Consider the following 115,343-nt stretch of genomic DNA (forward strand, 5'->3'; position numbering starts at 1 on the left):
GTTAGTGCATGCTTAGTAGTAGTTGTCCGATTCCGGACATGCCTGGTCATCTGCACCGCCCCGGGTCTGTCAGGATGGAGTCATGGGTCATCCGGTGGAGCGAGAATCAGGAGAAGCAGCAGCGTCCGAGCTTCCGCCGGGGCAGCGACTGCAGCGGGGCTGGCCCGTCACACACTACGGCCCCGTCCCCAAGTTCCGTCCAGAGCGCTGGGAGTTCAGGGTCTTCGGTGCCACCGCCGACGGCGAGAAGCACTGCTGGACCCACGAGGAGTTCACGGCCCTTCCGTACACCACCGTCGTGGCCGATCTGCACTGCGTGACGAAGTTCAGCATGCTCGGCGCCGAGTGGGGCGGCATCCCCGCCCGCACCATCCTGGAGACCGCTCCGCCCGCCGACGATGTCACCCATGTGATGGTGTGGGCGGAGTACGGCTTCAGCTCCAACCTGCGCCTGTCGGACTTCGCCTCCGACCGCACCCTCTTCGCCACCCACAAGGACGGCGAACTCCTCACCGCCGAGCACGGTTTCCCCCTCCGCCTGGTCGTCCCCCACCTCTACGCCTGGAAGGGCCCGAAGTGGGTCCGCGGCGTCGAGTACATGACCGCCGACCGCCGAGGCTTCTGGGAGGAACGCGGCTATCACAACATCGGCGACCCGTGGAAGGAACAGCGCTACTCCTACCAGGAGGAGCCGGGGGAGGGGCCTGAGCTCTGAGGACCGGCTGCGTCTGCCGTCCCGGAGCTTCCTCAGCCGTACCGGAGCTTCCTCAGCCGTACCAGAGTTTCTTCAGCCGTCCCGGAGTTTCTTCAGCCGTTCCACGTCCGCCGCGTGGCCCTCCTTGCCGCCGGGGGTCTCGATGATCAGAGGGACACCCGCGGTGGCGGGGTGCGTCATCAGGGCGCGGAACGGGTCCTCGCCTATGTGGCCGGCGCCGATGTTCTCATGGCGGTCCTTGTGGGCGCCGACGACGTCCTTGGAGTCGTTGGCGTGGATCAGTTTCAGACGGCCCTCGCCGACCGTGTCCACCAGCAGGTCGAGGGTCTGGTGCATGCCCGACGGCCCGGTCAGGTCGTGGCCCGCCGCGAAGATGTGGCAGGTGTCCAGGCAGACGCCGAGCTTCGGATGGGCGTCCAGAGCCTCGAAGTAGGGCCCGAAGTCCCAGGTCCGGGAGCAGAGCGAGGCGCCCTGCCCGGCGGTGGACTCCAGAAGCAGATACGGATCGTCGTCGTGGGTCAGCTCGTCCAGCAGCGGCAGCAGGTGCTCCCGGACCTGCTGCAGCGCCACGGACCGCTCCCGCCCACCCGTCGCGCTCCCGGTGTGCACCACCACGCCCAGCGCGCCGATCTCCCGTCCGCGGCGCAGCGAGTGCCGCAGCGACTCCACCGACTTCTCGACCGTGGCCTCGGTGTGCGAGCCGAAGTTGATCAGGTACGGCGCGTGCACGTACGCCGGGATCGACTCCGCCGCGCACGCCTCCCGGAACGCCTCGTCCTGCCGGGGGTTCCCGGCCGGGGTGGCCCAGCCGCGCGGGTTGGCGACGAAGACCTGGACCGTCTCGGCCTTGAGGTCATGGGCGTACGTCAGCCCGACGGAGTGCAGACCGCCGGCCACGGGGACATGACCGCCGACGGGGTTGCGGGAGGGGAAGGGGGAGGCGGGGCTGGGAACGCCGGACTGCTGACCTGTCACCCGTTCAGGGTGTCATGCCCCGAGGACCGCCCGGTCACCGGATGGTGATCGTGATCGTCGACCCCTTGGGCGCCGTCTCGCCGCCCGCCACGGACTGGCTCTTCACGGTGTCGCCGAACAGACCGAGCAGCCCGCGGTCCTCCTTGACCTTGAAGCCGGCCCCCTCCAGCGCGGTCTTGGCGTCACCCACGCTGTCGCCGACCACGTCCGGGACCTCGACCATCTCCGGGCCCTTGGACAGGGTCAGCGTCACCGTGTCGCCCTCGGCGGCCCGCTGGTCCGGCCCCGGCGACTGGAGGGCGACCTGGCCCTTGTCGAACTCGGAGTTGACCCCCTCGGCGGAGACCCTCACCTTCAGACCGGCCCCCTGCAGCTCGGCCCGGGCGTCGGCGAGGTCCTCGCCGGTGACGTCCGGTACGTCGACGGGGCGCCCCTTGCTGACGACGAGGGAGACCACCGAGCCCGCCCGCCGCTCCGTGCCGGCCTCGGGGCTGCTGCTGATCACCGCGCCCTTGGCGATGTCCTCGCTGAACGCCTCCGTGACCAGCCCCGGCTCCAGACCGTCCTCCTTCAGCTGCGCCTTGGCCTTGGCCAGCCGGGAGCCCTTCAGATACGGCACCTTCACGGTCTCGGGGCCGTCGGAGACGACGAGCGCCACGGCGTCGTTCTTGCGGATGCGGGCGCCGGGCTCCGGATCGGTGCTGATGACCGTGCCGCGCTCGACGGTGTCGCTGTACTCGTGCCTGATCGCGCCGACCTCGAGCCCGGCCGCCTCCAGCCGCTGCTCGGCCCGCGCCTGCGTCTGCGTCAGCACCGCCGGGACCTTGGTGAACTGCCCGGAGTTGATGTACCAGACGCCCGCGCCGAGGCCGAGCACCAGCAGAACGGCGGTGACGATCGCGAGCAATCCGCGCCGGGGCGGCCCGGAGCGGCGCCGGGGCGGCAGCGGAGGCTCCGCCTCGAACCGGGACGTCCGGTTCGTCGCCGCCTCGCCCAGCGGTTCCTCGTCCTCGTTGACGGGCAGCGGCCGGGGCACGGTCAGCGAGCGCGGGATCACACTCGTCCGGTCCTCGGCGTTGTCGTGCGCCGCGGAACGGGCCTGCGGCGGCAGTGCGTCGAGTTGCTCCTCGTCGAGCGCGCCACGCGCCGCACGCACCTGCGCGAGCAGCGCCACCGCGTCGTGCGGCCGCACCCCCGGGGTGCGGGCGGTGGCCGAGGCGACCAGCTCGTCCAGCTCGTACGCCAGACCGGGCACGGCGGCCGAAGGTGGCGGGACGTCCTCGTGGAGGTGCTTGTAGAGCACGATGGCGGGGGAGTCCCCGTCGTGCGGCTTGTCACCGGTGAGCATCTCGTAGAGCACGACCCCGCACGCGTACACGTCCACGCGCGCGTCCGCGGTGCCCTGCTCTATCTGCTCCGGCGCGAGGTAGGAGACGGTCCCGAGGACGGCCCCGGTGGTGCTGGTGACGGTGTCCACGGACCGCACGAGCCCGAAGTCGGCGACCTTGACCCGCCCGTCATCCCCTATCAGCACGTTCTCGGGTTTCATGTCCCGGTGCACGAACCCGGCGCGGTGCGCGGCACCGAGCGCGGCCAGCACCGGCTCCAGGATGTCGAACGCGGCCCGCGGCTGCAGCGCCCCGCGCTCACGCAGCACGTCCCGCAGGGTGCACCCGGCGATGTACTCCATGGCGAGGTAGACGTACGACCCATCAGTCCCTTGGTCGAACACCTGTACGACGTTCGGGTGCGCCAGCCGGGCGACGGACTTCGCCTCGCGGATGAAGCGCTCGACGAACGAGGCGTCGGTCGCGAGCGTCGGGTGCATCACCTTGAGCGCGAGGACCCGGTCGAGGCGGGTGTCCACGGCCCGGTAGACCGTGGCCATCCCGCCGACCGCGATCCGCGCGTCCACGCGATAACGCCCGTCGAGCACCTGCCCGACCAGAGGGTCCTGAAGGGTCGTGTCCACGCACGCGAGTGTACGAGCCCCCACGGACACCCCCACCTCCCCGACCACCATCGAAGCACGACTGCAGCGGAGCTGTGACGTGGGACACGGAGGTGGGACGGAGAGGGCGGGGATGAGCGGATGCGGGGCGCGCGGGGCAGGGGGAGGGCGGGGCGAGGTGGACGCTGGAGGGGGGGCAGGGGGGAGGGCGGGGCGAGGCGGATGCTGGGCGTGGGACAGGGGACAGGGGACAGGGGACAAGGGACAGGGGCGGGCGGGGGGCCAGCCGGACGTTGGCGCGGGGCGCCGGCAGCCGCCGAGGGCGCGGTCGGCCTCACCGCAGCGCAGGTGCACTGGTTACTGCCGCGCACGGCGCGGCGGCCGCCGACGGTGCTGCGCCCCCACGGGCGACGTCCACCTCTTGTCCGACCGGAAACGGGTGGTGCGTGGGTGGGAGAGCGAACGGGGGTGGACCGACGTTCAGAACGCAGGGCGCTCCGGATCCAGCACGGCCAAGCCCTCCGCAGGAGACGACGCCTCGGCGAAGAAACGGCGAGGGATCCGGCCTGCCAGCCGGGCCAGCCGTCCCGCCTCGACGCCGGCCCGCATGGCCGACGCCATCCGCTCCGGATCCGCCGCCCGCGTCACCGCCGACGCCAGCATCACCCCCGCACACCCCAACTCCATCGCCAACGCCACATCCGACGCCGTACCGGCCCCCGCGTCCAGAATCACCGGCACACGCGCGTGCTCGACGATCAGCTGGAAGTTGTGCGGGTTGCGGATACCCAACCCGGACCCGATCGGCGACCCCAACGGCATCACCGCGGCGCAGCCCACATCCTCCAGCTTCCGCGCCAGCACAGGATCGTCGTTCGTGTACGGCAACACCGTGAACCCGTCGTCGACCAGCGTCTCGGCCGCGTCGAGCAGCTCGATCGGGTCCGGCAGCAGCGTCCGCTCGTCGGCGATGACCTCCAGCTTGATCAGATCGGTCCCCAGAGCCTCCCGTGCCAGCCGAGCCGTCAGCACGGCCTCCCCGGCCGTGAAGCACCCCGCCGTGTTCGGCAGCACCCGGATCCCGAGCCGCTCCAGCACCGACAGCACAGAACCGTGCACCGAGGGGTCCACCCGCCGCATCGCGACGGTCGTCAGCTCGGTCCCGGACGCGACCAGCGCCCGCTCCAGCACCTCCAGGCTGGGAGCGCCGCCCGTACCCATGATCAGCCGGGACGAGAAGGTCGTACCGCCGAGAACGAAGGGATCGTCGGCCATGGCTCAGCCTCCCTGGACGGCCGTGAGGACTTCCACGCGGTCCCCCTCGGAGAGGGCGGTCGCGGACCACTGCGCGCGCGGGACGACGGTTTCGTTGAGCGCGGCGGCCACCCCGGAGGGCGCCGCGCTCAGGGACCGTACGACGGCGTCGAGGACCGTGCCGGGAGCGACCTCCCGGGATTCCCCGTTGACGGAGATGTTCATGCGGGCTGCTCCGAGAGTGCGGCGGCGCCGAAGCGCCGGGGCGTGAAGGGAAGGGCCACGTCGGGGAGTTCACCGGTGGCCAGGACATGCGCCATCGCGTCACCCGTCACCGGCGTGAGCAGCACGCCGTTGCGGTAGTGCCCGGTCGCCAGCAGCAGCCCGTCCAGCACGGTCGGCCCGAGCAGCGGCGCGTTGTCGGGCGACCCGGGACGCAGCCCCGCACGCGTCTCCGTCAGCGGCAGCTCGGTGATCCCGGGGACCAGCTCGTGCGCGTCCCGCAGCAACTCGTACACGCCCCCGGCCGTCACCGTCGTGTCCCAGCCCAGCTCCTCACTGGTCGCGCCGACGACCAGCTCGCCGTTCTCCCGCGGCACCAGGTACACATGGCTGCCGCGCACCACGGCCCGCACCGTCCGGCTCAGGAACGGCGCGTACCGCTTCGGCACGGTCAGCCGCAGCACCTGCCCCTTCACCGGCCGCACCGGCGGCAGCACCTCGTCCGGCACCCCCGCGAGCCGCCCGCTGAGGCTGCCGGCCGCGAGCACCACCTGCCCCGCGCCCAACGCCGCACCCGCGCGCGTGAGGACCCCCGCCGCGCGACCGGCCACCACGGACAGCCGCTCGGCCCACGTCCGGTGGAAGACCACGCCCGCCCGCTCGCACGCGGCCACCAGCGCGCCGGCCAGCCGTCGGGGATCGATCTGGTGGTCGCCGTCCACCCGCAGCCCGCCGCGCACCCCCGGCGCGAGCATCGGCTCCAGCCGCCGGCACTCCCGCCCGGACAGCCACTCCGACTCCAGCCCCGACTGCCGCTGCAGGGCGTGCAGTTCCCGCAGATGCGCGCGGTCGTCGGCGTCCAGCGCGACCGCGAGCGTGCCGGAACGGCGGTAGCCGAGATCGTGGCCGGTGAGGTCGGTCAGCTCGGCCGCGAAGTCCGGGTAGCGGCGGGCCGACGCGAGGTTCAGACCGAGCAGCGTCTGCTCGCCGTGGTGCAGCTCCGTGACGGCGGCCAGCATCCCGGCCGCCACCTGCGCGGCCCCGCCGCCCGGTTCGGGGTCCACCACCGCCGTGGCGAAGCCGCGCTGCGCGGCCCGCCACGCCGTGACGAGCCCGATGATGCCGCCCCCTACGACAAGGACGTCTGACGTACGTGAGGACATGGGCGTCCAGCCCCTCCCTTCGCCGGCATGACCCGGATCAGGTTCGTACGGTCGGAGGCCGCCAGCCTCCCTCTCAGCCCGGTGCGTCCGGGCTCCCGCGAGTGCTCTACGTTGGCCACCCTAGCCCGACGCCGTATGTCTCAGTAAGGGAGCCTCCGTCCGTGCCGCCTTCGCTCGACGGTCTCGTCCTCGCCCCCGTTGCCGACCAGGCCCCCGGCCAGGTCGGCACCCGCACCCGCTTCACGTACCACGAGCGGGACGGTGTGATCTGGGCCGATTACGCGGGCGGCGATGTCGTACACGGGCATCTGGTGGGCACCCGGGAAGGAGACCGGCTCGACTTCCGGTACGTCCAGCTCAAGCACGACGGGACGACGTCCTCCGGGCACTGCGTCTCGACGGTCGTGGAGCTGCCCGACGGACGCGTGCGCCTCGACGAGACGTGGGAGTGGGAGTCGCAGGCGGGCAGCGGGACGAGCGTTGTGGAGCAGGTCACGGAGCACGACGACTGACTGACAGATTGTCAGTTGTCTATGGTGATCAGGTGAGCGAGCAGACGCAGGAAGAAGGCAGGTCACCGGCGCGGCGCGTGGTCGTCGTCGGCGCGGGCATGGCCGGTGTGCAGACCGCGGTCGCCCTGCGCGAACAGGGCTTCGACGGCACGGTGACCCTGATCGGCGCCGAACCCCACCAGCCCTACGACCGGCCGCCGCTGTCCAAGGCCGTCCTGCTCGGCACGGCCGAGGGTTCCGCCTTCGACGTCGACTTCGAGAGCCTCGACATCGAACTCCGCCTGGGCAGCGAGGCCCTCGGCGTGCGCCCCGCCGACCACGAACTGGACACCGAGACCGGCCCCGTCCCGTACGACGTCCTCGTCCTGGCCACCGGCGCCGAACCGATCCGGCTGCCCGGCGCCGAGGGCGTGCCCGGCGTCCATCTGCTGCGCACCCTGGACGACGCCGAACGACTGCGGCCCGTACTCGCCCGGCAGCACGACATCGTGGTCGTCGGCGCCGGCTGGATCGGTGCCGAGTTCGCCACGGCCGCCCGCGAGGCGGGCTGCGCGGTCACCGTCGTCGAGGCCGCCGACCGGCCGCTGGCCGGTGCCCTGCCCGCCGAGGTCGCCGCCCCGATGACCGCCTGGTACGCCGACAGCGGCACCGAACTGCGCACCCGCGCGCGCGTGGAGCGCGTCGAGCCCGGCGCGGTCGTCCTCGACGACGGCTCACGGCTGCCCGCCGACGCCGTCGTCGTCGGCATCGGCGCCCGCCCCGCCACGGCCTGGCTGGCCGGCTCCGGCATCGAGCTCGGCATGCACGGCGAGGTCGTGGCCGACGTCCACCTGCGCACCTCCGTGCCGGACGTGTACGCGGTCGGCGACTGCGCCTCCTTCCCTTCGGGAAGGTACGGCGAGCGGCTCCTCGTCCACCACTGGGACAACGCCCTCCAGGGCCCGCGCACGGTCGCCGCGAACATCCTCGGCGGGGTCACCGGCGAGCCCCCGGCGGTCTACGACCCGGTGCCGTACTTCTGGTCCGAGCAGTTCGGCCGCTTCGTCCAGTACGCCGGCCACCACACGGGCGCCGACACCACTCTCTGGCGCGGTGACCCGGCCGGACCGGCCTGGACGGTCTGCTGGCTGCGCGAGGACCGCCTGGTCGCCCTCCTCGCGGTGGGCCGCCCCCGCGACCTCGCCCAGGGACGCCGGCTGATCGAGGCGGGCACGCCGATGAACCCGCGGCTGCTGGAGGACCCGGCGAGACCGCTGAAGGCGGCGACGGCCTGACCGGAGGGCCGGCGAGCGGCGACGACCCGCCTCGAACACCTGGCCGGACGGGCACGTCGGACCGGCCCGACTTCCGACTGTCAGTGGCAGATGGCAGGCTTGTTCCCGTGACCGAGATTGACGCAAAGATCGATGCTCTCGTCCCCGCCTGGCTCACCCTGCCCGACATTGCCGAAATGCTCGGCGTCGAGGTGACACGCGTCCGGCAGCTGGTCAAGGAGGGCCAGCTCATCGCCGTACGTCGTGGCGAGAACCGCGCGCTGCACGTGCCCGCCGCCTTCATCGACGGGGACAAGGTCGTCAAGGGCCTGTCCGGGACCCTGACGCTGCTGCGGGACGACGGCTTCACCGACGAAGAGGCGCTGGAGTGGCTCTTCACCCCCGATCCGTCCCTGCCCGGGACCCCGGCGCAGGCCCTGAGCGAGAATCGCGGCACCGAGGTGAAGCGCCGCGCCCAGGCGCTCGCCGTCTGACCGCGGAGTCCGATCGGCAGAGCCCGATCCGCAGATTCACAACCGCCTGATGTACGACCGTGGCGCGCCCCGTGGCTCGCTGCGGCCGTGCACCACCGCCCCGGGGGGACCCACGCATGTCCGACACCGCCCGCGCCCGGCTCGCCGACGCGCGCCTCTACCTGTGCACGGACGCCCGTAAGCGCCAGGGTGACCTCGCGGAGTTCCTGGACGCGGTCCTCGCGGGCGGTGTCGACATCGTCCAACTGCGGGACAAGGGCATGGAGGCGGCCGAGGAGCTGGAGCACCTGAAGGTGTTCGCCGACGCCTGTGCCCGGCACGGCAAGCTGCTGGCGGTCAACGACCGCGCGGACGTGGCCCATGCCGCCGGCTCCGACGTCCTCCATCTGGGCCAGGGCGACCTGCCCGTCTCCGCGGCCCGCGCCCTTCTCGGCGACGACGTGCTCATAGGCCGCTCCACACACGCGGAAGCGGAGGCGGCCGCCGCGGCCGTCCAGGAGGGCGTGGACTACTTCTGCACCGGCCCGTGCTGGCCCACCCCCACCAAGCCCGGCCGCCCCGCCCCCGGCCTCGGCCTGGTCCGTCACACCGCGTCCCTCGGCACCGACCGCCCCTGGTTCGCCATCGGCGGCATCGACCTGGCCAACCTGGACCAGGTGCTGGAGGCGGGCGCCCGCCGGGTCGTGGTCGTCCGGGCGATCACCGAGGCGGACGACCCGGGGGCCGCGGCGGCGGAGTTCACCAAGCGTCTGAGCCAGGCGTAGACCCGGTCGGCCCGGTTGGCCGGGCTGTCCAAGGGATGGACAACAAGTCGACAATTCGGGCAAATATCCGAGATCCGGTTGGGTGACCGCCGCCCCCTGGTTAACCTGCGGGTATGGCCCTCGGAACCGCATCCACCAGGACCGACCGCGCCCGCACGGTGCGCGACATCCTGGCCACCGGCAAGACGACGTACTCGTTCGAGTTCTACGCGCCGAAGACCCCCAAGGGTGAGCGGAGCCTGTGGAACGCCCTCCGCAGGGTCGAGGCGGCGACCCCGGACTTCGTCTCCGTGACGTACGGCGCCGGCGGTTCCACCCGGGCGACCACGGTCAAGGAGACGCAGCAGATCGTCGCCGACACCACCCTCACCCCGGTCGCCCACCTCACGGCCGTGGACCACTCCATCGCCGAGCTGCGCAACATCATCGGCCAGTACGCCGACGCCGGGATCCGCAACATGCTCGCGGTGCGCGGCGACCCGCCCGGCGACCCCATGGGTGAGTGGGTGCCGCACCCGCAGGGCCTGACCTACGCCGCCGAACTCGTCCGGCTCATCAAGGAGTCGGGCGACTTCTGCGTGGGCGTCGCCGCCTTCCCCGAGATGCACCCGCGCTCCGACGACTGGGACACGGACGTCACGCACTTCGTCGACAAGTGCCGGGCCGGCGCCGACTACGCCATCACGCAGATGTTCTTCCAGCCCGAGTCCTATCTGCGCCTGCGTGACCGGGTGGCGGCGGCCGGCTGCGCGACCCCGGTCATCCCCGAGGTCCTGCCGGTGACGAGCGTGAAGATGCTGGAGCGACTGCCCAAGCTCAGCAACGCCCACTTCCCGGCCGAGCTGAAAGAGCGGATCCTCACAGCCAAAGACGATCCGGCCGCTGTACGCTCCATTGGCATCGACTTCGCCACGGAGTTCTGCGCACGGCTGCTGGCCGAGGGAGTGCCCGGACTGCACTTCATCACGCTCAACAACTCCACGGCGACGCTGGAAATCTACGAGAACCTGGGCCTGCACCACCCGCCGCAGGCCTAGACCGGTCGCACCCACATACGACACACTGCGTAGCGGCCACTGGGAGAGGGGCGTACATGGGCTGGACGGTCCTCTACATCGCGTTCGGCATCGTCGCGCTGTGGCTGCTCGGCGAAGTGCTGCTGCAGTACAAGGCACGGCTGCGCTGGCGACTGCTGGCGTTCGTCGGCTTCCTCGGCGTCGTGCTGGGTGTGCTGATCCCGTCCGTCATCGTCATCGGTCTGGGCGCGGCCGCCTTCGCGGTCGGCCAGACCTACGTCACGCTGTCGTTCCGCCGCGGCTTCGCGGCGGGCTGGGCCGTCAGCCGCCCCGGCGCCGACGGCACCAAGCGCCGCCGCGGCACGGCCGAGCGCCAGGACCCGACCCTCGAGGTCTCGGACCTGGAGGCGACCGACGGCGGCACCGACTCGTACAGCCAGGACGCCGGCACGCCGTTCGGCGGCGGCGACAGCCTGGCGTACGGCCAGGACAAGAGCTCCTACGACGACGACTACGACCGCGACGACGTCTTCACGCCCGCCGCGCGTACCCACGCCTCCACGGCCGCCGAGACCACCGCCGTCTACGAGCCGCAGCCCATTCCCGACGACACCGGCTCCTACGGCATATACAGCGACTCCGCCTACGCGGCCGCCGGCCAGCCCCAGGACCAGTACGCGACGGCCGCCCAGGGCGCGGACCAGAGCTACGGCTACGACGGGTACACCGGGTACGGCCAGCAGCAGTACGGCTACGACGCCTCCGGCGAGCAGCAGTACGCCGCCTACTCCGACCCGTACATCGGCACCCAGACCTACGGCGGGGGCTCCTACGACGCCGACTACGGCCAGCAGCAGTACGGGCAACAGAGCTACGGGCAGGACCAGTACGGCGGCACCGGTGGCTACGGGGAGACCCCGTCCGGCGGCGTCTGGGTCCCGCAGCAGCGCACCACCGACGATCCCCTCGGCGGCGAACTCCCGCCCGAGCAGCAGTACCCCTACCCGGGCGACGGGCAGCAGGGACAGGGCCAGGAGAACGGGTACAACGAGCAGTACCGGTTCTGAGGACCGCTCAGGACCGGTGGCGGGGGCTCACTGCGAGCCCCGGAACTCCGGCCCCTCCACGATCAGTCCGGACACCAGCGCGCCCGACATGCCCGCGTGAGGGAGTCCACCGCCCGGGTGCGACCAGCCGCCGACGGTGAACAGGCCCTGCAGACCGGTGGAGTTCGCCGGGTGCAGCAGCCGGCCCTCGGCTCCGGCCAGCGCGGGCGCCGGAACGGACCCGCCCTCCACGCCGGTCTCCTCCGCGATGTCGGCGGGGGTGCGGACCTCGCGCCAGAGCACGCGGTCCCGCAGTCCGGGCACGGCACGCTCGGCGACCGAGACCAGCGCGTCCACGTGCTCCTCGCGTATCTCCGCCCCCGCCGGGACCACGGCGCTGAGCGTGACCGCCTCGTGGTCGGTGTCCGGCGTCAGGTCCGGATCGTCGGGCCGCAGGACGGTGACCGTCGGGCGGGCCGGCACCGCCGATCCCGTACCGAAGAGGCTTTCCAGTTCGCCGTCACGGTCGTCCGTGTGCACCACGGTCCGGTGTGCGGTCCCCTCCGGCCGTCCGCCGCGCAGGGCGAGCAGCACGGTCAGCCGGCTGGGCAGGCCCCGCTGGGACACGACCTCGCCCTGGCCGCGCGGGGAAAGACCCGCGACGCTGCCCGGGGCGACCACGAAGTCCGCCTCGACCTCCGTCCCACCCTCGGAGCCGAAAGCCCGGGAGGTGCCCCCGGCCAGCTCCACGCCCGCCGCCCGGCCGTCCTTCTCCAGGACCCGGGTGACCTCGGCGCCGAAGGTGAACTCGACCCGGCGGGCCAGGCACCGCTCGTACACCGCGCGGGCCAGCTCCCGCATCCCCCCGCGCACGTACCACATGCCGAAGGCGTGCTCCATGTACGGCAGCACGGCCGCGCTCGCCGGGGTGACGCGGGGGTCCAGGCCGTACGCGAGCGCGTGGCTCTCCAGGAGCGCGGCGAGGCGGGGGTCGCGCAGCTCCCAGGCGCCGACCTCGGCGAGGGTGCCGGCCCGGCGGGTGCGCAGCAGGCGCTTGTGCGGGACCGACGGGTAGGGCTCGCGCTCGGCCAGCACCGACCAGTTCGGCCACAGGGGCTCCTCCAGGAGCGGCCGGCGGGTGCGGTCCCAGGCCTCGCGGGCCCGGACCAGGAAGTCGCCCCAGCGCTTCCCGGCTCCCGCGCCCAGGGTCTCCTCCAGGGCGGAGACGACTCCCGCGCGCGAGGCGTTCGGGAGGGTCACCGCGCTGCCGTCCGCGAACACATGCCGTGCCGACGGGTCGACCTGGACGAGCTCGACACAGGCCTCCAGCGGCTCCTTGCCGGTCTTGACGAACAGGTCGCGCCAGACCGCGGGCAGGGGCAGCAGACCGGGCCCGGTGTCGAAGGCGAACCCGTCCCGCTCCACACGGCGCACCGCACCGCCGTACGTCTCCGTACGCTCGTACACCGCCACCCGGTGGCCCGCGACGGCCAGCCGGGCGGCGGCCGCCAGCGCGCCCATCCCGGCGCCGATCACCGCAATCCGTGCCATGCCTGCGACTTTATCGGCCGCCACCGACAGTGACGCCCCGAGCCCGGCGCGGGCCCTGGCCGCCCGGGCGAATCCGCGAGACCGGGACGCCGGGGAAAACCCCGGATCTTCCGCGAGAGGGAGTACGGAGTCGGACGCGATCGTCACCAGACGGCCGCGCGGCGTCCTGGAGATGAGCACGCAGGTCTGAGTACGCGTACCTAGGCGGTGAGATGAGTACGCGCGCGGATGGGGAGCGACCTGCGCGAACGGGAGAGTGGAGACACGGGAAGGGGCGCGGCACCGGCACCGCCGACACGGGGCGGCGGAACGGGGCCGGCCCTCGACCGCTCCTTCCGTCGGCCCGGTCGGCGGAAGCGAGGCACGGGGGGACCCGGGGGAACGACCGAACGGGGGAGCAACAGGGGGAACGGGGGAACGGGGGAACGGGGGAAACGGGGGAGCACGAGGAAGCGCCGGTTCGCGGTGGCTCGCGGGGGACGTGGCCACGACGGACCGGCGCTTTCGTGCACGCGCGCGTGGAAGGGCGGTTCTGGCCATCTCCTGCACGCGCGCGTGGAGGGGGCGGTCTCAGGCCCGCCCGCTCACCCGCCCCTGCAACAGCCGCGACAGCGCCGCGTGGACGTCGTCCAGGGACCGTTCCGGCTGGAAGGCCTGCCAGTCCAGGGCGGCCACGAGGACCATGCCGACCAGCGCGGCCGCCGTCAGCGGCACATCGATCTCGTCGCTGAACTCGCCGTTCTCGATGCCCTCGCGCAGCACGTCCTCGACGACCGCCACCGCCTCCTGGCGGACCACCATGAGCGTGGACTGCCAGGCCCGGTTGGTGCGCCACAGCTCGGCCACGTAGAGCTGCGTGAACGCCGGATAGCGGTCGATGAAGAGGAGACCCGCGCGGATCATCGCGTCCAGGGCGTCGACCCGGCTGCCGCCCTCCCGTGCCGTGTTCTCCGCCGCCTCCCGCAGGGAGGCGGTGAGCAGACCCACGCCGTGCCGCAGCAACTCCTCGAAGAGAACCGACTTGCTCGCGAAGTTGTAGTAGACCGTGCCCTTCGCGACGCCGGCCCGCTCGGCGATCTCGTCCACCGTGGTGGCGGAGAAGCCCTGCTCGGCGATGAGGGTGACGGCCGCCTCGTAGAGCTTCTGCCGGGTGGCCTCGCGGCGGGTGCGGCCGCCTGGCGTGGTGGTGCTTTCCATGCCCCTGATTGTCACAGGAACCCGGGCGTCCCGAGGCCGTGATCGCGTGGTCACAGGCTCAGCTCCGGGTGCAGCCGGTCGAGCGTCCACACCTGGCGGCGGCGCGCGGCAAGGGCGGTCAGCGCGAGGGCGCCCGCGGTGAAGGCGATCAGCACCACGCACGCGTGCCACACCGGTTGCAGACCGCCGCCCGTGATGAGCCTGCGGAGGCCCTCGACGACGTAACTCATCGGCAGGTAAGGGTGGATGGCGTTGAAGAAGCCGGGGCTCGTCTGCACGGGGTAGGTGCCGCCCGCGGACGTCAGCTGGAGCATCAGCAGGGCGAGGACGAGGATCCGGCCCGCCGCGCCGAAGCGCGCGTTGAGCCACTGCACGAGCGCCGCGAAGCAGGCCGTCACCAGGAACAGGAAGCCGACCGTCCCGGCCGCCCGCGCCATCTCCAGGCCGACCGCCCAGTGCAGCACCGCCATCAGGGCCGTCGTCTGCAGCACGCCGATCGCCACCACCGGCAGCCAGCCCGCCAGCGCGACCCGCCACGCCGAGGCGCCCGCGGCCAGCGCGCGCCGGTTCATCGGCGGGATCAGCATGTAGGCCACCATCGCGCCCACCCACAGCGACAGCGGGATGAAGTACGGGGCGAAGCCGGTGCCGTAGTTGGGCGCCTTGTGCAGGTCCTTGGTCGCGAGCTGTACGGGGTCCGCCATGACGGCCGTGCGCGCGTCGCGGTCCTGCTTGTCGTAGTCGGGGATCTGCTCGGCGCCGTCGTGCAGACCGCCGGCGAGCTTCACCGAGCCGTCGACCAGCTTGTAGATACCGCCGTTGAGGTCCTCGGCGCCCGTCCTGAGCCTGCCTACGCCCTTGTCGAGGTCCTCGGCTCCCGTCTTGGCGGTGCCGAGGCTGGTGTGCAGCTTCTTGGCGCCGGCGGCGACCTTGGCGGCTCCCTTGTCGAGCGCGTTGATCCTCGTCACGGCGTCGGTGAGGTCCTCGGAGAGGTGCGGGGCCCGGTCGGCGAGCGCCTGCGCCTGCTTCTGGAGCGTGCCGAGGTTCGTGCGGAGCGTCTTCAGGTCGCCGTCCTGGTCCGCGACGATCGTGTTGACGTCGTCGGCGATCAGCGCCACGTCGGCTGCCGCGTCCTTCGCCTTCTTCAGGTCGGCGCAGGCGGCATCGGGCAGCACCGGGGTCTCGCAGCGCGTCCTGTAGACGCCGGCCAGCGTGTCCGAGGCCGTGTGCGCGCCCTTGGCGGCCACCGGCGCCGTCTTCACGAGGGTGGCGAGGTGGCCGCGGATCACCTTGGCGGAGTCGGCGACGAGCTGGGCGGTGTCCCCGATGGTCTTCTCGTTGTCCTCCAGGAAGGGCCCCACCTTGTCGGCGACCCCGTTGACCTTGTCGGCGAGCGTCTTCGTGCCGTCCGCGACCTTCTGCGAGCCGTCCTTCAGGTCCCCGGCGCCCTTGTTCAGCTTCTTGAGGCCCTTGGACAGCTTGCCGCTGCCCTCCTTGGCGTCCTTCAGCCCGTCGGCGAGGTCCTGGGAGCCCTTCTCGGCCTTCCCGATGCCGCCTTTGAGCTTGTCCGCCCCGTCGGCGGCCTCCGCCGTCCTGCCGTGGATGTCGGAGAACGAGATGAAGATCTTGTCCAGGAAGGAGCGCGACGCCTTCGTCGACGCGGCCGTGCGCACCTCGCTGAAGACGGTCCGTGAGATCTGCCCGACGATGTAGTTGTTCGCGTCGTTCGTACGCACCTGGAGGGCGCTCGTCACGGGGGAGTCGCCCGAGCTGGAGGCGATCCGCGCGCTGAAGTCGGCCGGCATGGTCAGCGACAGGTAGTACGTCCCGTCCTCCACGCCCGCGCGTGCCTGCGCGGCGCTCACCTCGTGCCAGTCGAAGACCTCGCTGTCGCGCAGCCCTTCGGTGATGTCGTCCCCGGCGGCGATCCGCTTTCCGTCGGCACTCGCCCCCTTGTCGTCGTTCACCAACGCCACGGGGATGCGGTCGAGACGGCCGTACGGGTCCCAGAAGGACCACAGGTACAGGGCGCCGTAGAGGAGGGGCAGCAGCAGGAGCGCGACCAGGGCGGCCCGGGGGAGCTTGCCCCGGCCGAAGCGGCGCAGTTCAAGCGCGGCCAGTTTCGGCGAGCGCATCAGCCGTCTCCTCCTCGTCGTTCTCGCCGCTCGTGCGGGTGGTCACCGTGACGGCGCCTTCAGGGGCCTCGCCGCACACCGCGACGACGGTCGTCCCGGCCTCGGTGAGGGACGCGAACAGGGCGCGCACGTCGGCGCGTTCGGCTTCGGACAGCTTCAGATCGGCGTCGTCGATCCCGAGCAGCCGCGGCTGCCCGACGAGGGCCAGCGCCACGGACAACCGCAACGCCTCCAGCCGCTCCAGGTCCCGTACGGAGGTCCGCGAGCCCTTGGGCAGGGACTCCCGGTCGAGCCCGGCCGCGTCCAGCGCGGCCTCCACACGCAGCTTCGTCCGGTCGGCCTTCTCCGCGCGCGGCCGCAGCAGCTCCCGTACGGAGCCGCCGAACCGCCGCTCCAGCAGCGCCCGTTCGCGCAGATGCTCGCCGACGGTCAGGGCCGGGTCGAGGTCGGTGACGCCGGCGACATGGGCCAGGGCGCTGATCCGGCGGACGGCCGCCGACTGCTTCGGCAGGTGTGCCGTGCCCACGGTCGCCGTGCCTTCCGTCGCCTTCATCCGGCCGGTGAGAGCGAGCAGCAGGCTCGTCCGGCCGGATCCGGACGGCCCCTCGATCACGATCAGCGAGCCCGGCTCCGCTTCGAGGCCGACGTCCCGGAACGCCCACCCCCGAGGGCCCCGGAGTCCGAAGCCCTCGGCTGTGACACCGACTCCCTCCACAGCTCCCCCTGCCTTCCCGAGCGTTCTGAGCGCTGCGCTGAATTTGAACTGACTGGTCAGTGCAAAAACTAGCCCGAACCTTCGATCGAAGCAAAGGCCCAGGTCAGAACGGATTGTCAGTGGCATACCTCACGATGGGCACATACGGCATCCCGTGTCAGGGCATGCCGTCACACAGACGACAGGAGGTTCGTCATGGCCAGCTACCACGCAGCAGCCGCCCGCCGGCGCCGCGCCACCGGCCCTGCCCCCTCACTGACCGGCCCGGCGAGCGACGTGCACCCCGTGCTGCGCCGGACCACGGCCCCGCCGGCCGCCCTCGACCTGCTCGCCCAGGCCCGCGCCGGACTGGACGAGGCGACCGTCCTCGAAACCCCCAACGAGCGGTACGCCACGGCCCATCTGGCGGCCCTGCGCACCGCCGCCGCCGTGCTCGCCGCGCGAGGCCGGCCGGAGACCTCGTCCCGACGCCGGGCCCGCATCAGGAGCGCCTGGGAAGTGCTCCCCGAGATCGCGCCCGAACTCACCGAGTGGAGCGCGCTGTTCGCCTCCGGAGCCCGGCGTCGCGCCCGGGCCGAGGCCGGCATCCAGGGCGCGGCCAGCCGCCGCGACGCCGACGACCTGATACGCGACGTGGCGACGTTCATCCGTCTCGTCGAGCGCATGCTGGTCCTCCAGCCGGTCCTGCCCCAGCCCCGCCTGGAAGGCGACGAGCCGGACGCGGCCCGCGAGGGGCGGGACATGCCGGACGCGGGGTGAGGAGGGACGCGCGCCGGGGGCGCGGACCGGCGGGCGGAGGGCCCACCTGCCGGATCCGGGCCGGGCGAGGTCGCAGCGCCGCAGCCCCACCCGGGCGCCGGCCCCTCCCACTCGTGCCCACCGCACGGACCAGGCCCCGCACCGGAGGCAATAGGGTGGAAGACGCCTGAAGCCTTCCCTTCTCCCCCAGCCGGGGCCGGGGAGGCAGCCCGTTCGCTCCGCCGCGCAAGAGGCGGTGCCGCGCCGAGGAGTCAACTGCCGTGTCGGACCCGATGCGCCCTCCCGCCTCCCACCGCCCTCACCCGGCGTCGCTACGCTCCGACCCCTCCCGACCCCGCGCCGCTCTCCGTACCGCCGTGGTCTGGGAGGTCCTCCAGGACGCCCTCGACCGCCGGGTCAAGGCCACGGGACGTGAGTCGCTGGACGTCCTCGACACCGGGGGCGGCAGCGGCAACTTCGCGGTGCCCGTCGCCCGCCTCGGGCACCGGGTCACCGTCGTCGACCCCAGCCCCAACGCGCTGTTCGCCCTGGAGCGCCGGGCCGCCGAGGCCGGCGTCGCCGACCGCGTCCAGGGCGTCCAGGGCGACGCCCACGGCCTCTTCGACGTCGTCGAGCGCGGCGGCTACGACGCCGTGCTGTGCCACGGCGTCCTGGAGTACGTCGACGACCCCGCCGAAGGCGTCCGCAACGCGGTGGCCGCACTGCGCTCGGAGGGCGTCCTCAGCCTGCTCGCCGCCGGTCTCGGCGGAGCCGTCCTCGCGCGCGCCCTCGCCGGCCACTTCACCGAGGCCCGACAGGCCCTCACCGACCCGGACGGCCGCTGGGGCGAGGGCGACCCCGTGCCCCACCGCTTCACCGCCGAACAGCTCACCGACCTGGTCGAGGGCGCCGGCCTCAGGGTCGGGGCCGTCCACGGCGTGCGAGTCTTCGCCGACCTCGTCCCCGGCGTGCTCGTCGACACCGAGCCCGGCGCCCTGGAGGCCCTGCTGAAGCTGGAGGAGGCCGCCGCCGAACTGCCCGCCTTCCACTCCGTGGCCACGCAGCTTCATGTGCTCGGTGAGACGCGGGGAGCTGACGGGGCCTGAGCCCCCACCCGGGGCGCGCCGCTGATCAGCGGCGCGGCTGCACATGGAGTACGCCACAGGCCCCCCGTTCGGGCGCTGTGCGCCGTATGATCGAGGGAGACCGCCCGGCATGACGGGTCGGCCGCTGGGGAATGGAATCTCCAGCGGGCCGGGACGTCCATGACGGGCTCCGGTTGGCCAATTGGCGTAGAGGGGCGGGTTTCACGGGGGCGATTCCCTGCCTATCCTGAAGGGACCCCCCGGGTCGCCCCGGCGACTGCACGATGAGGAGGACTCCGTGCCGCTCTCGGAGCACGAGCAGCGCATGCTCGAGCAGATGGAGCGAGCGCTGTACGCCGAAGATCCCAAGTTCGCGTCGGCGCTTGAGGGAAGCGGGCTGCGTACGTACACCCGGCGGCGGGTCTACCAGGCAGTCGCGGGCTTCCTCGTGGGTATCGCGCTCCTCATGGCCGGTATGGTCGCCAAGCAGGTCTGGCTCAGCGTGGTGGGCTTCCTCGTCATGCTGGGGTGCGCGGTTCTCGCCGTGACCGGCTGGCGCAAGGCTCCCAAGCCGGGTGAACAGCCGGCGGGTGGAGCGCCGCACGCTCGCGGTCAGGGACGGCCGAAGCGCTCCATGATGGACCGCATCGAGCAGCGCTGGCAGCGCCGCCGTGACGAGCAGGGTGGCCACGGCCACTGACCTCGTCGTCGGCTGCCGACCAGGAGCTGTGTGCTGACGTTGTGAGAGGGTGATCACCCGGCCGGGTGATCACCCTCTCACCTGTGCGCCCACGCCGCCGACCCCACCGGCACGGCAACAGACCACGCGGCAACAGACCACGGCGCTCAGCGACGGCCCATAAGCGTTCGGCCCCCGTCCCGGGGATCTCTCCCGGGGCGGGGGCCGAACGCTGTCCCACTGGCCTGGCGGTCCACCGGGCCCACCGGCCCAGTGGCGGCCGCTCTCTCAGCCACCCTCCTGTCCGGTGGACGGCGACGGGCGGCGCACCAGGGTCGCCAGGCGAGCCGCCCAGGCGGCCTTGAACGCCGTCCAGCGGTCGGTGAGGTCCCAGACCGCGCGGATGGCCGAACGCGGTGCGAGGACCGCCCGCAGCCGGGTGCGCCGGCTGGCCCGCCCGCGCAGGGCCGCCCGCACCTTCCGTACCTCGTCGGCCAGCCCGGCCTCGGCCCGCGGCTGCGGGGCGTACAGCACCTGCTCCACGGCGCCCGCCACCCGGTGCACCGACCGGGCCACCGGCTCCTCCAGCTCACCGAGCCGGACGACCCGCGCGGCAGCCCGCCGGGGCGTGAGCGCCTCGTCGGGCGCGATGCCGTAGTCCCAGGCCGTGTCCGTGAGCTCGCGCCAGACCGCCAGGACATGCCCGACGGCCGCCTCCGTGGCCTCGTGCGCCGGCACGTCCAGCACCACCGCACCCGCGTCGACCCCCGCCTGACCGGCGCCGCCGTCCTTGCCCAGCTCCGGGCTCACCCCGGCCGGCGCGGACCCGGCGTGCTGGCCCGACGCCAGGCGCACCGAGCGCCGTCTCAGCCGCCACAGCATCGGCAACAGGGGCAGGATCAGCGCCGCCGCCCCCAGCAGCGACCACCCGGCGATCTTGTACCACGGTGTGCCACCGCCGCCCTGCTCGCCCTCGTCCAGCGGCAGTGCGCTGGTGCAGCCCTCGAGCTTCTTGTCGTCCGCCGAGCAGCTCGTGCTCGCCGAGGGCTCGCTCGACGGTGCGGCGTCCGCCGAAGGCGTGGCCTGCGGCAGTTCGGGGACGGTGTTGTTCGAGGACTCCGGCAGCGTGTACGTGGGCGTCGTCCCCCGGGTCGGGGTCGGCTCGAAACGGGTCCAGCCGACGCCCTCGAAGTACAGCTCCGGCCAGGCGTGCGCGTCCTTCAGACCCACCGACACCGAACCGTCCGCCTGCGGGGAACCGGGCGCGAAGCCCACCGCGACCCGGGCCGGTATGCCCAGCGTGCGGGCCATCGCCGCCATCGCGAACGAGAAGTGCACGCAGAAGCCCTGCTTGTTCCGCAGGAAGCGGGCGATCGCGTCCGTACCGCTGCCGACCTCGACGTCGGTGTCGTACTCGAAGCCGCCCGTCACCGCGAAGTAGTCCTGGAGCTTGACCGCCCGCTCGTAGTCGTTCGCCGCGCCCTCGGTCACCTGCCGGGCCGTGCGGGACACCACCGCCGGCAGCGAGTCCGGCACCTCGGTGTAGTCGCTCTTCAGCGAGCCGGGCGCGTCGGGCGCCGAGGCCAGCTGCTCCGCCGTCGGCCGCACCTCGAGGCTGTTCACCTCGTACGTCTTGCCGCGTGTGTTCTGGCCGTGGTCGCCGACCAGGGTCATGCCGACCGGCTCGTACCGCCAGTTGCCGCTGATCTTCACGCTGCTCGGCGGGTACGGCATCGGCAGCCAGTCCTGGGCGTACCAGTCGGCGGCCGAGACCCGGGTCGTGATCTCCGTGCGCCGGACCTGCGGGCGCAGGCCGGTCGGCGTGGGCAACTCGTCGGGCACGGCGACGATGTCGCGCTTCGACGGCTTCCACGTGGTGCCGTCGAAGTCGTCCAGGGAGACGATCCGCAGGTACAGGTCGGAGATGTCGGTGGTGCTGGTGCGCAGGGTCAGGACCGTGCGGTCCTCGTCCACGTTCAGGCTGTCGCGCAGCGACACCAGCGGGTTGACCGCGGAGATCGTGCCCCCGCTGCCGGTGCCCGCGCCCACCCCGGTGCCGGCGCTGTCCAGCAGACCGCCGTCGATCGCGGGCAGCGGCAGCAGCGGCACCACCAGGGCCACGCCCAGGGCGACCGCGCCGATGCGCCGCCCGGTGCGCACCGGGGCCACCGGGCCGGACGGCCCGCCCGGGGTGCGCGCGGCGCCGCCGAAGACGCGGCCCCACTGCGAGAGCCGCTCACGGCCCTCGGCGAGGAGCAGCATCAGGTATCCGGCGGCGGCGACCAGGAACCACAGCCAGTCGGCGGCTCCGTCGGACAGGCCCGCGGCGATCGAGTACAGCGCGAGCAGCGGCAGCCCGGCCGGGGCCGCGTTGCGGAAGGTCACCGCGAGGGTGTCCACCAACAGGCCGATCAGCAGCACACCGCCGACCATCATCAGCCGGATGCCGTCGGACAGCGGTGCCGGTATCGCGTACCGCCCGACGTCGTCCGAACCCGCCTGGAGCAGGTCGGCGAAGTGCTGGAAGGCCTCCGGGCCCGGGATCAGCCCGACCAGGGCGTGCTCCCGGGCGAAGACGAGGGTCAGCAGCACCAGGGTGACCAGGGCCTGCGCCAGCAGGGTCAGCGGCCGGGCCAGCGGCACCCGCCGGGCCGCCGCACCCACCCCGGACTGGATCGCCAGCAGGAACGTCGCCTGGAGGAACCATGTCGCCGGGTCGACCAGGGGCAGCAGGGCGCACGAGGCCATCAGCGTGGCCGCCGCCGAGCACAGCGTCAGTCGGGCCCGCCCGCTCATGATCCCCCCTCCCTTCCGCTCGTCCCGCCCGCCGTCACGACGCCGGAGCGCTCACGGTCCGCCTGGCGCCACAGGTCGCTCAGCGAAGCGCCCCGCGGCACGCTCAGGACCGTCCAGCCCGCCTCGCGCAGCATCCGCAGCCGCTCCTCCGTCCTGTTCGTCGGTCCGGGCACGTCGTTCGGTTCACGCCCCCAGCTGTCGCCGTCCATCAGGAAGGCGACAGCGCCCCCGCTGCGCTGGCGCATCTTCGCGGCCACCGCGGCCTGCTCCTCGTCGAGGTCGCCGAGGAAGGCCACCAGCAGCCCCTCGTTGCCGCCGCGCAGCACGTCATAGGCCCGGGACAGGCCGGCGCCGTCGGAGTGGTCGATCACCGCGAGGGTGTCCATCATCAGTCCGGCCGCGTCCGCCGTCTCCTGGCTGGCCCCGGCGAACCCGTCGGCGCCCTCGCCGGGCACCGAGTTGCCCGTGTCCGTCAGGAGCCGCACGGAGAAACCCCGCTCCAGCATGTGCACCAGCGCTGAGGCGGTGGCCGAGACCGCCCACTCGAAGGCCGAGTCGGGGCCGGCACCGGCGTAGGCGAGGCCACGGGTGTCGAGGAGCACCGTGCAGCGCGCGCGCTGGGGCTGCTCCTCGCGGCGCACCATCAGCTCGCCGTAGCGGGCCGTGGAGCGCCAGTGCACGCGGCGCAGGTCGTCGCCGTAGCGGTACCCGCGCGGGATCACGTCGTCCTCGCCGGCCAATGCCAGCGAGCGCTGCCGCCCGTCGCCGTACCCCTTCGCCTCGCCGCTCAGCCGGACCGGCGGCAACGGCTCCACGCGCGGGACCACCGTCAGCGTGTCGTACGTCGAGAAGGAGCGGCTCAGCTCGCACATGCCGAACGGGTCGTTCAGCCGCAGCTGGAGCGGGCCGAGCGGGTAGCGGCCGCGCAGGTCGGAGCGGACCCGGTAGGACACCTCGCGGCGGCCGCCCGCCTCGACCCGGTCCAGGACGAAGCGGGGGCGCGGGCCGAGTACGTACGGCACCCGGTCCTGGAGCATCAGCAGGCCCGTGGGCAGCCGCGAGACGTTGTCCATCCGCAGATGGACGCGGGCCTCGCTGCCGGCGGGCACGCGCGCGGGAGAGAGCCGGCGGCTGCCGGCGACCCGGTACCGGGTGCGGTAGACGACGGCCGCGCAGACCAGCGGCAGCGCGGCCAGCAGCAGCCCCACCCGCAGCAGGTCGGGCTGCCCGAGGACGTACGCGCAGATGGCGGCCGCGATGCCGGCGGCCAGGAAGGAGCGGCCGCGGGTGGTGAGGCCGGCCAGAGCGGTGCGCACGCCGCCCTTCTCACCCCGGCCGCTCTCCGCCTGCCCGATCCCCCCGGCGGTCGTCATCACAGCCTCCGCGGCGGCTGCTGGCCGTAGGCCTGCGCGCCGGCGCCCACGCCGTAGGCGCGCTGCTGCTGGGGCGCCGCGGGCACCGGGGTGCTCTGGAGGATGTCCTCGACGACCTGCTCCGCCGTACGGCGGTTGAGCTGGGCCTGTGCGGTGGGCAGCAGGCGGTGGGCCAGGACGGCGACGGCGAGGTTCTGCACGTCGTCCGGCAGCGCGTAGTCCCGGCCGCCGAGAGCGGCGGAGGCCTTGGCCGCGCGCAGCAGATGCAGCGTCGCGCGCGGGGAGGCGCCGAGTCTGAGGTCGGGGTGGGTGCGCGTGGCGGCGACCAGGTCGACCGCGTACCGCCGGACCGCCTCGGCCACGTGGACACCGCGGACGGCGTCTATCAGCTTCACGATCTCGTGCGCGTGCGCCACCGGCTGGAGGTCGTCCAGGGGGTTCACCCCGCCGTGCACGTCGAGCATCTGCAGCTCGGCCTCGGGGCTGGGGTAGCCGATGGAGACGCGGGCCATGAAGCGGTCGCGCTGCGCCTCGGGCAGCGGGTAGGTGCCCTCCATCTCGACCGGGTTCTGCGTGGCCACCACCATGAACGGACTGGGCAGCTCGTACGTCTGCCCGTCGATGGTGACCTGGCGCTCCTCCAGCGACTCCAGCAACGCGGACTGCGTCTTGGGCGAGGCACGGTTGATCTCGTCGCCGATCACGATCTGCGAGAAGATCGCGCCCGGCTTGAACTCGAAGTCCCGGCGCTGCTGGTCCCAGATGGACACACCGGTGATGTCCGAGGGCAGCAGGTCGGGCGTGAACTGGATACGCCGCACCGAACAGTCGATGGACCGCGCCAGCGCCTTCGCGAGCATCGTCTTGCCCACGCCCGGGACATCCTCGATCAGAAGATGCCCCTCGGCGAGCAGCACGGTCAGCGAAAGCCGTACGACCTCGGGCTTGCCCTCGATCACCCCCTCCACCGAACTGCGGACACGCTCCACAGTGGCGGTCAGATCAGTGAGGCTCGCTCGATCGTCATAGGTCGTCACCCGGCCCTCCTCGGCCCGTTACTTCCGGGCCGACGCCTGCTCTGCGGACCGGCCCACCCCGAAACACGGGCACCACGCGTGGAAAGTTCCGCGTGACGCCACTCCCGCATTCTTGCCGCCGTTACCGATTCGTGTCACTCGCCTGTGGACAACTGACAGCGATATGTCAGCTCTTAAGACGGTTGCACCGGATCGATCTCGCGCAGCAGGCCCGTCTTCACATCGAAGACGAAGCCTCGCACGTCCTCGGCGTGCAGCAGGAACGGCGAGGTGCGCACCCGCTGCATCGACTGACGTACGTCCTGGTCGACGTCCCGGAAGGCCTCCACGGCCCAGGCGGGACGCTGGCCCACCTCCATCTCCAGTTCGGTACGGAAATCCTCCGTGATCGTCTCAAGGCCGCAGCCGGTGTGATGAATCAGGACGATGCTTCGGGTACCCAGCTTTCGCTGGCTGATGGTGAGTGAGCGGATCACGTCGTCGGTGACCACACCGCCCGCGTTGCGGATCGTGTGACAGTCGCCGAGCTCCAGGCCCAGCGCGGCGTGCAGGTCGAGACGGGCGTCCATGCAGGCCACGACCGCGACGTGCAGGACGGGGCGGGCGTCCATGCCCGGATCGGTGAACTCGGCGGCGTACCGCTCGTTCGCCTCGACCAGGCGGTCGGTCACGGTGCCGCCGCGTATGGCGCCTTCGGACTCGGTGGGAACGGATGCAGAGGTCGTCATAGCCATGACGGTACTGGTCACCGCCGTTCCGGTCCTGTTGTGAGATGGGAAAAAGAGCGTCATCACGCCGTGCTTGTGAGGTAAGCCACAGGGGTGAGAGTCGGTTACCCGAACGGGTGATTTTCGCCGGTTCGGCGCTTCACGGCCGCGCCGGGCCGCGACGCGCAGACCGGTTGATTGACCACGGGAGAGGGTGGACTAAAGTGACGCGAAGCGGGAGGCGACGATCTCCCCGCTGACTTCCCCGTGAGACCCCGGCGCGGCAGCCGGAGATCTCCCCGCGTGCGCGGCGCGTACGTACGGCTCGGCCTCCTCCCGCTCCCGGTCGGCTGACGCTTCCGGCGCCGGCAGGCCTCCCCTTCTCGAGCGGGCGGGGACCCGGCGGTGCGTATGGGCCCGCCGGATCTGAGAGGGCCCCTTGAGCCACAGTCGACATGTCCCGGTGATGCTCCAGCGGTGCCTGGACCTGTTGGCCCCCGCCCTCGAGCGGCCCGGATCCGTCGTCGTCGACTGCACGCTCGGCCTCGGCGGGCACAGCGAGGCCCTGCTCACCCGGTTCCCCGAGGCCCGGCTCGTCGCCCTCGACCGCGACAAGGAGGCCCTGCGGCTGTCCGGCGAGCGCCTCGCCCCCTTCGGCGAGCGCGCCACCCTCGTCCACGCGGTCTACGACGAGCTGCCCGCCGTCCTCGAACGGCTCGGCATCGCGCGCGTGCAGGGCGTCCTGTTCGACCTCGGCGTCTCCTCCATGCAGCTCGACGAGGCCGACCGTGGCTTCGCCTACGCCCAGGACGCCCCGCTCGACATGCGCATGGACCAGACGACCGGCATCAGCGCCGCCGAGGTCCTCAACACCTACCCGGCGGGCGAACTGGTGCGCATCCTGCGGGCGTACGGGGAGGAGAAGCAGGCCAAGCGGATCGTCTCCGCGATCGTGCGCGAGCGGGAGAAGGAGCCCTTCACCAACAGCGCCCGGCTCGTCGAACTGATCCGCAACGCGCTTCCGCAGGCCGCCAAGCGCACCGGCGGCAACCCGGCCAAGCGCACCTTCCAGGCCCTGCGCATCGAGGTCAACGGCGAACTCGCCGTCCTGGAACGGGCGATCCCGGCCGCGGTGAAGGCCCTCGACGTCGGCGGACGGATCGCCGTGCTGTCGTACCACTCGCTGGAGGACCGGCTCGTCAAGCACGTGTTCGCGGCCGGTGCCGCCACCACCGCGCCGCCCGGGCTGCCGGTCGTGCCCGAGCGCTACCAGCCCCGCCTCAAGCTGCTCACGCGCGGTGCCGAACTTCCCACCGAGGAAGAGGTCGCCGAGAACCGGCGAGCCGCTCCGGCGCGGCTGCGGGGAGCCGAGCGCATCAGGGAGGACATCGAGTGAGCGGAGTGCGGCGGGCGCGCCGGGGAGCACCCCGGACCAGTGGGTTCGTGACTCCGACCCAGGGGAGGGCGAGTGAGTAGGAAACCCGAACTGCGGGGCAGGGCCGCCCGGCTCGTGCATCTCTTCCCGACGGGCCCGCGCCAGGCCGCCCGCACCCCGTTCGTCCTCCTTGTCGTCCTGCTCCTCGGCGGCGGCCTCATCGGTCTGCTCGTGCTGAACTCGGCGCTCAGCGAGGGCTCGTTCAAGATGGACGACCTGCAGAAGGACACCAAGAACCTCACCGACGAGGAGCAGTCGCTCCAGCGGGACATCGACTCCTACTCCGCCCCCGACGCCCTCCAGCGCCGCGCCCGCGAACTCGGCATGGTCCCCGGCGGCGACCCGGCCTTCCTCAACCCCGACGGCACCGTGAAGGGCGTCCCCTCGGCCGCCCCCCAGCGGTCCGCGGCGGACACCCCGACGGTCGTACAGCCGCCCGAGGCCATCGCGACGGGCCTGCCTCCATCGGCGTCCGTCCCGAGCGCCTCGCCGAGCCTCCCGTACCCGGCGCCGCCCGTCCCGGGCGCCTCCCCGACCGCAGCCCTCCCCACGACTCCCGGCAGGTGACGGAAGTGTCCGACAGGCAACCGCCGCGCCGGCGCGTGCCCGGCCCCGCCCGGTCCTCCCGCCCGGCGTCCGATCGGCGGCGCCCCGGCCCCGGCGCCCGCCCGGCCCGCCGCCCGGCCGCGCCCCGCCCCGCTGCCCCCCGCGTCATCCGGCTCGGCAGCCCCCGCCCCCGCCTGCGGATGGTCGGTTTCGCGCTGGCCCTGGTCCTGATCGCGTTCGTCGTCCGCCTGCTCCAGGTGCAGGCCGTCGACGCGAGCACGTACGCCGCCAAGGCCGAGCGGAACCGCTACGTCGGCCAGGTGCTGGCCGCCGAGCGCGGCGAGATCACCGACCGCGCCGGCGTGGCCCTCGCGACCAGCGAGGACGCCTACGACATCACGGCCGACCCGACGATGTTCGGCTACGAGCAGCTGAAGATCGAGGACGGCCCCGAGCAGGCGGCCGCCCTCCTCGCGCCGATCCTCGGCCAGGAGCAGGCCGATCTCGTCAGGAAGCTGCGGCCCAAGGACCCGAGGGCGCGCTACGCCAAGCTGGCCGGCCGGCAGACGCCGCAGGTCTGGAAGCAGATCAGGGACCTGAAGTCCGCGCTCGCCACGAAGTCCGAGACGGACAGCACCACGGTCAACGTCCTCGCCGGTGTCTTCTCCGTCCCCAGCAGCAAGCGCGTGTACCCCAACGGCGAGCTCGCCGCCGGGATACTGGGCTGGGTCAACGCCGAGGGCAACGGCGGCGGCGGGGTCGAGCAGCAGTTGAACAGCACCCTGGCCGGCAAGGACGGCAAGATCCGCTACGCCCAGTCCGGCGGCCGTCAGGTGCCCACCGCGGGCTCCACCGAGACGCCCGCCGTGCCCGGCTCCGACGTCGAGCTGACGATCGACCGCGACATCCAGTGGGCCGCTCAGAACGCCATCACCGAGCAGGTGGAGAAGTCCAAGGCGGACCGCGGCTACGTCGTCGTCCAGGACACCCGCACCGGCGAGATCCTCGCCATGGCCAACTCACCCGGCTTCGACCCCAACGACCTCGCGAAGGCGGACTCCGAGGCCCTCGGCAACGCGGCCGTCCAGGACGCCTACGAGCCCGGCTCCACCGCCAAGGTCATGTCGATGGCCGCCGTCCTGCAGGAGAACGCCGCCACACCGCTGACGCACGTCACCGTGCCCAACCGGCTGCACCGCGGCGACCGGCTGTTTCAGGACGACATCGACCACCCGACCTGGTACCTCACGCTCAACGGCGTGCTCGCCAAGTCCAGCAACATCGGCACCATCCTGGCCACCGGCCAGCTCGGCAAGACGCAGGCCGAGGCCAACCGGGTCCTCTACTCCTACCTGCGCAAATTCGGCATCGGCAGCCCGACCGGGCTCGGCTTCCCCGGCGAGACCAAGGGCATCCTCGCGCCGCCGGACAAGTGGTCGACCTCGCAGCAGTACACGATTCCTTTCGGCCAGGGCGTGTCCATCAACGCGCTCCAGGCGGCCTCCGTCTACTCGACGATCGCCAACGGCGGCGTCCGCGTCGAGCCGACCCTGGTGCGCGGCACCAAGGGGCCCGACGGACGCTTCACGCCCGCCCCCGCCCCGCAGAAGACGCGGGTGGTCAGCCAGAAGACGGCGAAGACCCTCGCCCAGATGCTGGAGTCGGTCGTGGACGACCGGGAGGGCACCGGCACCAAGGCGCGCATCCCCGGCTACCGCGTGGCGGGCAAGACCGGTACCGCGAACCGCGTGGATCCGGCCACCGGCAAGTACCGTGGCTACACCTCGTCCTTCGCCGGTTTCGCGCCCGCCGACAACCCCCGCGTCACCGTCTACTGCGCGATCCAGAACGCCACCAAGGGCAGCTACTTCGGCGGCCAGATCTGCGGCCCCGTCTTCAAGCAGGTCATGGAGTTCGCCCTGAAGACCCTGCAGGTCCCCCCGACCGGGGCGAAGCCCGCGAGCCTCCCGGTCTCCTTCGCCCCCTGAGCCCCCAGCCCGCCCGTGTTCAGCGCCGAACAGCCAGGAATCCAGCCCGTGACCATGATCACCCCCGATCCCGGGAACCACGCCCCGCCCGGGCTCCCGCCCACCGCCTCGCTTCGCCCCCAGGCGGGTGGGCCCGGTACGCTCACCGCCGTGCCACACGCTGATCAGTCCCAAACCACCCAGAAGGGCGCTTCCGTGACATATCCGGGACCGCCGCGACCGGTTCAGGTCTCCGCCACACCCCTCGCGGAGCTCGCCGATCAGCTGGGTGCCACCACGCCGGAAGGCGCTGCCGAGGTCACGGGCATCACCCACGACTCGCGCGCCGTCCGCCCCGGCGACCTGTACGCCGCCCTCCCGGGCGCCCGCCTGCACGGTGCCGACTTCGTCACCCAGGCCGCCGGCCTCGGCGCGGTCGCCGTGCTGACGGACCCGACCGGTGCCGAACGCGCCGCCGCGACCGGCCTGCCGGTCCTGGTCGTCGACGACCCGCGCGGGCGGATGGGCGAGCTGGCGGCCGCGATCTACGGCCATCCGGGCCGGGACCTGCTCCAGATCGGCATCACCGGCACCTCCGGCAAGACCACCACCGCGTATCTCGTCGAGGGCGGCCTCAGGACCACCCGCAGCACGGACGAGGGGGGCCGGCGCGAAGCGCCGTCGGTCGAGGGCGGTGGTGGGCGACGGGTGGGACTCATCGGCACCGTCGAGATGCGCATCGGCGACGAGCGCATCAAGTCCGAGCGCACCACCCCGGAAGCCACCGACCTCCAGGCCCTGTTCGCCGTCATGCGCGAACGCGGTGTCGAGGCGGTCGCGATGGAGGTCTCCAGCCACGCCCTGGTCCTCGGCCGGGTCGACGGCTGCGTGTTCGACATCGCCGTGTTCAACAACCTCAGCCCGGAGCACATGGAGTTCCACTCCGACATGGAGGACTACTTCCGGGCCAAGGCGCAGCTGTTCACTCCGCGACGCAGCAAACTCGGCGTGATCAACCTCGACGACGAGTACGGCCGCCGGCTCACCCGCGAGGCCACCGTCCCGGTCGTCACGTTCTCCGCCGAGGGCCACCCCGACGCCGACTGGCGCGCCGTGGACGTCGAGGTCGGTCCGATGGACTCGACGTTCACCGTCGTCGGCCCCGAGGGGCAACGCGTCGCCGCCAGGTCGCCGCTGCCGGGCCCCTTCAACGTGGCCAACACCCTCGCCGCGATCGTCGCCCTCGCCACCGCCGGCCTCGACCCGCAGACCGCCGCCGACGGTGTCGCCGCCGTGCCGGGCGTGCCGGGCCGGCTGGAGCGGGTGGACGCCGGGCAGCCGTACCTCGCGGTCGTCGACTACGCGCACAAGACGGACGCCGTCGAGTCGGTCCTCAAGGCGCTGCGCAAGGTCACCAAGGGCCGGCTGCACGTCGTGCTCGGGTGCGGCGGCGACCGGGACACCACCAAGCGGGCGCCGATGGGCGCCGCCGTGGCCCGGCTCGCCGACACCGCCGTACTGACCTCCGACAACCCCCGCTCCGAGGACCCCCTCGCGATCCTCGCGACGATGCTCCAGGGTGCGGCGTCCGTGCCGGCCCACGAGCGCGGCGAGGTGCAGCTCTTCGAGGACCGGGCCGCCGCGATCGCCGCCGCCGTCGGCCGGGCGCGGCCCGGGGACACCGTGCTGGTCGCGGGCAAGGGCCACGAGCAGGGCCAGGACATCGCCGGTGTGGTCCGTCCGTTCGACGACCGCCAGGTGCTTCGCGAAGCTATCCAGAAGACCCAGGGATGAACTTGTGATCGCCCTCTCCCTCGCCGAGATCGCAGCAGTCGTCGGCGGGCAGACGCACGACATACCGGATCCGACCGCGCAGGTCACCGGGCCGGTCGTCCGGGACTCCCGCGAGGTGGAGCCCGGCAGCCTCTTCGTCGCCTTCGTCGGCGAGCGCGTGGACGGCCACGACTTCGCCCAGGCGGTCGTCGAGGCGGGCGCGGTGGCCGTACTGGCCTCGCGACCCGTCGGCGTGCCCGCGATCGTCGTGGACGACGTCCAGACGGCGCTCGGCGCCCTCGCGCGGCACGTCGTGCAGAAGCTCGGCACGACCCTCGTCGCCCTCACCGGCTCCGCCGGCAAGACCAGCACCAAGGACCTCATCGCACAGGTCCTCCAGCGCAAGGCGCCCACGGTGTGGACCCCCGGCTCGCTCAACAACGAGATCGGGCTGCCCCTGACCGCCCTGTCGGCCACCGAGGAGACCAGGTTCCTCGTGCTGGAGATGGGCGCCCGCGGCATCGGCCACATCCGCTACCTCACCGGCCTCACCCCGCCGAGGATCGGCCTCGTCCTCAACGTCGGCACCGCCCACATCGGCGAGTTCGGTGGCCGTGAGCAGATCGCACAGGCGAAGGGCGAACTCGTCGAGAGCCTCCCGCCGGCGGAGGAGGGCGGCGTCGCGATCCTCAACGCCGACGATCCCTTGGTCCGGGCCATGGCCTCCCGAACGAAGGCGAAGGTGATCCTTTTCGGAGAGTCCGACGAAGCGGACGTACGCGCCGAGAACGTGAGACTCACGGACACCGGACAGCCCGCCTTCAGGCTTCACACACCCTCCGGTGCAAGTGATGTGACCATGCGCCTGTACGGTGAGCACCACGTGTCGAACGCGCTCGCCGCGGCCGCCGTCGCCCATGAGCTGGGCATGTCCGCGGAAGAGATCGCCACCGCGCTCTCCGAGGCGGGCTCCCTCTCCCGCTGGCGGATGGAGGTCACCGAGCGCCCGGACGGCGTGACGATCGTCAACGACGCCTACAACGCGAACCCTGAGTCCATGCGGGCCGCTCTGCGTGCGCTGGCAGCCATGGGCGGAGCCTCACGGGCACAGGGGGGCCGGACCTGGGCGGTGCTCGGCAAGATGGCCGAGCTCGGGGACGAGGCGCTCGCCGAGCACGACGCGGTCGGACGGCTTGCCGTCCGGCTCAACGTCAGCAAGCTCGTCGCGGTCGGGGGCAGGGAAGCCGCCTGGCTGCAACTGGGCGCATATAACGAGGGTTCGTGGGGTGAGGAGTCGGTGCACGTGTCCGACGCACAGGCGGCGGTCGACCTGTTGCGCAGCGAGTTGCGCCCGGGAGACGTCGTACTCGTGAAGGCGTCCCGTTCGGTCGGCCTCGAGAGCGTCGCGCAGGCGCTGCTCGAGACCGGTGCCGAGGGTGAGGTCGCTGCCCGATGATGAAGCAGATCCTGTTCGCGGGTGTCATTGGCCTCTTCCTGACGCTGATCGGCACGCCGCTGCTGATCAAACTGCTCGCGCGCAAGGGCTACGGCCAGTACATCCGCGACGACGGTCCGCGCGAGCACGCCAGCAAGCGCGGTACGCCGACGATGGGCGGCATCGCCTTCATCCTGGCGACGGTCGCCGCGTACTTCCTGTCCAAGGTGATCACGGGCAAGCCGCCGACCTACTCGGGCGTGCTGGTGCTGGGCCTGATGGTCGGTATGGGTCTGGTCGGCTTCCTCGACGACTACATCAAGATCGTCAAGCGACGCTCGCTGGGTCTGCGGGCCAAGGCGAAGATGGCCGGCCAGCTGCTCGGCGGTATCGCCTTCGCCGTGCTCTCGCTGCAGTTCGCGGACGCCCGCGGCAACACCCCGGCCTCCACGAAGCTGTCGTTCATCACGGACTTCGGCTGGACGATCGGCCCCGTGCTGTTCGTCGTCTGGGCGCTGTTCATGATCCTCGCCATGTCCAACGGCGTGAACCTGACGGACGGTCTGGACGGCCTCGCCACCGGCGCCTCCGTGCTCGTCTTCGGCGCCTACACGTTCATCGGCGTCTGGCAGTACCAGGAGTCCTGCGCCAACGGCGAGACCCTGATGAACCCGAACGCGTGCTACGAGGTGCGCGACCCGCTCGACCTCGCCGTCGTCTCCGCCGCGCTGATGGGTGCCTGCCTCGGCTTCCTGTGGTGGAACACCTCGCCGGCCAAGATCTTCATGGGCGACACCGGTTCGCTGGCGCTCGGCGGTGTCCTCGCGGGTCTCGCGATCTGCTCCCGCACCGAGCTGCTGCTGGCCATCCTGGGCGGTCTGTTCGTCCTCATCACCATGTCGGTGGTCATCCAGGTCGGCTCGTTCCGCCTGACCGGCAAGCGCGTCTTCCGCATGGCGCCACTCCAGCACCACTTCGAACTCAAGGGCTGGTCCGAAGTCCTTGTCGTGGTCCGCTTCTGGATCATCCAGGGCATCTGCGTCATTGTCGGACTGGGCCTCTTCTACGCGGGATGGGCAGCAGAAAAGTGACCGACTGGCAGGGGAAGAACGTCACCGTAGCCGGGCTCGGCGTCTCCGGCGTCCCGGCGGCCAAGGTGCTGCACGGGCGCGGCGCGAAGGTCACCGTCGTCAACGACGGCGACGACGCACGCGCGCGTGCCCAGGCGGCCGAACTGGAGGCGCTCGGCATCACCGTGCGCCTCGGTGACGGGGCGACCCTGCCCGAGGGCACCGAGCTGATCGTCACCGCCCCCGGCTGGAAGCCGGACAAGCCGCTGTTCGCGGCCGCACACGAGGCCGGGGTGCCGGTCTGGGGCGACGTCGAACTCGCCTGGCGGCTGCGGGGCCCCGACGCGGCTCCCTGGCTGTGCGTCACCGGCACCAACGGCAAGACGACCACCACCCAGATGCTGGCGTCCATCCTGAAGGCGGCCGGCCTGCGCACGGCGGCCGTCGGCAACATCGGCGTCTCCCTGCTGGACGCGGTCCTCGGGGAGGAGCAGTACGACGTCCTCGCCGTGGAACTCTCCAGTTACCAGCTGCACTGGGCGCCCTCCCTGCGCGCCCACTCCGCCGTCGTGCTGAACCTCGCCCCGGACCACCTCGACTGGCACGGCTCGATGGAGGCGTACGCCAAGGACAAGGGCCGTATCTACGAGGGCAATCGGGTCGCCTGCGTCTACAACGTCGCCGACAAGGCCACCGAGGACCTGGTGCGCGAGGCGGACGTCGAGGAGGGCTGCCGGGCCATCGGCTTCACCCTCGGCACCCCGGGGCCCTCCCAACTCGGCGTCGTGGACGGCATCCTGGTCGACCGCGCCTTCGTCGAGAACCGGCAGAAGAACGCCCAGGAACTGGCCGAGGTCTCCGACGTCAACCCGCCGGCCCCGCACAACATCGCCAACGCCCTTGCCGCGGCGGCCCTGGCGCGCGCCTTCGGCGTGCTCCCCAAGGCCGTACGGGACGGTCTGCGGGCCTTCACCCCGGACGCCCACCGCATCGCCCACGTGGCGGACGTGGACGGCGTCGCGTACGTCGACGACTCCAAGGCGACCAACACGCACGCGGCGGAAGCCTCGTTGGCGGCGTACGAGTCGATCGTGTGGGTCGCGGGCGGTCTCGCGAAGGGCGCGACCTTCGACGAGCTGGTCGCCAAGTCGGCGAAGCGACTTCGGGGCGTCGTGCTCATCGGTGCCGATCGGGCGCTGATCCACGAGGCCCTCGCGCGACACGCCCCGGAAGTACCCGTCGTCGACCTCGACCGGACCGACACTGGGGCGATGCTCGCGGCTGTCCGGGAGGCGAAGCGGCTGGCGCGGCCCGGCGACACGGTGCTGCTCGCCCCGGCCTGCGCCTCCATGGACATGTTCGTCAACTACAACCAGCGCGGTGACGCGTTCGCGGAGGCGGTTCGCGAACTCGGAGCCGACCCCCATTGACCCGGCCGCCTGCCGGGCGGACCTTGGGAGGGACGCGTGGGACCGTCACGGCCGACGTACGACGGAGACACGGATGCCCGGTAGCCGTACCGGGCGTCCGCCCGTTCAGCGCAGCGTCCGCAGACCCGCGGCCCCTCGTCCGGGTCGCGACAATCCGGTGCTCCGGCTGTACACGCGCGCGCACAAGGCCTGGGACCGGCCGCTGACCGCGTACTACCTGATCTTCGGCGGCAGCCTGCTGATCACCGTGCTGGGCCTGGTGATGGTGTACTCGGCCTCGCAGATCACCGCGCTGCAGATGTCGTTGCCGGGCTCGTTCTTCTTCCGCAAGCAGTTCCTGGCGGCGGTCATCGGCGGGACGCTGCTGCTGATCGCCTCCCGGATGCCGGTGAAGCTGCACCGGGCGCTGGCCTACCCGATCCTCGCCGGCGCCGTCGCTCTGATGGTGCTGGTGCAGGTGCCGGGGATAGGGGTGGCGGTCAACGGCAACCAGAACTGGATCTCGCTCGGCGGCTCCTTCCAGATCCAGCCCAGCGAGTTCGGCAAGCTCGCCCTGGTGCTGTGGGGCGCCGACCTGCTCGCCCGCAAGCAGGACAAGAAGCTGCTCACGCAGTGGAAGCACATGCTGGTGCCGCTGGTGCCGGTCGCGTTCATGCTGCTCGGCCTGATCATGCTCGGCGGCGACATGGGCACGGCGATCATCCTGACGGCGATCCTGTTCGGTCTGCTGTGGCTGGCGGGCGCGCCCACCCGCCTCTTCGTCGGTGTGCTGTCGATCGCCGCCGTGATCGGCGTGATCCTCATCAAGACCAGCCCGAACCGCATGGCCCGGCTCGCCTGCATCGGTGCCACCGAGCCCCGCTCCGGCGCCACCGACTGCTGGCAGGCCGTGCACGGGATCTATGCCCTCGCCTCCGGCGGGATTTTCGGCTCCGGGCTCGGTGCGAGTGTGGAGAAATGGGGCCAACTCCCCGAAGCGCACACCGACTTCATCTTCGCCGTCACCGGTGAGGAACTGGGCCTCGCGGGGACGCTGTCGGTCCTCGCCCTGTTCGCGGCTCTAGGCTATGCGGGTATCCGCGTGGCCGGTCGCACGGAGGACCCCTTCGTGAGGTATGCCGCGGGAGGCGTGACCACCTGGATCACGGCCCAGGCCGTGATCAACATCGGTGCGGTGCTCGGCCTGCTGCCGATCGCCGGCGTCCCCCTCCCGCTGTTCTCCTACGGGGGATCCGCGCTGCTGCCGACCATGTTCGCCATCGGGCTGCTGATCGCCTTCGCGCGTGACGAGCCCGCTGCGCGGGCGGCGCTTGCGATGCGGCACCCCCGCTTTGGTAGAAAGCGGGGGGCTGGGGGTCCTCAGCCGAATCGGGGACCCCGGAGATGGAACACGATGCGACGGCGTGCCTCGGCGGCGCGCTCGTCCGGAGAGCGGTGAATTTCGGTGCATGTCGTACTCGCTGGTGGGGGGACCGCCGGCCACATCGAGCCCGCGCTCGCCCTCGCGGACGCCCTGCGCAGGCAGGACCCGACCGTGGGGATCACGGCCCTGGGCACGGAGCGCGGCCTGGAGACCACGCTCGTTCCCCAGCGGGGCTACGAGCTTGCGCTGATCCCGGCGGTTCCGCTGCCGCGCAAGCCCACGCCCGAGCTGATCACCGTCCCGGGCCGGCTGCGCGGCACGATCAAGGCGACCGAGCAGATCCTGGAGCGCACGAAGGCGGACTGCGTCGTCGGCTTCGGCGGCTATGTCGCCCTGCCCGGCTACCTCGCCGCCAAGCGCCTGGGCGTGCCGATCGTCATCCATGAGGCCAACGCCCGCCCCGGCCTGGCCAACAAGATCGGCTCCCGGTACGCCGCCCAGGTCGCCGTCTCCACGCCCGACAGCAAGCTCCGCAACGCCCGCTACATCGGGATCCCGCTGCGCCGCTCCATCGCCACCCTCGACCGGGCCGCGGCGCGCCCGGAGGCCCGCGCGATGTTCGGCCTCGACCCGAACCTGCCCACGCTGCTCGTCTCCGGCGGCTCGCAGGGGGCCCGCCGCCTCAACGAGGTCGTGCAGCAGGTCGCCCCGTGGCTCCAGCAGGCAGGCATCCAGATCCTGCACGCGGTCGGCCCGAAGAACGAACTGCCGCACGTCCAGCAGATGCCGGGAATGCCCCCGTACATCCCGGTAAGTTACGTGGACCGGATGGATCTCGCGTACGCCGCGGCCGACATGATGCTCTGCCGCGCGGGCGCGATGACCGTCGCCGAACTCTCCGCCGTCGGACTCCCGGCCGCCTACGTCCCGCTGCCCATCGGCAACGGCGAACAGCGGCTCAACGCCCAGCCGGTGGTGAAAGCCGGCGGCGGCCTCCTGGTCGACGATGCGGAACTGACCCCGGAGTGGGTCCGGGAGAACGTCCTGCCCGTGCTCGCCGACCCGCACCGGCTGTACGAGATGTCCCGCGCCGCCAGCGAGTTCGGCCGCCGGGACGCGGATGACCTGCTCGTCCGCATGGTGTACGAGGCGATCGCCGCGCACCGTGCACACCACTAGGCGCAGCATGTAGGGCTCTGGGAACGAAGGGCAGGGAGCGTGGCCGGACCGACCACCGCCGAACGCGGTGCACGCCAGCAGGAATCGTCCGGCCCGCCTCTCGCCCGGAGGCTGGGCCCACGCCGGCTTCGTACGATCATCGTCCTGGCCCTGGCGGTCGTCCTCCTCGGGGCGGGCGCCGTCTGGGCGTTGTACGGCTCGCAGTGGCTGCGCGTGGAGCGTGTCTCCGTCTCCGGTACGCGAGTTCTGACGCCGGAGCAGGTGCGCGAGGCCGCCGACGTGCCCGTCGGGGAACCGCTGATTTCCGTCGACACGGACGCGATCGCGGCGCGTTTGCGCTCGGAATTGCCCCGAATCGACTCGGTTGACGTGGTCCGCTCCTGGCCCCACGGAATCGGCCTGAAAGTGACCGAGCGTAAGCCGGTCCTGCTGGTTCAAAAGGGGCGGAACTTCGTGGAAGTGGACGACGAAGGTGTCCGTTTCGCCACGGTTTCCGAGGCTCCTCAGGGTGTTCCCCTTCTCGAATTGGAAACCTCCTCCCCGGGTTCGGCTTCCGCGAGTCTGCGGCGCTTCGGCGAGAACCGGCTGGTGCGGGAGGCGGTGAAGGTCGCCGACGCCCTTCCGGCCGCCGTCGCCCGGGACACCCGGGTCGTCAAGGTCCGTTCCTACGACGACATCTCGCTGGAGTTGAGCGGCGGGCGCACGGTCGCCTGGGGGAGCTCCGAGAAGGGTGCCGCAAAGGCCCGTACCATCACCGCCCTGATGAAAGCCTCCCCGGCTGCACGGCACTTCGACGTCAGTGTTCCCACCGCCCCTGCGTCATCAGGGAGTTGACGCGCATCCGCGCAGGCCAGCACCCTGGTTGGGCAGCGACACGGCTGATCACATAGGGTGAAAAGAAAAACGGGAGGTTCGGCGTGTTCGTTGAACGGGCGCCACTTGTCGACTTAGTGTCCTGTTCAGAAGACTCCAAGGAACAGACACACTGGTAACCCTAAACTTCAGCGTTAGGGTTCGGGTCGGCGAAACGGACCGTCCCATTCGGCATCAGTCGCCGGAGCACGGAGCGCACAAGCGTCCCGTGATCCGACGACACGTAACTCGAGGCGAGAGGCCTTCGACGTGGCAGCACCGCAGAACTACCTCGCAGTCATCAAAGTCATCGGTGTCGGCGGCGGTGGTGTCAATGCCATCAACCGGATGATCGAGGTCGGTCTCAAGGGCGTCGAGTTCATCGCCATCAACACCGACGCGCAGGCGCTGTTGATGAGCGACGCCGACGTCAAGCTCGACGTCGGCCGCGAACTCACCCGCGGACTCGGCGCCGGAGCCAACCCGGCTGTCGGCCGCAAGGCCGCCGAGGACCACCGCGAGGAGATCGAGGAGGTCCTCAAGGGGGCCGACATGGTCTTCGTGACGGCCGGTGAAGGCGGCGGCACCGGCACCGGCGGGGCGCCCGTCGTGGCCAACATCGCACGCTCCCTGGGCGCCCTCACCATCGGCGTGGTCACGCGCCCGTTCACCTTCGAGGGACGGCGGCGCGCCAACCAGGCCGAGGACGGCATCGCCGAGCTCCGCGAAGAGGTCGACACCCTCATCGTCATCCCGAACGACCGGCTGCTGTCCATCTCGGACCGCCAGGTCTCCGTCCTCGACGCCTTCAAGTCGGCGGACCAGGTCCTGCTCTCCGGTGTCCAGGGCATCACCGACCTCATCACCACGCCCGGTCTGATCAACCTCGACTTCGCCGACGTCAAGTCGGTCATGTCCGAGGCCGGTTCGGCCCTCATGGGCATCGGCTCGGCCCGCGGGGACGACCGCGCGGTGGCCGCGGCCGAGATGGCGATCTCCTCCCCGCTGCTGGAAGCCTCCATCGACGGTGCCCGGGGTGTCCTGCTCTCCATCTCCGGCGGCTCCGACCTCGGCCTCTTCGAGATCAACGAAGCCGCCCAGCTGGTCAGCGAGGCCGCCCACCCCGAGGCCAACATCATCTTCGGCGCCGTCATCGACGACGCCCTCGGCGACGAGGTCCGGGTCACCGTGATCGCGGCCGGCTTCGACGGGGGCCAGCCCCCGGCTCGCCGGGACAACGTCCTCGGCTCCTCCTCGGCCTCGTCCCGCCGCGAGGAGCCCACTCCGGTACGGCAGCCCGAGAGCCGCCCGTCCTTCGGCTCGCTCGGCAGTGTCACGCCGAAGGAGGAGCCGGAGCCGGCGCCCGAGCCGGTGGCCGACCTCCCGGTCGCCCCGCCGGTGCCCCCGTCGCGGACCTACACGGACAGCGCGGCCGAGGAACTGGACGTGCCGGACTTCCTGAAGTGATAGGTCAGCGCGGACACGTGAGCGGCGCGCACTTCGCCTTCACCGACCGGTGGGGCGGGGTGAGCGCCGCTCCGTATGAGGAGCTCAACCTCGGTGGCGCGGTCGGCGACGATCCCGGGGCCGTGCGGACCAACCGCGAACTCGCGGCGAAGTCGCTCGGGTTGGACCCCGGCCTGGTCGTCTGGATGAACCAGGTGCACGGCAAGGACGTGGCCGAGGTCGACGGACCGTGGGGCGACCGCCCCGTCCCCGAGGTCGACGCGATCGTCACGGCCCGCCGCGGTCTCGCCCTCGCCGTCCTGACCGCCGACTGCACGCCCGTCCTGCTCGCCGACCCCGCCGCCGGGGTCGTCGCCGCGGCCCACGCCGGACGCCCCGGCATGCTCGCCGGAGTCGTCCCCGCGGCCGTACGGGCCATGGCGGATCTCGGGGCCGAGCCGTCGCGGATCGTCGCCCGCACCGGGCCCGCCGTCTGCGGCCGGTGCTACGAGGTGCCGGAGGCGATGCGTGCCGAGGTGGCCGCCGTCGAGCCGGCGGCGTACGCCGAGACGAGCTGGGGCACGCCGGCGGTCGACGTGACCGCCGGGGTGCACGCGCAGCTCGAGCGGCTCGGGGTGCACGACCGGGAGCAGTCGCCGGTGTGCACGCGGGAGTCGCAGAACCACTTCTCGTACCGCCGCGACCGCACGACAGGGCGACTCGCGGGATATGTCTGGCTGGACTGATGGGGCATGACGGACCGTAAGGACGAACTCGCCGGAAACCTGGCGAAGGTGGAGGAGCGCATCGCCGCCGCGTGCGCGGCCGCCGGGCGAGGGCGGGAGGAGGTGACCCTGATCGTGGTCACCAAGACCTATCCGGCGAGCGATGTACGGATCCTGTCGGAACTCGGTGTACGCCACGTCGCCGAGAACCGTGACCAGGACGCGGCGCCCAAGGCCGCGACGTGCTCGGATCTGCCGCTTTCCTGGCACTTCGTGGGCCAGTTGCAGACCAACAAGGTGCGTTCCGTGGTCGGCTACGCCGATGTCGTGCAGTCCGTCGACCGATCCAGGCTGGTGACGGCCCTGTCGAACGAGGCCGTCCGGGCGGGTCGCGAGGTCGGATGCCTCATCCAGGTCGCGCTCGACGCGGGTGAGAGCGCGCGGGGGGAGCGGGGTGGCGTGGCGCCCGGCGGAATCGAAGAGTTGGCCGACCTCGTCGCGGACTCCCCGGGGCTGCGGCTTGACGGACTGATGACCGTCGCACCCCTGACCGGGGAGTACGCGGGACGCCAACAGGCGGCGTTCGAGCGGTTGATGGATTTGTCGACTGACCTGCGCCGAACCCATCCGGCTGCGAACATGGTCTCGGCAGGGATGAGTGCGGATCTCGAGGAAGCAGTGGCGGCCGGGGCGACACATGTGCGCGTCGGCACCGCGGTACTCGGAGTCCGCCCCAGGCTCGGGTAACGTCGCCAGGAAGTCGGACCACAGCAGAAAATATGGTCATTACCGTCGAAAGGCGGGCGTAAGGACCTCGTGGATCGCGGGACTTGGCAGTAGTCAGCCGATCCACCACAGAGCGGAGGACTCAGAGCATGGCCGGCGCGATGCGCAAGATGGCGGTCTACCTCGGCCTCGTGGAGGACGATGGGTACGACGGCCGAGGATTCGACCCCGACGACGACTTCGAACCCGAGCTCGACCCGGAGCCCGAGCGTGACCATCGGCGGCACGAGCCGTCGCACCAGTCGCACGGTGCACACCAGTCCCAAAGGGACGAAGAGGTGAGAATCGTGCAACCGCCCGCGCCGCGCGAACCGGTGGCCCGAGCCGCTTCGCCCGTCGCGGAATCCGGACGCCCGGCGCGCATCGCGCCCGTGGCATCCATCACACAAGAACGTCAGTCCCTGGAGAAGAACGCGCCGGTGATCATGCCCAAGGTCGTGTCGGAACGAGAGCCGTACCGGATCACCACGCTTCACCCCCGGACGTACAACGAGGCCCGTACCATCGGGGAACACTTCCGTGAGGGCACGCCGGTGATCATGAATCTGACTGAGATGGATGACACAGACGCGAAGCGACTTGTCGACTTTGCGGCCGGTTTGGTGTTTGGTCTTCATGGAAGCATCGAGCGGGTGACGCAGAAGGTGTTCCTGCTGTCTCCTGCTAACGTCGATGTCACGGCGGAGGACAAGGCCCGCATCGCAGAGGGCGGGTTCTTCAACCAGAGCTGAGACGCAAGACCGGAAACAGGCAGTACCGAGAGCACGTAAGCAGGGGAGAGGGAAGCACCGAACATGAGCGTGGTCCTGGATGTCGTCTACATCGCGCTGATGGTCTTCCTCATCGTGCTCATCTTCCGGCTGGTCATGGACTACGTCTTCCAGTTCGCCCGCTCATGGCAACCCGGCAAGGCGATGGTGGTCGTTCTGGAGGCCACCTACACTGTCACCGATCCACCGCTCAAGCTTCTGCGGCGGGTCATCCCGCCGCTGCGTCTCGGGGGCGTGGCGCTCGACCTGTCCTTCTTCGTACTGATGATCATCGTCTACATCCTGATCTCGATCGTGAGCCGGCTGTGAGCGATGTGAACTACCGTCTTGCCGAATGCCGACGACTACGTTGAGGTGAAGAGATGCCGTTGACCCCCGAGGACGTGCGGAACAAGCAGTTCACGACCGTCCGCCTCCGAGAAGGCTATGACGAGGACGAGGTCGATGCCTTCCTCGACGAGGTCGAAGCCGAACTGACCCGACTGCTCCGCGAGAACGAGGACCTGCGCGCCAAGCTGGCCGCGGCCACGCGCGCTGCTGCCCAGAACCAGCAGAACATGCGCAAGCCTCCGGAGCAGCAGGACCAGCAGCAGGGCATGCCGCAGCAGCAGGGCATGCCGCCTCAGCAGCAGGGCATGCCGCAGCAGGGTATGCGAGGTCCGGGCGCTCCGGTGCCCGCCGGCATATCGGGCCCGCCGCAGCAGCAGATGGGTGGCCCCATGGGTGGTCCGCCCCAGCTGCCGAGCGGTGCCCCGCAGCTGCCTGCAGGTCCCGGCGGCCAGGGTCCCCAGGGTCCCGGTCCGATGGGTCAGGGCCCCATGGGGCAGGGTCCGATGGGTGGTCAGCCCCCCATGCAGCAGCAGATGGGTGGCCCGATGGGCGGCCCCATGGGCGGTCCGATGGGCGGCCCCGGTCAGGGCCCCGGTGGCGACAGCGCCGCCCGTGTCCTCTCGCTGGCCCAGCAGACCGCCGACCAGGCGATCGCCGAGGCCCGTTCCGAGGCCAACAAGATCGTCGGCGAGGCGCGTTCGCGTGCCGAGGGTCTCGAGCGTGACGCCCGTGCCAAGGCCGACGCTCTGGAGCGGGACGCGCAGGAGAAGCACCGCGTCGCGATGGGCTCCCTGGAGTCCGCCCGCGCCACGCTGGAGCGCAAGGTCGAGGACCTGCGCGGCTTCGAGCGCGAGTACCGCACGCGCCTGAAGTCGTACCTCGAGTCCCAGCTGCGTCAGCTGGAGACCCAGGCCGACGACTCCCTCGCCCCGCCGCGCACCCCTGCCACGGCCTCCCTCCCGCCGTCCCCGGCGCCCTCCATGGCTCCGGCCGGCGCGAGCGCCCCGTCCTACGGCGGCAACCAGGGCATGGGCGCGCCGAGCCCGGCTGCCCCGTCCTACGGTGGCCAGCAGCAGATGTCCCCCGCGATGACCCAGCCGATGGCTCCGGTGCGGCCGCAGGGCCCGTCGCCGATGGGCCAGGCCCCCTCGCCGATGCGCGGCTTCCTCATCGACGAGGATGACAACTGACGGCCAGTAGTACGCCGTAGGCGTCGGCAGCGTTCAAAAGGGCGGGCCCCGGATTTCCATCCGGGGTCCCGCCCTTTTTACGCGTGTTGACGATGACCACGGTGGTGCCGGTGGTGTCAGTGGGGCGTTGTAGCGTGCGCGGCATGGGTGAGGGAGAGGTTTGGCAGTACCGGCAGGCCGACGCCGAGACGCTGCGGCGCTGGGAGGCGTGGGCGAGCGAGGCCCGTACGCAGCTGGCGGCGGCCGGGTTGCCGGTGCAGGCGGAGGGCCTGGACTCGGCCGTGGGCGCCGGGGCGGTGGTGACGGTGGATCCCGGTGCCGACGACGCCGGCGGGGTCTATGTGGGGTGGCATCCGGCGCCGGTGCTCAGGGTGGCCGGTATGCAGGCCGCCCTGCGCACCGATCCTCGGGATCCGGCGCTGCGGCACAAGGGCCTGGTCGACGACGCGATGACGCGGGCGATCCGGGAGATCCTCACGGCCGGGGGCTTCACGATGGGCGAGAGCCCGAACGACCTGGTGGGGGAGCTGCTGTACGTGGTGGGCCCGCCGGCGGAGCCGCTCCTGGAGAGGCTGGGTCTGGACGCCCTGCGGGCTTCCGGGGCCCGACAAGAGGGCCCGGCCCCCTCGGGGGAACCGGGCCCTCGTAGGACGCCCCTGCGCCCTTACGCCTTGCGCAGGCGGAACGTCAGCGTCAGGCCCTCGTCCGTGAACGGGGTGCCGTAGGTGTCGTCCGCCTCGCCCTGGGCGAAGTCCGTGCCGAGGACCTCGTCGGCGATCAGACCGGAGTGCTCGGTCAGGGCCGCGACGGTCGCCGGGTCGGTCGCGGTCCAGCGGAGCGCGATACGGTCGGCGACGTCGAGGCCGCTGTTCTTGCGGGCCTCCTGGATCAGACGGATCGCGTCACGGGCCAGACCGGCGCGGCGCAGCTCCTCCGTGATCTCCAGGTCCAGGGCGACCGTCGCGCCGGAGTCGGACGCCACCGACCAGCCCTCGCGCGGGGTCTCCGTGATGATCACCTCGTCCGGGGCGAGGGTGATGGGCTCGCCGTCGACCTCCACGGACGCCGTGCCCTCGCGCAGGGCGAGGGAGAGCGCGGCCGCGTCGGCGGCGGCGACGGCCTTGGCCACCTCCTGGACGCGCTTGCCGAACCGCTTGCCCAGGGCGCGGAAGTTGGCCTTCGCGGTGGTGTCGACCAGGCTGCCGCCCACCTCGCTCAGCGACGCCAGCGACTCGACGTTCAGCTCCTCCGTGATCTGCGTGTGCAGCTCGGGGGAGAGGGCGTCGAAGCCCGTGGCCGCGATGAGCGCGCGGCTGAGCGGCTGGCGGGTCTTCACGCCCGACTCCGCGCGGGTGGCGCGGCCCAGCTCGACCAGGCGGCGGACCAGGACCATCTGCTTCGACAGCTCCGGGTCGATGGCGGAGAGGTCCGCCTCCGGCCAGGAGGCCAGGTGGACGGACTCCGGCGCGCCGGGGGTGACCGGAACCACCAGGTCCTGCCAGACCCGCTCGGTGATGAACGGGGTCAGCGGGGCCATCAGCTTGGTGACCGTCTCGACGACCTCGTGCAGCGTGCGCAGCGCGGCCTTGTCGCCCTGCCAGAAGCGGCGACGCGAGCGGCGCACGTACCAGTTGGACAGGTCGTCGACGAACGCCGAGAGCAGCTTTCCGGCGCGCTGGGTGTCGTACGCCTCCAGGGACTGGGTCACCTGGTCGGTGAGCGCGTGCAGTTCGGACAGCAGCCAGCGGTCCAGGAGCGGGCGGTCGGCCGGGGCCGGGTCGGCCTCGGAAGGCGCCCAGCCGGACGTACGGGCGTACAGCGCCTGGAAGGCGACCGTGTTCCAGTACGTGAGGAGCGTCTTGCGGACGACTTCCTGGATGGTGCTGTGGCCGACGCGGCGGGCCGCCCAGGGCGAGCCGCCGGCCGCCATGAACCAGCGGACCGCGTCCGCGCCGTGCTGGTCCATGAGCGGGATCGGCTGCAGGATGTTGCCCAGGTGCTTGGACATCTTGCGGCCGTCCTCGGCGAGGATGTGGCCCAGACAGACGACGTTCTCGTACGAGGACTTGTCGAAGACCAGCGTGCCGACCGCCATCAGCGTGTAGAACCAGCCGCGGGTCTGGTCGATGGCCTCGGAGATGAACTGCGCCGGGTAGCGGGACTCGAACAGGTCCTTGTTCTTGTACGGGTAGCCCCACTGCGCGAACGGCATCGAACCCGAGTCGTACCAGGCGTCGATGACCTCCGGCACGCGCGTGGCGGTCTTCCCGCAGCCTTCCTGCGGGCAGGCGAAGGTGACCGCGTCGATGTACGGGCGGTGCGGGTCCAGCTCCGACTGGTCGGTGCCGGTCAGCTCGGTGAGCTCGGCGCGGGAGCCGACGCAGGTGAGGTGGTCGTCCTCGCAGCGCCAGACCGGCAGCGGGGTGCCCCAGTAGCGGCTGCGGGAGAGTGCCCAGTCGATGTTGTTGTTCAGCCAGTCGCCGAAGCGGCCGTGCTTGACCGTGTCCGGGAACCAGTTGGTCTTCTCGTTCTCCTGGAGGAGACGGTCCTTGACGGCTGTGGTGCGGATGTACCAGGACGGCTGCGCGTAGTAGAGGAGCGCGGTGTGGCAGCGCCAGCAGTGCGGGTAGCTGTGCTCGTACGGGATGTGCCGGAAAAGGAGGCCGCGCTGCTGGAGGTCCTCGGTGAGCTTTTCGTCCGCCTTCTTGAAGAAGACGCCGCCGACCATCGGGACGGACTCCTCGAAGGTGCCGTCCGGGCGGACCGGGTTCACCACGGGCAGGCCGTAGGAGCGGCAGACCTTGAGGTCGTCCTCACCGAAGGCGGGGGACTGGTGGACCAGACCCGTGCCGTCCTCGGTCGTGACGTAGTCGGCGTTGACGACGAAGTGCGCCTCCGCCGGGCCGTGCCCGTTGGTTCCCTCACTGACGCTCGGGAACTCCACGAGCTCGAACGGACGTTGATACGACCAGCGCTCCATTTCGGCGCCGGTGAAGGTCTCGCCGGTGGTCTCCCAGCCCTCGCCGAGCGCCTTGGCGACGAGCGGCTCGGCGACGACGAGCTTCTCCTCGCCGTTGGTCGCGACGACGTAGGTGACCTCGGGGTGCGCGGCGACCGCCGTGTTGGAGACCAGGGTCCACGGGGTGGTCGTCCAGACCAGGAGCGCGGCCTGGCCGGCGAGCGGACCGGAGGTGAGCGGGAAACGGACGTACACGGACGGGTCGACGACCGTCTCGTAGCCCTGCGCCAGCTCGTGGTCGGACAGGCCCGTACCACAGCGGGGGCACCAGGGGGCGACGCGGTGGTCCTGGACCAGCAGGCCCTTGTTGAAGATCTCCTTGAGCGACCACCAGACCGACTCGATGTACTCGGGGTCCATCGTGACGTAGGCGTCGTCGAGGTCGACCCAGTAGCCCATGCGGGTCGTCAGGTCGGAGAAGGCGTCGGTGTGGCGGAGCACGGAGTCACGGCACTTGGCGTTGAACTCGGCGATGCCGTAGGCCTCGATGTCCTTCTTGCCGCTGAAGCCGAGCTCCTTCTCCACCGCCAGCTCCACCGGCAGGCCGTGGCAGTCCCAGCCGGCCTTGCGGGCCACGTGGTAGCCGCGCATGGTGCGGAAGCGGGGGAAGACGTCCTTGAAGACGCGCGCCTCGATGTGGTGGGCGCCGGGCATGCCGTTGGCGGTGGGCGGGCCCTCGTAGAACACCCACTCGGGGCGGCCCTCGGACTGCTCCAGGCTCTTGGCAAAGATCTTCTGCTCGCGCCAGAAGTCGAGCACCGCGTGCTCGAGGGCGGGCAGGTCGACCTGGGCGGGCACCTGGCGGTACTGCGTCATCGATCTTCCTCCGGCGGACGTGCTGCCTTCCGTCGGAGGGACGAGAGCCTTCTTGCCTGTCTACGCCGTGTGCGGCGCGCTCCCGCGGTACCACCCTCCTTGGCCCTCCGGTGCGCCCTGCGCTCCGGCGAGCCCCCTCATTGGGGTCGCGATGCCGGTTCTACTCGCCCTCGCCTGTCGGCTGAGGCTTTCCTCCGGCGGCTCCGGGGTGATCTTCACGTCGCGCTCGCCCCCGGGCTTCCACCGTCCCCGGGTCGCTCTGGGCTGCGTACGCCGCTACTCGTCCCCATCCACGCTTTTCGCTCCGCCCAGTGTACGGCGCCGCAACGACAGCGGCCGACCGGTTTTCGGGGGCCGGCGGCGAGGGACTCGGGCGGGTCCGGGATGACCCGAATGGGGAGGTACGCGTGTTCGGATTCCGGGACGGTGAGCTCGGCGGATTACCCGGCGGGGAGCTGGGCACAACGCATGCAGGCTTGCCGCGCGGCGTGCGCGAGGCGGGCGAATCGGGCGGTGCGCCCCGTTGCCGCGGGGCCAAAGTCGATTTATCGTCCCAGCACGATTCGCGCGCAAGATCACAATATGTGAAGGGGCCGCGGCCATGGTGGCGAAGAAGACCGCCGTACAGCAGTCGGCGTCCGGCAGGCCCACGGGTGCCTCCGGCGGTGCGGCCAGGGATGCCAAGGACGTCGGCGAGAAGAAGAGCACGCGGGGAGGGGGCGCGGCGCGTGCCGCCACGGCGGTGAAGGCCGTGAGGACGGTGGGGGCTGCTGCCGCCCGGGAGGCGAAGAAGGCGGTCGGGGGGAAGAAGGTGGCCGTGCGGGAGGGGGAGGGGGTGGCGAGACCGGGGGTTGGTGGGGCTTCGGAGGGGAAGAAGGTGGTCGCCAGGGAGGCGGCTGCTGCGACGCGGGCGGTTGCCGAGGAGGGTGCGGACAGGAAGGCGGTCGCCAAGGAGGGCGCTGCCGGGAGGACGGCTGCTGCGAAGAGGGCGCCCGTGAAGGAGGCGCCTGCGAAGAAGACGACCCCGAAGAGGGCGTCGGCGAAACAGACGGCCGTCAGGACGGCGGCGGACAGGACGGCGGCGGATCGGGCGACGGCGGATCGGGCGACGGCGACGGCGACGGCGAAGAAGACGGCTGTGAAACAGACGGCCGTCAAGAAGGCGGCGGCGAAGAAAGCGGCTGCTCAGAAGATGTCGGCGGGAAGGAAGGCGGAGGCGACCGGGAAGGCCGCGTCGGGCGAAGGGGCCGGGTCGGCCAAGAAGACGGCCGAGGCCGACAAGAAGGGGGCGGCCAGGAAGGTGCCGGTCGAGGAAGCCACGTCGGTCGAGCAGGCTGTGCCGACCCCGACCGCATCAGCCAGGAAGACCGCGTCGGCCAAGAAGGCGGCTGGACCGGCCAAGAACGCGGTCGGGTCGGCCAAGAAGACGGCTGGACCGGTCAAGAAGACGGCCGGACCGGCCAGAAAGACGGCCGGGAAGAAGGCCGTCTCCGACAAGACGGCCGCCGGGCAGAAGACGGCGGCGAAGAAAGCTGCCGCGGACGCCAGGAAGGCCGCGGTGGTCGGGGGTGCCGGCGGCGAGGTGGGCGCCGGTTCTGCGAGCGGGGTCGGTCAGGCGGCCGTGGTGCCGGAAGACGCGGCAGGCAGCACGGCTGCCGTTGCGGAAGGTGCGGTCGGAACAGTGGACGCCGGTTCGGACGGGACGGTCGGGCAGGCCGTCGACGCTTCGGAGGGGGCCGGTGGCAAGGGCGGTGCGGCCGGGAAGGCGGCGGCAGGGAAGGGCCCCGCAAGGAAGGGCACCGCCAGGAAGAGCACGGCCAAGAAAGTGGGCGCGGCCTCGGCCGCGGAGCAGACGGGAGCCACGACGGTGGTTGCGAAGAAGACTCCTGGCACGGCCACGGCGGCGAAGACCGCCGTTCCCAAGGCACGGTTCGTCGCGGCGGAGCCCGGCGAGCTGGCGGTGCGCCCCGGTGAGGAGCCGTGGACTCCGGAAGAGGTCGCGGAGGCCCGCGCCGAGCTGCAGTCCGAGCAGGAACGGCTGCGTGCGGAGCTCGCCTCGTCCGAGGCGGCCCTGGCGGGCCTGATGCGCGACTCGGGAGACGGCGCCGGCGACGACCAGGCGGACACCGGCACCAAGAACATCACGCGCGAGCACGAACTGGCACTGGCCGCCAACGCGCGCGAAATGCTGATCCAGACCGAACACGCCTTGGAGCGGCTGGACGCGGGTACCTACGGCCTGTGCGAGAACTGCGGCAACCCCATCGGCAAGGCCCGTATGCAGGCCTTCCCACGGGCCACGCTGTGCGTCGAGTGCAAGCAGAAGCAGGAGCGCCGGTACTGATCACCCGATGGCCGGAGGGCGTGCCGTACTCTCGTCCTCAGTCAGGTACCTAGGTTGAGGGACTCACGTGGCAGAGGCGGAGCGCATCATCGGTACGCCGGACACCCCCGAGGCGGCGGGAGCCGAGCCGGAGCCGTCCGACGAGCAGGTCGGGAAGCCGGCGTCGGGCGAGTCGTCCGACGCGGACGAGCCGACGGCGGACGGGGCCGAGCGGCCCCGCGGCAAGCGCCGGATCGCCGTACTGTTCTCGGTCGCCGCGTTCGCGTACGCCCTCGATCTGGTCAGCAAGATGATCGTGGTCGCCAAACTGGAGCACCACGAGCCGATCGAGATCATCGGGGACTGGCTGCGGTTCGAGGCGATCCGCAACGCGGGCGCGGCCTTCGGCTTCGGTGAGGCCTTCACCGTGATCTTCACGGTGATCGCCGCGGCGGTGATCGTGGTGATCGCCCGGCTCGCCCGCAAGCTCTACAGCCTGCCCTGGGCGATCGCGCTCGGCCTGCTGCTCGGCGGCGCGCTCGGCAACCTCACCGACCGGATCTTCCGCTCGCCGGGTGTCTTCGAGGGCGCGGTCGTGGACTTCATCGCGCCCAAGCACTTCGCCGTGTTCAACCTCGCCGACTCGGCGATCGTGTGCGGCGGCATCCTGATCGTGCTGCTGTCCTTCAAGGGTCTCGACCCGGACGGCACCGTCCACAAGGACTGAGCGCCCGGGCTGGCGTACGGGGGTGCCGGACCCGTCCGGCATACTCGACGGGTGAGCACGCTTCCCGATATCCGTACCCTGCCCGTGCCCGACGGCCTGGAGGGCGAGCGCGTCGACGCCGCCATCTCCCGCATGTTCGGCTTCTCCCGGACCAAGGCGGCCGAGCTCGCCGCGGCCGGGAAGGTCACGGTCGACGGGTCGGTGGTCGGGAAGTCCGAGCGGGTGCACGGCGGGGCCTGGCTCGAGGTCGAGATGCCGCAGGCGCCCGCGCCGGTGCAGGTGGTCGCCGAGCCGGTCGAGGGCATGGAGATCGTGCACGACGACGAGGACGTGGTCGTGATCGTCAAGCCGGTGGGCGTGGCCGCGCACCCCTCACCGGGCTGGACCGGACCGACCGTCATCGGCGGCCTCGCCGCCGCCGGCTACCGCATCTCCACCTCCGGTGCCGCCGAGCGCCAGGGCATCGTGCACCGGCTCGACGTGGGCACGTCCGGCCTGATGGTGGTGGCCAAGTCCGAGTACGCGTACACCTCGCTCAAGCGCCAGTTCAAGGAGCGCACGGTCGACAAGCGCTACCACACGCTCGTCCAGGGCCACCCCGACCCGACCAGCGGCACCATCGACGCGCCCATCGGCCGGCATCCGAACCACGACTACAAGTGGGCGGTCACCGCGGACGGCAAGCCGTCCGTCACGCACTACGACCTGATCGAGGCGTTCCGCGCGGCCTCCCTGCTGGACGTCAAGCTCGAGACCGGCCGTACGCACCAGATCCGCGTGCACATGGCCGCCCACCGCCACCCGTGCGTCGGCGACCTGACCTACGGGGCCGACCCGACGCTCGCCAAGCGCCTGCGCCTGACCCGCCAGTGGCTGCACGCGGTGCGGCTGGGCTTCGAGCACCCCGGGGACGGGCAGTGGGTCGAGTTCGCCTGCGACTACCCGGACGATCTGCAGAAGGCCCTGGACCAGGTCCGCGAGGAGACCTACGGATGAGCACGCGCGCGTACGCGGTGCGGGTCGCCGAGGACCCCGCCGACCACGAGGCCTGCTTCGCGGTGCGCAAGGAGGTCTTCGTCGGCGAACAAGGGGTCCCCGAGGACCTCGAGTACGACGCGTACGACGCCGGCGCGGTGCATGTGCTGGCGGTCCGGGAGGACGGCGTGCCGCTCGGGACCGGGCGGCTGCTGTACGGCGAGGCGGCCGCGACGAAGACCGACGGCGATCCGTCGGTCGGCTCGCTGGGGCGGCTCGCCGTGACGCGCGAGGCGCGCGGGCTCGGCGTCGGTGCCGCGCTGGTGCGGGCCATCGAGGAGGCGGCACGCGCGCGTGGGCTCGTGGCCGTGGACCTGCACGCCCAGACGCACGCGCTGGGGTTCTACGAGCGTCTCGGATACGAGGCGTACGGGCCGGAGTTCACGGACGCGGGCCTTCCGCACCGGGCGATGCGGCGGGTGCTGTAGCCGGGCAGCCGTGTGCCCGGGGCGCGCGCCGTGACCGGTCGGCGGCGCGGCGGAGAACCGGCCGGTGGCGGGGTGACGTGGCAGGCTGGAAGTAAGCCCTGTGCCCCCGGAACCCCGGAGTGCTGACCGTGGATCAGTTGGCCCTGCTGTTCGTCCTGTTGCTCGGGGCCGTGGTGAGCGTCCCGCTCGGAGACCGGTGGGCCCTGCCCGCGCCGGTCCTGATGACGTTGCTCGGGATCGTGCTCGCCATCCTCGACTTCGTACCCAATGTGAACATCCGGCCGGATCTGATCCTGCCCCTGCTGCTGCCGCCCCTGCTGTACGCGGCGGTCCGGCGGACCTCCTGGCGGCAGTTCACGGCGAACAAACGCCCGATCTTCCTGCTCGCCGTGGCGCTGGTCTTCGTCACGATGCTCTGCGTGGCCACCGTCGCTCACGCGATCGTGCCCGGGCTGCCGGTCGCCGCGGCCCTCGCGCTCGGGGCGCTCGTCGCGCCGCCCGATCCCGTGGCCGCGACCGCGGTGGCCGGGCAACTCGGGCTGCCGCGACGGCTGGTGTCCATTCTGGAGGGCGAGGGGCTGTTCAACGACGTCACGGCCATCGTGCTGTACCACGTGGCGATCGCCGCGGTCGTGAGCGGGGCGTTCTCGCCGTGGCGGGCGGGGCTGGATCTCGTGCTGTCCGCCGTGGTGGCGGTGGCGGTCGGGCTCGCGCTGGGGTGGGGCGCCAACAAGCTCATGGACCTGCTCGGGGACGCGACCCTGCAGATCGGGCTGACGCTGCTCGTGCCGTACGCCTCGTACGTGATGGCGGAGGAGTTCCACGGCTCCGGGGTGCTCGCCGTGCTCACCACCGCGCTGTACCTCGCCGAGTTCGCCACCGATCCGGACGACGTGATGACGCGGCTGGCCGGGCACACCTTCTGGAACATCGTCGACACGCTGGTCACCGGGGTCGCGTTCGGGCTGATCGGGCTGGAGCTGCACAACGCGATCCGGACGGCGTCCGGGCGGTGGGGGGAGATGCTGGGGTGGGCTGCGGCGGTGGTCGGAGTCGTTGTCCTGGTGCGGCTGTTGTGGCTTCTGCCGGCCACCTGGCTCGCCCAGCGGATGCATGCCGGGCGGGATCACGACGAGGACATTCCGATGAGCTGGCGGGAGACCGTCGTCATGTGGTGGTCGGGGATGCGAGGGGTGGCCTCGGTGGCCTTGGCGCTGGCGATTCCGTTGAAGACCGAGGAGGGGGCGGCCTTTCCGGACCGGGACGAGATCGTGTTCATCGCCTTCGGGGTGATCATGGCGACGCTGGTGCTGCAGGGGCTGACCCTGCCGTGGTTGGTGAAGCGGCTGGGGGTGCAGTCGGACACGGACCGGGAGAAGGCGTTCGAGAAGGAGTTGGCCGTGCGGGCGGCCAAGGCGGCGAAACGGAGGCTTCGGGAGATCGAGGCCGAGGAGGAGCTGCCGGAGGAGTTGTCCGAGCAGATGGCGCGGCGCGCCTTCGACATCGGGTTGCGGATCAGCCCGGACATCGGGGAGGACGAGCGGCGGGAGGCGCATGAGCAGCGGGTACGGAGGTTGAAGCGGGTACGGCGGATTCAGGGGGAGATGCTGAGCGCGGCGCGGCATGAGGTGGTTGCCGCGCGAAGTGAGGCGGGGGCCGATCCGGAGATCGTGGACCGGGTGTTGCGGCATCTTGATGTGCGCAGTCTGCGGTGACCGTTGCGGCATCCTGATGCGCGGAGCACCGGTCGCCCCCCCCCAGGCGCCAGACAGGCTCCGACGGTCCTGCCGGCGCCACCCGTGCCCGCCGGGCGGCACGGGTCAGCGGTCCGCCCGTGGCGACTCGTGGGCGCGGCGCTGGCGCGGGGGCGCGCCGTCGGGGGACGGGAAGCCGTTCGAACGGCCCGGCGGCAGCAGCGCGTCCGCCGTGTTGACGCGAGGCAGCGCGTAGGGATGTTCCTCGGACAGCCAACGGATCATCTGCTCGCGGACCGTCACCCGGGCCGTCCAGATGTCGTCGGCGTCCTTGGCGGTCACCAGGGCCCGCACCTGCATGGTGTTCGGGGTGGTGTCCGTGACGTCGAGGCCGTAGGCGCGACCGTCCCAGGCCGGGCACTCGCGCAGGATGTCGCGCAGCTTCTCACGCATCGCGTCCAGCGGTGCCGAGTGGTCGACGTGCCAGTAGACGATGCCGGTCATCTGCGGGGTGCCGCGCGACCAGTTCTCGAACGGCTTGGACGTGAAGTACGAGACGGGCATCGTGATCCGGCGCTCGTCCCAGGTCCGCACGGTCAGGAAGGTCAGCGTGATCTCCTCGACCGTGCCCCACTCGCCGTCGACCACCACGGTGTCGCCGATGCGCACCATGTCGCCGAACGCGATCTGCAGCCCGGCGAACATGTTGCTCAACGTGGACTGGGCGGCGACACCGGCGACGATGCCGAGGATGCCGGCCGAGGCCAGCAGCGAGGCGCCCGCGGCGCGGAACGCCGGGAAGGTCAGCAGCATCGCGGCCGCGGCCACCACACCGACGATGGCGGAGACCACGCGCATGATCAGCGACACCTGGGTGCGCACACGCCGCACCCGGGCCGCGTCGCGGTGGACGCGCGCGTACCGGCTGTACGAGGTCTCCACCACCGCGGCGGCGATCCGGATCACCAGCCAGGCGGCGGCCCCGATCAGCACCAGCGTGAGCACCCGGCCGATGCCGACCTTGTGCTCCTGCAACAGCTCCGCCTCGTCGTACGACCCTCTCAGCAGCGCCGCGCACAGCACGAGCTGGTACGGGATGCGGCCACGGCGCAGCAGCCCCCACAGGGGCGTCTCGGGATGCCGTCGGTCGGCCTTGCACAGCAGTCGGTCGGTGGCCCAGCCGATGAGCAGTGTCAGCACGACCGAGCCGCCGACCACGATCACGGGGCGGAGTAGGTTCTCCATGCCTTCGAACGTAACCGGCCGGGCGGGGTCATGAACATGTGCCTTTTGTGAAGAGGCACACGTGCGCTGTTGTCGGTTCCGGCTCGTGTGGCGTTGTCAGTGCCGGCTGGCACGATGGCCTCATGAACATCATGCTCTTCCATTCGACCTATGGACTGCGTCCCGCGGTGCACGCGGCGGCGGACCGGCTGCGCGCCGCCGGGCACGAGGTGTGGACGCCGGACCTCTTCGAGGGACGCACGTTCGACACGGTCGAGGAGGGCATGGCCCACGAGGAGAGGATCGGCAAGGACGAACTGCTGAAGAGAGCCGTCCTGGCCGCCGCGCCCTACTCGGAGCGCGGGCTGGTCTATGCCGGGTTCTCGCTCGGCGCGTCCATCGCGCAGACCCTCGCCCTCGGTGACGACAAGGCCCGCGGCCTGCTGCTCCTGCACGGCACCTCCGACCTGGCGCCGAACGCCTCGGTGGACGAGTTGCCGGTGCAACTGCACGTCGCCGAGCCGGACCCGTTCGAGACCGACGACTGGCTGAGCGCCTGGTACCTCCAGATGGGCAGAGCCGGCGCCGATGTCGAGATCTACCGGTACGCCGGGGCCGGCCACGTCTACACCGACCCCGACCTGCCCGACTACGACGAGGAGGCGGCCGAGGCCACCTGGCGGGTGGCGCTCGGCTTCCTCGAGACCCTCTAGACCGGGTCGTAGGTGCGCTCGACCTTCTGCGTGCCGGTGCGCGTGCGGTACGAACGCGTCCAGGAGGCGGTCGCGTCCTGCTTCGTCTTGTCGGACAGAACGTAGTAGTCCATCTGGGCGCGGTCGGCGGTGATGTCCAGGACGCCGTAGCCGTGGCGGTCGGTGTCGACCCAGTGGACGTGGCGGTTGGCGGCCTTGATGATCGGCGCGGCGATTGCGGAGACCGTGCCCTCGGGGACCTTCACGAGGTCGTCGAGGTTGTCGGAGGTCACGGAGGTGACCACGAACTCCGTGGCGGCCGAGGCCGACAGCGGGTACGTTCCGGCGTCCACCGGCACGTCGTTGGCCCACGCCATGTGGATGTCGCCGGTCAGGAACACGGTGTTGCGGATGGCGTTCGAGCGCAGGTGGGCGAGGAGTTCACGGCGGTCGTCCGTGTAGCCGTCCCACTGGTCGGTGTTGAGGGCGAGGCCCTCCTGCGGCAGGCCGAGGAGCTTGGCGAGCGGCTTGAGCAGGTCCGCGGAGAGCGAGCCGATGGCGAACGGCGAGATCATCACCGAGTTGCCGACCAGCCGCCAGGTGGTGTCGGACGCCTTCAACCCGGCCTTCAGCCAGTCCAGTTGGGCGCGGCCGGTGAGGGTGCGGTCGGGGTCGTCGACGTCGCCGTCGCCGACGGAGACCTGCTGGGAGCGGAAGGACCGCAGGTCGAGCAGGGACAGGTCGGCGAGCTTGCCGAAGCGCAGCCTGCGGTAGGTGGTGCCCGCGACGGCCGGACGGACCGGCATCCACTCGAAGTAGGCTTGCTTGGCGACCGCCTGACGGGTCGGCCAGGTGCCCTCCGTGCCCTCGGTGTGGTTCTCGGCGCCGCCCGTCCAGGCGTCGTTGGCGATCTCGTGGTCGTCCCAGATGGCGATGCAGGGTGCCTTCGCGTGCAGGGCCTGCAGGTCCGGGTCGGTCTTGTACTTGCCGTGCCGGGTGCGGTAGTCGGCGAGCGTGAGGATCTCGTGCGCGGGCGCGTGCTGCCGTACGACGGTGCCGCGCGTGCCGTACCCGCCGGTGCCGTACTCGTAGATGTAGTCGCCGAGGTGCAGCCAGGCGTCGAGGTCGCCGCGGGCGGCGAGGTGGCGGTACGAGGAGAAGTAGCCGGCCTCCCAGTTGGCGCAGGAGACCACACCGAAGCGGAGGTTGGCCACGGACGCGTTCGCCGCCGGCGCGGTGCGGGTACGCGCCACCGGGGAGTCGGTCCCGCCGGCCGAGAAGCGGAACCAGTAGTCGGTGGCCGGCTCCAGGCCGCGCACATCGGCCTTGACGGTGTGGTCGGAGGCGGCGGTCGCGGTGACGGAACCCTTGGCCACGATGGCCGTCAGCGCCTTGTCCTTGGCGATGACCCACTCGACCTCGGTGTCCGGGCCGAGCCCGGAGCCCGGTATCGCCTCGGCGGTGGGCGTCACCCGGGTCCACAGCAGGACCCCGTCGGGCAGCGGGTCGCCGGAGGCGACACCGTGCAGGAAGGCCGGGGCGTCCTCGGCGGCCCGGGCGGGCAGCGCGGCGGCGAGCGGGCCGGCCAGCGCGGCGGTGGCGGCGGCCGCCTTGACGACCGTACGGCGGCGCGGCGCAGAGGAGTTGGCGCGGGCGGGCAGCGCGTCGGCGCTCTCTGTTGATCTGTATCGACTGGTCACGGGCGATCAGATTACTGACCAGTACGACAAAGAGCGGGCGAACCGGCAAAAGTTCGCCCGCTCTTCGACTAGGCGTCGGATCGGACCAGAAGCAAGCGTGTTCAGGCTTGTTCAGACCCGTTCACGCCGGATCAGCCCTTGAGGGCCGCCTCGATCGCGGTGTTGAAGTCGGCGACCGTCATCGGCGCGTTCTTTCCGTCGGAGCCGGTCAGCGTCTTGCCGTCCATCTTCAGCGTCGGAGTGCCCGTCACACCGCTGTCGTCGAACGTCTTGGACATCTCCAGGGCCCACTTGTCGAAGGTGCCGTTCTTCACGGCGTCCTGGAACTTCGCGTTGCCCTTCAGCGCGGAGACCGTGTCCGCCACCTTGATCAGGTAGCTGTCGTCCTTGAACTTGTCGTCGCTCTCCTCGGGGTGGTACTTCGCCGAGTACAGCGCGGTCTTGTACTCGAGGAACGCCTCGGGGCTGACGTTGAGCGCGGCGCCCAGGGCGCTCAGCGCGTTCTTGGAGCCCTCGCCGGTCAGGCTCCGGTCGAGGAAGGTGGCGCCGACGAACTGGATCTTGTACTTGCCGGCGTCGTAGCCCGCCTTCACCGTCGCGCCGACGGTCTGCTCGAACTGGGCGCAGACCGGGCAGCGCGGGTCCTCGTAGAGCGCGAGGGTCTTCTTGGCGGTGCTCTTGCCGATGACGACGGTCGTGCCGTTCTCGCCGGTGGAGTTGGCCGGCTTGACCAGCTTGGCGTCCTTGGCCTCTTCCCAGTAGCCGGGCTTGTTGGCCTGGACGACGGCGTAGCCTATGCCGCCGGCCGCGGCCAGCACGCCGACGACCGAGCAGGCGACGATGACCTGCCGCTTGATCTTGGCCTTCTTGGCCTGGCGCTCGCGCTCGAGGCGCAGCCGCTCCCGGGCCGCCGTCTTCGCCGCCTGGGTGTTCCGCTTGCTCATAGGGGTGTTCTCCATGTGGGACGCGCACAGGGTGTGCGCGGGATACGTGTGGGGACTGCTCGTGCTGGGCGAGGTGCGCCGGCTGTGCAGCTCAGGCGCAGGCGAGAGCGACCGAGTGCGGCGGTCCCCGCCGTCCCAGGGAGTGCACGAGGATCCGGTCGCGGGCGGTGACCGTACGGTGCGTGGGCCGCGGCAGGCGGCGGGCCGCCGGGGCGCGTCGGACGGTCACGGCGGAGACGGCCAGCAGCAGCGGCCGGAACGTGGTCGCGGCGGCTGCCCGCAGCAGCTGGGCCAGCGCCCGCTCGCCCCGGCGCAGCCAGGCGGCGGCGACGAGGCCGACGGAGACATGGGCGCCGAGCAGCAGCCAGGCGGTGGCCGGGTCGGCGTGGGCGAGAAGACCGCCGAGCTTGTCCGGGTCGGTGCCGGTGACCTGGGCCAGCGGGGTGCCGACGCGGGTGCCGTCGCCGCACAGCACGTCCCAGCCGACCGAGGCCAGCGGGCCGGCGACCGGGCCGCCCGCGCGGCCGTAGCAGACGTGCTGGCCGGTGGTGAAGACGGTGTCGGCCGCCAGCTCCAGCGGGATCAGCAGGGCGGCGATCCGCCCGAAGCCGCACTCGCGGCCCGCGAGGGCGTACGCGAGGACGAACACGGCGGCCGCGACGGCGGCCACCGTGTTGAGCGGCAGCGGGGCCCGGGACAGCAGCACGTGCGACGCGGTGCTGAGCGTCACGACGAAGGCCGTGAACAGCGCCGCGCGTACGGCTCTGAGTCGGGTACCGGATATGTCCATGGCGGTGGAAGTGTGTCACGCGCTCCTGTAAGAGACCCCTAAAGGGTCACTGTGAGAGCCCTATTCGTTATGGATGCCACAGGGACGCCCCAGGGATGCCGAGGGGATCCCGTCACAGTCCCGGGATCCGGCCGTTGCGGAACAGGTCGACGAAGATCTGGTGGTCCGCACGCGCGCGTGCGCCGTAGGTGTGCGCGAAGTCCACCAGCAGGGGCGCGAAGCCCTCCTCGTCGGCCGCGATGGCCGCGTCGATGGCCCGCTCGGTGGAGAAGGGCACCAGGGACTCGCCGGAGGTGTCGTCCGCCGCCGCGTGCATCGTGGCCGTGGCCCGGCCCAGGTCGGCGACGACGGCCGCGATCTCCTCCGGGTCGTCGATGTCGCTCCAGTCGAGGTCCACCGCGTACGGCGAGACCTCGGCGACCAGCTGGCCCGCGCCGTCCAGCTCGGTCCAGCCCAGCCACGGGTCGGCGTGGGCCTGCAGGGCGCGCTGGGAGATCACCGTGCGGTGCCCCTCGTGCTGGAAGTAGTCGCGGATCGCCTGGTCGGTGATGTGCCGGGAGACGGCCGGGGTCTGGGCCTGCTTGATGTAGATCACGACGTCGTTCTCCAGGGCGTCGCTGTGCCCCTCCAGCAGGATGTTGTACGACGGCAGGCCGGCCGAGCCGATGCCGATGCCCCGGCGGCCGACGACGTCCTTCACGCGGTAGGAGTCCGGGCGGGCCAGGGAGGTCTCCGGCAGCGTCTCCAGATAGCCGTCGAAGGCCGCCAGCACCTTGTAGCGCGTGGCCGCGTCCAGCTCGATGGAGCCACCTCCGGGCGCGAAGCGGCGCTCGAAGTCGCGGATCTCCGTCATGGAGTCCAGCAGCCCGAAGCGGGTCAGGGAGCGGGCGTCGCGCAGCGCGTCCAGGAGCGGACCCTCAGCCGTGTCCAGCGTGAACGGGGGCACCTCGTCGCGCTTGGCGCCGGTGGCCAGCGCGTGGACCCGCTCGCGGTACGCGCCCGCGTACACCTCCACCAGGTCGGTGATCTGGTCGTCGCCGAGCGCCTTCGCGTACCCGATGAGGGCGATGGAGGCGGAGAAGCGCTTGAGGTCCCAGGTGAAGGGGCCGACGTACGCCTCGTCGAAGTCGTTGACGTTGAAGATCAGGCGGCCCTGCGAGTCCATGTACGTGCCGAAGTTCTCGGCGTGCAGGTCGCCGTGGATCCACACGCGCGAGGTGCGCTCGTCGAGGAACGGGCCGCCCCGCTTCTCTTCGTCCAGGTCGTGGTAGAAGAGCGCCGCCGTACCCCGGTAGAACGCGAACGCCGAGGCCGCCATCTTCCGGAACTTCACACGGAACGCGGCCGGGTCGGCGGCCAGGAGCTCGCCGAAGGCGGTGTCGAAGACGGCGAGGATCTCCTCGCCGCGAGGCTCGTCGTTGAGCTGCGGGACCGACATCGCGGGGTGCCTCCTGGTGCATGACATGTACGACAGCGTGTCTGTCGTCTCCAACGGCCGTGGGCATGCGAAAGTGCCCGCGGCTCTCGCTGTGAAGGTACGCGGGGGAGCCCTCCGAGTGTCAGTGCCGAGGCATAGACTTCGACGCTGACCCCCGGACTGTCCGCCCGCCTGTCGTCGAGTGTTTCCCTTGGAGGCCACGCCGTGTCGAAGCCGCCGTTCACGCACCTGCACGTCCACACCCAGTACTCCCTGCTGGACGGTGCCGCGCGGCTGAAGGACATGTTCAACGCCTGCAACGAGATGGGCATGACGCACATCGCCATGTCCGACCACGGCAACCTCCACGGGGCGTACGACTTCTTCCATTCCGCGAAGAAGGCGGGAATCACCCCGATCATCGGGATCGAGGCGTATGTCGCCCCCGAGTCCCGGCGCAACAAGCGCAAGATCCAGTGGGGCCAGCCGCACCAGAAGAGGGACGACGTCTCCGGTTCCGGTGGTTACACCCACAAAACGATCTGGGCGGCGAACGCGACGGGTCTGCACAACCTCTTCCGCCTCTCCTCGGACGCCTACGCCGAGGGCTGGCTGCAGAAGTGGCCGCGTATGGACAAGGAGACCATCGCCCAGTGGTCGGAGGGCCTGATCGCCTCCACCGGCTGCCCCTCCGGCGAGCTCCAGACCCGGCTGCGCCTCGGCCAGTACGACGAGGCCCTGAAGGCGGCCGCCGACTACCAGGACATCTTCGGCAAGGACCGCTACTTCCTGGAGCTGATGGACCACGGCATCGAGATCGAGCGCCGGGTCCGCGACGGCCTGCTGGACATCGGCAAGAAGCTCGGCATCCCGCCCCTGGTGACCAACGACTCGCACTACACCTACGCGCACGAGGCGGGGGCGCACGACGCGCTGCTGTGCATCCAGACCGGCAAGAACCTCTCCGACCCCGACCGCTTCAAGTTCGACGGCACCGGCTACTACCTGAAGTCCACGGACGAGATGTACGCCATCGACTCCTCGGACGCCTGGCAGGAGGGCTGCCGCAACACCCTCCTGGTCGCCGAGCAGATCGACACCACCGGGATGTTCGAGAAGCGCGACCTGATGCCGAAGTTCGACATCCCGGAGGGCTACACCGAGGTCACCTGGTTCAAGGAGGAGGTCCGCCGCGGCATGGAGCGCCGCTTCCCCGGCGGCATCCCCGAGGACCGCCAGAAGCAGGTCGAGTACGAGATGGACGTCATCATCCAGATGGGGTTCCCGGGCTACTTCCTCGTCGTCGCCGACTTCATCATGTGGGCCAAGAACAACGGCATCGCGGTGGGCCCCGGCCGTGGTTCCGCGGCCGGCTCGATCGTCGCGTACGCCATGGGCATCACCGACCTCGACCCGATTCCGCACGGCCTGATCTTCGAGCGGTTCCTCAACCCCGAGCGCGTCTCCATGCCCGATGTCGACATCGACTTCGACGAGCGTCGGCGCGTCGAGGTGATCCGGTACGTGACGGAGAAGTACGGCGCCGACAAGGTCGCCATGATCGGCACGTACGGCACCATCAAGGCCAAGAACGCGATCAAGGACTCCGCGCGCGTGCTGGGCTACCCGTACGCGATGGGCGACCGCCTCACCAAGGCCATGCCCGCCGACGTCCTCGGCAAGGGCATCCCGCTCTCCGGCATCACCGACCCCAGCCACCCCCGGTACTCGGAGGCGGGCGAGATCCGGGCGATGTACGAGAACGAGCCGGACGTGAAGAAAGTCATCGACACCGCCAAGGGCGTCGAGGGACTGGTCCGGCAGATGGGTGTGCACGCCGCCGGCGTGATCATGTCCAGCGAGACGATCACCGACCACGTCCCGGTCTGGGTGAGGCACACCGACGGCGTGACCATCACGCAGTGGGACTACCCGAGCTGTGAGTCGCTCGGCCTGCTGAAGATGGACTTCCTGGGCCTGCGCAACCTCACGATCATGGACGACGCCGTCAAGATGGTGAAGGCCAACAAGGGGATCGACATCGATCTCCTGAGCCTCCCGCTCGACGACCCGACGACCTTCGAACTGCTCCAGCGCGGCGACACCCTCGGCGTCTTCCAGTTCGACGGCGGCCCCATGCGCTCGCTGCTGCGCCTGATGAAGCCGGACAACTTCGAAGACATCTCCGCCGTGTCGGCCCTGTACCGCCCGGGCCCGATGGGCATGAACTCCCACACGAACTACGCGCTGCGCAAGAACAAGCAGCAGGAGATCACGCCGATCCACAAGGAGCTCGAAGAGCCCCTCAGGGAGGTCCTGGACGTCACCTACGGCCTGATCGTCTACCAGGAGCAGGTGCAGAAGGCCGCCCAGATCATCGCCGGATACTCGCTCGGCGAGGCCGACATCCTCCGCCGGGTCATGGGCAAGAAGAAGCCCGACGAACTGGCGAAGAACTTCACCATCTTCCAGGCCGGTGCCCGGAAGAACGGCTACAGCGACGAGGCCATCCAGGCCCTGTGGGACGTGCTGGTCCCCTTCGCCGGCTATGCGTTCAACAAGGCGCACTCCGCCGCGTACGGCCTGGTCTCGTACTGGACCGCCTTCCTGAAGGCGAACCACCCCGCCGAGTACATGGCCGCGCTGCTGACGTCCGTCAAGGACGACAAGGACAAGTCGGCGATCTACCTCAACGAGTGCCGGCGCATGGGCATCCGGGTGCTCCCGCCGAACGTCAACGAGTCGGTGCACAACTTCGCCGCGCAGGGTGACGACGTGATCCTCTTCGGCCTCGAAGCCGTGCGCAACGTCGGTACGAACGTGGTCGAGTCGATCATCAAGAGCCGCAAGGCCAAGGGCAAGTACGCCTCCTTCCCCGACTATCTCGACAAGGTGGACGCGGTCGCCTGCAACAAGCGCACCACGGAATCGCTGATCAAGGCGGGCGCGTTCGACACCCTGGGCCACACCCGCAAGGGCCTCACCGCGCAGTACGAACCGATGATCGACAACGTGGTCGCGGTCAAGCGCAAGGAGGCCGAGGGCCAGTTCGACCTCTTCGGCGGCATGGGCGAGGAGGAGAGCAGCGAGCCCGGCTTCGGGCTCGACGTGACCTTCACCGACGAGGAGTGGGACAAGACCTATCTGCTCGCGCAGGAGCGCGAGATGCTCGGTCTGTACGTCTCCGACCATCCGCTGTTCGGCCTGGAGCACGTCCTCTCCGACAAGGCCGACGCCGGTATCGCCCAGCTCACCGGAGGTGAGCACGCGGACGGCGCGGTCGTCACCATCGGCGGCATCATCTCGGGCCTGCAGCGCAAGATGACCAAGCAGGGCAACGCCTGGGCGATCGCCACCGTCGAGGACCTCGCCGGCTCCATCGAGTGCATGTTCTTCCCGGCGACCTACCAGCTGGTGTCGACCCAACTCGTCGAGGACGCCGTGGTGTTCGTCAAGGGCCGCCTCGACAAGCGTGAGGACGTGCCGCGTCTGGTCGCGATGGAGCTGATGGTCCCGGACCTGTCCACCGCGGGCGCCAACGCGCCCGTGATCCTCACCATCCCGGCCACCAGGGTCACCCCGCCGATGGTCAGCCGCCTCGGCGAGATCCTCACCCATCACAAGGGCGACAGCGAGGTCCGGATCAAGCTCCAGGGTCCGACCAAGACGACGGTGCTGCGCCTGGACCGGCACCGGGTCAAGCCCGACCCGGCGCTGTTCGGCGACCTGAAGGTGCTGCTCGGGCCGTCCTGCCTGGCGGGCTGAGCAACAGAAGCGCGTAAGGGGCGCACCCGTGCAGGGTGCGCCCCTCGGCGTGCTCGGGCTTCAACAGCCCTTTACGCAGATGTCAGTTGTGACCGAAGCGCTTCTGCCGGCCCTTGTGGGTCGCCACGTCGCCGGGCGTCACCTGGGCGACGGGCTGCTCGGCCTGCGTCTCCAGCGTCGGCTGCTGGGCCTCCTGCCGGCCACGCTCGGACTGCGGCCGCTTACGGTCACGGTTCTTGTTCTTGGCCATGGTGATCTGCCTCCTGTTGGGGGTCTAGGGGCCAGGGCCGGGACCAGATTCACATAGGCTGACTTACGACGCATTTCGGATAATTACCGTGTGTGACAGGGCTGGTCGGGAGCGCCCCGCGCCGAAACGCCACGCCGAAGATCGAGTTCGGACCGTTAACCCCCGTGTGGTCGGGCAGACTCGAAGCAAGCCCGAAGCAAACCTCCCGGAAAGAGGGTGAGTCGTGTGGACCGCTGCATCGTCCTGGTGGACGCCGGGTATCTGCTGGGGGCCGCCGCGAGTCTCCTCGCCGGAGAGCCGTCGCGGTCCCGGATCACCGTCGACCACTCCGCTCTCGTCCAGGGCCTGCGCGAACAGGCCGAGTCCGACACGGAACGGCCGCTGCTGCGCATCTACTGGTTCGACGGCGCGCCCGACCGCGTCCCCCAGCCCGAGCACCGCAGGCTGCGCGTGATGCCCCGGGTGACCGTCCGCCTGGGTGCCCTGACCCGCAGCGACGGCCGCTGGGCGCAGAAGGGCGTCGACGCCGCCATGCACGCCGAGCTGACCGAGCTGGCCCGCAACCGCGCCTGCTCCGACGTCGTCCTCGTCACCGGCGACGGCGACCTGCTGCCCGGCATGATGGCCGCCAAGGAGCACGGCGTCGCCGTCCACCTGTGGGCCGTCCAGGCCGCCGACGGCGACTACAACCAGTCCGAGGACCTGGTCGCCGAGGCCGACGAACGGCGCGTCCTGGACCGTACGTGGATCACCAAGGCCGTCCGCGCCAAGGACCTCGGCGGGATCTGCGCGCCGCCGCCCGCGCCCCGGCCCGAGATCGCCGCGATCCTCTCCGCGCCGCTGCCCGACTCCACGCTCGCCCCCGCGGCCGAGCGGCAGACCGAGGAGGGCGAGCACGCGCCCGCGGCCTCGGCCGACGGCGCCGGACCGCAGGAGCGGGTCCCCGCGCCCAAGGGCGTCCCCACCCCGAAGGACCTCGCCGCCCTGCGCGCGCCCGGCGCCCAGGCCGTGCAGCACCCCGCGACCGCCACCCTGCGCTGGTCCTCCGACAAGGGCTGGGTCGACCGCCCCGGTGTCGCCGCCGAGCCCTCCGAGGCCGCCTCGATGCCCACTCTCGCCCAGCTCACCACGGCGGAGCAGCGGTGGGCCGACCGCGAGGAGGACATCACCACCGTCGGCGGCGACCCCTACGAGGTGGGACAGGTCTTCGCACGCCGGTGGATGGAGCGCCTCGGCGACCAGAGTCACCTGCAGAAGCTGTCGGGCATGTATCCGCGCATCCCGCACCGCATCGACGGCGAGCTGCTGCGGTACGCGGCCCGCTTCGGGCTGCTCGCCCACAAGGACGACCAGATCGACGAGCACGACCGCTACGCCATCCGGGCGGGGTTCTGGCGGGAGATCGACGTGCGGACGGCGGCCGAGCACGCGCCCGCGGGGGACTGAAACGGGCACTCGGGGCGCCCCCGACGGCGAGCGGAGGGCGCCGACCCCGTAGTCTCGTCCCTTGTGAGTACGCGCGCGGCACCGGCAATTCGGCACAGGGACGAGGTCGTGTGTGCCGTGCGTGGCCTGACCAAGACCTATCCGGCGGTACGCGGCCGGCGCGGCATCCCCGCGACCCCCGAGGTCCGTGCCACGGACGACGTACGGCTGGACGTCCGGCGCGGTGAGATCTTCGGGCTGCTCGGGCCGAACGGGGCCGGCAAGACCAGCCTCGTCCGCCAGGTGACCGGCCTGATGCGGCCCGACGTCGGCAGCGTGGAGATCCTCGGGCACGACATCGTGCGCCACCCCGAGCGGGCCGCACGCATCCTCGCCTACCTCGGCCAGGAGTCCACCGCCCTCGACGAACTCACCGTCTCCCTCGCCGCCGAGACCACCGGCCGCCTGCGCGGCCTCGACGTACGGCAGGCGCGCCACGAGCGGGACGCCGTGCTCGACGAGCTCGGGCTCACCCCGATCGCCGGGCGGCCGCTGCGGAAACTGTCCGGCGGGCAGCGGCGGCTGGCCTGCTTCGCGACCGCGCTGGTGGGGGAGCGGCCGCTGCTGGTGCTGGACGAGCCGACCACCGGGATGGACCCCGTCGCCCGGCGGGCCGTGTGGTCCGCCGTGGACCGGCGGCGCGCCGAACGCGGGACGACCGTCCTGCTCGTCACCCACAACGTCATCGAGGCCGAGACGGTCCTCGACCGGGTCGCCGTCCTCGACAAGGGCCGGGTCATCGCCTGCGACACGCCTGCCGGGCTCAAGGAGCAGGTGGCCGGTGAGGTGCGGGTGGAGCTGGTGTGGCGGGAGCGGGCGCCGCTGGACGTGCCCGAGGTCGCCGCACTGCGCGAGCGGGCCGTGGAGTCCGGGCGCCGCTGGACGCTGCGGCTCGCCCCCGACGAGGCCCGCGCGGTCGTCGCCACCGTCACCGGCGGGGCCGCCTTCGCCGCCCTCGACGACTTCACCCTCGCGACGCCGAGCCTGGAGGACGTCTACCTGGCGCTGGGCGGCGCCGCGCGGCAGGGATTGGTGAGGGTGTGAGCAGGACAGCCACCGCATCCGTACCCGAGAGGACGACTGCCGGAGTGAACGCCGAGAAGTCCGAGAAGGGGAGCAGCGCGACGTGAGTGTCGTACCCGCAGAGGTTCTGCCGGGCAGCGCCCTGGCCGTGGACGAGCAGCCGGCCCGGGAGGCGGCCGAGCTGGGGCCGCGAGCGCGGCTGTGGCCGTCGCTCGTGGCCGTGTACCGGGCGCAGCTGTCCCGCGCGCGTGTGGCGCGCATCCCGCTGCTGTTCGTGGCGACCTTCCAGTCCGTCGGCATCCTGATCATGATGCGCGGGGTCGTGGACGGCGGACGCGAGGCGGAGGCCGTCGTGGCCGGCTCGGCCGTTCTGGTCGTCGCCTTCGTCGCGCTGAACCTGCTCGCGCAGTACTTCGGGCAGCTGCGGGCGAGCGGAGGGCTGGACCACTACGCGACGCTGCCGGTGCCGCCCGCCGCCGTGGTGCTGGGCGCGGCGGGCGCGTACGCCTCCTTCACCGTGCCGGGGACCCTGGTGACCGCCGTCTTCGGATGCGTGCTGTTCGGGCTGCCGCTGACCCACCTGTGGGTGCTCGCGGCGGTGATCCCGCTGGCGGGCGCCGCGCTGTCCGGCCTCGGCGCGGCCTTCGGGCTGCTCGCGCCCCGGCCCGAGCTGGCCACGGTTCTCGGCCAGCTGGGCATGTCCGCGGCGCTGCTCCTGGGCGTGCTGCCGCCCGACCGGATGCCGGAGCCTGTGCGCCTCGCCCGCGACCTGCTGCCGTCGACGTACGGCGTCGAGGCCTTCGCGCGGACCTTCCGGGCGAGCCCCGACTGGGCGTACGTCCTCGGCGACCTCGCGGTGTGCGCGGGCGTCGGCGTCGTCTCGCTGGCCGTCGCCACCTGGGCATATCGTCGGGCTGCCGTCCGATGACGCACCGCACAGGTGTACCTGGCACGATGTCAGGGTGACCGCACCGCTGACTCCCCCTCCGCCCCCGCACGAACCGTCCCCGCACGGCGCCTGGCCGCCGGCGCCGGGCGGGGACGCGGGTGTGGCCGCCGCGCCCCATGACGCCGGACACGGACAGGACGGACCCGGGATGAAGACCGAGCTGCGGGAAGCCGCCGTGATCACGGTGCTGGTCGCGGTCGCCGGGGTGCTGCTCGGACTGCTGTGGGTGTGGCTCGCGCCGCGCGTGCCGCTCGTCGGGGACGTGGTGGACGGCAACTGGGTCGTCTACCTCAAGGACACCGAGGGCGAGCAGGCGGTCGGCGTCGAGGGAACGTTCACTCTGCTCGCCCTGGCCTGCGGCGCCGTGAGCGCGCTGGCGGTCTTCGCCTGGCGGCGCCGCGGCGGCGTGCCGCTGGTCGTGGCCCTGGCCCTCGGCGGCCTGCTCGGCTCCCTCCTGGCCTGGCGCCTGGGCATCTGGCTCGGCCCCTCCCAGGACGTCCTCGCCCAGGCCGAGGCGGCGGGCAAGGGCGTGACGTTCTCGGCCCCCCTGAAGCTGAGCGCGAAGGGCACGCTCCTGGCCTGGCCCCTGGCCGCGCTGCTGGTCCACCTCGGGCTCACGGCCCTGTTCGGCCCCCGGGACCCCGAGGTGTACGGCCCGCACGGCCCCGCGGGGTACGGCCGGCAGGGGCCGCCGTACGCGAAGCCGTACGAAGGGCCGTCGGCGTAGGACACGCGGGCGCGGTGCACCGGGCGGCCGGGGCGCCGGGCCAGGGCGGTCACCGTCCGGGAGTGGGCGGGGCGGTCGTGGATCAGGCGGAGGGCACGGCCGACGACCGGGCCGGCCTCGCCGACGGCGTTCCAGCGTGCGCCGGGCCGTGAGCCGGGGGAATTCCGCGAGTACGTGCGAAGCACGGCCGCCACCGGCGTCCGGGCGGCCGACCCGCGCGGGCCGCCTTCCGTGGTGCGAACGGCCCTTCCTGACACGTCACCCGCGGTGCCGCGGCCACTGCGGGCATGTCCCCTCTGCTCGACCGAGGAGGGGACATCCGCCGACGGGTCACGCCCGCCCGATGGGCGCCAGGACCGCCTCCGTGAGCTTGGCGAGGTCGGTGGGGCTCAGCTCGACCTCCAGACCGCGCCGGCCCGCCGAGACGCAGATGGTGGCGTGGGCCTCCGCCGAGTCGTCGAGGACCGTCGGCAGCTTCTTGCGCTGGCCGAGCGGGGAGATGCCGCCACGGACGTAACCCGTGGTGCGTTCCGCCAGCGTCGGGTCCGCCATGGCCGCGCGCTTGCCGCCCACGGCCGACGCGAGGGCCTTCAGGTCCAGGGAGCCCGCGACCGGGACCACCGCCACGGTCAGGGTGCCGTCGACGTCCGCGACGAGGGTCTTGAAGACCCGGTCCGGGGAGACACCCATCGCCTCGGCCGCCTCCTCGCCGTAGGAGGGGTGGCTCGGATCGTGGTCGTAGGCGTGGACCGTGAAGTCCACGCCCGCCGCCGTCAGGGCCACCGTCGCGGGCGTGCCCCCGGACTGTTGCTGCTTCTTCGACTTCTTCGCCATTTTCGCTGTTCGCGCCTTCTCGGTGACGTCAGTTGAGACTCGTCGGCCCGCGCGTGAGTTCCGCCGCGGGCAGCGAGGGCAGGCTACGGAGGATGGCCGTCTCCGCGCGCAGCAGTTTCAGCTCGTCGCGCAGGCGCGAGGCGGTGTCCGGGGCCTGGAGCAGCCGCTGCTTGGTCGGCGTGTCGAGCATCATCGCCGCCGCCACCAGGTACGACACCACGGACGGCTCGTCCGGCAGGTCGGCGCCGGTGGCCAGGGACCGCTCCCGGGCGCCCGCGAGCCGCTTCTGGTACTGGCGGAAGGCCCGCAGGACGCCCTCCGCGAGCGCGCCCGCCTCGTCGCCCGGGTCCTCCGGCAGTTCCTGGAGCTCCGCCGTCAGGAACGGGCCGGAGGCGTCCACCGACAGCAGCCGTACCCGGGTCGTGCCGGTCGCCAGCACCTCGAAGGTGCCGTCGGCCCGCTCCCGGATCGTCGCCGCGTCGGCGACACACCCGACCCCGTGGAACGCCTTGACCGGGTCGTCGCCGAAGCCGGCCGCCGGACCCCGCTCGGGCAGTGCCGTCGGGTCGGGCATGCCGGGTGCGCTGGGCGCCACCTCGTGGCCGTCGCGGATCGCCACGACGGCGAACCGGCGCGGTTCCTCCTCGGGGGTCTTCAGCAGATCGCGCATGAGGGCGCGATAGCGCTCCTCGAAGACGTTGAGCGGGAGCACCAGCCCCGGGAACAGCACCGAGTTCAGGGGGAAGAGCGGCAGCCGGACGATGGTCACGACGCAGAAGCCTAGTGGTCCCCGGGGTACGCGTGTTCCCCGTGCCCGTTCCCCGGACGCGACGGGGGCTGTCCGGGCAGTCCCGAGAGCACGGCGTCACGCACGGCCAGGAAGTGCCCGAGCGGGTCGTCCGACAGCCGGCCCCAGGGGAAGGAGGTGGCGTACGGGCCGATCAGGCGCAGCTGGACGAGGGCTTCCTCGCGGCGGCCGAGGCGGACCAGGACGTACGTCAGCAGGTTGCGGATCTCGGCGGGCCACGGGTCGGAGCCGGGGAAGCGGGCGGAGAGGGCGCAGGCCCGGTCGGCGGCGGCCTCGAGGCGCTCGCGGGGCACCTCGGGTCCGCAGCCGTCGGTGAGGTAGGCGAAGGCCGCCCGCACCGGCAGCGCCTGCACCAGGGAGCCCGCCGGAGCGTCCTGCGCGGCGCGGTCGGCGAAGTCGAAGCACTCGCGGTGGGAGCCGTGCCACGACTCGGCCAGGTAGCGCTTGGCGGCCACATGGCAGCCGTAGTGGTGCGGGGCGCGGCGGACCGCGGCCGCCCACAGCTCCTCGAAGTACTTGTGCCCGGCGCCCGCCCCGCGCGCGTGGTCCAGGGCGATCCGCCACGGCACCGGGTCGCGCACGTCGCTCTGCGCGGCCGCCGTGATCAACGGGCTGACCTCGCGCAGCAGCTCGGCCCGGGCGGGCGACTGCCAGGCGCGGTCCACGGCGAGCTGGGCGGCGACCAGCAGCACGCCCGGGTCGCGCGGGGCGGCGGCGCGCCACTCCTCGAACCACTCCGGGCGCGAGCCCGCGAAGGACGCCAGCCGCGTCACGTACCGGTCGCGGTACTCCCACTCGGCTCGCTCGCGGGTGCCGGCCAGCAGCGCTGCGGCGGCTTGGTACGCGCCCCGCCCGGCCGCGACCAGCGCGGGTCCGAGGCGGTCGTCGGGCACGTCGAGGAGCACCTCGTCGTCGGCCGGGAGCCCTGCGACGGGGTGGGGGGCGGCGTTCCGCGCCCGCCAGGACGTGGCCGTCCGGGAGGCACGGATGAAGGGGGGCAGCAGAGCCATGGTTTTGCCATTGAAAAGCCGCCGGTCGGCCATGCGCCAGGGGGTAAGGCAAACCTGAGGAAAGTTGTACGCCGCCGGGTCAAGGACAGGTAAAACGTGGCTGCTCCTCACCTGGCGACGGGTCGAACAGCCCTTCGCTCACCCGGCCGGTCCGGTGTCAGTTTCGCCGCAGCAACCGCGTCGTCCCGGCCGCCACCGTCGTCGCCAGGATCCAGCCCAGCAAAATCATCGCCGCCTGCAGCCACTGCCAGCCGCCGTGCAGCCGCCACTGGCCGGCCTGGCCCAGGTCGATCACGGGAAGCAGCAGGTCGAGGGCGTACAGCGCCGGGTTCCAGGGCGGATGCCCCTCACGGTTGACGGGCGGATGGTCGGCGCGCGCGAAGGCCAGGGAACTCGCCGCCCACAGCACCGCCATCCACACCGCGGCCCGGCCCGGCCGGTACCCGTAGGCGACCGTCCAGTCCTGCGCGTACCCCCAGAGCTTCCCGGCCGGCGGCAGGGTCTCGCGGCGGCGCCGCTGCTTGGCGAGCAGCACCTCGCGGGCGTCCTCGTCCTCCCCGCCCGCCCGCAGCACGGCCGCCAGCCGCTCGTACGGCTCCGGGTTGTACTCGGCGGTCGCGGCGGCCACCCAGTCCAGCCGCTCCGCCAGGGGGAACGGGCCCTGCGGGACCAGATTCTCGTACGTGAAGCCGCCCATGTGCAGATTGCCGGGGCCCGGCCAGGCGCTCGCGCGGTCCACCAGGTTGACCACCCGCGCCCCCGACAGGACCACCTTGCCGCGCTGCGGCTGCTCTCCGAGGAAGCGCAGCTCGGGCGTCTGCACCCGGCGCAGCGACAGCTCCTGCTCGTCGGTGAGGACGAACCGGGCCCGCTCCAGGTCGACGGCGTCCCCGAACCGCCCGTCGTCCAGCCGCACCCCGCCCCGGCACTCGAAGCGCTGGACGCGTGTCCCGCGCGCGGGCGTCGTGCCGTACGGCGCCTGGCCCCCGACACCGGCCGGGGTCAGGTACAGGGAGCGCTCCACCGTCAGCTGGGGCGCGTTGAGCGCGAACCGGGTGTACGGGTTGGCCAGCCGGGCCCCGCGCAGGCTCAGCGACACGCCGATCTTGGCGCTGCGCAGCCGCAGCTCGCCGTGCGACTCGAGCAGCTCCGCCTGGAGGTCCTGGCCGACGGTCAGGCCGTCGGCGGAGACCGAGCGGCCGGTGCGGTCGCGGTAGACGACCGCCATGTTGAGCAGCAGGTCCGTGCCGATGTGCGCGTCGGTGAGCCGGACGCCGTTGTGGAAGCGGCAGCGGGGCAGATGCAGATCGCCCTCCGTCTGCAGCCGGGCGGCCTCCAGCCGCGGCACCGAGCAGTCCACCATGCGCAAAGTCGTCACCCGCGCCTCCGGCAGCAGCACGTCCCGCTCGAACCGGCAGCGCTTCAGCTCCAGGTACGGCACCACCGTGCCGCCCGCGAGGTCGAGCGTGCCGCTGATCTGCACGCCGACCAGCTTGAGGGAGGACACCCGGCCGGCGAGCGCGGGCGGGCCGTCCAGCAGCAGCCAGGCCACGATCCGGGCCCGTACCGTCCGCGCCTCGCCCCACGGATGCCCGCCGTGCGGGTCGTCGACGACCGTGTCCCCGCTGCTGAGGTCGTACACGGTGCCGTTGCGGAAGGCCTGCCACATGCCGGCCTCGGCGGCGGTCAGGTCCTCCGGCAGGTCCCCGGCGTCGATGCCGGTCCCCTCCGTCACGCTGCTCGTTCCTCCTCAAACCCAGGTGTCCCGCACAACCGTTCATGCCCGCTGAGTGACGCCCCGAACGCTATTCGTGAGGGCGATCTTCCGGATCCCGCCACGTTCTGTATCAGCCATTGATACGTGCCGACGACCTCCGATGCCGGTCTGAGAGAATTGACCACGTGATCTCCCGAATCGATCTGCGCGGCGACGCCCTTCCCGAGGGCCCCGCCCTGCGCGACCTGCTGCCCCGAGCCGACTTCGACGTTCAGGCCGCCCTGGAGAAGGTGCGTCCGATCTGCGAAGCCGTGCATCATCGGGGCGACGCGGCGCTGATCGACTTCGCCGAGAGGTTCGACGGCGTCCGGCTCGACCAGGTGCGGGTCCCGGCCGAGGCCCTCGCCAAGGCGCTCGAGGAGCTCGACCCGGCCGTGCGCGCGGCCCTGGAGGAGTCCATCCGCCGCGCCCGTCTCGTCCACCGCGAACAGCGCCGTACGACCCACACGACGCAGGTCGTGCCCGGCGGTTCCGTGACCGAGAAGTGGGTTCCGGTCGAGCGGGTCGGGCTGTACGCGCCCGGGGGCCGCTCGGTCTACCCGTCTTCCGTCGTCATGAACGTCGTGCCCGCGCAGGAGGCCGGCGTCGAGTCCGTCGCGCTCGCCTCCCCGGCGCAGGCCGAGTTCGGAGGTCTGCCGCACCCGACGATCCTCGCCGCCTGCGCGCTGCTCGGCGTGGAGGAGGTGTACGCGGCCGGGGGCGCCACCGCGGTCGCGATGTTCGCGTACGGCACCGAGTCCTGCGCGCCCGCCAACATGGTCACCGGCCCCGGCAACATCTGGGTCGCCGCCGCCAAGCGCTACTTCACCGGCAAGATCGGCATCGACGCCGAGGCCGGCCCGACCGAGATCGCGGTCCTGGCCGACGCCACCGCCGACCCGGTGCACGTCGCCTCCGACCTGATCAGCCAGGCCGAGCACGACCCGCTGGCGGCCGCCGTCCTGGTCACCGACTCCGTGGAGCTCGCGGACGCGGTCGAGAAGGAGCTGGAGCCACAGGTCGCGGCCACCAAGCACATCGAGGACCGGATCGTCCCGGCGCTGGGGGGCAAGCAGTCCGCGATCGTCCTCGTCGACGGCATCGACGAGGGCCTCAGGGTGGTCGACGCCTACGGCGCCGAGCACCTGGAGATCCAGACGGCGGACGCGGCCGCCGTGGCCGACCGTGTGCGCAACGCGGGCGCGATCTTCATCGGGCCGTGGGCCCCGGTCTCCCTCGGCGACTACGCGGCCGGGTCCAACCACGTCCTGCCCACCGGCGGCTGCGCCTGCCACTCCTCCGGTCTGTCCGTCCAGTCCTTCCTGCGCGGCATCCACATCGTCGACTACACGCGGGACGCGCTGGCCGAGGTCGCGCACCACGTGGTGACGCTGGCGGAGGCGGAGGACCTGCCCGCGCACGGCGCGGCGATCAAGGCAAGGTTCGGGTGGAAGGTACCGACGAGCAAGTGAGCTTCGGAATCGACGATCTCCCCGTACGGGACGAGCTGCGCGGCAAGTCCCCTTACGGCGCGCCCCAGTTGGACGTCCCCGTACGGCTGAACACCAACGAGAACCCCTACCCGCTGCCCGAGCCGCTGGTCGAGCGGATCGCCGAGCGGGTGCGCGAGGCGGCCCGCGACCTCAACCGCTACCCGGACCGGGACGCCGTGGAGCTGCGCACCCGGCTCGCCGAGTACCTGACGGACACCTCCGGTCACGAGGTCGGCCTGGCCAACGTGTGGGCGGCGAACGGCTCCAACGAGGTCATCCAGCAACTGCTGCAGACCTTCGGCGGGCCGGGCCGTACGGCGATCGGCTTCGAGCCGTCGTACTCGATGCACGGGCTCATCGCGCGCGGCACGGGCACGGGATGGATCTCCGGGCCGCGCCACGAGGACTTCACCATCGACCTGGCGGCGGCCGAGAAGGCGATCGCGGAGAACCGGCCCGACGTCGTCTTCGTCACCACCCCCAACAACCCCACCGGCACCGCCGTCCCGGCCGAGACGGTCCTCGCGCTGTACGAGGCCGCGCAGGCCGCCAAGCCGTCGATGGTGATCGTCGACGAGGCGTACATCGAGTTCAGCCACGGCGACTCGCTGCTGCCGCTGCTCGAAGGAAGGCCGAATCTCGTCGTCTCGCGGACGATGTCGAAGGCCTTCGGCGCGGCCGGGCTGCGCCTCGGCTACCTCGCCGCGCACCCGGCGGTGGTGGACGCCGTCCAGCTCGTCCGGCTGCCGTACCACCTGTCGGCCGTCACGCAGGCGACCGCCCTGGCCGCGCTGGAGCACACCGACACGCTGCTGAAGTACGTCGAGCAGCTGAAGACGGAGCGCGACCGGCTGGTGAGCGAACTGCTGGCGCTCGGCTACGAGGTGACGGCCTCGGACGCCAACTTCGTGCAGTTCGGGCGGTTCGACGACGCCCACGCGGTCTGGCAGCAGATCCTCGACCGGGGCGTCCTGGTGCGGGACAACGGCGTTCCGGGGTGGCTGCGGGTCACCGCCGGTACACCCGAAGAGAACGACGCGTTCCTCGACGCGGTCCGTGACATCAAGAAGGAGCAGGGTTCATGAACCGCGTGGGACGCGTGCAGCGTACGACCAAGGAGACCTCCGTCCTGGTCGAGATCGACCTCGACGGCACGGGGAAGACCGACATCGCGACCGGCGTCGGCTTCTACGACCACATGCTCGACCAGCTCGGCCGGCACGGTCTGTTCGACCTGACCGTGAAGACCGACGGCGACCTGCACATCGACTCCCACCACACCATCGAGGACACCGCCCTCGCGCTGGGCGCCGCCTTCAAGCAGGCCCTCGGCGACAAGGTGGGGATCTACCGCTTCGGCAACTGCACGGTCCCGCTGGACGAGTCCCTGGCCCAGGTCACCGTCGATCTGTCCGGCCGCCCGTACCTCGTGCACACCGAGCCCGAGAAGATGGCGCCGATGATCGGCGAGTACGACACCACGATGACCCGGCACATCCTGGAGTCCTTCGTCGCCCAGGCTCAGATCGCGCTGCACGTGCACGTGCCCTACGGGCGCAACGCGCACCACATCGTGGAGTGCCAGTTCAAGGCGCTGGCCAGGGCCCTGCGGTACGCGTCCGAGCGCGACCCGCGCGCGGCGGGCATCCTCCCCTCCACGAAGGGCGCGCTGTAACGCCATGACCGGACTCTCCACCATCCTGATCGTCGTCGGCCTCTTCCTGGTCGGCGGCATCTACTCCTTCGTCAAGCAGCAGATGCCGAAGAGCCTGATCGTGCTGCTGTCCATCGGCGCCGCGATGTGTCTCGTCGCGGGCGTCCTGCGGCTGGAGGTGTGGAATTGAGCGCCCCCAAGAGGGTCGTCGTCTTCGACTACGGCTTCGGCAACGTCCGTTCCGCCGAGCGTGCCCTCGCGCGCACCGGGGCCGACGTCGAGATCACCCGTGACTTCGACAAGGCGATGAACGCGGACGGCCTGCTGGTGCCGGGCGTGGGCGCCTTCGCTGCCTGCATGAAGGGCCTGCGGGAGGCGCGCGGGGACTGGATCATCGACCGGCGGCTGTCCGGTGGGCGCCCGGTGATGGGCATCTGCGTCGGCATGCAGATCCTGTTCGCGCGCGGTATCGAGCACGGCGTGGAGACCGAGGGCCTCGACGAGTGGCCCGGCGCGGTCGAGCCGCTCCAGGCCGCGATCGTCCCCCACATGGGGTGGAACACCGTGGACGCCCCGGCCGACTCCGAGCTGTTCGCCGGCCTGGACGCGGACGCGCGCTTCTACTTCGTGCACTCCTACGCCGTCCACGACTGGTCCCTGGAGACGCACAACCCGACCCTGCACGCCCCCAAGGTGACCTGGTCGACGCACGGCAAGCCGTTCGTGGCCGCCGTGGAGAACGGCGCCCTGTGGGCCACGCAGTTCCACCCCGAGAAGTCCGGCGACGCCGGAGCCCAGCTCCTCACCAACTGGATCGGAACCCTGTGAGCAAGCTCGAACTCCTCCCCGCCGTCGACGTCCGCGACGGCCAGGCCGTCCGCCTCGTGCACGGCGAGTCCGGCACCGAGACCTCCTACGGCTCCCCCCTGGAGGCCGCCCTCGCCTGGCAGCGGGCGGGCGCCGAGTGGCTGCACCTGGTCGACCTGGACGCGGCGTTCGGCACCGGCGACAACCGTGAGCTGATCGCCGAGGTGACCCGGGCGATGGACATCAAGGTGGAGCTGTCCGGCGGCATCCGCGACGACGCCTCCCTCGCCGCCGCCCTGGCCACCGGCTGCACCCGGGTCAACCTCGGCACGGCCGCCCTGGAGACCCCGGAGTGGGTCGCCAAGGTCATCGCCGAGCACGGCGACAAGATCGCCGTCGGCCTCGACGTCCGGGGCACGACCCTGCGCGGCCGCGGCTGGACCCGCGACGGCGGCGACCTCTACGAGACGCTGGAGCGGCTCAACAAGGAGGGCTGCGCGCGGTACGTCGTCACCGACATCGCCAAGGACGGCACCCTCCAGGGCCCCAACCTGGAACTGCTGAAGAACGTCTGCGCGGCGACCGATCGCCCGGTCGTGGCCTCCGGTGGCGTGTCGTCCCTCGACGACCTGCGCGCCATCGCCGAGCTGGTGCCCCTCGGTGTCGAGGGCTCCATCGTCGGGAAGGCGCTGTACGCGAAGGCGTTCACCCTCGAAGAGGCCCTGGAGGCTGTGTCGTCATGACGTCCGAAGCCGTACGGCGCGTGCAGAGCGGAAGTCCCTGGGAAGAGAGTTTCGGTTTCGCGCGCGCCGTGGCGGCGGGCGACCGTGTGCTGGTGGGGGGCACGACCGCCTTCAAGGGCAGGGTGCTGTACGGGGAGGGCGACCCGTACGAGCAGGCCAAGGTGGCCTTCACCAGCGCGCTCGAGGCGATCAGCGAGTTCGGGCTCGGCGTCGAATCCGTGATCCGTACGCGGATGTACCTGAGCCACGCGCGGGACGTGGACGCCGTGGGCCGGGCCCACAACGAGCTGTTCGACGCCGTGCGCCCGATCTCGACCCTGCTGATCGTGGAGGGCTTCGTCGACCCGCGCATCCTGGTCGAAGTGGAACTGGAAGCATTCAGAGGAGCCGTGAATTCATGACCCTGGCGGTCCGAGTCATCCCCTGCCTGGACGTGGACAACGGCCGGGTCGTCAAGGGAGTCAACTTCCAGAACCTGCGTGACGCGGGCGATCCCGTCGAGATGGCCAAGGTCTATGACGCCGAGGGCGCCGACGAGCTGACGTTCCTGGACATCACCGCCTCCTCGGGCAACCGCGAGACCACGTACGACGTGGTGCGCCGCACCGCCGAGCAGGTGTTCATCCCGCTGACCGTCGGCGGCGGGGTGCGCACGCCGGAGGACGTGGACAAGCTGCTGCGGGCCGGTGCCGACAAGGTGGGCGTCAACACGGCGGCCATCGCCCGCCCCGAGCTGATCAAGGAGATCGCGGAGCGTTTCGGCAGCCAGGTGCTGGTGCTGTCGGTGGACGCCCGGCGGACTGCGTCCGGGAGCTTCGAGGTGACGACCCACGGCGGCCGCAAGGGCACCGGCATCGACGCCGTCGAGTGGGCACACCGGGCGGCCGAGCTGGGCGCGGGCGAGATCCTGCTGAACTCCATGGACGCGGACGGCACGAAGGACGGCTACGACCTGGAGATGATCAGCGCCGTGCGCAAGCACGTGACGGTCCCGGTGATCGCCTCCGGCGGCGCCGGCAGGCTCGCGGACTTCCCGCCGGCGATCGAGGCGGGCGCGGACGCCGTCCTGGCCGCCTCCGTCTTCCACTTCGGGGATCTGCGGATCGGCGAGGTGAAGCAGGCACTGCGGGAGGCGGGTCACCCGGTCCGGTGACGCCCCAGCGCTGAGGTAAGCCCCGGTCACCTGGTGACCGGGGCTTACTCACGGGTAGATACGAAAGGAAAGTTGCGCAAAAAATATTGCGCAACTTTTCTTTCGTATCTACGGTGGGGGCATGACAGGCAAGGAGAGAGACCGCCGGATCACGGACCTGGGCACGCTCAAGGCCCTCGCCCACCCCCTGCGGATGAAGCTGTACCGGGCCCTGACCATCGCCCGGGTCGCCACCGCCTCCCAGCTCGCCGAGCAGGTCGACGAGGCCGTCTCACTGGTCAGCTACCACCTGCGCAAGCTCGCCGAGCACGGACTGGTCGAGGAGGCCGAACCGCAGCGCGCGGACGGCCGTGAGCGCTGGTGGCAGCCCTCCTCCGACGGCGTCAGCATCCATGACGAGGACTTCCGCGACGCCCCCGAGAAGGCCGCCGCGCACACGGCTGCCAGCCGTCTCTTCTTCGAGCAGCGCGCCGACATGTACCGCCGCTTCCTCGATGAGCGCACCCACTGGGGCGAGGCGTGGAACACCGCCGCCGAGTCCTCCGAGGCGACCCTGCGCCTCACACCGGCCGAACTCGTCGAGCTCAACAAGGAGATGCTCGCCCTGATCCGCCGCTACGAGGAGCAGGGCTCGGCCGCCCAGGCCGGCGGCGACACCGAAGGCCGCGAGAACGTCGCGGTGCACACGTACGCGTTCCCGTTCCGGATCTGAGAGGCACCGCGATGACGTCGACCCTGTTACCGCCCGCCCCGGCCGGCGAGCGCCCCGCCCACCGGGACGGCAACGTCCTGCGCTGGCTCGGCGGCTACACCTCGTCCGCGATCGGTGACAACGTCTACTACCTGGCCCTGTCCTGGGCCGCCGTCCAGGCCGGCACCCCCGCGCAGGCCGGGATCGTCACGGCCGTCAGCGCCGTCCCGCGCGCGGTGCTCATGCTCGGCGGGGGAGTGGTCGCCGATCGCTGCGGGCCACGCCGGGTCGTCATCGGCAGCACGGGAGTGCGCTGTCTCCTGGTGCTCACGGCGGCCGTCCTCCTCCTGGTGGCCCAGCCGGGACTCTGGGCCCTGGGCGCGGTGGCCGTCCTCTTCGGGGTCGTCGACGCCGTCTTCCTGCCCGCCGCCGGTGCCCTGCCCGCCCGGCTCACCGACCGCGGCCAACTCGCGCGCGTGCAGGGCCTGCGGGGCCTGGCCGTCCGGCTCGCCAATGTCCTGGGCGGACCCCTGGGCGGTCTGGGCGTGGCTCTCGGCGGCACCGCCGGCGCGTTCGGGCTCGCCGCGCTGCTGATCGGCGTGTCGCTGCCGATGCTGCTGACCGTGCGGGTGAGTGAGCCGGCTCCGGACGACACGAAGGCCCGGCGCGGTGTCCTGGCCGAACTGGGCGACGGGCTGCGGCACATCCGGCGGGATCCCGTCCTGCGCCCGCTGACGTTGGCCATCGCCCTCGGCGACCTCGGCTTCGTCGGCCCGATGAACCTCGGCCTGACCCTGCTCGCCGAGGAACGCGGCTGGGGCTCCTCCGGCATGGGCCTGGTCCTCGCCGGATTCGGCGCCGGCGCCGGAGCGGCCTCGCTGCTGCTCGCCTGGCGCGGGCGGGTGCCGTACGCCGGACGGGTGATGGCCGTGACCGCCGTCGCGAGCGCCCTGGCGATCGCCGCCCTCGCGCGCGTGCCCTCCCTCGCCGGAGCGGCCGGGGTGGCCCTGCTCCTCGGACTGCTGGCCGGCCTCTCCGGCGCCCTGGCCGGAGCGCTCCTCCAGAGCCACGCGGGCAGCGCCTACGTCGGCCGCGTCACCTCCGTCTCCACCCTGGTCAGCTTCGGCGTCGCACCGCTCACCTTCCCGGCGGTCGGCTGGGCGGTCGAGGCCTGGGGCACCGTCCCGGTCTTCACGGCCTGCGCCACGGTGTGCGCCCTGAGCGGCGCGGTCACCCTGGGCTCACGGGCACTGCGCCGCGCGGAACTGCCCCGATGACCCAGGATCTGTCCGGCGGATCACGCCGCGACACGGGGCCTGACACGCCGTCCCCCCTCCCGGCTTCGCCCGCGGGAGGGGCCCATGCGCGGGGCCACCCCCATCGCTCCCGCTCACCTGGGCTCATGAGGTGCCGTCGCTTCCCTGCGGCCTGATCCGCTTTCCCGCGGCCTGATCCGCCGGGCAGGTCCTAGTCCTTCGACTGCGCCAGCTGCACCAGGTTGCCGACCGTGTCGTCGAGGACGGCCGTGATCACCAACCCCTGCTCCTGCGGCTCCTGCGTGAACCGCACGCCGAGGCCCCGCAGCCGCTCGTACTCGGCCTGGATGTCGTCGACCGAGAAGACGATGCAGGGCAGCCCCGCCTCCCGCAGAGCCGTGCGGTACGGCTCCGCGATCGGGCCCTGGCCGGGCTCCAGCAGCAACTGGAGGTCCGGCTGGGCCCCTTCGGACGCGCCCACGGTGACGAACAGCGTGCCGCCGCCGAGATCCATGTGGATGCGGGTCTCGAAACCCAGCACCTCGGTGTAGAAGGCATGGGCCTTGGCGACGTCGTCGACGTACACGCTCGTCATGGCGACCTTGATCATGAGTCCCCCTCTCAGATCCCGAGCTGCTTGCCGCCGTGCAGCTTCGTGATCGCGTCCTCGTCGCCGGCCAGGTCCACCCTGGCGGCGCTCTGCCGGCCGTACAGGAACAGCAACAGCTCCGAGGGCTCGCCGGTGGCCGTGACGACCGGGGTGCCGCGGTTGGCGACCGCCGTACGGCCGTCCGGGCGGCGCAGCACCAGACCGGTCGGCGTACCGCGGCCCATCAGCCGGGCGGTGCGCTCCAGGCGCGACCAGAGGGCGTCCTGGAAGACCGGGTCGAGCTCGCGGGCCGTCCAGTCGGGCTGGGCGCGCCGGACGTCCTCGCCGTGGACGTAGAACTCGATCGTGTTCGACGCCTCGTCGATCTGCTTCAGCTGGAAGGGCGAGAAGCGGGGCGGGCCGGTACGGATCAGCTGGATCAGCTCCTCGTACGGCTTGGCGGCGAACTCCTCCATCGCCTTGTCCAGGCGGGACGCGAGCTGCTTGATGAGGAGACCCCCGGCGGCGTCGGGCCGACGCTCGCGCACCACCACATGTGCGGCCAGGTCGCGGGTCTGCCAGCCCTCGCAGAGGGTCGGCGCGTCCGGACCCGCGGTTTCCAAGAGCTCGGCGAGAAGGAGCCGTTCACGCTTGGCGAAAGTCGACATACAGTCAGCCTACGACCGCGTAGCAGGTCCGGACAGTGGACACCGGCCCGGCTCTGTCGGTCCCGCGCGGCACAATGGCCGCATGACCAGCACGCCCCTGCCCAGCAGCCTCGACCCGGAGATCGCCGCGCGCCTCAAGCGCAGCCCCGACGGGCTCGTCCCCGCCATCGCCCAGCAGTACGACACCGGTGAGGTGCTCATGCTCGGCTGGATGGACGACGAGGCGCTGCACCGCACCCTGACGACCGGCCGCTGCACCTACTGGTCGCGCAGCCGCCGTGAGTACTGGGTCAAGGGCGACACCTCCGGGCACTTCCAGTGGGTCAAGTCCGTCGCCCTCGACTGCGACGCCGACACCGTGCTGGTCAAGGTCGATCAGGTCGGCGCCGCCTGCCACACCGGCGCGCGCACCTGCTTCGACGCCGACGTGCTCCTCAAGGACGCCGGGGGCGCCGATTCCGGCGTACCGGCAGTGGATCAGTAAGGTCAGCCGCCATGGACCTCGAGACGTTCCGCAAGCTGGCCACCGACCGCCGAGTCATCCCGGTCACCCGCAAGCTCCTCGCCGACGGCGACACCCCGGTCGCGCTCTACCGCAAGCTCGCCGCCGAGCGCCCCGGCACCTTCCTGCTGGAGTCCGCGGAGAACGGTCGTTCGTGGTCCCGTTACTCTTTCGTGGGCGTCCGCAGCGCCGCCACCCTCACCGCGCGCGACGGCCAGGCCCACTGGCTCGGCACCCCGCCCGTCGGCGTCCCCGTCGACGGCGACCCCCTCGCCGCCCTGCGCGCCACCATCGAGGCCCTCCACACCCCGCACCAGGAGGGCCTGCCGCCCTTCACCGGCGGCATGGTCGGCTACCTCGGCTACGACATCGTCCGCCGCCTGGAGAAGATCGGCCCCGGCGAGCGCGACGACCTCCGACTGCCCGAGCTGACCATGCTCCTCACCAGCGACCTCGCGGTCATGGACCACTGGGAGGGTTCCGTCCTGCTGATCGCCAACGCGATCAACCACAACGACCTCGACACGGGCGTCGACGAGGCGTACGCGGACGCGGTCGCCCGCCTCGACGCCATGGAGGCGGACCTGTCCCGCGCGGTCGCCCAGCCGCCCGCCGTCCTGCCCCCCTCGGAACTCCCCGCGTACACGGCCCTCTGGGGCGGCCCCGACTTCCAGGAGGCCGTCGAGGACGTCAAGGAGCGCATCCGCGCCGGCGAGGCCTTCCAGGTCGTCCCCTCCCAGCGCTTCGAAACGCCCTGCACGGCGAGCGCGTTGGACGTCTACCGGGTCCTCAGGGCCACGAACCCGTCCCCCTACATGTACCTGTTCCGCTTCGACGGCTTCGACGCGGTCGGCTCCAGCCCCGAGGCGCTCGTCAAGGTCGAGGACGGGCAGGCCATGGTCCACCCCATCGCCGGCACCCGGCACCGCGGGGCGACCCCCCAGGAGGACCAGGCCCTCGCCGACGAGCTGCTCGCCGACCCCAAGGAGCGCGCCGAGCACCTCATGCTCGTCGACCTCGGCCGCAACGACCTGGGGCGGGTCTGCGAGCCCGGCTCGGTCGAGGTCGTCGACTTCATGTCCATCGAGCGGTACTCGCACGTCATGCACATCGTCTCGACGGTGACGGGCCGGGTCGCCCAGGGCCGCACCGCCTTCGACGTCCTCACCGCCTGCTTCCCCGCGGGCACCCTCTCCGGCGCCCCCAAGCCCCGCGCCATGCAGATCATCGACGAGCTGGAACCCTCCCGCCGCGGCCTGTACGGCGGCTGCGTCGGCTACCTCGACTTCGCCGGCGACTCCGACACCGCCATCGCCATCCGCACGGCCCTGCTGCGCGACGGCACCGCCTACGTCCAGGCCGGCGCGGGCATCGTCGCCGACTCCGACCCGGTCGCCGAGGACCAGGAGTGCCGCAACAAGGCGGCGGCCGTGCTGCGCGCGGTGCACACGGCCAACCGGCTGGGCAAGTAGGGCAGCCCCTGCGCGAAATAGGGCGCTTCTCACGGAACCCCGGGTGACGGTTCGCCCGGGGTTCAGGCGATAGTGGACTACGTGACTGCTGTACCTCATTCCCGTTCCGATGCCGCCGCCTCCGCCCGGTCCGGCCGCCGGAGCCTCGCCCTCGCCCTGCTGTGCGGTGCGCTGGGCGCGGCCGTGGCCCTGCTCTCGACCCGGCAGCGCTGGTCGGAGGGCACGGCGACGGTGGCCGGCGGCGCCTTCCCCCTGACCGCCAGGGGCAGCGACGTCACCGGCGTCCCCGCGGCGCTCGCCATAGTGGGCCTCGCCGCACTCGTCGCCGTCTTCGCCGTCCGCAGGGCGGGCCGCCTCGCCGTCTCCGCCCTCCTCGCGCTCACGGGCGTCGGCATCGTCACCGCGGCCCTGTTCGGCGCCTCCGACAGCTCCGCGCTCGACGAGAAGGCCGCCCAGGCCTCCGGCGACACCTCCGCCACCGTCGCCTCGCTCACCCACACCGCCTGGCCCTACGCCGCGGCCGCGGGCGGCGCCCTGATCCTCCTGGCCGGCCTGCTCGCCCTGCGCTACGGCCGCATGTGGCCCGCCATGTCGGGCCGGTACGAACGGAGCGGCGCCCCCCGCCCCCGGCGCAGGGCCCAGCCCGTCGACCCCGACCGGCCCGAGGAGATCTGGAAGGCTCTGGACCGGGGCGAGGACCCGACGGGCACGGATCCGGCCTGACGGTCCCGCACTGGATGCCGGCCCGGTTCCCGATCAGGGTTCTCGGTCACGGCTGCCGAGTCCGGTTCCCGATGTGGTGAAACAGACTCCGCCGGAAACGACCCCCGCGTCCCGTGCACGCGCGCGTACGGGACAATGGGGGGCGAGCGTCCGGCTCGGACCAGACGTACGGCATGTACAGCATGTACGACACGTAGACAGCAACGAGGAGCAACTCATGGCGGGCAGCAGCCACGGACACACCCCGGCCGCCTGGACCGGTGTCACCATCGCCTTCATCGGTTTCTGCGTCGCGGGCGCGTTCATGGTGATGGCCGAGCCGCTCGGCTTCTGGGCGGGCATGGCGATCGTGCTCCTCGGCGGTGTCGTCGGCATGGTCATGCGCTCCATGGGCCTGGGCCAGCCCAAGGACGCCCACCCGGTGCACCAGATCGCGGCCACGCGCGAGCCGGCGCACGCGGAGAGCTGAGCCTGCGCACGACGTGGTGAGGGGCGGCCGGTGAGCGACCGGCCGCCCCTCCCGCGCGCGTGGAGCCCTCCGCAGGGCACAATGCGAGGCGTGCACCCCGACAGCCAGAGCGTGACACCGCCCTCCCGGGGGACCGTGGCGGGACGGCTGGCCGTGCCCGCCGGGATCCTCGCGGCCGTCGCCGGGGCCTTCGCGTACGTCGGGGCCGTCGACCCCAACGAACCCGGCCACTACCCGGCCTGCCCGCTCCTGCAGTACACGGGCCTGTACTGCCCCGGCTGCGGCGGCCTGCGCAGCGCGCACGCCTTCGTGCACGGGGACCTCACGACCGCCCTGCACGCCAACGCGATGGCCGTGCTCGCCTACCTGGGCTTCGCGGTGCTGTGGACCGTCTGGGTGGTCCGCGCGGCCCGCGGACGCCCGCTGCGTCTCGACCCGCGGCCGGTGCACCTGCGGACCCTGGGCGCCTTGCTGCTGGTCTTCACGGTTGTCCGGAACCTGCCGTTCGGTGGCTGGCTGCATCCTTGATCGGCGGACGAACGTCCAGGTAGTGGGACCGGCCTCCACCGGATGCGAGGCCTTCGCCCTCCTCCGGATACCATCGCAGTGACCATCGGTTTCCACTGGTCTCTGGAACTGTCAACCGTCTGGAAGGGGGCCGCTCGCGTGAGTGTGCTCGACGAGATCATCGACGGAGTCCGTGCCGACCTCGCGGAGCGGCAGGCGCGCGTCAGCCTCGACGAGCTCAAGGAGCGCGCGGCGAAGGCCCCTGCCGCCAAGGACGGTGTGGCGGCCCTGCGCGGCGAGGGCGTCAAGGTGATCTGCGAGGTCAAGCGGTCCAGCCCGTCCAAGGGCGCGCTCGCCGCGATCGCCGACCCGGCCGGTCTGGCCGCGGACTACGAGGCGGGCGGCGCCGCCGTCATCTCCGTCCTCACCGAACAGCGCCGCTTCGGCGGCTCGCTCGCCGACCTCGAGGCGGTCCGCGCGCGCGTGGACATCCCCGTCCTGCGCAAGGACTTCATCGTCACCTCGTACCAGCTGTGGGAGGCCCGCGCGTACGGCGCCGACCTCGCGCTGCTGATCGTGGCCGCCCTCGACCAGCCGGCCCTGGAGTCGCTGATCGAACGTGCCGTCTCCATCGGTCTCACCCCGCTCGTCGAGGTGCACGACGAGGACGAGGTCGAGCGCGCGGTGGACGCGGGCGCCAAGGTGATCGGCGTCAACGCGCGCAACCTGAAGACCCTGGAGGTCGACCGGGGCACCTTCGAGCGGGTCGCCCCCGAGATCCCCGAGGGCATCGTCAAGGTCGCCGAGTCCGGCATCCGCGGCCCGCACGACCTCATCGCCTACGCCAACGCCGGGGCCGACGCGGTCCTGGTCGGCGAGTCCCTGGTGACGGGCCGAGACCCCAAGACGGCGGTCGCCGACCTGGTGGCGGCGGGCGAGCACCCCGCATTGCGGCACGGCCGGGGCTGATCTCCCGCTAGGCTTGGTCCGATGACTCCGACGACCCCCGTGACGACCACGGACCGGTACGCCCGCCTGGCGCGTGGCTGCCGGCCCCGTGGCTGCCGCGCGCCCGCCCGCAGGGTGCACGGCCGCAGGGTGCGGTACGTCATCGGTGACGAGCCTGGGCAAGTGAACGGACGGCGATGGCAGCCGGCCTCCAGGGGCGCGGGGTTCTCTTCGATGTGCGGCCACCGCCGCGCGGGCGCGACCAGCCACTGACGGCCCGCGGTCGACGAACACATCCCCGCCCCCACGGCGAACAGTGTCTTTTTTCACGCACTCACCGTGAGGTTTCCGTATGCCCAGCAACTTCTTCATCCCCGACCCGGAGGGTCAGGTTCCCAGCCCCGAGGGCTACTTCGGGGCCTTCGGCGGCAAGTTCATCCCGGAGGCGCTCCTCGCCGCCGTGGACGAGGTCGCCGTCGAGTTCGAGAAGGCCAAGAACGACCCCGAGTTCGGCCGCGAGCTCGACGACCTGCTCGTCAACTACACCGGCCGCCCCAGTGCCCTCACCGAGGTGCCGCGCTTCGCCGAACACGCCGGTGGCGTGCGCATGTTCCTCAAGCGCGAGGACCTCAACCACACCGGCTCGCACAAGATCAACAACGTGCTCGGCCAGGCCTTGCTCACCAGGCGCATGGGCAAGACCCGCGTCATCGCCGAGACCGGCGCCGGCCAGCACGGCGTCGCGACGGCGACGGCCTGCGCGCTGTTCGGCCTCGAGTGCACCATCTACATGGGCGAGGTCGACACCCAACGCCAGGCCCTCAATGTGGCCCGGATGCGTATGCTCGGCGCCGAGGTCATCGCCGTGAAGTCCGGCAGCCGCACGCTGAAGGACGCGATCAACGAGGCGTTCCGCGACTGGGTCGCCAACGTCGACCACACGCACTACCTCTTCGGCACCGCGGCCGGCCCGCACCCCTTCCCGGCCCTGGTCCGCGACTTCCACCGCGTCATCGGCGTCGAGGCGCGCCGCCAGATCCTGGAGCGCGCGGGCCGGCTGCCCGACGCCGCCATCGCCTGCGTCGGCGGCGGCTCCAACGCCATCGGCCTCTTCCACGCCTTCATCCCGGACACGGACGTGCGCCTCATCGGCTGCGAGCCGGCGGGTCACGGCGTCGAGACCGGCGAGCACGCGGCGACCCTGACCGCGGGCGACCCCGGCATCCTGCACGGCTCCCGGTCCTACGTCCTCCAGGACGACGAGGGGCAGATCACCGAGCCGTACTCGATCTCGGCCGGTCTGGACTACCCGGGCGTCGGCCCCGAGCACTCCTACCTGCGCGACAGCGGTCGCGGCGAGTACCGCGCCATCACCGACGACGCGGCGATGCAGGCCCTGCGCCTGCTGTCGCGCACCGAGGGCATCATCCCGGCGATCGAGAGCGCCCACGCGCTGGCCGGTGCCCTGGAGGTCGGCAAGGAGCTCGGCAAGGACGGGCTGATCATCGTCAACCTGTCCGGCCGCGGCGACAAGGACATGGACACGGCCGCGCGCTACTTCGGCCTGTACGACACCGACGCCGAGGTCGCGGCCAACGCCGCCGACACCGCCGAGATCGAGGGGGACGCCAAGTGAGCGGGAACATTCAGCTGTTGTCGGACACCCTCGCCGCCGCCAAGGCCGAGGGACGCTCCGCGCTCATCGCCTACCTCCCGGCCGGGTTCCCGACCGTGGACGGCGGGATCGAGGCGATCAAGGCCGTCCTCGACGGCGGCGCGGACGTCGTCGAGGTGGGTCTGCCGCACAGCGACCCCGTCCTCGACGGCCCCGTCATCCAGACTGCCGACGACATCGCTCTGCGGGGCGGGGTCAAGATCGCGGATGTCATGCGTACGGTCCGGGAGGCGTTCGAGGCCACCGGGAAGCCGATCCTCGTCATGACGTACTGGAATCCCATCGACCGCTACGGCGTCGAACGGTTCACCGCCGAGCTCGCGGAGGCGGGCGGGGCCGGGGCGATCCTGCCCGACCTGCCGGTGCAGGAGTCGGCGCTGTGGAGGGAACACGCCGAGAAGCACGGCCTCGCGACGGTCTTCGTCGTGGCGCCCAGCAGCAAGGACGAGCGGCTCGCCCGGATCACCGAGGCGGGCAGCGGCTTCGTCTACGCGGCCTCGCTGATGGGGGTCACCGGCACCCGTGAGTCGGTGGGCGCGCAGGCACAGGACCTGGTCGAGCGCACCCGGGCCACCGGCACCGACCTGCCCGTCTGCGTCGGCCTCGGCGTCTCCAACGCGGAGCAGGCCGCCGAGGTCGCCGGCTTCGCCGACGGCGTGATCGTCGGCTCGGCCTTCGTGAAGCGGATGCTGGACGCCCCGGACCACGCGGCCGGCGTCGAGGCCGTGCGCGCGCTCGCGGGTGAGCTGGCGAAGGGCGTGCGCGGACAGGCGTAACGCCTCGGGCAACGAAGACAATTCGGTCACTCGAACGGGTGGACCTGGGGCCGGGGAGGCGCGCTGCGCCTCCCCGGTTCGTTCTGGGGGTGTGAGCGAGAAGAATCGTGAAGGGAAGCGCACCGCCAGGGAGCGGCTGGCGGTGGAGCGTGAGAAGCAGAAGGCCGCGGAGCGGCGGCGCCGGACGCTGATCGTCGCCGCGAGTGTCGTGTGCGTGCTGGGCCTGGCGGCGGTCATCGGCATCGTCGCGGCGAACGTGGGCAAGGACGACGGCAGCGACAGTTCCGGCCCGGTCGTCGCGCCCTCCGGCGCGCAGGGCAAGGACGCCCTGGCGATCCCGGTCGGCAAGGACGGCGCCAAGTCCACGCTCACGGTGTGGGAGGACTTCCGCTGCCCCGCCTGCAAGGCCTTCGAGGACGCCTACCGCTCGACGATCCACGAACTGACCGACGCCGGGAAGCTGAAGGTGGAGTACCACCTGGCCACCATCATCGACGGCGGCATGGGCGGAACCGGTTCGCGCAACGCGGCCAACGCCGCCGCCTGCGCCCAGGACGTCGGCAAGTTCCCCGAGTACCACGACGTGCTGTTCCAGAACCAGCCGCCGGAGCGAGACGACGCCTTCGCCGAGAACAGCAAGCTCGTCGACCTGTCCACCAAGGTCGAGGGCCTCAACACGCCCGCCTTCCTCACGTGTGTCGACAAGGGCACGCACAACAGCTGGGTCGTCAAGTCCAACGAGGCCTTCCAGAAGGGCGGCTTCTCCGGCACGCCGACCGTGCTGCTCAACGGCAAGAACATCTACCAGGACCGGACGATGACGCCGGCGAAGCTCAAGCAGATGGTGGAGGAGGCCGACCAGGGGTGAGTTCTTCTCACCGGCCCGTTATGGAGCCGTAGCCGGGCTGCCTGCCGTGGGCCCGGTGCGGCAGGGTAGCGTCGACCTTGCCATGGAACTTGCCTACATCCCCAGCCCGTCGCGCGGAGTGCTGTACCTCGGCCCCGTTCCGCTGCGCGGCTACGCGTTCTGCATCATCATCGGTGTCTTCGTCGCGGTCTGGCTCGGCAACAGGCGCTGGGTCGCCCGGGGCGGGCGGGCCGGCACGGTGGCCGACATCGCGGTCTGGGCTGTGCCCTTCGGCCTGATCGGTGGCCGCCTCTACCACGTGATCACGGACTACGAGCTGTACTTCAGCGAGGGCCGCGACTGGGTGGACGCCTTCAAGATCTGGGAGGGCGGCCTCGGTATCTGGGGCGCGATCTCGCTCGGCGCGCTGGGCGCGTGGATCGGCTGTCGCCGCCGCGGCATCCCGATGCCCGCCTACGCCGACGCCGTCGCGCCCGGCATCGCCCTCGCCCAGGCGATCGGCCGCTGGGGCAACTGGTTCAACCAGGAGCTGTACGGCAAGGAGACCGACCTCCCCTGGGCCCTGCACATCACGTCCTCCGCGGACGGCCGGATCCCGGGCTACTACCACCCGACGTTCCTGTACGAGTCGCTGTGGTGCCTCGGCGTCGCCGTCCTGGTCATCTGGGCCGACCGCCGCTTCAAGCTGGGCCATGGCCGGGCGTTCGCGCTGTACGTCGCCGCGTACTGCGCGGGGCGCTTCTGGATCGAGTACATGCGTGTCGACGATGCCCACCACATCCTGGGCCTGCGGCTGAACAACTGGACCGCGCTGGTCGTCTTCCTGCTCGCGGTGACGTACCTCGTGGTGTCGGCGAAGAAGCGGCCGGGCCGCGAGGCCGTGGTGGAGCCGGACGCGGAGACCTCCGGCGGTGGGACCGGGACCGACGACGAGGCCGAGTCGGAGGACACGGCCAAGGACGAGTCCGAGTCCTCGTCGGCGAAGGCGGACACCGAGGCGGCGAAGGCGGACACCGAGAAGGACGCCGAAGGCGACGGCAAGGAAAAGGACGACGTGAAGGACGAAGCCGAAGCCGAGTCCGAGGCGGCGGGCAAGAAGAGCTGACGGCTGGTTTCTACGAAGATGAGGGCGCCCGGGGCCTGCCGGGCGCCCTCGTCGTGTGTGTGGGTGGGGGACGGCGGGTGACGGTCGGTCAGGCGCCGCTGGTCAGCGCCGCGGGCTGACCGAGGGAGAGACGCTAGGCCCGCCGGGCCAGCGCGAGGGTGCGGTGTGCCGCTGCCACCACCGCCGCGTCGATGAAGCGGCCGTCCGGGAGGGCCTGGGCGCCCTGTTCGGTCGCCGCGGCCTTGACGATCGTCTCCGCCTCCTCGAGCTCCCGCTGCGTGGGCAGGTAGGCGCGTTCGATGACCGGGAGCTGACGGGGGTGGATGGCGGCGCGGCCCAGGAAGCCGAGGGTGCGGCCGTGGGCGCAGGAGGCCGCCAGGCCGTCCAGGTCGCGGGTGTCGGGATGGACGGACTGGGGCGGTGGGGCCAGGCCCGCCGCCCGTGCGGCGACGACCACGCGGGAGCGGGACCAGTCGAGGCCCGCGTCCTCGCGGACGCCCAGGTCGGCCCGTAGATCCGCCTCGCCCAGGGAGATGCCGCGGAGGGAGGGGTGTGCGGTGGCGATGGCGTAGGCGTGTTCGATGCCGAGGGCCGTCTCCAGGAGGGCGTAGAGCGGGCGCGTGGTGTGCTCCGCGACGGTGGTGATCCGGTCGGGTGAGGCCACCTTCGGGAGGCGGAGTCCGGACACGCCGGGGAGGGCCGCCACCGCCTGCAGGTCGGCGGACGCCGGTGGGCCGTCCAGGGCGTTGATCCGGACGTGCACCGGGACCGGCTGTGCCTCGGAGAGAAGGTCGGCGGTCGCGGCGCGGGCGTACTCCTTGCGGTCGGGGGCGACCGCGTCCTCCAGGTCGATCACGACGACGTCGGCGCCGCAGGCGAGGGCCTTGGCGACGACGTGCGGGCGGTCGCCGGGGACGTACAGCCAGGTGAGCGGGAAGGTCACAGGGCGCCCTCCGCGCGCAGGGCGGCCAGGTCGGCGGGGGTCAGGCCCAGTTCGGTGAGGACCGCCTCGGTGTCCGCGCCGTGCGGGCGGCCGGCCCAGCGGATCGCGCCGGGGGTCGCGGAGAGGCGGAAGAGGACGTTCTGCATACGGACCGGGCCCAGTTCGGGGTCGTCGACGGTGGTGACCGTGCCGAGGGCCTGGTACTGGGGGTCCGTCATCACGTCCCGGACGTCCTGGATCGGGGCGACGGCCGCCTCCGCCTTCTCGAAGGCGGCGAGGACGTCGGTGCGGGTGTGGGCGGCGATCCAGCGGGCGACTGCCTCGTCGAGGACGTCGGCGTGGGCGGCCCGGTCGGCGCCCGTCGCGAACCACGGCTCGTCGATCAGGTCGGGGCGGCCGACCAGCCGCATGACGCGCTCGGCGATCGACTGGGCCGAGGTGGAGACGGCCACCCAGGTGCCGTCGGCCGTGCGATAGGTGTTGCGCGGGGCGTTGTTGGCGGACCGGTTGCCGGTGCGCTCCTGGACGTGTCCCAGCTGGTCGTACCAGAGGGGCTGCGGGCCCAGGACGGTCAGGATCGGTTCGATGATCGCCATGTCGACGACCTGGCCCTCGCCCGTGCGGTCGCGGGCGGCGAGGGCCGTCATGACCCCGTACGCCGTGGCCAGGCCGGCGATGGAGTCGGCGAGGCCGAAGGGCGGGAGGGTCGGAGGTGCGTCGGGTTCGCCGGTGATCGCGGCGAATCCGCTCATCGCCTCGGCGAGGGTGCCGAAGCCGGGGCGGTGGGCGTAGGGGCCGAACTGGCCGAAGCCGGTGACGCGGGTGAGGATCAGGCGCGGATTGGCCGCCGACAGTTCCTCCCAGCCGAGGTCCCACTTCTCCAGGGTGCCGGGGCGGAAGTTCTCGACGATCACGTCGGCGGTGGCGGCGAGGCGCAGGAGGGTGGCCCGACCGCCGGGCGTGGACAGGTTCAGGGTGATCGTGCGCTTGTTGCGGCCGAGGAGCTTCCACCACAGGCCGACGCCGTCCTTGGACGGGCCGTGGCCGCGGGACGGGTCGGGCTTCGCCGGGTGCTCGATCTTGATGACCTCCGCGCCGAAGTCGCCGAGCATGGTGGCGGCGAGGGGGCCGGCGAAGAGGGTGGCCATGTCGAGGACACGCAGGCCGCTCAGAGGGGCGTGGGTCGTTTCGGTCATGACGCGTACTGCTTCTCGGTCTCGGTCATGGGCGTGCAGCCTCCCGGTGGGTGAGGTGGGCGAGGGTGTCGAAGCCGGTGCCGTCGAAGTCGGCGACGGAGGTGGCGAGGCGGTTCTTCAGGGGGGCCGTCCAGCGGTCGGGGAGGGCGGCGGGGGCGCCGGTGAGGAGAGCGGCGACGCTGCCGGCGGTGGCGCCGTTGGAGTCGGTGTCCCAACCTCCCGACACGGCGCGGCAGATGGAGCCGGTGAAGTCGCCGTCGGCGTGGGTGAGGGCGGCGGCGAGCAGGGCGGTGTTGGGGATCGCGTGGACCCAGTGGTAAGTGGCGGTGTGGGTGGCGTGGAGTTCGTCCACGACCGTGTCGAAGTCCTCGTGGGAGTCGGCCAGTCGGAGGGCGTGGGTGATCGCCCCGGCCAGGCGGGAGCGGGGTGGGACCACCGTGAGGCCGGTGCGGAGGCAGGCGTGGACATCGTGCGTGCCGGTCGCCGCTGCGGCGATGGTGGCGGCCGTGAACATCGCCGCGTAGACGCCGTTGGCGGTGTGGGTGAGGGTGGCGTCCGTGTGGGCCTGTTCCGCGGCGGCGGCCGGGTCGCCGGGATGGGTCCAGCCGTGGACGTCGGCGCGGATGAGGGCGCCGATCCATTCGCGGAAGGGGTTGCGATGGCGGGCGGTGTGCGGGGGTTCGATGCCGGAGAGCAGGTTGCGGTAGGCGAGGCGTTCGGCGGTGAAGGTGCGGCCGGCGGGGAGTTCCGCCAGCCAGATTTCCGCCACGTCCGTCGTGGTGAAGGTTCTGCCGTGGCGTCGGAGCAGGAGGAGGTTGAGGAGGGGGTAGTTGAGGTCGTCGTCCTCGGGCATGCCGTCGATGTTCTCGGCGAGAGAAGTCGAGGCCGAGCGGCGGTTCCAGGGGTACGTCCCGAGGAGGTCCGGGGGGACTCCTCGAGCGGTGAAGTAGGTGGTGAGGGGCCAGTTGCCGGTGGATTTCGCGAGGGCGCGAATGCCTTCCAGGGGGAGTTTCTCCACCGGTTTGCCCAGGAGGCAGCCGACGGCTCGGCCCAGCCAGGCTGCTTCCAGAGCGGCCGGGGTGGGGGAGGACCGACGGACCTCGGACTTGCCCGGCCACTGCGGGCAGAGGGCCCTGATCTTCTCCAGGTCCGTCGGCTCCTGCTCCGTCAAGCTGCTGGGCAGGTCGGCCAGTTCGTCCAGGAGGTCCTCCGCCAGGAGGCGCAGGTAGCGGGAGACCCGCCGAGGGGAGGCTCCCGCGCGCTCCGGGGCTTCCCGGCCTCCCGCCGCCTTCCAACGGGCCGCGATCGCCGACGGCTCGCGACCGTCCTGGGCCGCCTGGCGCAGCTCGTGACCGAGGAGGTCCTCCGGTTGCACCCAGGTCAGGCGGAGCATCCCTGGCCCCCGATCCCGGTGAACGCCTGCTCGTGGGCCCTGCGGCGGCGGACGTCCTTCTCGAAGATCTCCCGGGTCACCTCCGTGAGCGTTCGCGCCGGCGCCCACAGGTCCAGGCGGCTGGCCTCCGCGACCTGCTTCGACCAGTCGTCGGGGACGGGGGAGCCGAGGGCGCCGGCCAGCGCGCCGGCCATCGTGGCGATCGAGTCGCAGTCGCGGCCGTAGTTCACCGCGCCCAGGACGGCGTGGCGGTGGTCGCCGCCGGCGACGAGCACCATGCCCAGGGCGACGGGAAGTTCCTCGATCGCGTGGAGACGGGAGGGGCGGCGGGCGGCCAGGGACGGGGCGCGGTAGTCGGGGCCGACGGTGTCGTACGGGGCCACCGCCTCGCGGAGTGGGCTCAGGGCCGACTCGAAGTCCGTGTGACGGGACGCGACTTCGCAGACCTTCTCGATCGCGGTGCGGGTGCCGTCCTTCGCCAGGGACAGACACACCGTCACCACCGAGTCCGGAGTCGCCCCGGGTGCGCACGCGGCCGCCACCGCAGCCGCGAAGACGCCGGCCGCCTCACGGCCGTACGACGACTGGTGGGCGCCCGCGATGTCGATCGCCTCGGCGTACGCGGCCGCCGGATGGGCCGCGTTCACCAGACCGACCGGCGCCATGTACATCGCCGCACCACAGTTGACGATGTTGCCCACGCCTGCCTCGCGGGGGTCGACGTGTCCGTAGTGCAGCCTCGTCACCAGCCATTTCTCCGCCAGGAAGACGCGGTGGAGGGGGAGCGCCTCGGCCTCCAGTTCCGGGATCCAGCGCGGGGTCGTCATCAGGTCGGGGACCAGGTGGTCGGCGAGTGCGTACGCGTCGAGGTGGTCGCGGACCGTGGCGTAGACCCTGATCAGCGCGTGGGTCATCAAGGTGTCGTCGGTGACGTGGCCGTCGCCCTTGTGGTACGGGGCGATGGGGCGTGCGGTGCGCCAGGCGTCGCCGTTCCAGGGGCCGACGATGCCGTGGACGCGGCCGCCGTGGCGCTGGAGGATCTGGTCGGGGGAGTAGCCCTCGACGGGGCCGCCGAGGGCGTCGCCGACGGCCGCGCCGACGAGGGCGCCGGTGATGCGTTGCTCCAGGGTCGCCCCGGTTCCGCCGTTCCCTCCGCGCCGTTCTTCTGTTTTGGGTGCCATGCCCCGAATCATCCCCCTGGCGGGGGCGGTTGTGTGGCTTCCAGGAGTTCGGCGAGTTCCACCAGGTCGGTGCCGGTGAGGCGGGGCAGGGCGCAGCCGGAGAGAGTGCGGCAGGTGTCGCGCCAGGTTGCCGGGATCGCCTCACCGCCGCCCAACGCGCCGGTCAGGGCGCCCGCGAGGGCGGGAGCGGAGTCCGCGACCCGGGACAGACAGGCCGCCGCCGGTACGGCTTCGGCGATACGGCCGTCGGACGCCAGGGCCAGGGCCAGGGCGACCGGGACCGTCTCGGCGGCCGCGATGCCGTAGCTGTAGACGTGGTCGACGATCTGGTGTTCCAGCAGGGGGACCAGGGCGAAGGCGCTCTCGGCGTCCTGCGCGAGCTTGAGCGCGTGGCGGGTGTTGCGGCCGATCTCCGTCTCCTCGGGGAGTTCGGCGAGGGCCACGGCCACGCAGGTCCCGGCGTCCGCGCCGACCAGGGCCAGCGCGATCGCCGCCGCCATCGCCCGGGCGCCGTGCACGCCGTCGCCGTCCTGGGTGTAGCGGGCGTCGAACTCGGCGAGTTCCGCGGCGAGTCGGGGGTCGCCGGGGTGGGCCACGGCCAGCACGCAGGCGCGTACGCACGCGGCGTCGTCGAAGTAGTGCGGGTTGTCGTGGCCGGTGGCGGGCGGGCGCAGGCCGGCGGCGAGGTTGCCGAGGCCGGCGCGTACGGAGATACGGGCGCGCAGGGGGAGTACGGCCGACTCGACCTCGGGGGCGCGGTCGGCTGCGGCCGCGACCTCGCCGGCGATGGCGTTCCAGGTGAGGTCGATGGCGGCGCGGGTTCGGCGTTCCCGGCTCAGGTCGCCCAGGGCGGTGTCGTCGCCGGCCCGCAGGACGGCCTCGGCGGCGAAGGCCGCCCACTCGGCGTCGTCGGAGGGGCCCAGGCGGAGGGGTTCGGGGGGTTGGTTGAGGGCGATGGGGACGGGGAGGGTGGTCGTCGCGTTCTGTTCGGCGAAGGTGTCCAGTTCGCGGGTGAGGCGGCGGGTCCAATCGGGCATGCGGGCGGCTCGGTGGCGGGCGGCGGGCCAACCGGCGGCGTCGCCTGCGGCCAGGCCCAGCAGGAGGCCTTCGGCTCGGCGGGGGTGTAGGCGGGGGTGGGTGTGGCGGTGCGGGTGGGTGTCTGCTTCGGCCTCGGCGAGGCCCTGCGGGGGCTGGAGGTTCTTACCGGCCTCGGCTTCGCCTTCGGCCCGATTGTTCCCACCGGCACCGCCCGTGCGGGTTGCCTGCCGGCGGCGGGGGTGGTCGGCGGCCTCGGCTTCGCCTTCGGCCGGATCGTTCCCACCCGCACCGCCCGTGCGAGCATCGTCGTCGGGTGCGGGTGGCCCCTGTGGGGCGTCCCCGCCGTCGGCGGCCGCGGGTGCGTTCGGCTCCGCCAAGACGGTCGGCTCGCTCGGCTCCGCCGTGGTCGTCGGCTCGCTCGGCTCTGCCGTGGTCGTCGGCTCGCTCGGCTCTGCCGTGGTCGTCGGTTCGTTCGGCTCTGCCGTGGCCGTCGGTTCGCTCGGCTTCGTCATGGCCGTCGGTTCGTTCGGCTCCGCCAGAGCCTCCTGGCCGCCCGGCTCGGCCATGGCCTCGTCTGTGTCCGGCTCCGTGAACGCCTCGGCTTCGTCCGACTCCGTGAAAGCCTCGGCTTCGTTCGGCTCCGCCGAAGTCTCGTGTGCCGTCGGCTCCGCCGCGGGCGTGGCCTCACCCGCCCCCGCCCCCATCCCCTCGTCCCAAGGTCCCGGCGGCCTCATGAGCGGGCCCCCGTCCCGTGGCGGGCGGGAGTTGCGTCGCGTACCCAGGGCCCCTCGTCCCGTGCCGGCATCTCGGCAGGCGCCCATCCCCGTGCCCCCCACCTCCCGTCGTCTCCCGGTGTCAGGAGTTCCGCCACGTCCAGGACGTGGTGGCCTGCCATCGACGGCAGGCAGGTGCCCCGGGCCGGGCCGATGGCCGCCGTCCAGTCGGACGGGATGGCCGACGCGCCCTGGGTCGCGCCGGCCAGGGCGCCGGCCACCGCCGCTGTCGTGTCGGCGTCGCGGCCCATGTTCACGGCCGTGAGCACGGCCTGGGTGAAGTCGCCGTCGGCCGCCGCGTACGCGCCGAAGGCGAGGGCGACCGCTTCGGGGGCCAGGTCGGTCCAGGGATAGCCGCCGATCACGACGGCTGAGCGGACCGCGCGTTCGCCGCGGTGGGCCACCGCCACCGCACGGCGCAGGGAGCGGGCCGTCCAGGAGTCGTCGGGGACGACGGCGAGCGCGGAGGCCACCACCGCGACCGTCGGCGCGCCCGCCATCGCCGCCGCCACGCCCGCCGCGACCGCCTGGCCGCCGTAGATGCCCTCGCCGTCGTGGCTGACCGAGCCGTCGATCGCGACCAGGCGGGCGGCCTCGGCGGGGCGGCCGGCGGCGAAGACGCCGAAGGGGGCCGCGCGCATGGCGAGGCCGTCGCTCCAGGCGTGGCGGTGCTGGGCGGAGATGGGTGCGGCGAGGCCCCGGCGGAGGTTCTCCAGCGTGCCGCGTTCGCTGAAGCCCGCCCCGCGGAACGGCCCCTCCGCGCGGTCGGCGATCCACTCGTGCCAGGCCGCCTCCACATGGGCCGGGGTGAGCGCCGAGCCGTGGCGGGCCAGCAACAGGCCCGAGAAGATCGCGTACTCGGTGTCGTCCGTGCCGGCCGGTTTCTCGGCGACGTAGCCCGTGATGCGGCCCCAGCGGGCGCGGATCTCCGAGGGCTTCATGTTCTCGGCCGGTGCTCCGAGGGCGTCTCCGACGGCGAGGCCGAGCAGTGCGCCGCGGGCCCGTTCGCGGAGTTCGGCGGCGTCCCTCGGCGCCTGGACCGGGGGCATGCAGGCGGTCGATGCCATACGGGGCCTCTCCTGAGGGGGTTCCGCACGGGCGCGGAGCCCTTTGCGGATGTGTCCCACCGTCGGCGGTTGACCTGAGCCTTTCCGCCGCCAAGTCACCCGGTCGACATCTGTGCAGACTCCCGATCGATTGAGCGAGCGAAGGCAAAACCGCAGGTTAGACCAGCCTTTCCTTGCTGGCGGGCGGGAATGGCGGGACGTACTCTGAGTGTTGTCGAAAAGTAGAAACAGTCCAAAGAAGCTATCGGGAGAAGCCCGCCCGGGCTCGCGCGCCGGGCGGTGCGAGACGTTTTTCTGGAGATTCGGTATGGCCCTCATCGAGACCGAGGCGGCGCTGCACGTGGCGCACCGCGACAACCACACGCACCGGGATGTCAACGGCGGCTGGCTGCGGCCCGCAGTCTTCGGTGCGATGGACGGTCTGGTCTCCAACCTCGCTCTGATGACCGGTGTCGCGGGCGGGTCGGTCGGTCAGCAGACCATCGTGCTGACCGGGCTCGCGGGCCTCGCCGCCGGCGCCTTCTCCATGGCCGCCGGTGAGTACACCTCCGTCGCCTCGCAGCGCGAGCTCGTCGAGGCCGAGCTCGACGTCGAGCGGCGCGAGCTGAGAAAGCACCCGAAGGACGAGGAGGCCGAGCTGGCCGCGTTGTACGAGGCCCGCGGGGTCGAGCCCCACCTCGCGCGGCAGGTCGCCAAGCAGCTGTCGCGGGATCCCGAGCAGGCCCTGGAGATACACGCTCGCGAGGAGCTGGGCATCGACCCCGGCGATCTGCCGTCGCCGCTGGTCGCCGCCGTGTCGAGTTTCGGTTCCTTCGCGCTGGGTGCGCTGCTGCCCGTCCTGCCCTATCTGCTGGGCGCGACCGCGCTGTGGCCGGCCGTCGTGGTCGCGCTGCTCGGGCTCTTCCTGTGCGGTGCGGTCGTGGCGCGGGTGACCGCGCGGAGCTGGTGGTACAGCGGGCTGCGGCAGCTCGCCCTCGGTGGTGCCGCGGCCGGTGTGACGTACGCCCTGGGCAGTTTGTTCGGAACGGCCGTAGGATAGGTCGGCTGCTACTTATGCGTGGGGCCGCATAAGTAGCCGTTACTGACTGGTTTCGAATGCTTAACCACCGGGCATGAGCCGTAAGCGCTGTGGGCAATGACGCCTGCGGCGCACTCGCGGGGTGGGCGACGACGCTCCTCCCGCCACTTCGGGCCGATGGACACCGATCTGATCGATCTTGTCCGGTTCGGCCCCCACATACTTCAAGCCGTTGTGCACGGCACCCGTCGCCACCCCGCGACGTCCGCATGTTGGAACGGAGTATCCGGTTCCCGAGAACCGCTCCATCATGTAACCTGCACGAAATTTTGCGCACACGCAGAGGGCCAACGTCGTCCCTTCGCAAGCACATATGCCACTTGAGACGACGACGGGAGAGCCGATGCGTACGCCGCGCCAGCCGTCCCAGCACTCCGCGAATGGCCAGAACTGGTCGTTCATGGATGCTCGCCCTGCTGCGCAGGGTATGTACGACCCCCGCAACGAGCACGACGCCTGTGGCGTCGGCTTCGTGGCCACCCTCACGGGCGAGGCGAGCCACACGCTGGTCGAGCAGGCGCTGACCGTTCTGCGCAATCTCGAGCACCGCGGCGCCACCGGCTCCGAGCCGGACTCCGGCGACGGCGCGGGCATCCTGACCCAGGTGCCGGACGCCTTCTTCCGTGAGGTGGCCGGATTCGAGCTGCCCGAGGCCGGTGCCTACGCCGTCGGTATCGCCTTCCTGCCGGAGGACACCGCGGCCGAGGCCGTCTCGCAGATCGACACGATCGCCGGTGAGGAGGGCCTCACGGTCCTCGGCTGGCGCGAGGTCCCCGTCGCCCCCGAACTGCTCGGTGCCACCGCGCGCTCGACGATGCCCGCCTTCCGCGAGATCTTCGTCGCCGACGGCGAGTCGGAGGGCATCGCCCTCGACCGCAAGGCCTTCGTGCTGCGCAAGCGCGCCGAGCGCGAGGCCGGCGTCTACTTCCCGTCGCTGTCCGCGCGGACGATCGTCTACAAGGGCATGCTGACCACCGGCCAGCTGGAGCCGTTCTTCCCCGACCTGTCCGACCGCCGCTTCGCCTCGGCCGTCGCCCTGGTCCACTCGCGCTTCTCCACGAACACCTTCCCGAGCTGGCCGCTCGCCCACCCGTACCGCTTCGTCGCGCACAACGGTGAGATCAACACCGTCAAGGGCAACCGCAACTGGATGCGCGCCCGCGAGTCGCAGCTCGTCTCGGACCTGTTCGGCTCCGACGACAAGGCCATCGAGCGCGTCTTCCCGGTCTGTACGCCGGACGCCTCCGACTCGGCGTCCTTCGACGAGGTGCTGGAACTGCTGCACCTGGGCGGGCGTTCGCTGCCGCACTCCGTGCTGATGATGATCCCGGAGGCGTGGGAGAACCACGACTCCATGGACCCGGCCCGCCGCGCCTTCTACCAGTACCACTCCACGATGATGGAGCCCTGGGACGGCCCCGCCTGCGTCACCTTCACCGACGGCACCCAGGTCGGCGCCGTGCTCGACCGCAACGGTCTGCGCCCCGGCCGCTACTGGGTCACCGACGACGGCCTCGTCGTCCTCGGCTCCGAGGTCGGCGTCCTCGACATCGACCCCGCCAAGGTCGTCCGCAAGGGCCGCCTGCAGCCCGGCAAGATGTTCCTCGTCGACACCGCCGAGCACCGCATCATCGAGGACGACGAGATCAAGGCGCAGCTCGCCGCCGAGAAGCCGTACGCCGAGTGGCTCGAGGCCGGCGAGATCGAGCTGGGCGACCTGCCCGAGCGTGAGCACATCGTGCACACCCACGCCTCGGTCACCCGCCGCCAGCAGACCTTCGGCTACACCGAGGAGGAGCTGCGCGTCATCCTCGCGCCGATGGCCAAGGCCGGTGCCGAGCCGATCGGTTCCATGGGCACCGACTCGCCGATCGCCGCGCTCTCCTCGCGCCCGCGGCTGCTCTTCGACTACTTCACCCAGCTGTTCGCGCAGGTCACCAACCCGCCGCTGGACGCGATCCGCGAGGAGCTGGTCACCTCCCTGCGCTCGTCGCTGGGCCCGGAGGGCAACCTGCTGGAGCCGACCGCCGCGTCGTGCCGGAGCGTCACGCTGCCCTTCCCGGTCATCGACAACGACGAGCTGGCCAAGCTCATCCACATCAACGCCGACGGCGACATGCCCGGCTTCAAGGCCGCGACCCTCTCCGGTCTGTACCGGGTGCACGGCGGTGGCGAGGCGCTGGCCGCGCGCATCGACGAGATCTGCGCCGAGGCCGACGCCGCCATAGACAACGGCGCCCGTCTGATCGTCCTGTCGGACCGCCACTCCGACGCCGAGCACGCGCCGATCCCGTCGCTGCTGCTCACCGCCGCCGTCCACCACCACCTCATCCGCACCAAGCAGCGCACCCAGGTGGGCCTGCTGGTCGAGGCCGGCGACGTCCGCGAGGTCCACCACGTCGCCCTGCTGATCGGCTTCGGCGCCGCCGCGGTCAACCCGTACCTGGCGATGGAGTCCGTCGAGGACCTGCTGCGCGCGGGCACCTTCATCAACGGCCTGGAGCCCGAGAAGGCCATCCGCAACCTCATCTACGCCCTCGGCAAGGGCGTCCTGAAGGTCATGTCCAAGATGGGCATCTCGACCGTCGCCTCCTACCGCGGCGCCCAGGTCTTCGAGGCCGTCGGTCTCGACGAGGCCTTCGTCGAGAAGTACTTCAACGGCACGGCCACCAAGATCGGCGGCGTCGGCATCGACGTGATCGCCCAGGAGGTCGCCGCCCGCCACGCCAAGGCGTACCCGGCCTCCGGCATCGCGCCGGCCCACCGCGCGCTGGAGATCGGCGGCGAGTACCAGTGGCGCCGCGAGGGCGAGCCGCACCTGTTCGACCCGGAGACGGTCTTCCGCCTCCAGCACTCCACGCGCTCCGGCCGCTACGACATCTTCAAGATGTACACGGACCGCGTGAACGAGCAGTCCGAGCGCCTGATGACGCTGCGCGGCCTGTTCGGCTTCAAGAACGAGGGCCGGCAGCCGATCTCCATCGACGAGGTCGAGCCGGTCTCCGAGATCGTCAAGCGCTTCTCCACCGGCGCCATGTCGTACGGCTCCATCTCCAAGGAGGCGCACGAGACCCTCGCCATCGCCATGAACCAGCTGGGCGGCAAGTCCAACACCGGTGAGGGCGGCGAGGACCCGGAGCGCCTGTACGACCCGGTGCGCCGCAGCGCCATCAAGCAGGTCGCCTCCGGCCGCTTCGGCGTCACGTCCGAGTACCTGGTCAACGCGGACGACATCCAGATCAAGATGGCCCAGGGCGCCAAGCCCGGCGAGGGCGGCCAGCTGCCCGGCCACAAGGTCTACCCGTGGGTCGCCAAGACCCGTCACTCGACCCCGGGTGTCGGTCTGATCTCCCCGCCGCCGCACCACGACATCTACTCCATCGAGGACCTGGCCCAGCTGATCCACGACCTGAAGAACGCGAACCCGCAGGCGCGGATTCACGTCAAGCTGGTCTCCGAGGTCGGCGTCGGCACGGTCGCGGCGGGTGTCTCGAAGGCGCACGCGGACGTCGTCCTCATCTCCGGCCACGACGGCGGTACGGGTGCCTCGCCGCTGACCTCGCTGAAGCACGCGGGCGGCCCCTGGGAGCTCGGTCTCGCCGAGACCCAGCAGACGCTGCTGCTCAACGGCCTGCGCGACCGCATCGTCGTGCAGACCGACGGCCAGCTGAAGACCGGCCGTGACGTGATCATCGCCGCCCTGCTCGGCGCCGAGGAATTCGGTTTCGCGACCGCGCCCCTCGTCGTCTCCGGCTGCGTCATGATGCGCGTCTGCCACCTGGACACCTGCCCGGTCGGCATCGCCACCCAGAACCCGACGCTGCGCGACCGCTTCACCGGCAAGGCCGAGTACGTGGTGAACTTCTTCGAGTTCATCGCGCAGGAGGTCCGCGAGCTCCTCGCCGAGCTGGGCTTCCGCTCGATCGAGGAGGCCGTCGGTCACGCCGAGGTCCTCGACGTCGAGCGCGCCGTCGACCACTGGAAGGCGCAGGGCCTGGACCTGGAGCCGCTGTTCCACGTCCCGGCGCTGCCCGAGGGCGCGGTGCGCCACCAGCTGATCGCGCAGGACCACGGCCTGGAGAAGGCGCTCGACAACGAGCTGATCAAGCTCGCCGCCGACGCGCTGGCCGCCGACTCGGCGACCGACGCCCAGCCGGTGCGCGCCCAGGTCTCCATCCGCAACATCAACCGCACGGTCGGCACCATGCTCGGCCACGAGGTGACGAAGAAGTTCGGTGGCGCGGGCCTGCCCGACGACACCATCGACATCACCTTCACCGGTTCCGCGGGCCAGTCCTTCGGCGCCTTCCTCCCGCGCGGTGTCACGCTGCGCCTGGAGGGCGACGCCAACGACTACGTCGGCAAGGGCCTCTCCGGCGGCCGGGTGATCGTCCGTCCCGACCGGGGCGCCGACCACCTCGCCGAGTACTCGACGATCGCGGGCAACACCATCGCGTACGGCGCGACCGGCGGCGAGCTGTTCCTGCGCGGTCGTACGGGTGAGCGGTTCTGCGTCCGCAACTCCGGTGCGCTGGTCGTCTCCGAGGGCGTGGGCGACCACGGCTGCGAGTACATGACCGGCGGTCACGCGGTGGTCCTCGGCGAGACGGGCCGCAACTTCGCGGCCGGCATGTCCGGCGGTGTCGCCTACGTGATCGACCTGAACCGCGACAACGTCAACGTCGGCAACGTCGGCGCGGTCGAGGCGCTGGACGACACGGACAAGCAGTGGCTGCACGACGTGGTGCGCCGCCACGCCGAGGAGACCGGCTCGACGGTCGCCGAGAAGCTCCTCGCCGATTGGGACGCCTCCGTGGAGCGCTTCAGCAAGATCATCCCCAGCACGTACAAGGCAGTGCTCGCCGCCAAGGACGCCGCCGAGCGAGCCGGTCTCTCCGAGACCGAGATCACCGAGAAGATGATGGAGGCGGCGACCAATGGCTGATCCCAAGGGCTTTCTCAACCACGGTCGTGAGGTCGCCAAGACCCGCCCCGTCGAGGAGCGCGTCAAGGACTGGAACGAGGTCTACGTCGCCGGCTCGCTGCTGCCGATCATCAGCAAGCAGGCCAGCCGGTGCATGGACTGCGGCATCCCGTTCTGCCACAACGGCTGTCCGCTGGGGAACCTGATCCCCGAGTGGAACGACTACGCCTACCGCGAGAACTGGGCGGCCGCCTCCGAGCGCCTGCACGCCACGAACAACTTCCCGGAGTTCACGGGCCGCCTGTGCCCCGCTCCGTGCGAGTCGGCGTGTGTGCTGGGCATCAACCAGCCGGCGGTCACCATCAAGAACGTCGAGGTCTCGATCATCGACAAGGCGTGGGAGACCGGTGACGTCGCCCCGCAGGCGCCCGAGCGGCTGTCCGGCAAGACGGTCGCGGTCATCGGCTCGGGCCCGGCGGGCCTGGCCGCCGCCCAGCAGCTGACCCGGGCGGGCCACACCGTCGCCGTCTACGAGCGCGCGGACCGCATCGGAGGCCTCCTCCGCTACGGCATCCCCGAGTTCAAGATGGAGAAGCGGCACATCAACCGCCGTATCGAGCAGATGCGCGCGGAGGGCACCCGCTTCCGTACCGGCGTCGAGATCGGCCGCGACCTCAAGGCGACCGACCTGAAGAAGCGGTACGACGCGATCGTCATCGCCGCCGGCGCGACGACCGCCCGTGACCTGCCGGTGCCGGGCCGCGAGCTCAAGGGCATCTACCAGGCCATGGAGTACCTGCCCCTGGCCAACAAGGTGCAGGAGGGCGACTACGTCTCCCCGCCGATCTCGGCCGAGGGCAAGCACGTCGTCGTCATCGGCGGTGGCGACACCGGCGCTGACTGCGTGGGCACCGCCCACCGTCAGGGCGCGGCCTCCGTCACGCAGCTGGAGATCATGCCCCGCCCGGGTGACGAGCGGAACGCGGCCCAGCCGTGGCCGACCTTCCCGATGCTGTACAAGGTCACCTCGGCCCACGAGGAGGGCGGCGAGCGGATCTACTCCGTCTCCACCACCCACTTCGAGGGCGACGAGGACGGCAACGTCCAGTGGCTGCACCTGGTCGAGGTCGAGTTCGTCGAGGGCAAGCTGACCCAGAAGCCGGGCACGGAGCGCAAGATCCCCGCCCAGCTGGTCACGCTGGCGATGGGCTTCACCGGCACCGACCGTGAGAACGGCCTGGTCGATCAGTTCGGCCTGGAGCTCGACGAGCGGGGCAACATCGCCCGCGACGCCGACTTCCAGACCAACGTGCCGGGCGTGTTCGTCGCCGGTGACGCGGGCCGCGGCCAGTCGCTCATCGTGTGGGCGATCGCGGAGGGCCGCTCGGCGGCGCGCGGGGTCGACCGCTTCCTCACGGGCGCGAGCGACCTGCCGGCCCCGATCCGGCCGACGGACCGTGCGCTGATGGTCTGACGGTCCTCAGTGGACAAGTGACCTGACGGTCACGCACATACGTCCCGTACAAAGGCGTGCGGAACACAGATGGCGCCTGCCCCACAGTCCCCGACCGGACGACTGGGCAGGCGCCGTCGCCTTTTCGTATGGGAGGGTGGGGGCCATGGTCGCCATCAGTCTCAGCAAGGTCGAGGAGACCGCGCCCGCGCTGGTCAGCCTGTACAAGACCGCCGGGGTCTCCCTCACGAAGCACGGCCTGGACGGACTGCGGGCCGCCGTCTACCTGGTGGTCGACTACTCCGGCTCGATGAAGCCGTACTACAAGGACGGCAGTGTGCAGGCGCTCGCCGACCGGGTGCTGGGGCTGTCGGCGCATCTCGACGACGACGGCCGGGTGCCGGTGGTCTTCTTCTCCACCGACGTCGACGCCGTCACCGACATCGCGCTCGCCGACCACCAGGGCCGGATCGAGCGGATCGTGGCCGGCCTCGGGCACATGGGCAAGACCAGCTACCACCTGGCGATGGACGCCGTCATCGACCACTACCTGGACAGCGGCTCCACCGTGCCCGCCCTGGTCGTCTTCCAGACCGACGGCGGCCCGATCAACAAGCTCGCCGCCGAACGGTATCTGTGCAAGGCGGCGAAGCTGCCGCTGTTCTGGCAGTTCATCGGCTTCGGCGATCCGGGCAGCCGCCAGTTCGAGTACCTGCGCAAGCTCGACGAGCTGTCCGTGCCGGACAGGCGGGTCGTCGACAACGCCGGTTTCTTCCACGCCGGTTCGGACCCCCGGAAGGTGTCGGACGCGGAGTTGTACGACCGGCTGGTGGGCGAGTTCCCGAAGTGGCTGGTGGCCGCGCGGGCGCAGGGGATCGTGCGGCCCGCCCGCTGAGTCATGCGGTGCCGAGGACGTCGGCACGGCACTCGTCCGGGCTGCCCCATGCCGTGCGCAGCGCGCGGGCCTTGGTGAGCCAGAGGGACAGGTCGTACTCCGCCGTGTAGCCGATCGCGCCGTGCAGGTGCAGCGCGGTCCGGGCGGTGGTGTACGCCGCCTCGCAGGCGCGCAGCTTCGCGGCGGCCACGTCCGCCGGGGTCAGGGTGAGCGCGGCGCCGAGGACGAGGGGACGCGCGAACTCCAGGGCGATCTTCGCGTCCGCCAGCCGGTGTTTCACCGCCTGGAACGAGCCTATGGGCGCGCCGAACTGGACGCGCTGCCGCACATACGCGACGGTCCGGTCGAGCAGTGCGAGGCCGACGCCGAGGGCCTGCGCGGCCGTGGCGAGGCGGGCCAGTGTGAGGGCGTGCGGCAAGGGCGGCTCCGTGGTGAGGAGTTCGCCGCCCGGGAGGAGGGCGGTGAGATGACGTGCGGGGTCGAGGCAGGGGCGGACGGCGCCCGCGCCGGGGGCCAGGCGCAGCCCGTCGGGGGAGAGGGAGAAGCGGTGGGCCGCCACGTCCGCGTCCAGCGCGTACGCGCCCTCGTACGCCACCGTCGCCATCGCCTCGCCCGCCGCGAGCCCCGGCAGGAACCGTTCGGCGTGACCGGTCCCGGCGAGCAGCGCGGCCGCGGTGACCGTCTCCACCAGCGGCCCCGGCACCGCGTGCCGCCCCAACTCTACGAAGGCGACCGCGAGTTCCACGGGCCGGACCCCCAGCCCCTTGTACTCCTCCGGCACCGCCAGCGCGAAGACACCGGTCTGTGCGATACGGGACCACAGCGCCCGTCCGCTCGCGGGGTCGCCGCGGCTCCAGTCCCGCACCACCGAGGGCGTGTCCGCCGCCGTGAGCATCGCGTGCAGCGAGTCCGCGAACGCCCGCTGCTCGGCGTCGAGAAGGAAGCGCATCAGCGGCGTCCCTTCGGCAGGCCGAGCAGGCGTTCGGCGATGATGTCGCGCTGGATCTCGTTCGTCCCGGCGTAGATCGGGCCGGCGAGGGAGAAGACGTACCGCTCGGACCAGTCGGTGTCCGCCAACTCGCCGTCCGCGCCCAGGAGATCGAGGGCCGTCTCGTGCAGCGCGATGTCGTACTCGGACCAGAAGACCTTGTTCAGGCTGGACTGCGGGCCCAGCGGCTCGCCCGCCAGGAAGCGGGAGGCGGCGGCGTACGTGAACAGCTGGTAGGCGCGGGCGCCGATCAGGGCGTCGGCGACGCGGTGCGCGGCACCGGCCGGGCTGCCCCGGTCCTGCCAGAGGGCGTGGAGACGGTCGGCCGAGGCGAGGAACCGCCCGGGGGACCGGAGGGTGAGCCCGCGCTCGTTGGCGGCCGTCGACATGGCGATCCGCCAGCCCTGGCCCGGTTCACCGATCACGTCCTCGTCGGGCACGAAGACGTCGTCCAGGAACAGCTCGGCGAACGCCGGCTTCCCGTCGAGCCGGCCGATCGGGCGGACCGTGACGCCGGGTGCCCGTAGGTCGAACATGACGTAGGTGAGGCCCTGGTGGGGCTTGGGGGTGTCCGGGTCGCTGCGGAACAGGCCGAAGGCGCGGTCGGCGAAGGCCGCGCGGGAGGACCAGGTCTTCTGGCCGCTCAGGTGCCAGCCGCCGGGTGCGCGGACCGCCCTCGCCCGGAGGGACGCCAGGTCCGAGCCGGCCTCGGGCTCCGACCAGGCCTGCGCCCAGATCACCTCGCCGGTGGCCATGGACGGGAGGACGCGGGCGCGCTGCTCCTCGGTGCCGTGGTCGAAGAGGGTGGGGGCGAGGAGGCTGACGCCGTTCTGGTTGACGCGTCCCGGTGCGCCCGCCGCGTAGTACTCCTCCTCGAAGAGCAGCCAGCGGATCAGTCCGGCGCCCCGGCCGCCGTACCGCGTCGGCCAGTCGACCACCGACCAGCGGTCCGCGGCCAGCTCGGCCTCCCAGGCCCGGTGGGCGGCGAAGCCCGCCTCGGTCTCCAGGGAGGGGAGGGGAACGGACGGCACATGGGCCTCCAGCCAGACGCGGGCCTCGGCCCTGAAGGCTTCCTCTTCCTGCGTGAAGGCGAGATCCATCGACGACGATCCTTCCCTAACAAGTGTTTGGTAGGTTAGCGTGGCCCTATGACAGGCGTCGAGAGTCCGGCGTACGTGCCCGGGCACGGGCTGCTGGCGGGTCGTACCGCCGTCATCACCGCGGCCGCGGGTGCGGGAATCGGCGGGGCGACCGCTCGCCGCTTCCTCGAGGAGGGAGCGCGCGTGCTGATCAGCGACGCGCACGCGCGGCGACTGAAGGAGCACGAGACCGAGCTGGGACGGGACTTCCCGGGTGCGGTGGCGGCCGTCACCTGCGATGTCACCGACGAGACCCAGGTGGGGGCACTGTTCGACGCGGCCGTACGGGAGCACGGGCGACTGGACGTCGTGGTCAACAACGCCGGACTCGGAGGGACTTCGGCGCTCGTGGACATGAGCGACGAGCAGTGGGGGCGCGTGCTGGACGTGACGCTGACCGGGACCTTCCGGTGCACCCGGGCCGCGCTCCGGCTCTTTCGCGATCAGGGGGGCGGCGGCGTGATCGTCAACAACGCCTCCGTCGTCGGCTGGCGCGCCCAGGCAGGCCAGGCGCACTACGCCGCCGCGAAGGCGGGCGTGATGGCGCTGACCCGGTGCGCGGCGGTCGAGGCGGCGGAGCACGGCGTGCGGGTCAACGCCGTCTCACCGAGCCTGGCCATGCACCCCCACCTCGCGAAGGTGACCTCGGCCGAGCTCCTGGAGGAACTGACCTCGCGCGAGGCCTTCGGGCGGTACGCCGAGCCCTGGGAGGTCGCCAACGTGATCGTCTTCCTGGCCTCGGGCTACTCCTCGTACATGACCGGCGAGGTCGTGTCGGTCAGCAGCCAGCGGGCCTGAGGCGGGGGCGAGAATGTGCGCGTGCCTACGAAGAAGAAACCCCAGGTGACCGCCAAAGAGCCCGCCGCGGCTGCCACCGCTCGCGACCGCCGCCGCGAACTCCTCGACACCGCCGCCGAGGTCTTCGCCGAGCAGGGCTACAACGCCACCACCGTCCGCAAGATCGCGGACCACGCGGGCATGCTCGCGGGCAGCCTCTACTACCACTTCGACTCCAAGGAGTCGATGCTGGAGGAGATCCTGCGCACCTTCCTCGACGAGCTCTGGGACGGCTACGACACCGTCCTGGAAACCGGACGAGGCCCGCGCGAGACCCTCGAAGCCCTGGTCACCGAGTCGTTCCGGGAGATCGACCGGCACCGCGCCGCCGTCGCGATCTACCAGAAGGAGTCCAAACAGCTGGTGGCGCAGGAACGGTTCGCGTTCCTCGCCGACTCACAGCGCAAGTTCGAGAAGGCGTGGCTGTCCACGCTGGAGCGCGGGGTCGCCGCCCGGGTCTTCCGGTCCGACCTCGACGTCCGGCTCACCTACCGGTTCGTGCGGGACACCGTCTGGGTCGCCGCGTCCTGGTACCGGCCCGGCGGACAGCACAGCCCGGAGGAGATCGCCCGTCAGTACCTGTCGATGGTGCTGGACGGAATCGCCGTACGTACGTAACTCACGTAGCTCATCGGAGAGTCTGGGGAGTTGCCATGGCCGAGGCCTACATCGTCGAAGCGGTCCGCACGCCCGTGGGGCGGCGTGGGGGAGGGCTCGCCGGGGTCCATCCCGCCGACCTGGGCGCGCATGTCCTGAAGGCGCTGGTCTCCCGGGCCGGGGTCGACCCGGTCGCCGTCGAGGACGTCGTCTTCGGCTGTCTGGACGCCGTCGGGCCGCAGGCCGGGGACATCGCGCGGACCTGCTGGCTGGCGGCCGGGCTGCCCGAGGAGGTGCCGGGCGTGACCGTGGACCGGCAGTGCGGCTCCTCGCAGCAGGCCGTGCACTTCGCCGCGCAGGCCGTGCTGTCCGGCACGCAGGACCTGGTCGTGGCGGGCGGGGTGCAGAACATGTCGCAGATCCCGATCGCCTTCGCCACCCGGCAGGCCGCCGAGCCGCTCGGCTTCACCCAGGGCCCCTTCGCCGGCAGCGAGGGCTGGCGGGCGCGGTACGGGGACCGTGCGGTGAACCAGTTCGTCGGTGCGGAGATGATCGCCGGGAAGTGGGGGATCAGCAGGCAGGACCAGGAGGAGTTCGCGCTCCGTTCCCACCAGCGGGCGGTGCGGGCGATCGACGAGGGCCGCTTCGACCGCGAAACCGTCCCCTACGGCGAGGTCACGGTCGACGAGGGCCCACGCCGCGACACCTCCCTGGAGAAGATGGCCGGACTCAAGCCGGTCATCGACGGTGGCTCGATCACCGCCGCCTGCTCGTCCCAGGTCTCCGACGGCGCGGCGGCGATCCTGCTCGCCTCCGAGCAGGCGGTACGCGAACACGGACTCACGCCACGCGCGCGCGTTCACCATCTCTCGGTACGCGGCGAGGACCCCATCCGCATGCTCACCGCCCCCATCCCCGCCACCGCCCACGCCCTGAAGAAGACCGGTCTCACGATCGACGACATGGATCTCGTCGAGATCAACGAGGCCTTCGCGCCCGTCGTCCTCGCCTGGCTGAAGGAGACCGGCGCCGACCCGGAGAAGGTCAACGTCAACGGGGGTGCGATCGCCCTCGGGCACCCGCTGGGCGCGACGGGCGCCAAGCTGATGACGACCCTGCTGCACGAACTGGAGCGCACGGGCGGCCGCTACGGTCTCCAGACGATGTGCGAGGGCGGCGGACAGGCCAACGTCACGATCATCGAACGGCTCTGAGCCCCTTCAGCCCTTCCAGCGCCTCCTCCGCCTCCTTCATGATCCGCTCCACCAGCTCCGCGCACGACGGCAGGTCGTCGATCACCCCGGCGACCTGCCCCGCCGCCATCACCCCCAGATCCGTCCGTCCGTCCACCATCGCCGACTTCAGCAGCATCGGTGTGTTCGCGGCCAGCAGCACCTGACTCCAGGACAGGTCCTTGCCGTGCCGCAGGGCGAGCCCGTCGCGGACCATCTGCCGCCAGGTCAGCCCGGACAGCCGCCGGAACCCCGCCGCCCGCCGGACCGCCTGCCCCAGCGCCCGCACCCGCCCGGACCGCTCCAGGGCGTCCACCAGCTCCGTGCGCAGCATGCGGTGCGGCAGACCGTCCACCGCCCGGGTCACGGTGACGTCCCGGACCGTCGCCGCCCGATACCGCGCCTTCACCGCGTCCGGCACCGTCGAGTCCGACGTCAGCAGGAACCGCGTGCCCATGCCCACCCCCGCGGCCCCGTACGCCAGCGCCGCGACCAGCCCCCGCCCGTCGAAGAAGCCGCCCGCCGCCACGACCGGGATGTCCACGGCGTCCACCACCTGCGGCAGCAGCACCGTCGTCGCCACCTCACCGGTGTGCCCGCCCCCCTCCCCGCCCTGCACGAGCACCGCGTCCGCCCCCCACGCGGCGACCTTCTCGGCATGCCGGCGCGCGCCGACGGAGGGGATGACGACGACACCGGCCGCCTTCAGCTCGGCGATCAGCTCGCGGGAGGGAGCGAGCGCGAAGGACGCGACCCGCACGCCCTCGCCGACGATGACGCCGACCCGGTCCCCGGCGTCCTGCGCGTCCGCGCGGAGGTTGACCCCGAACGGCGCGTCGGTACGGGACTTCACCTCGCGTATCGCCTCCCGCAGCCGGTCGACGGTCATCGTCGCCGAGGCCAGGACGCCCAGCGCGCCCGCGTTCGCCGTCGCCGCGACCAGGCGGGGGCCCGCCACCCATCCCATCCCGGTCTGCACGATCGGGTGGCGGACCCCGACCAGCCGGGTGAGCGCGGTCTCCATCAGTCCGGGACCTCCCGGGCGCGGGCGTCGGCCGGATCGATCACCTCACGGATCAACCCCAGCTCCTCCGCCGTCGGTTCACGGGTGTACGGCACCGCGTCCGGGACCGTGAGCGCGAACCCCGTCGCCTCCCGCACCTCCTCCACCGTCACCCCCGGATGCAGCGACGCCAGCCGCAGCGAGCGGTCGGGTGTGGCGAAGTCGAGGACGGCGAGGTTGGTGACGACCCGTGCGAGGTGGTGGTAGCGGGCGCCGTCGGCGTGGTCGTGTCCCACCCCGCACACCATGTCGACCCGCTCGACGAAGACCCGCCGGGAGTGCCTGGGGATCCAGTAACTCGTCGGGTGGTTCAGGGTATTGACCGGCGCTCCGCGCACCCCGAGCAGTTGCCGGGTGGGCCGTTGCCAGTCGCCGATGCAGGAGATGTTCTGGTTGCCGTACCGGTCGAGCTGGCTCGCGCCCATCATCACGTGCCGGCACCCACCGGCGGCCAGGGCCAGATGCCGCCGGTACGGCAGCCAGCCCTCGACGGTGCCGTCCGCGTCCACGAGCATCGCCTCGCCGTCGGTGAGCAGCAGGTCCGGGGCGAACGTGCGCCGGGCGAGCCGCGCGCCGATGGACGGGATCAGGCCCATAGGGCTCGCCAGGATCTCGCCCGCACCCCGCCAGGCCTCGGCGCAGGCGATCACGCAGTACTCGGCGCGGGTCGGCGGGGACGGGGATTCACCGGTGACCGGCGTGACCCGGTGGCCGTTGACCTCGGTCATGACCGCTCCTCGTGCCAGGCCCGCACGGCCGCCCGGTACGCCTGCTCGTCCCCGTCCGCCAGGAACCGCCCGGCGAACTCCGCCCACGGCAGGCTCGCGTACTCCTTCTGGAAGGCCTCGTCCCGCCCGTAGTCCGGCGCGCACGACGTGAAGTGCGCGCCCTGCGGTGCCTCGACCACCCCCGTCACCGTGTGCCGCTTGATCAGCAGGGTCTGCGGCGGGGCCTCCTTCGTCAGCTCGGCCGTGTCCACTATCTGCTCGCAGGAGACGTAGGCCGCGTCCGCCGCCTCGCAGAACAGGTCGTCGAAGTAGGGGTCCGGGCCGAGGTACTGCCCGTTGCCCCGCCGGTCGGCGCGCCCCACGTGCACCAGGGCCGCGTCCAGCCGCAGCGCGGGCATCGCGACGAACGTCTCCCCGTCCTCGTACGGCGAAGTGACCGTCCGCAGTTCCGGGTTGACCCGCATCACGTCCGAACCGATCCCCGCCCGCACCGGCAGGAACGGCAGGCGGTTCGCGGCGGCGTGCAGACCCCACATGAACATCGCCTCGTCGACCTCCGTCAGTGCGAACGCCCCGCGCTCGCGCGCCGCCCGGTAGTGCGGTTCGAGCGGGATCGAGTCGAGGGTGACGAAGGCGGTGACCAGCCTCCGGATCCGGCCGGCCGCCGCGAGCATCCCGACGTCCGGACCGCCGTACGAGACGACCGTGAGGTCGCCGACGTCGGAGCGCAGCAGCGCGCGGACCAGGGCCATCGGCTTGCGGCGCGAGCCCCAGCCGCCGATGCCGAGGGTCATCCCGCTCTCGAGCCGGGAGACGACCTCGTCGGCGGTCATCGTCTTGTCCCTCACCTACGTCCCCTCCTTCCCGAAGTCCTTCCCGAAGCCCGCGCGGACCCGGTCGGCGACTCCGCTCACGCTCGCCTCGAAGGTGAAGCCCTGCTCGAAGCGGTAGCTGCGGCGCACGTCGATCGGATCGATGCCGTTGAGCGCGGCCTTGGCCAGCCGCAGCAGCTCCCCGTCCTTCGCGGCGATCTCACGGGCCAGCTCCAGTGCGGCCGCGAGCAGCTCGCCGGGCGGCACCACCCGCCACACCGCGCCGTGGGCCTGCAACTCGGCCGCCGTGACCGTGCGCGACGTGAAGTACAGCGTGCGCATCAGGCGCTGCGGGACCAGCCGGGCCAGATGCGTCGCCGCGCCCAGGGCCCCCCGGTCCAGCTCGGGCAGGCCGAACACCGCGTCCTCGCCGGCCACGATCGCGTCCGCGTTCCCCACCAGTCCCACACCGCCGCCCAGACAGAAGCCCCGCACCGCAGCCACCACCGGCACCTCGCACTCGTACACCGCCGCGAAGGCCTCGAAGCAGCCCCGGTTGGCGCCGACCAGCGCGCCGGCCCCCCGCGCCTGTATCTCCTTGATGTCCACGCCCGCGTTGAACCCCCGCCCCTCGGCGGCCAGCACCACACACCGCACCTGCGGATCACGGCCGGCCGCGCGCACGGCGTCGGCCAGCGCGAACCAGCCCTCCACCGGCAGGGCGTTCACCGGTGGGAAGTCGACGGTGACGACGGAAATCCCCTTTTCCGGGGACGAGGTGGAGACACCCATGCGCGCATCAGCTACCTTCGCACT

The 115,343-nt window shown here is 71.7% G+C and carries 104 protein-coding genes and 1 riboswitch; of the genes, 66 read left to right on the forward strand and 38 right to left on the reverse strand.

All coding sequences use genetic code 11. From position 1 onward, the window contains the following. The first annotated feature begins 82 nt into the window (after positions 1-82). The gene (locus tag IE263_RS20250) at positions 83-715 is read left to right on the forward strand and encodes a sulfite oxidase-like oxidoreductase (RefSeq protein WP_189938533.1); all 633 of its coding nucleotides are present in this window, start codon (positions 83-85) and stop codon (positions 713-715) included. Positions 716-787: 72 nt separating this feature from the next. Here the strand turns inward: IE263_RS20250 and IE263_RS20255 are convergent, their stop codons facing one another. From IE263_RS20255 to thiO, 5 genes are all read right to left on the reverse strand, one after another. Next, entirely contained in the window at positions 788-1,690 is a 903-nt protein-coding gene (locus IE263_RS20255) for a deoxyribonuclease IV (protein ID WP_189938535.1), read from the reverse strand. A 34-nt stretch (positions 1,691-1,724) separates the two neighbouring features. Beyond that, positions 1,725-3,662: a Stk1 family PASTA domain-containing Ser/Thr kinase gene (gene pknB, locus IE263_RS20260; protein WP_189938536.1), complete on the reverse strand. Its 1,938-nt coding sequence runs from the start codon at positions 3,660-3,662 to the stop codon at positions 1,725-1,727. Positions 3,663-4,121: 459 nt separating this feature from the next. Continuing rightward, the gene (locus IE263_RS20265) at positions 4,122-4,916 is read right to left on the reverse strand and encodes a thiazole synthase (RefSeq protein WP_189938539.1); all 795 of its coding nucleotides are present in this window, start codon (positions 4,914-4,916) and stop codon (positions 4,122-4,124) included. Between the two features lie 3 nt (positions 4,917-4,919). Continuing rightward, positions 4,920-5,120, reverse strand: coding sequence for a sulfur carrier protein ThiS (thiS, locus tag IE263_RS20270; RefSeq protein ID WP_189938541.1), 201 nt, complete (start codon positions 5,118-5,120; stop codon positions 4,920-4,922). Continuing rightward, positions 5,117-6,280, reverse strand: a complete 1,164-nt coding sequence (gene thiO / locus IE263_RS20275; protein WP_189938543.1) for a glycine oxidase ThiO — start codon at positions 6,278-6,280, stop codon at positions 5,117-5,119. The genes thiS and thiO overlap by 4 nt, the downstream gene beginning before the upstream one ends. Next, a riboswitch (TPP riboswitch) is annotated at positions 6,278-6,389 on the reverse strand. (Overlaps the previous gene by 3 nt.) Before the next feature lie 52 nt (positions 6,390-6,441). On the opposite strand from thiO, the gene IE263_RS20280 reads away from it, so the two are divergent. The 6 genes from IE263_RS20280 to IE263_RS20305 all read left to right on the forward strand — a co-directional run bounded on the left by IE263_RS20280 (position 6,442) and on the right by IE263_RS20305 (position 11,386). Beyond that, on the forward strand, positions 6,442-6,792 hold the full coding sequence (locus IE263_RS20280; RefSeq protein WP_189938545.1) for an avidin-fold protein: 351 nt from the start codon (positions 6,442-6,444) through the stop codon (positions 6,790-6,792). 32 nt (positions 6,793-6,824) lie between these two features. Continuing rightward, entirely contained in the window at positions 6,825-8,066 is a 1,242-nt protein-coding gene (locus IE263_RS20285) for an NAD(P)/FAD-dependent oxidoreductase (RefSeq protein ID WP_189938547.1), read from the forward strand. Between the two features lie 107 nt (positions 8,067-8,173). After that, on the forward strand, positions 8,174-8,539 hold the full coding sequence (locus IE263_RS20290) for an Rv2175c family DNA-binding protein (RefSeq protein WP_189938549.1): 366 nt from the start codon (positions 8,174-8,176) through the stop codon (positions 8,537-8,539). Positions 8,540-8,655: 116 nt separating this feature from the next. Beyond that, the gene (gene thiE / locus IE263_RS20295) at positions 8,656-9,303 is read left to right on the forward strand and encodes a thiamine phosphate synthase (RefSeq protein WP_189938551.1); all 648 of its coding nucleotides are present in this window, start codon (positions 8,656-8,658) and stop codon (positions 9,301-9,303) included. A 113-nt stretch (positions 9,304-9,416) separates the two neighbouring features. Beyond that, positions 9,417-10,340: a methylenetetrahydrofolate reductase [NAD(P)H] gene (metF, locus tag IE263_RS20300; protein WP_189938553.1), complete on the forward strand. Its 924-nt coding sequence runs from the start codon at positions 9,417-9,419 to the stop codon at positions 10,338-10,340. Between the two features lie 56 nt (positions 10,341-10,396). Then, a complete protein-coding gene (locus tag IE263_RS20305; protein ID WP_189938555.1) occupies positions 10,397-11,386 on the forward strand; it encodes an SCO2102 family sporulation regulator in 990 nt (329 codons plus the stop codon). 27 nt (positions 11,387-11,413) lie between these two features. Here the strand turns inward: IE263_RS20305 and IE263_RS20310 are convergent, their stop codons facing one another. The 4 genes from IE263_RS20310 to IE263_RS20325 form a co-directional block, all read right to left on the reverse strand. Further along, positions 11,414-12,916: a phytoene desaturase family protein gene (locus IE263_RS20310; RefSeq protein WP_189938557.1), complete on the reverse strand. Its 1,503-nt coding sequence runs from the start codon at positions 12,914-12,916 to the stop codon at positions 11,414-11,416. 570 nt (positions 12,917-13,486) lie between these two features. Further along, positions 13,487-14,113 (reverse strand): TetR/AcrR family transcriptional regulator, encoded by a 627-nt coding sequence (locus tag IE263_RS20315; RefSeq protein WP_189938559.1) that lies wholly within the window; start codon positions 14,111-14,113, stop codon positions 13,487-13,489. Between the two features lie 50 nt (positions 14,114-14,163). Beyond that, complete coding sequence (locus IE263_RS20320; RefSeq protein ID WP_189938561.1) at positions 14,164-16,248, reverse strand: YhgE/Pip domain-containing protein; 2,085 nt, start codon at positions 16,246-16,248, stop codon at positions 14,164-14,166. Then, the gene (locus IE263_RS20325; protein WP_229911075.1) at positions 16,220-16,963 is read right to left on the reverse strand and encodes an ATP-binding cassette domain-containing protein; all 744 of its coding nucleotides are present in this window, start codon (positions 16,961-16,963) and stop codon (positions 16,220-16,222) included. The genes IE263_RS20320 and IE263_RS20325 overlap by 29 nt, the downstream gene beginning before the upstream one ends. A 195-nt stretch (positions 16,964-17,158) precedes the next feature. Between IE263_RS20325 and IE263_RS20330 the strand changes: the two genes are divergently transcribed. The 3 genes from IE263_RS20330 to IE263_RS20340 all read left to right on the forward strand — a co-directional run bounded on the left by IE263_RS20330 (position 17,159) and on the right by IE263_RS20340 (position 19,486). Continuing rightward, positions 17,159-17,722: an SAV_6107 family HEPN domain-containing protein gene (locus IE263_RS20330; RefSeq protein WP_189938570.1), complete on the forward strand. Its 564-nt coding sequence runs from the start codon at positions 17,159-17,161 to the stop codon at positions 17,720-17,722. Between the two features lie 260 nt (positions 17,723-17,982). Beyond that, positions 17,983-18,807 carry a methyltransferase gene (locus tag IE263_RS20335; RefSeq protein ID WP_189938572.1) on the forward strand — a complete coding sequence of 275 codons (825 nt, stop codon included), beginning with the start codon at positions 17,983-17,985 and terminating at the stop codon, positions 18,805-18,807. Between the two features lie 277 nt (positions 18,808-19,084). Continuing rightward, a complete protein-coding gene (locus tag IE263_RS20340) occupies positions 19,085-19,486 on the forward strand; it encodes an SCO2097 family morphological protein (RefSeq protein ID WP_189938575.1) in 402 nt (133 codons plus the stop codon). A 267-nt stretch (positions 19,487-19,753) separates the two neighbouring features. Here the strand turns inward: IE263_RS20340 and IE263_RS20345 are convergent, their stop codons facing one another. From IE263_RS20345 to IE263_RS20360, 4 genes are all read right to left on the reverse strand, one after another. Beyond that, positions 19,754-22,261, reverse strand: coding sequence for a transglutaminase TgpA family protein (locus IE263_RS20345; RefSeq protein WP_189938577.1), 2,508 nt, complete (start codon positions 22,259-22,261; stop codon positions 19,754-19,756). Next, positions 22,258-23,634, reverse strand: coding sequence for a DUF58 domain-containing protein (locus IE263_RS20350; protein ID WP_189938579.1), 1,377 nt, complete (start codon positions 23,632-23,634; stop codon positions 22,258-22,260). Before IE263_RS20350 ends, IE263_RS20345 begins: the two co-directional genes overlap by 4 nt. Further along, positions 23,634-24,671 (reverse strand): AAA family ATPase, encoded by a 1,038-nt coding sequence (locus IE263_RS20355; RefSeq protein WP_189938581.1) that lies wholly within the window; start codon positions 24,669-24,671, stop codon positions 23,634-23,636. The genes IE263_RS20350 and IE263_RS20355 overlap by 1 nt, the downstream gene beginning before the upstream one ends. A gap of 173 nt (positions 24,672-24,844) precedes the next feature. Next, complete coding sequence (locus IE263_RS20360; RefSeq protein WP_189938972.1) at positions 24,845-25,462, reverse strand: beta-class carbonic anhydrase; 618 nt, start codon at positions 25,460-25,462, stop codon at positions 24,845-24,847. A 355-nt stretch (positions 25,463-25,817) separates the two neighbouring features. Here IE263_RS20360 and rsmH point away from each other — a divergent pair, with 355 nt between their 5' ends. From rsmH to IE263_RS20445, 17 genes are all read left to right on the forward strand, one after another. After that, positions 25,818-26,774, forward strand: a complete 957-nt coding sequence (rsmH, locus tag IE263_RS20365) for a 16S rRNA (cytosine(1402)-N(4))-methyltransferase RsmH (protein ID WP_189938583.1) — start codon at positions 25,818-25,820, stop codon at positions 26,772-26,774. Between the two features lie 72 nt (positions 26,775-26,846). Continuing rightward, positions 26,847-27,380, forward strand: coding sequence for a cell division protein FtsL (gene ftsL / locus IE263_RS20370; protein ID WP_189938585.1), 534 nt, complete (start codon positions 26,847-26,849; stop codon positions 27,378-27,380). A gap of 5 nt (positions 27,381-27,385) precedes the next feature. Next, positions 27,386-29,347, forward strand: a complete 1,962-nt coding sequence (locus IE263_RS20375; RefSeq protein ID WP_308430635.1) for a peptidoglycan D,D-transpeptidase FtsI family protein — start codon at positions 27,386-27,388, stop codon at positions 29,345-29,347. Positions 29,348-29,395: 48 nt separating this feature from the next. After that, the gene (locus IE263_RS20380) at positions 29,396-31,120 is read left to right on the forward strand and encodes a UDP-N-acetylmuramoyl-L-alanyl-D-glutamate--2,6-diaminopimelate ligase (RefSeq protein ID WP_189938589.1); all 1,725 of its coding nucleotides are present in this window, start codon (positions 29,396-29,398) and stop codon (positions 31,118-31,120) included. A gap of 4 nt (positions 31,121-31,124) precedes the next feature. After that, the gene (locus tag IE263_RS20385) at positions 31,125-32,555 is read left to right on the forward strand and encodes a UDP-N-acetylmuramoyl-tripeptide--D-alanyl-D-alanine ligase (protein WP_189938592.1); all 1,431 of its coding nucleotides are present in this window, start codon (positions 31,125-31,127) and stop codon (positions 32,553-32,555) included. Further along, positions 32,552-33,625, forward strand: coding sequence for a phospho-N-acetylmuramoyl-pentapeptide-transferase (gene mraY / locus IE263_RS20390; protein WP_189938594.1), 1,074 nt, complete (start codon positions 32,552-32,554; stop codon positions 33,623-33,625). Before IE263_RS20385 ends, mraY begins: the two co-directional genes overlap by 4 nt. Further along, entirely contained in the window at positions 33,607-35,034 is a 1,428-nt protein-coding gene (gene murD, locus IE263_RS20395) for a UDP-N-acetylmuramoyl-L-alanine--D-glutamate ligase (RefSeq protein WP_189938596.1), read from the forward strand. The genes mraY and murD overlap by 19 nt, the downstream gene beginning before the upstream one ends. A 73-nt stretch (positions 35,035-35,107) precedes the next feature. Further along, entirely contained in the window at positions 35,108-36,472 is a 1,365-nt protein-coding gene (gene ftsW, locus IE263_RS20400) for a putative lipid II flippase FtsW (RefSeq protein ID WP_189938598.1), read from the forward strand. Between the two features lie 6 nt (positions 36,473-36,478). Beyond that, positions 36,479-37,576 carry an undecaprenyldiphospho-muramoylpentapeptide beta-N-acetylglucosaminyltransferase gene (murG, locus tag IE263_RS20405; RefSeq protein ID WP_189938601.1) on the forward strand — a complete coding sequence of 366 codons (1,098 nt, stop codon included), beginning with the start codon at positions 36,479-36,481 and terminating at the stop codon, positions 37,574-37,576. 39 nt (positions 37,577-37,615) lie between these two features. Further along, a complete protein-coding gene (locus tag IE263_RS20410) occupies positions 37,616-38,410 on the forward strand; it encodes a cell division protein FtsQ/DivIB (protein WP_189938602.1) in 795 nt (264 codons plus the stop codon). Between the two features lie 288 nt (positions 38,411-38,698). Continuing rightward, positions 38,699-39,895: a cell division protein FtsZ gene (gene ftsZ, locus IE263_RS20415; RefSeq protein ID WP_189938604.1), complete on the forward strand. Its 1,197-nt coding sequence runs from the start codon at positions 38,699-38,701 to the stop codon at positions 39,893-39,895. Continuing rightward, a complete protein-coding gene (pgeF, locus tag IE263_RS20420) occupies positions 39,892-40,620 on the forward strand; it encodes a peptidoglycan editing factor PgeF (RefSeq protein ID WP_189938606.1) in 729 nt (242 codons plus the stop codon). The genes ftsZ and pgeF overlap by 4 nt, the downstream gene beginning before the upstream one ends. Positions 40,621-40,626: 6 nt before the next feature. After that, on the forward strand, positions 40,627-41,346 hold the full coding sequence (locus tag IE263_RS20425; protein WP_189938608.1) for a YggS family pyridoxal phosphate-dependent enzyme: 720 nt from the start codon (positions 40,627-40,629) through the stop codon (positions 41,344-41,346). Positions 41,347-41,474: 128 nt separating this feature from the next. Then, positions 41,475-42,116 (forward strand): cell division protein SepF, encoded by a 642-nt coding sequence (locus IE263_RS20430; RefSeq protein ID WP_189938610.1) that lies wholly within the window; start codon positions 41,475-41,477, stop codon positions 42,114-42,116. Positions 42,117-42,179: 63 nt separating this feature from the next. Beyond that, positions 42,180-42,464 (forward strand): YggT family protein, encoded by a 285-nt coding sequence (locus tag IE263_RS20435; RefSeq protein WP_020129925.1) that lies wholly within the window; start codon positions 42,180-42,182, stop codon positions 42,462-42,464. 53 nt (positions 42,465-42,517) lie between these two features. Further along, a complete protein-coding gene (locus IE263_RS20440; protein WP_189938612.1) occupies positions 42,518-43,675 on the forward strand; it encodes a DivIVA domain-containing protein in 1,158 nt (385 codons plus the stop codon). A 143-nt stretch (positions 43,676-43,818) separates the two neighbouring features. Continuing rightward, positions 43,819-44,400 carry a hypothetical protein gene (locus IE263_RS20445; protein WP_189938614.1) on the forward strand — a complete coding sequence of 194 codons (582 nt, stop codon included), beginning with the start codon at positions 43,819-43,821 and terminating at the stop codon, positions 44,398-44,400. Here IE263_RS20445 and ileS read toward each other — a convergent pair. Continuing rightward, positions 44,340-47,510 (reverse strand): isoleucine--tRNA ligase, encoded by a 3,171-nt coding sequence (ileS, locus tag IE263_RS20450; RefSeq protein ID WP_189938622.1) that lies wholly within the window; start codon positions 47,508-47,510, stop codon positions 44,340-44,342. The two genes, IE263_RS20445 and ileS, sit on opposite strands and share 61 nt — an antisense overlap. Positions 47,511-48,846: 1,336 nt before the next feature. On the opposite strand from ileS, the gene IE263_RS50050 reads away from it, so the two are divergent. The 5 genes from IE263_RS50050 to IE263_RS20480 all read left to right on the forward strand — a co-directional run bounded on the left by IE263_RS50050 (position 48,847) and on the right by IE263_RS20480 (position 53,738). Further along, on the forward strand, positions 48,847-49,854 hold the full coding sequence (locus IE263_RS50050) for a TraR/DksA family transcriptional regulator (protein WP_444545100.1): 1,008 nt from the start codon (positions 48,847-48,849) through the stop codon (positions 49,852-49,854). A 67-nt stretch (positions 49,855-49,921) separates the two neighbouring features. Next, on the forward strand, positions 49,922-50,560 hold the full coding sequence (lspA, locus tag IE263_RS20465; protein ID WP_189938624.1) for a signal peptidase II: 639 nt from the start codon (positions 49,922-49,924) through the stop codon (positions 50,558-50,560). 51 nt (positions 50,561-50,611) lie between these two features. After that, on the forward strand, positions 50,612-51,556 hold the full coding sequence (locus tag IE263_RS20470; protein ID WP_189938626.1) for an RluA family pseudouridine synthase: 945 nt from the start codon (positions 50,612-50,614) through the stop codon (positions 51,554-51,556). Next, positions 51,553-52,023 carry a GNAT family N-acetyltransferase gene (locus IE263_RS20475; RefSeq protein ID WP_189938628.1) on the forward strand — a complete coding sequence of 157 codons (471 nt, stop codon included), beginning with the start codon at positions 51,553-51,555 and terminating at the stop codon, positions 52,021-52,023. The genes IE263_RS20470 and IE263_RS20475 overlap by 4 nt, the downstream gene beginning before the upstream one ends. A gap of 128 nt (positions 52,024-52,151) precedes the next feature. After that, positions 52,152-53,738 (forward strand): Na+/H+ antiporter, encoded by a 1,587-nt coding sequence (locus tag IE263_RS20480; protein ID WP_189938630.1) that lies wholly within the window; start codon positions 52,152-52,154, stop codon positions 53,736-53,738. A gap of 105 nt (positions 53,739-53,843) precedes the next feature. On the opposite strand, the gene IE263_RS20485 is transcribed toward IE263_RS20480, so the two are convergent. After that, positions 53,844-54,962: a mechanosensitive ion channel family protein gene (locus IE263_RS20485; protein WP_189938632.1), complete on the reverse strand. Its 1,119-nt coding sequence runs from the start codon at positions 54,960-54,962 to the stop codon at positions 53,844-53,846. Positions 54,963-55,084: 122 nt separating this feature from the next. On the opposite strand from IE263_RS20485, the gene IE263_RS20490 reads away from it, so the two are divergent. Next, on the forward strand, positions 55,085-55,654 hold the full coding sequence (locus IE263_RS20490) for a dienelactone hydrolase family protein (protein ID WP_189938634.1): 570 nt from the start codon (positions 55,085-55,087) through the stop codon (positions 55,652-55,654). Here the strand turns inward: IE263_RS20490 and IE263_RS20495 are convergent. The 4 genes from IE263_RS20495 to IE263_RS20510 all read right to left on the reverse strand — a co-directional run bounded on the left by IE263_RS20495 (position 55,651) and on the right by IE263_RS20510 (position 60,505). Continuing rightward, positions 55,651-57,333 (reverse strand): alkaline phosphatase D family protein, encoded by a 1,683-nt coding sequence (locus tag IE263_RS20495; protein ID WP_189938636.1) that lies wholly within the window; start codon positions 57,331-57,333, stop codon positions 55,651-55,653. The two genes, IE263_RS20490 and IE263_RS20495, sit on opposite strands and share 4 nt — an antisense overlap. Before the next feature lie 131 nt (positions 57,334-57,464). Continuing rightward, positions 57,465-58,277, reverse strand: coding sequence for a thioredoxin domain-containing protein (locus IE263_RS20500; RefSeq protein ID WP_189938638.1), 813 nt, complete (start codon positions 58,275-58,277; stop codon positions 57,465-57,467). Positions 58,278-58,368: 91 nt separating this feature from the next. Next, the gene (locus tag IE263_RS20505) at positions 58,369-59,067 is read right to left on the reverse strand and encodes a hypothetical protein (protein WP_189938640.1); all 699 of its coding nucleotides are present in this window, start codon (positions 59,065-59,067) and stop codon (positions 58,369-58,371) included. 112 nt (positions 59,068-59,179) lie between these two features. Continuing rightward, the gene (locus IE263_RS20510) at positions 59,180-60,505 is read right to left on the reverse strand and encodes a DUF2252 domain-containing protein (protein WP_189938642.1); all 1,326 of its coding nucleotides are present in this window, start codon (positions 60,503-60,505) and stop codon (positions 59,180-59,182) included. 204 nt (positions 60,506-60,709) lie between these two features. Between IE263_RS20510 and dnaE the strand changes: the two genes are divergently transcribed. Further along, positions 60,710-64,249: a DNA polymerase III subunit alpha gene (gene dnaE / locus IE263_RS20515; protein WP_189938644.1), complete on the forward strand. Its 3,540-nt coding sequence runs from the start codon at positions 60,710-60,712 to the stop codon at positions 64,247-64,249. 82 nt (positions 64,250-64,331) lie between these two features. On the opposite strand, the gene IE263_RS20520 is transcribed toward dnaE, so the two are convergent. Further along, positions 64,332-64,499, reverse strand: coding sequence for a hypothetical protein (locus tag IE263_RS20520; protein WP_189938646.1), 168 nt, complete (start codon positions 64,497-64,499; stop codon positions 64,332-64,334). A gap of 225 nt (positions 64,500-64,724) precedes the next feature. Between IE263_RS20520 and IE263_RS20525 the strand changes: the two genes are divergently transcribed. The 4 genes from IE263_RS20525 to IE263_RS20540 all read left to right on the forward strand — a co-directional run bounded on the left by IE263_RS20525 (position 64,725) and on the right by IE263_RS20540 (position 68,683). Beyond that, positions 64,725-65,945: an NYN domain-containing protein gene (locus IE263_RS20525; RefSeq protein WP_189938648.1), complete on the forward strand. Its 1,221-nt coding sequence runs from the start codon at positions 64,725-64,727 to the stop codon at positions 65,943-65,945. Positions 65,946-66,053: 108 nt separating this feature from the next. Then, positions 66,054-67,028, forward strand: a complete 975-nt coding sequence (locus IE263_RS20530; RefSeq protein WP_189938650.1) for an ABC transporter ATP-binding protein — start codon at positions 66,054-66,056, stop codon at positions 67,026-67,028. A gap of 82 nt (positions 67,029-67,110) precedes the next feature. Next, on the forward strand, positions 67,111-67,935 hold the full coding sequence (locus tag IE263_RS20535; protein WP_189938652.1) for an ABC transporter permease: 825 nt from the start codon (positions 67,111-67,113) through the stop codon (positions 67,933-67,935). A 34-nt stretch (positions 67,936-67,969) separates the two neighbouring features. Then, a complete protein-coding gene (locus tag IE263_RS20540; RefSeq protein WP_229911078.1) occupies positions 67,970-68,683 on the forward strand; it encodes an AAA family ATPase in 714 nt (237 codons plus the stop codon). A gap of 330 nt (positions 68,684-69,013) precedes the next feature. On the opposite strand, the gene ybaK is transcribed toward IE263_RS20540, so the two are convergent. The 4 genes from ybaK to IE263_RS20560 form a co-directional block, all read right to left on the reverse strand. Beyond that, positions 69,014-69,517 (reverse strand): Cys-tRNA(Pro) deacylase, encoded by a 504-nt coding sequence (gene ybaK / locus IE263_RS20545; RefSeq protein WP_189938660.1) that lies wholly within the window; start codon positions 69,515-69,517, stop codon positions 69,014-69,016. A gap of 28 nt (positions 69,518-69,545) precedes the next feature. Further along, positions 69,546-70,286, reverse strand: a complete 741-nt coding sequence (locus tag IE263_RS20550) for an LON peptidase substrate-binding domain-containing protein (RefSeq protein WP_189938662.1) — start codon at positions 70,284-70,286, stop codon at positions 69,546-69,548. Between the two features lie 11 nt (positions 70,287-70,297). After that, positions 70,298-71,335: a hypothetical protein gene (locus IE263_RS20555; RefSeq protein WP_189938664.1), complete on the reverse strand. Its 1,038-nt coding sequence runs from the start codon at positions 71,333-71,335 to the stop codon at positions 70,298-70,300. A 157-nt stretch (positions 71,336-71,492) separates the two neighbouring features. Beyond that, positions 71,493-73,070: an oxidoreductase gene (locus IE263_RS20560; RefSeq protein WP_189938666.1), complete on the reverse strand. Its 1,578-nt coding sequence runs from the start codon at positions 73,068-73,070 to the stop codon at positions 71,493-71,495. Positions 73,071-73,237: 167 nt separating this feature from the next. On the opposite strand from IE263_RS20560, the gene hisD reads away from it, so the two are divergent. The 10 genes from hisD to IE263_RS20610 all read left to right on the forward strand — a co-directional run bounded on the left by hisD (position 73,238) and on the right by IE263_RS20610 (position 80,909). Continuing rightward, entirely contained in the window at positions 73,238-74,563 is a 1,326-nt protein-coding gene (hisD, locus tag IE263_RS20565) for a histidinol dehydrogenase (protein WP_189938668.1), read from the forward strand. Further along, on the forward strand, positions 74,560-75,669 hold the full coding sequence (locus IE263_RS20570) for a histidinol-phosphate transaminase (protein WP_189938670.1): 1,110 nt from the start codon (positions 74,560-74,562) through the stop codon (positions 75,667-75,669). Before hisD ends, IE263_RS20570 begins: the two co-directional genes overlap by 4 nt. Next, positions 75,666-76,259, forward strand: a complete 594-nt coding sequence (gene hisB, locus IE263_RS20575; RefSeq protein WP_189938672.1) for an imidazoleglycerol-phosphate dehydratase HisB — start codon at positions 75,666-75,668, stop codon at positions 76,257-76,259. Before IE263_RS20570 ends, hisB begins: the two co-directional genes overlap by 4 nt. A gap of 4 nt (positions 76,260-76,263) precedes the next feature. Continuing rightward, the gene (locus IE263_RS20580; RefSeq protein WP_189938674.1) at positions 76,264-76,428 is read left to right on the forward strand and encodes a CG2302 family histidine operon protein; all 165 of its coding nucleotides are present in this window, start codon (positions 76,264-76,266) and stop codon (positions 76,426-76,428) included. Then, entirely contained in the window at positions 76,425-77,066 is a 642-nt protein-coding gene (gene hisH, locus IE263_RS20585) for an imidazole glycerol phosphate synthase subunit HisH (RefSeq protein ID WP_189938675.1), read from the forward strand. The genes IE263_RS20580 and hisH overlap by 4 nt, the downstream gene beginning before the upstream one ends. After that, the gene (gene priA / locus IE263_RS20590; RefSeq protein WP_189938678.1) at positions 77,063-77,788 is read left to right on the forward strand and encodes a bifunctional 1-(5-phosphoribosyl)-5-((5-phosphoribosylamino)methylideneamino)imidazole-4-carboxamide isomerase/phosphoribosylanthranilate isomerase PriA; all 726 of its coding nucleotides are present in this window, start codon (positions 77,063-77,065) and stop codon (positions 77,786-77,788) included. The genes hisH and priA overlap by 4 nt, the downstream gene beginning before the upstream one ends. Beyond that, the gene (locus tag IE263_RS20595) at positions 77,785-78,189 is read left to right on the forward strand and encodes a RidA family protein (RefSeq protein ID WP_189938680.1); all 405 of its coding nucleotides are present in this window, start codon (positions 77,785-77,787) and stop codon (positions 78,187-78,189) included. The genes priA and IE263_RS20595 overlap by 4 nt, the downstream gene beginning before the upstream one ends. Further along, positions 78,186-78,941, forward strand: coding sequence for an imidazole glycerol phosphate synthase subunit HisF (hisF, locus tag IE263_RS20600; protein WP_189938682.1), 756 nt, complete (start codon positions 78,186-78,188; stop codon positions 78,939-78,941). The genes IE263_RS20595 and hisF overlap by 4 nt, the downstream gene beginning before the upstream one ends. 121 nt (positions 78,942-79,062) lie before the next feature. Continuing rightward, a complete protein-coding gene (locus tag IE263_RS20605; protein ID WP_189938684.1) occupies positions 79,063-79,653 on the forward strand; it encodes an ArsR/SmtB family transcription factor in 591 nt (196 codons plus the stop codon). Positions 79,654-79,664: 11 nt separating this feature from the next. Beyond that, complete coding sequence (locus tag IE263_RS20610) at positions 79,665-80,909, forward strand: MFS transporter (protein WP_189938686.1); 1,245 nt, start codon at positions 79,665-79,667, stop codon at positions 80,907-80,909. Between the two features lie 190 nt (positions 80,910-81,099). On the opposite strand, the gene IE263_RS20615 is transcribed toward IE263_RS20610, so the two are convergent. Both IE263_RS20615 and IE263_RS20620 read right to left on the reverse strand, forming a co-directional pair. After that, complete coding sequence (locus IE263_RS20615) at positions 81,100-81,498, reverse strand: VOC family protein (RefSeq protein WP_189938688.1); 399 nt, start codon at positions 81,496-81,498, stop codon at positions 81,100-81,102. Between the two features lie 11 nt (positions 81,499-81,509). Beyond that, a complete protein-coding gene (locus tag IE263_RS20620; RefSeq protein WP_189938690.1) occupies positions 81,510-82,145 on the reverse strand; it encodes a TIGR03085 family metal-binding protein in 636 nt (211 codons plus the stop codon). An 82-nt stretch (positions 82,146-82,227) separates the two neighbouring features. On the opposite strand from IE263_RS20620, the gene hisI reads away from it, so the two are divergent. The 11 genes from hisI to lgt all read left to right on the forward strand — a co-directional run bounded on the left by hisI (position 82,228) and on the right by lgt (position 91,190). After that, positions 82,228-82,629: a phosphoribosyl-AMP cyclohydrolase gene (hisI, locus tag IE263_RS20625; protein ID WP_189938692.1), complete on the forward strand. Its 402-nt coding sequence runs from the start codon at positions 82,228-82,230 to the stop codon at positions 82,627-82,629. Between the two features lie 11 nt (positions 82,630-82,640). Next, positions 82,641-84,119: an anthranilate synthase component I gene (locus IE263_RS20630; RefSeq protein WP_189938694.1), complete on the forward strand. Its 1,479-nt coding sequence runs from the start codon at positions 82,641-82,643 to the stop codon at positions 84,117-84,119. A 72-nt stretch (positions 84,120-84,191) separates the two neighbouring features. Continuing rightward, positions 84,192-84,842, forward strand: coding sequence for a TIGR02234 family membrane protein (locus tag IE263_RS20635; RefSeq protein WP_189938696.1), 651 nt, complete (start codon positions 84,192-84,194; stop codon positions 84,840-84,842). A 217-nt stretch (positions 84,843-85,059) separates the two neighbouring features. Continuing rightward, positions 85,060-85,311 (forward strand): HGxxPAAW family protein, encoded by a 252-nt coding sequence (locus IE263_RS20640; protein ID WP_189938698.1) that lies wholly within the window; start codon positions 85,060-85,062, stop codon positions 85,309-85,311. A gap of 81 nt (positions 85,312-85,392) precedes the next feature. Further along, on the forward strand, positions 85,393-85,839 hold the full coding sequence (locus tag IE263_RS20645; protein ID WP_189938976.1) for a DUF2752 domain-containing protein: 447 nt from the start codon (positions 85,393-85,395) through the stop codon (positions 85,837-85,839). 138 nt (positions 85,840-85,977) lie between these two features. Then, positions 85,978-86,787 carry an indole-3-glycerol phosphate synthase TrpC gene (gene trpC / locus IE263_RS20650; protein WP_189938699.1) on the forward strand — a complete coding sequence of 270 codons (810 nt, stop codon included), beginning with the start codon at positions 85,978-85,980 and terminating at the stop codon, positions 86,785-86,787. 21 nt (positions 86,788-86,808) lie between these two features. After that, positions 86,809-87,039, forward strand: a complete 231-nt coding sequence (trpM, locus tag IE263_RS50055) for a tryptophan biosynthesis modulator TrpM (RefSeq protein WP_373312027.1) — start codon at positions 86,809-86,811, stop codon at positions 87,037-87,039. 79 nt (positions 87,040-87,118) lie between these two features. Continuing rightward, positions 87,119-88,402 carry a tryptophan synthase subunit beta gene (gene trpB / locus IE263_RS20655; RefSeq protein ID WP_189938701.1) on the forward strand — a complete coding sequence of 428 codons (1,284 nt, stop codon included), beginning with the start codon at positions 87,119-87,121 and terminating at the stop codon, positions 88,400-88,402. Then, positions 88,399-89,217: a tryptophan synthase subunit alpha gene (gene trpA, locus IE263_RS20660; protein ID WP_189938703.1), complete on the forward strand. Its 819-nt coding sequence runs from the start codon at positions 88,399-88,401 to the stop codon at positions 89,215-89,217. The genes trpB and trpA overlap by 4 nt, the downstream gene beginning before the upstream one ends. A 91-nt stretch (positions 89,218-89,308) precedes the next feature. Next, the gene (locus tag IE263_RS20665) at positions 89,309-90,085 is read left to right on the forward strand and encodes a DsbA family protein (protein WP_189938705.1); all 777 of its coding nucleotides are present in this window, start codon (positions 89,309-89,311) and stop codon (positions 90,083-90,085) included. An 82-nt stretch (positions 90,086-90,167) separates the two neighbouring features. Further along, the gene (gene lgt / locus IE263_RS20670) at positions 90,168-91,190 is read left to right on the forward strand and encodes a prolipoprotein diacylglyceryl transferase (protein WP_189938707.1); all 1,023 of its coding nucleotides are present in this window, start codon (positions 90,168-90,170) and stop codon (positions 91,188-91,190) included. Between the two features lie 133 nt (positions 91,191-91,323). Here lgt and IE263_RS20675 read toward each other — a convergent pair whose 3' ends face one another. The 6 genes from IE263_RS20675 to IE263_RS20700 form a co-directional block, all read right to left on the reverse strand. After that, positions 91,324-92,133, reverse strand: a complete 810-nt coding sequence (locus IE263_RS20675) for an HpcH/HpaI aldolase/citrate lyase family protein (RefSeq protein WP_189938709.1) — start codon at positions 92,131-92,133, stop codon at positions 91,324-91,326. After that, positions 92,130-93,329, reverse strand: a complete 1,200-nt coding sequence (locus IE263_RS20680) for a CaiB/BaiF CoA transferase family protein (protein ID WP_189938711.1) — start codon at positions 93,327-93,329, stop codon at positions 92,130-92,132. The genes IE263_RS20675 and IE263_RS20680 overlap by 4 nt, the downstream gene beginning before the upstream one ends. Before the next feature lie 25 nt (positions 93,330-93,354). Continuing rightward, positions 93,355-94,722 carry an ADP-ribosylglycohydrolase family protein gene (locus IE263_RS20685; RefSeq protein ID WP_189938713.1) on the reverse strand — a complete coding sequence of 456 codons (1,368 nt, stop codon included), beginning with the start codon at positions 94,720-94,722 and terminating at the stop codon, positions 93,355-93,357. After that, entirely contained in the window at positions 94,710-95,903 is a 1,194-nt protein-coding gene (locus IE263_RS20690; protein ID WP_189938715.1) for an ADP-ribosylglycohydrolase family protein, read from the reverse strand. Before IE263_RS20690 ends, IE263_RS20685 begins: the two co-directional genes overlap by 13 nt. Positions 95,904-95,911: 8 nt before the next feature. Next, positions 95,912-97,453, reverse strand: coding sequence for an ADP-ribosylglycohydrolase family protein (locus IE263_RS48670; protein WP_373312034.1), 1,542 nt, complete (start codon positions 97,451-97,453; stop codon positions 95,912-95,914). A gap of 218 nt (positions 97,454-97,671) precedes the next feature. Beyond that, the gene (locus IE263_RS20700) at positions 97,672-98,781 is read right to left on the reverse strand and encodes an ADP-ribosylglycohydrolase family protein (RefSeq protein ID WP_189938717.1); all 1,110 of its coding nucleotides are present in this window, start codon (positions 98,779-98,781) and stop codon (positions 97,672-97,674) included. A 307-nt stretch (positions 98,782-99,088) separates the two neighbouring features. Between IE263_RS20700 and IE263_RS20705 the strand changes: the two genes are divergently transcribed. From IE263_RS20705 to IE263_RS20720, 4 genes are all read left to right on the forward strand, one after another. Beyond that, positions 99,089-99,820, forward strand: coding sequence for a VIT1/CCC1 transporter family protein (locus IE263_RS20705; protein ID WP_189938719.1), 732 nt, complete (start codon positions 99,089-99,091; stop codon positions 99,818-99,820). A gap of 382 nt (positions 99,821-100,202) precedes the next feature. Further along, a complete protein-coding gene (gene gltB / locus IE263_RS20710; RefSeq protein WP_189938721.1) occupies positions 100,203-104,804 on the forward strand; it encodes a glutamate synthase large subunit in 4,602 nt (1,533 codons plus the stop codon). Next, positions 104,797-106,257 (forward strand): glutamate synthase subunit beta, encoded by a 1,461-nt coding sequence (locus IE263_RS20715; RefSeq protein WP_189938723.1) that lies wholly within the window; start codon positions 104,797-104,799, stop codon positions 106,255-106,257. The genes gltB and IE263_RS20715 overlap by 8 nt, the downstream gene beginning before the upstream one ends. Positions 106,258-106,402: 145 nt before the next feature. Beyond that, a complete protein-coding gene (locus IE263_RS20720; RefSeq protein WP_189938724.1) occupies positions 106,403-107,131 on the forward strand; it encodes a vWA domain-containing protein in 729 nt (242 codons plus the stop codon). 1 nt (position 107,132) lies between these two features. Here the strand turns inward: IE263_RS20720 and IE263_RS20725 are convergent, their stop codons facing one another. Next, entirely contained in the window at positions 107,133-108,080 is a 948-nt protein-coding gene (locus tag IE263_RS20725; RefSeq protein WP_189938726.1) for an acyl-CoA dehydrogenase family protein, read from the reverse strand. Next, positions 108,080-109,219, reverse strand: a complete 1,140-nt coding sequence (locus IE263_RS20730; protein ID WP_189938728.1) for an acyl-CoA dehydrogenase family protein — start codon at positions 109,217-109,219, stop codon at positions 108,080-108,082. The genes IE263_RS20725 and IE263_RS20730 overlap by 1 nt, the downstream gene beginning before the upstream one ends. Before the next feature lie 48 nt (positions 109,220-109,267). Here IE263_RS20730 and IE263_RS20735 point away from each other — a divergent pair, with 48 nt between their 5' ends. Genes IE263_RS20735 through IE263_RS20745 form a run of 3 tightly spaced genes read left to right on the forward strand, consistent with a single transcriptional unit; the run spans position 109,268 to position 111,906 of the window. Beyond that, complete coding sequence (locus IE263_RS20735) at positions 109,268-110,056, forward strand: SDR family oxidoreductase (protein ID WP_189938730.1); 789 nt, start codon at positions 109,268-109,270, stop codon at positions 110,054-110,056. A gap of 21 nt (positions 110,057-110,077) precedes the next feature. Further along, positions 110,078-110,713 carry a TetR/AcrR family transcriptional regulator gene (locus IE263_RS20740; protein ID WP_189938732.1) on the forward strand — a complete coding sequence of 212 codons (636 nt, stop codon included), beginning with the start codon at positions 110,078-110,080 and terminating at the stop codon, positions 110,711-110,713. 35 nt (positions 110,714-110,748) lie between these two features. Further along, positions 110,749-111,906 carry an acetyl-CoA C-acetyltransferase gene (locus IE263_RS20745; protein WP_189938734.1) on the forward strand — a complete coding sequence of 386 codons (1,158 nt, stop codon included), beginning with the start codon at positions 110,749-110,751 and terminating at the stop codon, positions 111,904-111,906. Here IE263_RS20745 and IE263_RS20750 read toward each other — a convergent pair. From IE263_RS20750 to IE263_RS20765, 4 genes are read right to left on the reverse strand one after another with little or no spacing between them, the layout of a single operon-like run. Next, entirely contained in the window at positions 111,890-112,948 is a 1,059-nt protein-coding gene (locus IE263_RS20750; protein ID WP_189938741.1) for an NAD(P)H-dependent flavin oxidoreductase, read from the reverse strand. The genes IE263_RS20745 and IE263_RS20750 overlap by 17 nt on opposite strands. Next, entirely contained in the window at positions 112,948-113,715 is a 768-nt protein-coding gene (locus tag IE263_RS20755; protein ID WP_189938743.1) for a CoA-transferase subunit beta, read from the reverse strand. Before IE263_RS20755 ends, IE263_RS20750 begins: the two co-directional genes overlap by 1 nt. Beyond that, positions 113,712-114,563 carry a CoA transferase subunit A gene (locus IE263_RS20760; RefSeq protein WP_189938744.1) on the reverse strand — a complete coding sequence of 284 codons (852 nt, stop codon included), beginning with the start codon at positions 114,561-114,563 and terminating at the stop codon, positions 113,712-113,714. The genes IE263_RS20755 and IE263_RS20760 overlap by 4 nt, the downstream gene beginning before the upstream one ends. Continuing rightward, positions 114,564-115,319: an enoyl-CoA hydratase family protein gene (locus IE263_RS20765; protein ID WP_189938746.1), complete on the reverse strand. Its 756-nt coding sequence runs from the start codon at positions 115,317-115,319 to the stop codon at positions 114,564-114,566. Positions 115,320-115,343 lie beyond the last annotated feature (24 nt).

Origin of the sequence: Streptomyces aurantiogriseus, assembly GCF_014649375.1 — a bacterium.
In the GTDB taxonomy this organism is placed as follows: domain Bacteria; phylum Actinomycetota; class Actinomycetes; order Streptomycetales; family Streptomycetaceae; genus Streptomyces; species Streptomyces aurantiogriseus.

Bases quoted from the DNA above. Each gene is read 5' to 3' on its own strand.
- IE263_RS20250 (WP_189938533.1), top strand. From the start codon at position 83: ATGGGTCATCCGGTGGAGCGAGAATCAGGAGAAGCAGCAGCGTCCGAG.
- IE263_RS20265 (WP_189938539.1), bottom strand. From the start codon at position 4,916: ATGGCCGACGATCCCTTCGTTCTCGGCGGTACGACCTTCTCGTCCCGG.
- thiS (WP_189938541.1), bottom strand. From the start codon at position 5,120: ATGAACATCTCCGTCAACGGGGAATCCCGGGAGGTCGCTCCCGGCACG.
- thiO (WP_189938543.1), bottom strand. From the start codon at position 6,280: ATGTCCTCACGTACGTCAGACGTCCTTGTCGTAGGGGGCGGCATCATC.
- thiE (WP_189938551.1), top strand. From the start codon at position 8,656: ATGTCCGACACCGCCCGCGCCCGGCTCGCCGACGCGCGCCTCTACCTG.
- metF (WP_189938553.1), top strand. From the start codon at position 9,417: ATGGCCCTCGGAACCGCATCCACCAGGACCGACCGCGCCCGCACGGTG.
- IE263_RS20305 (WP_189938555.1), top strand. From the start codon at position 10,397: ATGGGCTGGACGGTCCTCTACATCGCGTTCGGCATCGTCGCGCTGTGG.
- IE263_RS20310 (WP_189938557.1), bottom strand. From the start codon at position 12,916: ATGGCACGGATTGCGGTGATCGGCGCCGGGATGGGCGCGCTGGCGGCC.
- IE263_RS20315 (WP_189938559.1), bottom strand. From the start codon at position 14,113: ATGGAAAGCACCACCACGCCAGGCGGCCGCACCCGCCGCGAGGCCACC.
- IE263_RS20320 (WP_189938561.1), bottom strand. From the start codon at position 16,248: ATGCGCTCGCCGAAACTGGCCGCGCTTGAACTGCGCCGCTTCGGCCGG.
- IE263_RS20330 (WP_189938570.1), top strand. From the start codon at position 17,159: ATGGCCAGCTACCACGCAGCAGCCGCCCGCCGGCGCCGCGCCACCGGC.
- IE263_RS20345 (WP_189938577.1), bottom strand. From the start codon at position 22,261: ATGAGCGGGCGGGCCCGACTGACGCTGTGCTCGGCGGCGGCCACGCTG.
- IE263_RS20350 (WP_189938579.1), bottom strand. From the start codon at position 23,634: ATGACGACCGCCGGGGGGATCGGGCAGGCGGAGAGCGGCCGGGGTGAG.
- IE263_RS20360 (WP_189938972.1), bottom strand. From the start codon at position 25,462: ATGACGCTCTTTTTCCCATCTCACAACAGGACCGGAACGGCGGTGACC.
- mraY (WP_189938594.1), top strand. From the start codon at position 32,552: ATGATGAAGCAGATCCTGTTCGCGGGTGTCATTGGCCTCTTCCTGACG.
- murD (WP_189938596.1), top strand. From the start codon at position 33,607: ATGGGCAGCAGAAAAGTGACCGACTGGCAGGGGAAGAACGTCACCGTA.
- ftsW (WP_189938598.1), top strand. From the start codon at position 35,108: ATGCCCGGTAGCCGTACCGGGCGTCCGCCCGTTCAGCGCAGCGTCCGC.
- IE263_RS20425 (WP_189938608.1), top strand. From the start codon at position 40,627: ATGACGGACCGTAAGGACGAACTCGCCGGAAACCTGGCGAAGGTGGAG.
- IE263_RS20430 (WP_189938610.1), top strand. From the start codon at position 41,475: ATGGCCGGCGCGATGCGCAAGATGGCGGTCTACCTCGGCCTCGTGGAG.
- IE263_RS20435 (WP_020129925.1), top strand. From the start codon at position 42,180: ATGAGCGTGGTCCTGGATGTCGTCTACATCGCGCTGATGGTCTTCCTC.
- IE263_RS20440 (WP_189938612.1), top strand. From the start codon at position 42,518: ATGCCGTTGACCCCCGAGGACGTGCGGAACAAGCAGTTCACGACCGTC.
- IE263_RS20445 (WP_189938614.1), top strand. From the start codon at position 43,819: ATGGGTGAGGGAGAGGTTTGGCAGTACCGGCAGGCCGACGCCGAGACG.
- ileS (WP_189938622.1), bottom strand. From the start codon at position 47,510: ATGACGCAGTACCGCCAGGTGCCCGCCCAGGTCGACCTGCCCGCCCTC.
- IE263_RS20475 (WP_189938628.1), top strand. From the start codon at position 51,553: ATGAGCACGCGCGCGTACGCGGTGCGGGTCGCCGAGGACCCCGCCGAC.
- IE263_RS20485 (WP_189938632.1), bottom strand. From the start codon at position 54,962: ATGGAGAACCTACTCCGCCCCGTGATCGTGGTCGGCGGCTCGGTCGTG.
- IE263_RS20490 (WP_189938634.1), top strand. From the start codon at position 55,085: ATGAACATCATGCTCTTCCATTCGACCTATGGACTGCGTCCCGCGGTG.
- IE263_RS20500 (WP_189938638.1), bottom strand. From the start codon at position 58,277: ATGAGCAAGCGGAACACCCAGGCGGCGAAGACGGCGGCCCGGGAGCGG.
- IE263_RS20505 (WP_189938640.1), bottom strand. From the start codon at position 59,067: ATGGACATATCCGGTACCCGACTCAGAGCCGTACGCGCGGCGCTGTTC.
- IE263_RS20510 (WP_189938642.1), bottom strand. From the start codon at position 60,505: ATGTCGGTCCCGCAGCTCAACGACGAGCCTCGCGGCGAGGAGATCCTC.
- IE263_RS20520 (WP_189938646.1), bottom strand. From the start codon at position 64,499: ATGGCCAAGAACAAGAACCGTGACCGTAAGCGGCCGCAGTCCGAGCGT.
- ybaK (WP_189938660.1), bottom strand. From the start codon at position 69,517: ATGGCGAAGAAGTCGAAGAAGCAGCAACAGTCCGGGGGCACGCCCGCG.
- IE263_RS20555 (WP_189938664.1), bottom strand. From the start codon at position 71,335: ATGGCTCTGCTGCCCCCCTTCATCCGTGCCTCCCGGACGGCCACGTCC.
- hisB (WP_189938672.1), top strand. From the start codon at position 75,666: ATGAACCGCGTGGGACGCGTGCAGCGTACGACCAAGGAGACCTCCGTC.
- IE263_RS20580 (WP_189938674.1), top strand. From the start codon at position 76,264: ATGACCGGACTCTCCACCATCCTGATCGTCGTCGGCCTCTTCCTGGTC.
- IE263_RS20595 (WP_189938680.1), top strand. From the start codon at position 77,785: ATGACGTCCGAAGCCGTACGGCGCGTGCAGAGCGGAAGTCCCTGGGAA.
- hisF (WP_189938682.1), top strand. From the start codon at position 78,186: ATGACCCTGGCGGTCCGAGTCATCCCCTGCCTGGACGTGGACAACGGC.
- IE263_RS20605 (WP_189938684.1), top strand. From the start codon at position 79,063: ATGACAGGCAAGGAGAGAGACCGCCGGATCACGGACCTGGGCACGCTC.
- IE263_RS20610 (WP_189938686.1), top strand. From the start codon at position 79,665: ATGACGTCGACCCTGTTACCGCCCGCCCCGGCCGGCGAGCGCCCCGCC.
- IE263_RS20615 (WP_189938688.1), bottom strand. From the start codon at position 81,498: ATGATCAAGGTCGCCATGACGAGCGTGTACGTCGACGACGTCGCCAAG.
- IE263_RS20620 (WP_189938690.1), bottom strand. From the start codon at position 82,145: ATGTCGACTTTCGCCAAGCGTGAACGGCTCCTTCTCGCCGAGCTCTTG.
- hisI (WP_189938692.1), top strand. From the start codon at position 82,228: ATGACCAGCACGCCCCTGCCCAGCAGCCTCGACCCGGAGATCGCCGCG.
- IE263_RS20630 (WP_189938694.1), top strand. From the start codon at position 82,641: ATGGACCTCGAGACGTTCCGCAAGCTGGCCACCGACCGCCGAGTCATC.
- IE263_RS20640 (WP_189938698.1), top strand. From the start codon at position 85,060: ATGGCGGGCAGCAGCCACGGACACACCCCGGCCGCCTGGACCGGTGTC.
- IE263_RS20645 (WP_189938976.1), top strand. From the start codon at position 85,393: ATGCGAGGCGTGCACCCCGACAGCCAGAGCGTGACACCGCCCTCCCGG.
- trpM (WP_373312027.1), top strand. From the start codon at position 86,809: ATGACTCCGACGACCCCCGTGACGACCACGGACCGGTACGCCCGCCTG.
- trpB (WP_189938701.1), top strand. From the start codon at position 87,119: ATGCCCAGCAACTTCTTCATCCCCGACCCGGAGGGTCAGGTTCCCAGC.
- lgt (WP_189938707.1), top strand. From the start codon at position 90,168: ATGGAACTTGCCTACATCCCCAGCCCGTCGCGCGGAGTGCTGTACCTC.
- IE263_RS20680 (WP_189938711.1), bottom strand. From the start codon at position 93,329: ATGACCGAAACGACCCACGCCCCTCTGAGCGGCCTGCGTGTCCTCGAC.
- IE263_RS20685 (WP_189938713.1), bottom strand. From the start codon at position 94,722: ATGCTCCGCCTGACCTGGGTGCAACCGGAGGACCTCCTCGGTCACGAG.
- IE263_RS20690 (WP_189938715.1), bottom strand. From the start codon at position 95,903: ATGGCACCCAAAACAGAAGAACGGCGCGGAGGGAACGGCGGAACCGGG.
- IE263_RS48670 (WP_373312034.1), bottom strand. From the start codon at position 97,453: ATGACGAAGCCGAGCGAACCGACGGCCACGGCAGAGCCGAACGAACCG.
- IE263_RS20700 (WP_189938717.1), bottom strand. From the start codon at position 98,781: ATGGCATCGACCGCCTGCATGCCCCCGGTCCAGGCGCCGAGGGACGCC.
- IE263_RS20705 (WP_189938719.1), top strand. From the start codon at position 99,089: ATGGCCCTCATCGAGACCGAGGCGGCGCTGCACGTGGCGCACCGCGAC.
- gltB (WP_189938721.1), top strand. From the start codon at position 100,203: ATGCGTACGCCGCGCCAGCCGTCCCAGCACTCCGCGAATGGCCAGAAC.
- IE263_RS20715 (WP_189938723.1), top strand. From the start codon at position 104,797: ATGGCTGATCCCAAGGGCTTTCTCAACCACGGTCGTGAGGTCGCCAAG.
- IE263_RS20720 (WP_189938724.1), top strand. From the start codon at position 106,403: ATGGTCGCCATCAGTCTCAGCAAGGTCGAGGAGACCGCGCCCGCGCTG.
- IE263_RS20725 (WP_189938726.1), bottom strand. From the start codon at position 108,080: ATGCGCTTCCTTCTCGACGCCGAGCAGCGGGCGTTCGCGGACTCGCTG.
- IE263_RS20730 (WP_189938728.1), bottom strand. From the start codon at position 109,219: ATGGATCTCGCCTTCACGCAGGAAGAGGAAGCCTTCAGGGCCGAGGCC.
- IE263_RS20735 (WP_189938730.1), top strand. From the start codon at position 109,268: ATGACAGGCGTCGAGAGTCCGGCGTACGTGCCCGGGCACGGGCTGCTG.
- IE263_RS20745 (WP_189938734.1), top strand. From the start codon at position 110,749: ATGGCCGAGGCCTACATCGTCGAAGCGGTCCGCACGCCCGTGGGGCGG.
- IE263_RS20750 (WP_189938741.1), bottom strand. From the start codon at position 112,948: ATGGAGACCGCGCTCACCCGGCTGGTCGGGGTCCGCCACCCGATCGTG.
- IE263_RS20755 (WP_189938743.1), bottom strand. From the start codon at position 113,715: ATGACCGAGGTCAACGGCCACCGGGTCACGCCGGTCACCGGTGAATCC.
- IE263_RS20765 (WP_189938746.1), bottom strand. From the start codon at position 115,319: ATGGGTGTCTCCACCTCGTCCCCGGAAAAGGGGATTTCCGTCGTCACC.